Genomic DNA, 115,343 nt, shown 5'->3' with positions numbered 1-115,343 from the left:
GAGTTCTCCAGGATGTCGCTGGACTACACGATTATGAGCAAGCGCCTGCTGACGATACTGGTCGATGAGAATCGCGTCAGCGGCTGGGACGACCCGAGAATGCCCACTCTTTCAGGCCTGCGGCGTCGGGGCTATACACCCCGCGCTATTCGAAACTTCTGTACCCGCATCGGTGTGACCAAAAACGAACAGCAAATCGAAGCCAGCGTTCTGGAAAATTGCGTCCGCGAAGACCTTGACAAAAATGCGCCGCGTGTCTTCGCTGTTATGGACCCGCTCAAAATAGTGATCGAAAACTATCCGCAAGGCCAAGTCGAGCAGTTCGAAGCTCAAAATCACCCAAATAATCCAGATATGGGCAGTCGACAGATCCCTTTCAGCCGCGAACTCTACATTGATCGACAGGACTTCATGGAAGAGGCGCCGAAAAAATTCTTTCGTCTCGCACCGGGCAGAGAAGTACGCCTGCGTTACGCCTACTTCATAACCTGTACGGCGGTGATACATAACTCAGAGGGTCAAATCTCAGAACTGCGCTGTAGTTACGACCCCGAAAGCCGAGGTGGTCGCGCTCCCGATGGCAGAAAGGTCAAGGGCACGCTGCACTGGGTATCGGCCCAACATGCTTTAGAGGCCGAAGTGCGCCAGTATGATCGACTTTTCCAGGATGCTAATCCGCTGGCGGATCACAGCAAAGACTTTCTCAAACTACTCAACCCAGACTCAAAGGCAGTGATCACCAACAGCAAAGTCGAGCCCGGGCTCATTGACGCCACAGCTGGACAGTCATTCCAGTTCGAAAGGGTCGGATACTTTTGCGTAGATTCAGATTCAACACCCTCTCATCTAGTGTTCAACCGCACCGTCGAACTCCGAGATTCCTGGGGCAAAACTATCGTCAATGAAAAAACGTAAGGGGGAACCTTGGCTGGCGGCAGATGTGTATGGTCAGTCACTACAAGGACTGACCATCAATCTGATTTCAGCAAACCTCGAACGCGCCCTGATTTTTCAGCACGACGTTCTGGGTGCAGACATCGTCTATCACGATACTGATTTCGCAGTCGTACGTGGATATGGTGCCGAGTGGATGATCCATGCAGATCATACCTACGACAGCCACCCGTTGAATGCCACACTTGCGAAGCTGGCTCACCGGGGGGGGGCTGTTGAATTGAGGCTACATGGTTGTGACCCCGATAAGGCTCAGGCCCATGCGATTGCCCAAGATTTTACCGTGCTGCAAAGCGCCTCCGACAAACCGCATGGTTTGAGGGAAGCCTACCTGCTGGATTCCGATGGATACCTGTGGGTTCCGGATGTGCCGGTTAAGCTCCAGACTTAATCTAACCCTGTGGAAAACGACACCTGACAACTAGGCAGTGACGGTTTTATCCGCGCCAAGACGGCTCCGATGCTGACGCCACTTGTGAATATTCGCTTTAAGCATCAGAGCACATGGGGTCACAATGAGAGTAAGAACAGTCGCAAAACCCAGGCCAAACACAATTGAGGTGGAAAGCTGTCGCCACCACTGAGTCGATGGTGCACCGTAGGTCACTTCCCGTGCAAGAAAATCTATATTGATGCCCAACACCATGGGCAAAAGTCCGAGTATCGTCGTGACACTGGTCAATAGAACCGGGCGGAGTCGCTGTACCCCAGTACGCATAACTGCTTCAAAGGGGTCGGCAATAATGGCCTTTAATCTGTCATAAGTATCGATCAGAACGATATTGTTGTTCACGACTATGCCCGCGAGAGCGATCACACCAATTCCATTCATAACAATTCCAAAGGGTGACCCGGTGATCAGTAATCCTAAAAATACACCTATGGTTGACATAGCGACCGCAAAAAGAATCAGAAAAGCACTGTAGAAACTGTTGAACTGTGTAATCAGAATGGCCGCCATCACAAACAATGCAACCACAAAGGCTTTCCCCAGGAACGATCGCGCTTTGGCCTGTTCTTCATCTTCACCTTTGAAGGCGACGTCTATACGTTGATCAAAGTCTGCCGCCTTAAGCCACTCTTCGAGTTCACGCAGCTTGTCATCAACCAAAACACCATCGTCGACATCGGCCTGGACCGTAATTACGCGCTGTCCGTCGACCCGTTTTATGGTGCCGATTTTCTCTCTCGCTTGTCGAACTACAAAGTTGGATATGGGCACAGCACCCATTGGTGTATTCAGTCGTACATGATTGAGTTCTTTGATCGTCCTGTGCGCCTGGGGAAAACGGGTCCGAATATCGATCTCATCATTGCTGTCGTCCGGCCGATAAGTACCGATTTTGTAACCAACCGTCGTCATCTGAATCATATTGCCCACGGAACCAACGTCTGCTCCGTATTTCGCTGCTTGTGCCCGATCGACCACGATCTCCCAATCGATACCAGGCAATGGTCGTGAATCTTCTATACTGTTGAGTCCTATCATGCTGTTTAATTTGTTGCGAACGCGCGCGGCCGCAGGTATCAACAGTTCGGGGTTACGCGAGGCGAGCTGAATCTGGATAGGCTTGCCAACCGGAGGGCCACCTTCTTCTTTTCTAAGGTCAATCACAATACCGGCGAGATCGTCTACTTGATTTCGGATCTTGTCGAAGATCTGAGCGACTTTCTCCCGGGTTCTCCAGTCGGCAAACTCCATCGATATGCTGCCGATTATGTCCTCAGCTTGTTCAGAGTCGGCGTCACGACCAACGCGTGTATAAAACGTTTTTACGCCGCCGATGTCAAAGACCCGCGCCTCAACTTCGCGCATAAGCTCATTTTGTTCAATCAGTGAGAGATTGCCCCGGGCCCGGACCTGAATCTTGGCATTATCCGGCTCGACGTCCGGAAAAAACTCGACACCAGAACCGAAGGTTGCGTAACCCAGTTGTGCGCAAATCAACACAACGATCGATCCGACCAGCACCTTGGTTGGGTGGGATAATGCGCTTCGAAGCACCCGAGCGTAAACACCCGTAAATCCAGGTATGGTCTGCAGGTCACCGCGCTCACCAGCCTGCACAATGCGCTGACTGGTAATACTGGTATTTCCGGCCCGACCAAAAAGACTACCCAAAGTAGGCACAAACACCAGCGCCATCAGCAACGATGCCGACAGCGTAATCAGCACGGTCATTGGCAGGTATTTCATAAATTCACCCACCACACCCGGCCAGAAGGTTAAGGGCAAGAATGCTGCCAGTGTCGTTGCCGTCGACGCAATGATCGGCCAGGCCATTCTCTTAGAGGCAGCGGTGTAGGCCACCCTGGGCGTTGCACCGTCAATCATCTGTCGGTCTGCATACTCGGTTACAACAATAGCACCATCAACCAGCATACCCACCGCAAGGATCAGGCTGAACAACACCACCATGTTCAAGGAAATGCCCAGGATAAACAAAATCAGCAAAGCAGTGAGGAATGAGCCGGGTATGGCAATCCCCACCAATCCCGCTGTACGAATACCCAGCGCAGCTATCACCACAACCATCACCAGAATGACCGCACTGACAATACTATTCTGCAGGTCATTCAGCAATGTGCGTATATGATCGGACCGATCCTGTGAGTAGGTCACATGCACTGCTGTGCGGAGACCCTGTGGCCAGCGTGCCCGCTCCGCCTCAACCACTTCGCGTATCCGTTCGATGGTGTCAATAACATTTTCGCCAGAGCGTTTAGACACTTCGAGAGCTACTGATGGGCGGCCGTTTACCCGTGCATAACTCACTGGATCTTTGAAAGTTCGTCGAACCTCTGCAATATTGCCGACTCGAACGACCGAATCACCATCAACCTTTACCGGCAGTTCGATGATGTCTTTAACGCTCTCAAATAAGCCAGGCACTTTGATCGAAAAACGACCCTGCCCCGTGTCCTGAAGACCTGCTGCCACCAGCAGGTTTGAACCACGGACGGTGTTGGCGGCTGTTGCTGGATCCAGTCCGTAACTTTCCAGCGCAACTGGGTCGATAAGCACCTCGACCATCTCCTTTCTTTCGCCCGCAATTTTTGCCTCCAGAACTGCAGAGAGGCCCTCCAGATCATCCTTTAGTTTGCGTACCAGGCGATAAAGTGTCCGATCTGGTACGTCTCCCGACAGTATGACAACAAGGACTGGGAACAAGCTGAAATTAACCTCGTGGACCTCAGGATCTTCGGACGCAGCTGGAAGACTGCTCTTGGCAACGTCAACCTTTTCGCGCACATCCTGCAGAGCAGTATCGGCTTCAAATCCTGCTTCAAATTCAAGTAAAACGTTAGCACCGCCTTCATAACCGGTCGAGCGCATCTCCTTAATACCTTCTATTCCGCGCAACTCCTGTTCAAGTGGGCGGATAATGAGGCGTTCAGCATCTTCTGGGGAAATGCCATCGTGGCTGACAGTCACATAAATTATGGGTATGCTGATATCAGGCTGAGACTCTTTAGGAATATCGCGGTAGGCGAACGATCCCGCAATCAGGATAAAGACCAGAGTCGCCAGCACTGTACGGGAACGACCAACAGCATGATCAATCAAGGCAGTCATCTATTCAGTCTTGCGCCTTCTGCTCGGGAACAGCAATGACCTTCTGGCCCTTTTTTACGAACTCATGCCCAACGCTGATCAGTTCTAGCTTTTTTGGCAGACCGCCAAGCCAGGTGCCCTCGGGCGTATCAGCAACCAGAGTCACGGGAAGAAACTCGACGACATTGTCCGCGTTAACCACCTTGATCCCCATCACCCCCTCGTCACTCAGCGTCAGCACGGCAAGAGATAGCCGGTGCGCGACAGTCTCACCGACCAGCAGCGTGATCTTTGCAGTAATACCTTCAGCCACGCTGTAGTCAGGATTAGGCACCTCCAGTTCCACTCGGAATGTCCGGGTAGATGCACTGCTGGAGCGCGCGACATAGGTGATCTTTCCATCAAGTTCGCGCTTATCCACAAGCACCGCATGTCCTGAAAGACCCGGTTTAATCTTCGACACATTGTGCTCAGAAACATCTCCGGCGACGACTATGGTTGAAAGATCGAGGATCGTCGCAACAGGCTCTCCCACTTTCATGTAGTCACCGAGTTCAACAAACCTTTGATCGACGACACCATCAAACGGTGCCCGGATCCGGGTTCTATCGATATCCACTTTAATTCCTTCTAGACTGGCCATGGCGGCGGTCAACAATGCCCTGGCCTCAGACAACGCGATCTGTGATCGAAGGTTTTTCTTTGACAATGAAGCGGCGGCGTCGAACTCGGTCTGACGCAGTTCCAACAGAGCCTTTGCCTGACGTAACCGTGCCAGCCGGTCGTCCGCTGCCAATTTTATGAGCACATCTCCCTGGCGTACGACCTGGCCTTTGTCAGCAAGAACCTCTTTGACGACACCTGCGGTCTGTGCCCGAAGTCTGACCTTACGCTTCGCCTCAGTCGTTCCCAGCAGAATAATCTCCAGTGGTACACGTTTTGCCTCAACACTGCGCACACGTACCCGAGGTAATGCCGGTTCAGTCAGTTCTGCCGACGTAGAAACACCCGAGCCTGTACCTTGATTTACAGAATATTGATCGGAACTCCACCAAACACCGGACAGCAACCAGCCAACGACGACCACAACAATCAGCAACGCTAGAATTATTGATTTTTTCATTTCATCAACGTGCGGATTGGCGCGTACCAGTGGAACCTTAAACTGCTGTTAAGAAACTTGTTATGGCCTGTCTCACCACTGATCACGTTACCGATTACCCTTTGCCTGAGAACGCTTCAGCGAACCATCGAGAATTTCGGGTATCTGGGATGGCGCTTTGATCTGTACCCGCTTTTCACGACTTCGCACTCCGCTGCGTAAATTCACATCGCGTTGTGAACATCCGAACGAAGCGGCCAGAAACTTCAGCAGTTCAGTATTGGCTTTCCCTGACACCGGTGACGCACACACTCTGACAATGAGCCGACCATTGCGAATCTGACCAAATTCTGACCGTTTTGCCCGGGTTACTACCCTGATTGCCAACTCAAGGTCAGACCCATGCCACCGGTGAAACTTATTATCGCACATTGACTTGTTGAATCAGTCGGTGATGCGCAGCGCTCGACGGTCGTATAACTGTCTTACCCGGTGACTCATAAACGCCCGATCAACCGGTTGATCATATCCAGTACAAACGCCGACTGCTCGCGTTGAGGCGAGTGCCCGACATTCTCCAGGAAGTGACGTTCGATGTCCGAGAGCACCCGAGATTCGATCGCATCGAGTTGTGCCACTGAGCCGTATTCGTCATCCGTTCCCTGAATCACCAGTACGGGCACGTCGATATTGTCCAGGGAGTTCTCAATGTTCCAATCCTGAAAGTCGGGAAGTCGCCAGACATCGTTCCAACCCCAGAAAGCATCATCGACCTGGTTGCCGTGATAGCGCATCAATTTGTCCCGTAGGTCTGCATGCTGATACAACAAACGTGCCCGGTTAACTCCAGCCAGACTAACCTGTTCATGGAAAACGTGCGGCGCCATGAGTACCAGTCCTTGTAGAATCTCTTTTTCATTACTGCCGGCATAGATGATCGCGATTGATGCGCCGTCACTGTGGCCAATCAATAGGGGCGACTCAACATTGAGTTTCTCAAGCAGGGCGGGCAGAACAACCAGCGCTTCGTGATGCATATAGTTAGGCTGTCTCGGCAGCGAAGCGGGTCCGGAACCCCCGTAACCGGCCCGTGAATAGGCCAGCACAGCGAGGCCTGTCGACGCCGCCAGCACCTGCGGAAAATCACGCCAACTCCGGACGCAGCCCAGCCCCTCATGCAGGAGGACCAACGTCGTCTGATATGGTTCAACGGCTCCGCAGCTCCAGAGATATTCAAGCCGACAACCATCGATTTGAACGTGCTCCAGCTGACCTGTTGAATTCAACTAATTTGCCTCCAGGCCGCCATCAGAACCACCAAGATAGAGCAGCAACTGTTCAGGGTTGATCTGTATGCCGGTGTCGAAGCTTGTACCGCTGTATCTTGCCGGTAGCTGTCTTGGGTAATGCATCAATGAAATCGATTCTGCGGGGATATTTAAACGGTGCCAAACGGTCCTTCACAAAGCCCTGGAGTTCCTCCACCAACTCGCTTGTTTTTTCAACACCCGCTTTGAGCACAACATAGGCCTTGGGTTTGACCAGACCGTGGTCATCCTTGTAACCGATAACCGCAACCTCCAGAACCCGTTCATCCGCAATCAGCGCACTCTCAACTTCGAATGGAGAGACCCAGATCCCGCCGACCTTGAGCATGTCGTCGGTTCTGCCGCAATAAACATAGTAGTCCTGTTGATCCTTGTAATATTTATCCCCCGAACGCGTCCACTCACCCTGAAAGGTCTGGGCAGATTTTTCCGGCTGCCCCCAGTAACACACAGCACTGGAAGGGCCCGACACCAGCAGCTCACCCATCTCGCCTGCTGAAACATCCATATCGTCTTCATCAACGATCCTCAACTTATACCCGGAAACTGGCCGGCCGGTAGTGCCGTAACGAACGTCGTCGGGTCTATTGCTTAGAAAGATATGCAGTAGTTCGGTACTGCCAAGACCATCGAGAATTGGCACGCCAAATCTCCTCTCCCATTCTTTGCCGATCTCCTCAGGCAGAGCTTCACCGGCTGACACGCAAAGCCGAAGTTGTTCTGACACCTTGCTGCGATCGTTGGCATTGTCACTGAGTATCGCACCGTAAAGTGTCGGTACACCAAAAAATATAGAGACATCTTGATCCTTCATCACAGAAAGCACGCTTTCCGGAGTCGGACGATCAGCCAGTAAAACCGTACGGCACCCCACGTGCAATGGGAAGGACATGCCGTTACCTAATCCATACGCAAAAAACAGCTTTGCTGCTGAAAAAGCGACATCGGACTTATCCAGTTTCAAAATCCCGTCACCATATAACCGGGCCGTCTGGACTAGATCTGAATGACGGTGAACTACACCTTTAGGCTGCCCTGTTGATCCGGAGGTGTAAAGCCAGAACGCAGCATCCCCCCGCTTTGTCGGTGCGGTGGGCAGCTCTGCTTCAAACGACTCCATCAGCACTGACAGACTGGGCCGGCCATCGGTTCCGGAACCATCGATGACCACCTCTCCCAGAGAAGATTGAGCGTCTATATGGGGTACAAATTTTGGATACAAGCTTTCGGATACCACCAGCACTCGGGCGCACGAATCATTCAGCATGTAGGCGTAGTCAGCATCCGTCAGCATCGTATTGACGGGAACTGGCACCGCACCGATCTTAATGGCGCCCCAGAACACTGCGGGAAACCACACAGAGTCAGTCATGCACATCAGCATGCGCTGCTCCGCTTTCAGTCCCAGATTCGATAACACGTGGCCGGCTTGATTGACCATGGCGGCGAGTTTCTGGTATGTCCAGTCACCTGTATGGTCCGTGTATGCAACCCGGGCACCGGACGTCTTGCCGGCATGCCGGTCTATAAAGTGGTTGGTCGCGTTGTACATCTGGGGTATGTCAATTGTGGCCGCCACAACTTCGCCCTACTGCTGCTGTTCTGATAAACGCGGGAAATAGTATAGCGCCACCCGAATACAGGTTCGACTGGTCAGTCCGACTTCACCGGGTATTAAGCAACCCTCTGGTGAAGATCGACTGAGATCGTATACTACGGGCAGTTCGACCCTCAATGTGGCCCAGGCTACCCCGTGACAGATCTGGCTGAACAATCTCAAGGGCAGCGAAACATCGCCGTCATTGGCGCAGGCATCGTTGGTGTCTCCTGTGCTCTCCACCTCCAACAAGCCGGGTTCAAAGTAACGCTGTTCGACCGTGACGAGCCTGGTTCAGGCGCGACTTATGGCAACGCATGCACTTTTGCCTCATACGGCTCAATACCAGTAAACAGGCCAGACTTGATATGGCGTTTTCCATCACTGATGTTTGGCCACGAACGCCCTTTATCGATTGCCTGGCGCTATATGCCAAATATGACCCCCTGGTTGATACAGTTCCTTAAGCACTGTAGGCGAAAGCATGTAGATCGCACCATTAACGGACTCGGTAGCCTACTCCGCGATGCTGAACATGCTTCTATGATGCTGTTTCGTCTAAGCGGTGGTGCTGATCTGATTTCACACGATGGAACGATCACCATCTACCCAACCTCAGAATCTTTCGACGCCGACGCAATAAATCGACAACGACGACGTAACCAAGGCGCTCAAATCCAGGAACTCACTGTAACCGAACTTCAAGACCTCGAACCCAACTTAGCACCAATTTTTCCGCATGCCCTGTTGTATCCAAACGGCTTTACGATACTTGACCCCAAACAGATGACCAGCCGTATGGTAGACCACCTCTGCCAGACCGGTGGCCACTTTATCAAGGGTGAGGTCTCTGCTATGGAGGCTCAGTCCGCAGATGGTGTTGCATTCAAGGTTAACGGCAGCCGCCATCACTACGAGCAGGCAGTTCTTGCCGGTGGCGCCTGGTCAATGCAGATTGCAAAAGGCGGTTGTGAAGAGCTGCCACTCGATACTGAGCGCGGCTATCATGTACTATTTCCGGAATCAGGTGAACTCCTCAACCGACCGGTTGGATTTGCAGATGCTGGGTTTTACATGACCCCGATGTGTCAGGGGCTCAGGGCCGCTGGAACCGTCGAACTTGGGGGATTAAATGCTGCTCCCAATCCTGAGCGCCTGTCTTATATTGAGCGTCGTGTGCGGGGGGCACTGCCGGATGTTGGACCCGTGTCGGATACCTGGCTCGGCTTTCGGCCAACACTGCCTGACAGCCTGCCGGTAATCGGCCGATCCAGACAAAATCCAAATCTGATTTTTGCCTTTGGACACCATCACCTGGGGCTGACCCTGGGGGGTATTACCGGCAAGCTGGTGGGTGAAATAGCAGTAGGTGCAACACCCTCACTCGATGTCACGCCATTTAGACCGGACCGTTTCAGTTGACGATGGAGATCGATTTCCAGACCGAGCCCCAGCGGTATAAGCACTGGCACCTTCGCCTAGACGGTCGAGTTGCGCACCTGGTCCTGGATGTCGACGAAGACGGTGGCCTGTTCGACGGTTACCAGCTCAAACTCAATTCCTACGATCTTGGTGTCGATATTGAACTCAATGACGCTATTCAGCGCCTGCGATTCGAACACCCCAGCGTCCGTATTGTCCTACTTGAATCTGCTAAGCCCACGGTTTTCAGCGCGGGTGCCAATATCAAAATGCTCGCCGGTGCCAGTCACGCACACAAGGTCAATTTCTGTAAGTTCACTAACGAAACCCGCAATGCCATTGAGGATGCCTCTGCATGGTCAGAGAAGACCTTCATAAGCGTCATACAGGGTACCTGTGCTGGTGGTGGTTATGAACTGGCTCTCGCCACCGACCATATTCTGATGGCTGATGATGGCTCTTCGACTATCGCTCTGCCGGAAGTACCGCTTCTTGCGGTACTGCCGGGCACGGGTGGTCTGACACGAATCACAGACAAACGAAAAGTCCGTCGAGACATCGCCGACGTATTTTCAACACTGGAAGAAGGTGTCCGCGGTCCTAAAGCACTGGCTTGGGGGCTGATCGACCAGACCGTACCACCTTCGGAACTTGCAGGGGCAATTGAACACTTCGTCTGTCAACTGGAAGAACAACCTGATACAGCGGTCAACCGCAAGGGCATAGTCTTAAAACCCCTGGAACGCAATTTTTCTGACAATACGCTGAGCTACTCTACTGTTCGTGTGGACAAAAACCCTACTGCCCATACTGCAACACTCACCATCTCCGGTCCGCAATGCACAGCCCCCGAAAATAGTGATGCACTGTCGGCGAGCGGTGCGGCGGTCTGGGCACTGCGCTGTGCCCGCGAATTAGATGATGCGCTGCTTCATCTGCGCTTCAATGAACCCAACCTGGGTGTGTTGATTTTTCGAACTGAAGGTGATTCTGTAACTGCAATGCAGCATGATTCTTTCTTAAACCAACACGCTGAGCATTGGCTTGTTCGTGAGATCATGCTGTACTGGAAACGCGTATTGAAACGTATTGACTTGACTTCGAGGTCTCTCGTTGCCTTAATTGATCCGGGCAGCTGTTTTGTTGGATTACTTTCGGAGATCATGTTCGCGTGCGACCGCACGTACATGCTGATCGGCCAACTCGATGGGGACACCCGTCCACCACCGGTGGTTATATTGACGGCTTCTAACTTCGGACCCTACCCGATGGCCAACGACCTTACCCGCATGGAAACGCGATTCATCGGACAACCCAGCACCGTGACGAAACTCCGCAATTTTATCGGTGACTTGCTGTCTACTCAGACCTGCCTGGACCTGGGTCTGGTTACATTTGCATTTGACGAATTGGACTGGGCAGACGAAATTCGGATATTCCTGGAAGAGCGTACCGCATTTTCGCCTGACGCCCTGACTGGTCTGGAGGCGAATCTACGCTTTCCGGGACCAGAGACCATGGAAACCAAGATTTTCGGGCGCCTCAGTGCATGGCAGAACTGGATCTTTCAACGCCCTAACGCTGTGGGTGAACAAGGCGCGTTGCGTCGATATGGTTCCGGCCAAAAAGGGATTTTTAGTTTCGAACGTTCGTAAACACTAAATCTTTAGAGTCCACAGGGTCAATCGTGACAGCCGAAAACAGCCGAGTCAGCTACGACACCGTCATTCCAAACAATGTAGGCCTGGCGTCTGACCACAGGGTCCTTAAAGGACTTGAACAATGGCATCCGGGATTTCTTAACTGGTGGCGCGACATGGGACCGGATGGTTTTCAGAATGTACCGGTCTATCTGCGTACGGCTGTGAGTGTCGAACGTGATGGTTGGGCTCAGTTTGGCTACGTCAAGATGCCAGACTACCGATGGGGCATTCTACTCGCCCCAAAAATAGAGGATCGTACTATCGGATTCGGCCACTATCTGGGTGAACCAGTCTGGCAGGAAGTGCCTGGAGAGCAGCGCGCAACGCTGAGACGACTGATTGTCATTCAGGGGGATACAGAACCAGCATCCGTTGAACAGCAGCGTCACCTCGGAAAAACAGCGCCTTCACTTTACGACCTGCGAAATCTGTGCCAGGTGAATGTAGAAGAAGCGCGACACCTCTGGGCGATGGTTTATCTACTGCACAAATATTTTGGGCGTGACGGCCGGGACGAGGCACAGGAGCTGCTGCGGCGGCGTTCCGGCGACAGCAATTCACCGCGATTATTAGGAGCGTTTAATGAGACAACGCCCGAATGGCTGTCGTTCTTCATGTTCACTTTCTTCACAGATCGTGATGGCAAGATGCAACTAGAGAGCCTGGCCCAGTCCGGATTTGACCCGCTGGCGAGGACAGCACGGTTTATGCTCACCGAAGAGGCCCACCATATGTTTGTTGGTCAGAGCGGCATCGCGCGAATCGTCGAGAGAACATGTTCGGCCATGTTGGAAAATGGTCTTCATGACCCTTATGACGTCGAGCGGATCCGGGCACTGGGTGTTATCGATCTGCCTACTGTACAACGCAAGCTGAATTTTCATTTTTCGGTATCGCTCGATCTGTTCGGATCGGAAATATCGACCAATGCCGCTGGATTTTTTGATTCAGGTATAAAGGGTCGTTACCGCGAGGCCGGAATTAAGGATGACCATCAGCTCATTACTGCAACCTATCCGGTTCTTAAACTTGAGCAGGGGCACATAAAGTCGGTAGATGCAGCCGCGATGCCAGCACTGAATGCCCGCCTGCGTGATGACTATGCACGCGAGTGTGCGCGAGGAGTAGATCGGTGGAATACAATTATCGGCAAAACTGATATCCCTTTCACCCTGTCTCTGCCGCATGTCGCATTCTCCCGCGCCGTGGGCGAGTTTGGCGGTACTCATGCCGACCCTCAGGGGCATATCCTGACAGACGATGAATGGGATGAACGAAAACACCGTTTCCTGCCTACCGTGGATGATCAGGCCTACCTCAATTCACTTATGATCCCGGTTCTCGTACCTGGAGAGTTCGCGCCCTGGATCACCCCACCCGGCAGACCGATCGACGACAAACCTTCTGACTTCAGATACGCCAAGCTCAACAGTTGAACCAGCAGCTGTTTCCTCCACCTTGCAGTGATAAACTCTTTTCACCGCAAACAGTGATCATATATTCATGGAATTTCTCTCAAACTACGGCTTGTTCCTGGCTAAAACAGTAACCTTGCTGGCCGCATTGCTGGCTGTCGTCGGGTTTATTGCAACCCTGGCGATGCGCCGACGAAGTGCTACCCCGGAGTATATAGAAGTCAAACCGATTAACGACCATTACCGCGACATCAGCGACGTCCTGCAACATTCCATGCTGCGCAAGAATGAGGCAAAGAAAAAAAGAAAAGCCGACAAAAAAGTAAGAAAAGCTGAGGCCAAAAAGACAAAAACCGAGAACAGTGAGAACAGAAAACGCCTGTTTATTCTCGATTTTCAGGGCGACCTCCGCGGCTCTGAAGTCGCGACACTTCGGCAAGAAGTCACAGCCGTGTTGTTGGTTGCTCGAGAACAAGATGAGGTGTTGCTGCGACTCGAAAGCACAGGTGGGATGGTCCATGCATACGGCCTGGCTGCTTCTCAACTGTCCAGAATTCGCGAAAAGAATATCAAGCTCACCATCGCGGTCGACAAAGTCGCAGCCAGTGGCGGTTACCTCATGGCCTGTGTGGGTGATCACATACTTGCCGCGCCCTTCGCGGTCATCGGCTCTATTGGTGTGATCACACAGATACCAAACTTCAATCGACTCCTGAAAAAGCACGATATCGACTATGAACAAGTGACGGCCGGTGAATTCAAACGGACAGTCACCATGTTTGGCGAAACCACCGATAAGGCGCGGCAGAAACTCAAGGAGGAAGTCGAAGACACTCACATGCTGTTCAAGGATTTTGTTAAGGAGCAGCGCCCTGTGATAGATCTCGAAAAAGTAGCGACAGGTGAATACTGGCTGGGAACGCGTGCGCATGCATTAAATCTTGTCGATGAACTGCGTACCAGCGATGACTACCTGATGTTGCTGCGCGATGAAACCGATTTGTACGAAGTGCATTACAAAATCAGGCAGAAATTCAGCGATAAGGTATTTTCTCTGTTCAGCAGATTGCAGCGGAATACCCTCGTCAATTACAGCGAGCCCACTCAACCGCCCAACCTGACCTGAAGCGGAGCAAGTTGATGATCTATTCTCTCGGCGCCCTGTCGCCGACAATAGCAGAAGACGTCTATGTCGCGGACAGCGCAGACGTGATTGGCAATGTAGAAATCGGTGCTGGTTCGAGTGTCTGGTTTAACACCGTGTTACGAGCGGATAACGACTTAATCCGTATCGGCACAGGCAGCAATATTCAGGATGGGACAGTCATTCATGTGGATGAAGGCGTCCCCACACTCATTGGCAATAATGTCACGGTAGGCCACAGCACGATGATCCACGGCTGCACCCTGGAAGATGGCTGTCTGGTTGGTATTGGTACGACCATTTTGGATTATGCCGTCGTTGGTACACATTCCATTGTGGGCGCCAATTCCTTAATTACAGAACGAAAGACTTATCCCTCGCGATCTTTGATTCTCGGGTCTCCGGCCAAAGTCGTGCGAGAACTGACCGATGAGGAAGTGGGTCTGCTCGAGTGGACAGCGGCACACTACAGCAAGAACGCAGCGCATTTTCGAGACAATCTCAGGGCAGTTGTCTGAAGTTCCAGCCAAAGCATGTCACACGGTACAGCTGTTGGCTCAGGCTCAACTGGAGTAATCCCCCGAGAGTTTAAGTCGCTGAATCTTTCCGGAGGGTCCTTTAGGCAACTCCTCCAGAACATATATATTTCTAGGTGATTTAAACTGTCCCAGCGCCTTGATGCAGAAGTCACGCAGTGCATTTTCATCGAACTGCTGGCCAGGATGAGGGACCACACAAGCAGCAATGTCCTCGCCATACTCAGGATCGGGTACAGCAATCGCCGCGGCCTCAAGGATTCCAGGAAAACGATAGAGCACATCATCTATCTCTCGCGGTGAGATGTTCTCTCCACCTTTGATAATGATTTCCTTAATTCTGCCGGTGACATAGACGTAGCCCGATCCATCCCTATAACCCATGTCGCCTGTACGGTACCAACCGTCTGCTGAAAACGCCTCACGAGTCGCCTGCTCATCATTCAGGTAGGTGCGCATCAGATTCGGCCCCCGCACTTCGATTTCACCCTCGACCCCGTTTTTGCAATCCTCACCTTCCGCATCTCTGAGCCGGACCGAATTACCGCAAGGCAGGCCTGTTGATCCGATTTTCTGCTGCACGGGGTCCAGCGGATTGGACAGTATCTGGGCCGCCGTTTCCGTGATGCCCATGGTTTCAACCAATGGGATTCCAAATCGCTCGACAAATGCCTTGTGTACAGCGGGTGCCAGCGGCGCAGAGGCGGAACGGCCAAAACGGATATCAGCCAGTTGAGATTCTGTGATGTGCTCTGTTCCTTCATCCGTACCCAGCAGATAGGAAATCATCGTCGGCACGACACTGAACCAGGTACAGTTTTCTTTAACGGCCCAGCACCAGAATCTTTGCGTACTGAACTTCCTCGGCATGACCACAGATGAACCACTCACCAGCGGCGCCATGACTGTCACGACCTGACCGTTGATATGGCACAGAGGCAATACACACAATGCACGATCACTGCTGTTGAGATGATGAGCAGAACAGATGTTTGCGCCTCCGGCTAACAGGCTGGCGTGGGTATGGATCACGCCCTTAGGCCGTCCTGTGGTACCGGACGTGTAGATCAGTAACGCATCATCAGCAGATCGAGGTGCGCCTGTGTCTTGGTGGTTTTGAGTTTCTGGGAGTTGCAGACCGCTGTCAGCTGCGACCCGATGCACTTTCACCTGCTGGCGAGATGCAGTGACTGCAGCACTCGCCAGATCAGCATGGTCATCGTCGACAAACAGTTGCCGGATACCAGAATGCTTGATCACGTAACCCAGGGTATCAATGCCGGCTACGGGGTTGAGCATTAGCGACACACATCTGCTGTACATGCAGCCCAGAAAAAGCTCGAGTGCTGTTCGCCCATTGGCCATCAGCGTCCCAACAGCCTCACCGTCAGAAACGCCTGAATCTGTCAGGCGGGACCAAAGCCGGGCTGCAGTCTGCCGCTGCTCTCCCCAAGTGACCCGGGTGTGAGTCTCTGGAAAAACGGCAAACACCCGATCGGGATGCTGTTCTGCCCCGTAATCAAGCACAGACCTGACAGTCTGACCTTTTACGTCCGGTAACGGTGCGAAACCGGCCGCAGGTCTACTTACCATACCGGTTCCAGTAGTCGGTTAAAAGTGCTTCCTCGGACGGCTCATTGACAGGAATTGGGCGTACGATGCGGACTATATTCAGGTAGTGGCGATAATTGACGTTGTCACTCACACTGTTACCACCCCAGGTTCCACAACCCATGGAGAGTGAAAACGGAAGGCCATTGTCGAAGCTCCCACCGGTCGCAAAACAGTGTGCCTGATTGACGATCACACGACAGGCCGGCAAGGTGAGACCGATCTTTACCGCTCGCTCCGCATTGTTGCTGTGCAATCCGACTGAGTGACCTGCTCCCTGATAACCGTATATCGCCCGCACTTGTTCACAGGCTGCACCGAAATCCGACGTACGGTACAGCGCCAAGACCGGTGAGAGTTTTTCCCCGGAAAATGGATATGCAGGTCCTGTCCCACTTTCCAGCACAACCAAGATACTCGTACTCGAGCCAACCCCCTCTAAACCCGCAAGATCAGCAATTTCCACAGCCGAGCGGGCCAGAACCACTGGATTGAGGCTCCCGTTGACCCACATGGTGTCTTGCAGTAGTTGTTTTTCAGCCGAATTCAGAATAACAGCACCCTGATAGACAAGCGCCTCACAAAACCGGTCATAAACTCCATCAACGACAATCACACTATTTTCCGATGAACAACTCGTTGCGTGATCAAAACACTTTGAAGTGATAATTTTTTCTGCTGCCAGACTGCAGTCAGCGGTCTCATCGACAATGACTGCGACATTGCCCTGTCCAACACCCACTGCCGGTGTGCCACTGGAGTAGGCGGCCCGAATGTTGTTCTGCGATCCCGTCGCAACAACCAGATCGACTTGTGACATCAATTCCCGTGTTGCTTCCCGATTAGCAGGGCTTGGCAGTTTCTGTACAAGATCCTCAGGCGCACCAACCTGTTTGAGGGCAGCACGAAAGTACTCTACCAGTCTGTTACCCGTCGCCTCTCCCTTGGGAGATGGCGCGAGAATTATCGCGTTACCGCCCTTAACAGCATTGATGACTTTGTTTGTGGGTGTGGCAACCGGGTTTGTCGATGGCGTTATCGCACCGACTACACCGACAGCTCGGGCGATTTCGGTCAATCCAAGCGCCGGATTCTCGGAAATCACGCCGACCGTGCGTATATCCTTGAGATCGCGAAGAAGGCCAAGTGTCTTGCGATGATTCTTGAGTACTTTATCTTCGACAGAACCCAAGCCGGTATCAGCGACCGCCTGTTCAGCGAGCAGTCGGTTGCGACCTGGCTCCATAATTACCCAGGCCAGGGCACAAACTGCGTTGTCTATTGCGGTCTGATCAAAGGTTTCGAATTCAGCCTGGGCAACCCGGGCCCGGGCAACCACTTCCGATACTGTTTTAGCGACACTCATAACCTGATTCTTCTTGACGCTTCTTGCTGAACCGGTGGGTGTCGGGATTGGAACCAGTCGATACCCACGCGCTGGCCTGTGCTCATTCTAACGCCAACCATCGCCGATGAAGATCCAGCCGTTTCGCTCATACTCCCCTTTGTTCAGGAGTATGGCAGGGTCTGGTGTTCAGCTTGCCATTGTCGCCCTTCGAACCCATCATATGCTCCACCTGATGTCACCACACAAGAGTCCACCAGCACTGGAGAACAAGATGCGAATCGGATTTATTGGCCTTGGCAACGTCGGTGGAAAACTTGCCGGCAGTTTGCAGCGCAACGGTTTCGATCTGATGGTCAGAGACCTTGACCAACAGGTGGCGACGCCCTTTATTGATCGAGGAGCGCAGTGGGCTGAGTCTCCTGCAGAGATGACCAGACAAACTGACATGGTAATCACCTGTCTGCCGAACCCCAGTGCAAGCGCTGCAGTCATGGAAGACCAAGACGGTATTCTGTCCGAAATGGCGGACGGCAAGATCTGGGCTGAAATGAGCACCACCGACGAGCATGAAGTGAAACGCCTGGGTAAGCAGGTTCTGGCTGCCGGCGGTGAAGCGATCGATTGCCCGGTCTCTGGAGGATGTCATCGCGCCGCGACCGGAAATATCTCGATCTTCGTCGGCACCGATCGAGATACTTTTGACCGCGCCCTACCTGTCATCAGCGCGATGGGACGGCAGATCCTGCACACCGGCCCTCTGGGATCTGCATCCCTACTCAAAGTAATCACAAACTACCTGGCATCCGTAAACCTTGTTGCGCTGGGAGAAGCCTTGATGACCGCAAAGTGTTCGGGTCTCGACCTGAGTACGAGCTACGACGCAATCCGAATCTCATCGGGTAATTCCTTTGTACACGAAACCGAAAGCCAGGTGATACTCAATGGCAGTCGAAATATAAATTTCACACTCGACCTGGTTGTTAAGGACATGAGTCTGTTTCAAGCCGTTGCGGATCGAACCAACGTACCGCTAGAACTTGCTCCTCTACTGCTCGATATTTTCAAAGATGGTCAGAACCGCTATGGTCCGCGTGAATGGTCACCAAATATTGTCCGTCGACTCGAAGAGGCCTGTAGTGAAAAACTGCTTGCCCCGGGCTTTCCCGAAGAGATTATTGATGACGAACCCGAGTCCGCGGGATTCGAAGTCAGCCGGACGCACTGATCCGTGATCCGCTTTTTGCTTACCTGCTCTGAAGCGCAAACATGGTTCATCTTTCAATTCAGCCGATGACCATGATCCATATGCTTCGATCCGTTGTGACCAGGCAGCTGACACTGGGACTATGACTGTGACAATACTCTGGATTCCAGTCACGATCGCGGCCGCATTTTTCCAGAATGTCCGTTCGGCCGTCCAACGCCACCTTAAATCGAAACTCTCGGACATGGGCGCGGCTTATGTGCGTTTCCTTTACGCCTGCCCTTTTGCTCTGGTCTGGCTTGCGCTTTTAACGCTCGGATTTGGATTAGACCTGCCGACACCGAGTTCGACGTTCGTGACCTGGATTATCGCTGGATCCATTGCACAGATTACTTTCACGTTTTTGCTGATGTGGCTTTTCTCATTTTCCAACTTTACCGTGGGCACGGCACTGTCCAAAACAGAAGTCGTACAGGTCGTCGTTCTCGAAGCTATTGTTCTGCATGAAATGATATCTGGTTTGGCCACCTCCGCCGTTGTAGTCGCAACCGCCGGGGTACTGATCATGACTGCCGGCAAATCTAAACTCTCGGTCGCGAGCCTGGTTTCCGGACTGCGCCAGAAATCTACCATGATAGGGCTTGCCTGCGGATTCTTCCTCGGATTGTCAGCCGTACTGTTTCGGGGTGCGTTGTTGTCGCTGGAGGGTGATTCGATACTGGCAAAATCAGCCTATACCCTCGCAATTGCAACTGTGTTTCAGAGTATCGTGATGTCCGCCTGGTTGTACTACCGGGAACCCGGCCAGATTACACGCACGTTTATCAACTGGCGCCATTGCGCTACTGTTGGTTTTGCTGGATGGATTGCCTCAATCTGTTGGTTCATCGCCTTTACGCTAACCAACGCGGCTTTTGTGCGTGCACTCGGCCAGATAGAACTGCTGTTTACATTTCTTGCGTCTGTTCTTATTTTTCGAGAAAAAGTCAGTCGCAAGGAAATTGTAGGCGTCGTGTTGCTTATCGTCGGCATCGTTGTGCTGGTCCTTGAAAAGACCTATTGAGTCCGACAATTCGATTGATTTGTTGTTATCCACGGAGAGAACTGATGAAAACAGGGTATGGACCTCTTAATGGCATTCGTGTCGTTGATTTTACCCACGCGATGGCCGGCCCGACCTGCGCGTTGATGCTCGCTGACATGGGTGCTGAGGTGATCAAGATTGAACGGGCGCCGTTCGAAGCGGACGAGGCACGCAACGCCAGCGACCCCTATTCCATCAACGGCGTATCAGCCACCTATATGATCTTGAATCGCAACAAACGAACATTACCCCTCAATCTGAAGTCGCCACAAGGCATTGAAGTCGCAAAAAAAGTGCTGCTGGATGCCGATGTGATCCTGGAAAATTTTCGCCCCGGTGTGCTCGAACGACTGGGCCTGGGTTACAAAACAATTTGTCAGTTCAACCCTCAAATCATCTACGGCGCCATCAGTGGATTTGGACGAACTGGCCCATACAAGGAACGTGCCGGTTTCGATCTCATCGCCCAGGGAATGTCTGGCATCATGAGTGTCACGGGTGAGGGGCCAGGGAGAAGTCCCGTCAAGCCAGGCGTACCCCTGACCGATATCACCGCCGGCATTCTTCTCGCAATGGGTATCTGTGCCGCCCTTCGACACCGCGAAGTCACGGGTGAAGGACAAATGGTGGACACTTCGCTGTTCGAAGCAGGTATTGTCCAGACTTACTGGCATTCGGCGATTGCATTCGCAACAGGCCGAGCGCCTGAACCACTGGGGTCTGGACACCCGCTGAACGCTCCCTATCAGGCACTGCAGACTGAAGACGGATGGATAACGGTCGGGGCTGCCAACGGGCCCACCTGGAAACGGTTTGCGGAACTTATCGACCCCGACATGCTTGAGGACCCGCGTTTCTGTACAAACGAAGCACGCATGGAAAATCTTACGCTGCTGGAGCGGCATCTCAACGACAAGTTGTCCGCAAAAACCACCGAGGCCTGGCTGGATCTGTTGGAGCAAGCGGGTGTACCCGCAGGTCCGATCAACACAATTTTACAAATGCATGATGACCCACAAGCGCTGGCTCGTGAGATGGTGCTCACACAGTCCCATCCTGACGCCGGTCCGGTCAGAACGCTGGGTTTGCCGGTTAAATTCTCACAGACACCCGGCGGGCCCAAACAACCGGCCTCGCGTTACGCTGAACACACTCGGTCTATATTGCACGACGTCGGCTACACTGATGAGGAAATCAGCACATTGATCCAAAGCGGGGTCACCGTCGCCAATGAACAGCCGCCTGAAAAGCCCTGACGAAGCCTGAGCGAATCTAAATCTGCAGAGGTGGCGCTGGCATCCTGCCAAGCACCTGCTCACACCATCTGGCAGCACTCAGCAATCTGGGCTCTTCCAGTCTGGCCGCTATAAGCTGTATTCCCAGCGGTAGGCCGGATTGAGAAAGCCCCGAAGGAACGGTCACGGTAGGCAGTCCAGTAGAAGTCCATGGGCCCTGAAACATCGCACTGCCAGTCACGCTAAGGTCACCTGGTGCCGGCGTTGGTGTGGTCGGCGTCAACAGCACCTGTGCCTTCTTCGCCAATGCCTCGGCATCGGCAATTAACTGAAGGCGGCTTTCCAACGCCCGGGAATAGGTCACTGCATCGATACCCAGACCCGTTTCTACCAGTTCCCGGATGTTGGGCCCATAAAGATCAGCCTTTTCTTTGAGCAGCGGTTCATGAAAGTTGGCAGCTTCCACTGTCAGGATGGTCAGTTGATCCGCCATCGCGCGTTCAAAACTTTCTGGCAGTGCGAGATGTTCGATTCTGGCGCCATCGCGCGCCAGACGTTCGACGACTTCCTGGGTGTGAGCACGTACATCGTCATCCGCATTTTCGAGAAAGTAGTCTTCCAGTACCCCCACGTGGGGTGGATCCGGATTCTTCAACCCCACGCAGTAATCCGGTACTTCGTCCTGCACAGTGGTTGGATCGTTTTTGTCCGGACCGGCCATGACCTGAAGCATCAGGGCCACATCTTCAACTGACCTGGCCATCCAGCCGACGTGATCAAAAGACCAACTCAAGGGAACGACGCCGAATCGACTCACCCGCCCGAAAGTCGGTTTCAGGCCCACGATACCGTTATAGGAAGCGGGCCTAAGCACGGAACCGCGGGTCTGACTGCCAAATGCGGTCGGGCACATCATCGCCGCAACTGCGGCGGCCGAGCCACTGCTCGAACCGCCAGGCGTATGGTCGGTGTTCCAGGGATTGCGGGTTGGGGACGGATCCCGATAGGCAAACTCGGTGGTGACTGTCTTGCCGAGCATAATCCCGCCTGCTTGCTGAAGACGCGCCACTGTCGTCGCATCGTGCTTGGGAACAAAATCCGCATAAACCTTGGAACAAGCGGTGGTCGGTACACCGGCGGTGTAGAAAATATCCTTAACCCCGGTCGGGACACCGATCAGCGGCGCACTGGATCCTGCATCAAGTTCGGCCTGTTTCTGACGAGCCTGCTCTACCACGCCTTCAGGATCAACACAGACCCACGCCTGCAGATAATCGAGTGCACTGATGCGCTCCAACAGAGTCTGTACGAGTTCAACAACCGAAAAGCTGCGGATCCGCAGCCCACTGAGAATTTCAACTGTACCGAGTTTGTGAAGATCCATCAGGGGTCAAAACGACGAAAACGTGTTGTACCGTCACGCTCAATCTGTTCAACCAGAGCCACTTCCCAGGTCAGGTAGGCATGCATCGCTTCTTCGATGGCATCGGTCTGCTCATAAGGTCTATACCAGACGTCCTCCGACAGTTCACCCGCAGCCGGATCGTCTCCCGATTCCAGGGCATAACCCGCAGCTGTCCACGCATCAATACCGCCGTCCAAAACATACACTGTGAGGTCGTCTCTGTGAGACTCCTCAGCGGCAGCAAACTTGGCCAGGACACCGTCAGCTGATGTCAGTATAGCCGTCACGTCATCGCCAGCCAGTTTTCCTAACACATTTTCCAGCCCAGAGCGTGAAGCCCGCACAGCACCGGGTATATGTCCTGCTCTGAATTCGAGGCTGTCTGCCAAATCAATCACGACAGCGTTTTCTTGCGTGATTAATTCGTTGAGCACAGAAGCCTCAACAAGCTGAACATCCAGGTTCCCTAGACCCAAAACTTCTCTTTGTTCTGGTCCTACTTCAAGACCAGATTGCGTCAGCCCACCGTCCAGCACATAGACGTTGTCCCACCCCATCTGAATCAGCCAGGATGCGGTCATGGTCGCACGAACACCAGTATCGTCTACCAGTATCAGACGGGCATGTCGAACACCAACATACTCATCTGTAGCCTGAACCAGCTGCCCCCCGGGGGCTGATCGAGAACCCGGAAGATGGCCAGCTATATATTCTTCTGGCGAACGCACATCCAGAACAAACAGGGTAATCTCACTTGTTTGCGTACGAAATCTTTCCAGGTCAGCACTCGATACCTTTTCAACGCCAAACCGCTTGGCCACCGTATCGGCCATCTTCCGTGAACGCTCGAGCCCATTTTTTGTTACGTTTGGCGCGCGTCGAACCTGACCATGGTCTAACCCATAACCTGCCAGATGCCATCCCATGGTACCGTTTTCCAGTGCCACAACTGGATTCGGTATACCGGCATTAATCAGTGACTGTGCCCCAATAATACTGCGCGTTCTACCCGCACAATTGACCACAACAAGCGTCTGTGGATCATCGACTGCATCGCTGATCCGGTAAGCAAGCTCTGCACCAGGACAACAAATCCCACCCGGAATACTCATGCTGGTGAATTCTTTCATTGGCCGACTATCCAGAATGACAATATTTTCACCGGCATCGAGTTTGGCTTTTATCTCCTCGGCTGGTAGGCGAGGCGTGCCGTATTTATGTTCAACAAATTCTCCAAAAGCCTTACTGGGTACGTTTACACCTGAGAAGATCTCGTAACCGCCTTTCTCCCATGCCTCTATCCCACCATCCAGAATATTCACCTGTGTATAGCCGAATTCGGTAAGACGTACCACGGCAATATCTACCAGCCCACTGGCATCGTCACAAAGCACAATTGGTGTTTCTAATCGAGGAATCAGATGCCGGAACTCCAGTTCAAGGTTTGCCAAAGGAATCGAGATCGCGTAAAGCAGGTGGGCGCCGGCAAAAGCGCCCCCACTTCTGACATCCACTACGGCGAGCTCTTTACCTTCGATAATCTGCTCTTTCAGTTGACTCGGTGATACAAAACTCATCTCAACAACTCCTATAATGCAATAGTCGTGTCATTGATCCGGCCCAGACCAATCAGATCCAGTCGTGCGTTGAGTTGAACACACGAATATCGACGATCAAATCAGTCAAGCGACCGGCGTCTGGATATCGGTTCGGATAGACATGGTTTTTACCGTTTTCCCTGCTTGATCAAATACTAGTCTTTCATGAAGGTAATCCAAGGCGAGTCCATACATATGCAGATGCACTGTGGGTTCTGAATCATCAGTAGAGATTGCATGAATATCGTCCGGTAGAAAAACAACGCCATTGCCGTGGTGAACCACAGAACTCCCTGTTTCTTCCAGTTCCGCATAACCCTCTGTAGATGCATCATCAGTTCGCTGATAGAACCGGTTCAGTTCATCTCCATAGACGCCCACGATGACGGCCCAGGTCGTGTGGTTGTGGGGCGGCACTGATTTGCCCACGGCACCGACAGATGCATAGAGTGCATAACGATGATCTGAATCTTCAGAAATTCGGTAGACCGCAGATCCACCATCCTCAGTTATAGGAAAACTACTTCGGGGAAACATTTCTTTATTCCGAGTAAGATCGATAAGCTCATCCCGAATCTTGCCCAGCGCATCGTAATTAACCCCGTGCTGCTGTTCTATTAAACGCACCCGACCCACTGTCTCGGTTACAGCCTGGTCTCGTTGTTCGATGATGGTCATGCTTTCATCCCCCGTTCTCAATTAAGCAACCGTCAAACAGCTAACATTTATCCCTGAACCTGAGCTGCAATATAGTCTACTGCTGCCTGCACACCGCCCTTTTTGTGAGGCACGGCAGCTACATCCAAAGTGATCTCGATGCCAGCCAAAGTAGCCATCAGCATCAGATCATTAAAATCACCGAGATGGCCAATTCGAAATACGTTACCGGCAAGCTGTCCCAGCCCGTTGCCCAGCGACATATCAAATCGTTCCAGCACTACCCGCCGGAAATCATCCGCATTGATTGTTTCAGGCATCATTACTGCAGTCAAAGAATTGCTGTATTCCAGCGGGTTCAGACACAGCAGCTCCAGCCCCCAAGCCTGTACGGCACGCCGTGTGGCCTCACCGAATCTCATATGCCGAGAAAATACGTTCTCGAGCCCTTCTCCCAACAACATATCGACTGCTTCCTGTAGCCCCATGAGCAGGTTGGTCGCTGGGGTATACGGGAAAAAACCAGTCTGATTAGCCGCCAAGACCTCCATCCAACTCCAGTATGATCGTGGCAGAGTTGCCTTTTCTGTCACAGACAATGCCTTCTCGCTAACGGCATTAAAACCAAGCCCTGGCGGCAACATTAGACCTTTCTGGGAACCGGCAACGGTGACATCGACGCCCCACTCATCGTGTCGGTAATCGATCGAAGCCAGGGAGGAGATGGTATCCACCATCAGCAGCGCCGCGTGCCCGGCCGAATCTATCGCGTGCCGCACCGCCTGAATATCGGAGGTGACACCAGTCGATGTTTCATTGTGCACAACACAGACAGCTTTGATGTTGTGCCCGCTGTCCTCCTCAAGTATGCGTTGGATGGCGTCTGCGTCTATACCGGTACGCCAATTCCCTGCGATCAGTTGAGGATCGAGTCCCAATCGCTCAGCCAGCGTGTACCACAACGAAGCGAAATGTCCGGTCTCATACATCAGTACTTTATCCCCGGCCGACAGTGTATTCACCAGCGCGGCTTCCCAGGCACCGGTACCCGACGATGGAAAAATAATAATCGGACTGTCTGTTCTGAATATCAGCTGCAGGCGATCAAGAATATCACGCACCAGCTGCTGGAAACGTGGGCCACGGTGATCGATCGTGGGCTGCTGAATAACCCGCAGTACGCGTTCCGGGACATTGGTCGGTCCAGGAATCTGTAGAAAATGTCGTCCGCTTCGGTTTCCAGTCATAATCTCTCGTTCTACACTACACTGCCAGCAGATGCCGTGTCGATCGGACATCCGTACCGACACCATGTTAATCGACCATCCAACGAACGACTATTGTGCACAGTATGAGTCACTACGACAATTCTCCACTTAAGGCGCGAATCGGCGATAGCAGGCTCGCGCAGAAACTGTCGAGGTCTATCAAGGGTGAGGTATTGTTCGATCACTTCAGCCGCGGACGGTACAGCACAGATGCATCAATCTACCAGATCGAACCGATTGGCGTTGTCATCCCACAGGCACAGGACGATCTAACGACCATCATCGACATCGCTTCGGAGGAAGGTATACCGGTGCTTCCTCGTGGTGCCGGCACATCACAAAGCGGCCAAACCGTAGGGTTGGCATTAGTGATTGACGTATCAAAACACTTAAACCAAATTGTCGAACTGGACACAGCCGAACGGACTGTTACCGTCGAACCAGGCATAGTTCTAGATCAACTCAATGCGCAGTTGAAACCCCATGGCTTGTTTTTCCCGGTCGACGTATCAACAGCCAGTCAGGCCACACTGGGAGGCATGGCGGGAAACAACAGCTGTGGCGCCCGATCAATACGCTATGGGCTGATGCGGGATAACGTACTGACCATCGATGCAGTACTCGCCAGTGGCGAACAGGCACAGTTTGGCCCAATTGGACCCGCGAATACTGATCTACATGAACCCGAGATTTATCGTCGACTGACGCAATCACTGATCGAGCTTGCCGATCGTGAGTCCACTGAGATCACAACACGGTTTCCCAAAGTGCATCGCCGGGTCGGTGGTTACAACATTGATGCCATGCTGCCACCAGCGTTACAACAGCGTGAGCAAAATATGGCCCAATTGCTGGTTGGTTCAGAAGGCACACTTGCATTTACACGCCAACTGACACTGCGCTTACAACCCATACCTGCCTACAAAGTTCTAGGAATCTGTCATTTCCCTTCGTTTTACCAGGCGATGGAATCAACGCAACACATCGTGGGTCTGGGTCCAGACGCGGTCGAACTGATCGACAGGACCCTGATAGAACTGGCGCTGGATATCCCCATGTTCAGTAAAACGCTGACCCGCTTTGTAAATGGCGATCCTGACGCGCTGCTGCTGGTTGAGTTCGCAGGAGAGGAACCCACCAAACTGCAGCAACAGCTGGGCGACCTATCGACGCTTATGGCTGACCTGGGCCATCCAGGGTCTGTCGTGGACATCGTCAACCCGGCAGACCAGCAGTCGGTTTGGGAGGTTCGAAAATCGGGCCTCAACATCATGATGTCGATGAAAGGTGACCGCAAACCGGTGTCGTTTATTGAGGATTGTGCGGTGCCGCTTGAACACCTGGCAGAGTTCACCGATCGGCTGACCCGAATTTTTGAAGATCATGGAACACGTGGCACCTGGTATGCGCACGCTTCAGAAGGCTGTCTTCATGTGCGTCCCGTACTGAATATGAAAAGTCCTGAAGATGTTCGGAAGATGCGTTCTATTGCTGAGCAGGCCTTTTCCATCGTGAGGGAATATGAAGGTTCGCACTCCGGTGAACACGGCGATGGCATCGTTCGTTCAGAATTCCACCCAATCATGTTTGGCGATCGAATGCTGAATATTTTCGAACAAGTAAAACAAATAATTGACCCAGATGGTCTTTTTAATCCAGGCAAAATCGTTGATCCACCGCGCATGGATGATCGTTCTTTGTTTCGCTACGGACCGGAATATCTAGACGGCAAAAGATCAACACAATTGGACTGGTCAACCTGGGGAGGGTTTTCCGGTGCAGTTGAAATGTGCAACAACAATGGCGCCTGCCGTAAACAGGACGCCGCGGTGATGTGTCCTTCATTTCGCGCAACAGGCGACGAAACCCATTCGACGCGAGGCCGCGCGAATACGCTTCGCCTGGCGCTGACAGGGCAGCTGGGGCCTAATGCTTTTACCTCGAGTGAAATGGCTGAATCGATGTCGCTGTGCGTCGGCTGCAAGGCCTGCAAGCGAGAATGTCCTACAGGTGTCGACATGGCGCGCATGAAACTTGAATTACAGGCGAGCCAAACTGCCGCCCACGGACTCAACATGGGCCAACGTCTCGTCGCCTACCTACCACGATACGCGCCGATGATTGGGGGCATTGGACCTTTGTTCAACGCTGTTCAGAAGTTGCCCGGTGCTGCCCTATGTATCGAGTCGCTGACAGGCTTCACGCGCCATCGCCGCCTGCCCCGCTGGCGCAAGTCGAAACGCCTTAACAGCATTACTCAAGCTGGGCCCGCCGATGGTCAGGCAGTCGTTGTCCTGCTGGATACCTTCAGCCGCTGGTTCGAACCTGAAAATGGTGAAGCGTTGATCGATGTTCTGGCTGCCGCCGGCTGTCGCGTTCACGTCGCGGGGGCCGATGACAAAAGACCGTTGTGCTGTGGACGAACGTTTCTGGCAGCCGGCCTGATAGATGAAGCCAGACACGAAGCCCGACGGCTCCTGCTGGCGCTGAAACCCTTCATTGAACAAAAGATACCGCTGGTCGGGCTGGAACCGGCCTGCATTCTGACCCTGAGAGACGAATACGACGTACTTTTACCGGCATCGGAAACGAAGGGACTCGCAGACATGACCTTTCTGCTCGAAGAGTATCTGGTTAAACAATCGGACGTTCTTTCTATACGTCTTGAGCCCACACAATACAAACAGGCAGCATTACACTGCCATTGCCACCAGAAAGCATTTGCCACCGACCATGACGTTGAAACCGTCCTGAACTGGATACCTGAACTGACGGTCAACCCCATTGCCAGCAGTTGCTGTGGCATGGCAGGTGACTTTGGGCAATGGGCAAAAAACTATGACGTGTCCATGGCCATGGGAGAACTTTCGCTGCTGCCTGCAGTACGGGTACTGGACCCCAACACTGTAGTTGTCGGCGGTGGTACCAGCTGCCGGCAACAAATTCACGACGGTACTGGCCGTGATGCGGTTCACTTCGTTCAACTTCTGTACCAGTCAATGGCTCACAGTGCAGCGACCCGGACCGGCGAAACCGGCCACAGCTAGACCAGGGCACTGACCAACCTATGCTGGATACCATCATTTCAGATCACCGCACCTGGATCGGGGAAGACATACAAGCCGAGGATTGGTGCCTGACTGTGTCCGATGACGTGAATAAAGAACTCAACGATCTCGTTGAAGCACTACAGCGGAATCCTTTGCCCATACTGCTCCAAGCCCCGAAGGATCACCACCTACCGATCCTCCAAAACATCATTCAACAGGCAAGATTTATTCTCGATCAAGGTTGTGGATTTACTGTGCTCAAAGGACTTGCCGTCAAGGATTATGAAGTAACCGACATGATCGGTGTTTTTTGGATACTCGGCCAGTTCATTGGCCGGCCCGTTGCTCAGAAGTTCGACGGCACGATGATTTATGACGTGACAGACACCGGCGCGGAATTCGATTATGGCGTACGCGGATCACACACCCGGGCCGAACTGAATTTCCATATCGACAATGCTTTCGGTACAGCAGTGCCCCACTATGTCGGTCAGTTGTGCTGGCAAACAGCACTCCACGGTGGTGTCAGTCGGTTCTGTAGCCTGTATGCCCTCCACAACCGCCTGCTCAGCGACTACCCGGAAGTATTGGGCGTACTCTACCGCCCGATAATTTATGATCGGCAGGCTGAACATCATCCGCAGGCCGCAAAGACCACTCTGGCTCCATTCTTTCAGTGGGATGGCAAAAGGCTTCTGTGTCGTGCAAATATTTCACTGATCAGAAAAGGCTACGCCGTTGCAGGTGAACAAATCAGTTCGACATTAGAAAAAGCGCTGGCTGTTGTGGAAGATCTTCTTGCCGACCCAGCGGTATGGGTGGAGACGCAAATGAATCCCGGTGACCTCCATTATCTGAACAACATTGACATTGCACACTACCGCAGCGACTTTATGGATCACACTGATTCTGATCAAAAACGACACTTTTACAGAACCTGGCATCGAGACACAGGCAAACGAAGTTACGACGGCTAACCGCCACAACTGTCAATCACCTACAAAAAAATGTGACATCCCCAGTCGCCCTCGCTCTGTGTTCGGCCTTTCTGTTCGCCGTTGCGGTACAACTCCATAATCTGGGTCTCAGACACATTGACAGCCGACGAGGCACATTAATCTCTATTTGTTCATCGGCCGCCCTCTATTGGATGCTGTCGCCGTGGTTCCTTGAGACGTGGTACTGGTTCACAACCGGGGCTGCGCTGTTCGCCACGATCGGACTGTTTCGTCCTTTTCTCTCTGCAAATTTTGCGATGGCCGGGATTCGGTTTCTGGGCCCGACTCTGTCAACCACCCTCGCCTCTATAGCGCCACTGTTTAGTGCATTGTTTGCGATTGCCCTGCTCGAAGAATCAATGACGGCATCCCTGATGGGTGGAACCTTCGCCATCGTAACCGGCGTTGTAATCCTGACCTATCGTGGAAACACGACGTCGATGTGGCCACTGTGGGCTCTGTCGCTGCCACTGGGGGCGGCCATCCTGCGCGCGCTTGCACATGCAGTGACCAAACTGGGTTTAGATGTTGTACCGGAACCGCTGTTCGCCGGGCTTGTCGGCTACAGTGTCTCGCTTCTGGTGGGCCTGATCGTCGCATCAGTCCAACATGCACGCATCATCCCCTCTGTCCGGTGGTCACCCGGCATGGCCTGGTTCCTGATTGGAGGAATAATCAATGGTATTTCGCTGTGGTCTCTGAACACGGCACTCCAGATAGGTCAAGTCATCACTGTGGTACCGGTTGTGTCTGTATCACCTGTCATCAGCTTTCTACTTGGCTATTTTATTTTTCGCAAAGAGCGCTTCACCTCGAGAATTGTGATCGCCATCGTGCTGATCGTACCGGCCATTGTCATCATTGCCCGTTCCAACTGACCAGCAGGAGCCCCATAAACAACTATTCCACAAATCAAAAACCGGAAATTGAACCCGAGGTGCCGGTACGTTTCCCAGCCAGGTGGCTGATTCCCTGTTAGGGATGACCGAGGCGAGCGGCAGGTTTCTGCATCCGGTCTATCGAGGCAACACCCTCTACCCCATGCTAGAGATCGTTGAACTCAAAGAACAAAATACAACCGGCATCATCACGCTGCGCGCTACGATCCATAACCAGAGCGATGTTCTGATCTTTGAAGGGAGCCAACGTTACCTGATCAGAAAGCGTGTTGGCTAGTCTCCAAAATCAAACAACACCTGCAGTCCTGAACCGTTCTATCTCCTCTGCGCTGTAACCGAATTCCGCTAATACTGTGTCGGTATGTTCCCCGCGTTCAGGGGTTGGTCGGTAATCGACATCCGGTGTGCTGCTGAGATTGATCGCATTCTTCAAAACCCGGATCTCCCCCAGTTGTGGATGCTGGACTGGCTTGGCCACTCCAACATGTTCGACCTGCGGGTCTGCAAACATTTCATCGATGTCGTAGATTGGACCACTGGGTACGCCCGCATCGTTCAAGGCGTCAATCCATTCCTGGCTGGTTCGATACTGCAGATAGACGGCAAGATCCTCATTCAGTGCATCTCTGTGCTTATGCCTGGACTGCTCGGTTACGTAATTCGGATTATCAAACAGGTCATCAGCTTGCAATACACCACACAAACGCTCCCACATAGTTTCACCAGCACTGGCAATATTGATATAACCATCGGCTGTTGCAAAAACACCCGTGGGCGTACTGGTGGGGTGATTATTGCCCGCCTGAGGCGGCACCTCGCCGCCGATCAGCCAACGTGCAGCCTGAAAATCCAGCATCGCGATTTGCGCCTCCAACAGGGAAGTGTGGACCCACTGACCCTTGCCAGTTTCCTCGCGCTGAAGGAGCGCGATAAGTATACCAATAGCGGCGTACATTCCCGCTGTCAGATCAGCAATGGGCACACCCACGCGTACGGGCCCCTGACCGGGAAGCCCAGTGATTGACATCAGCCCACCCATGCCCTGGGCCACCTGATCAAAACCAGGTCTGTTTGAATAAGGGCCGGATTGTCCAAACCCAGATACACTGGCCAGAATAATGCGTGGATTGCGCTTGGCCAACGATTCATAATCGATTCCCAGTCGATGCTTAACATCGGGCCGGAAATTCTCGACCACGACATCGGCTTGATCAACCATGCGCATCAGCACATTCGTGCCCTCGGCATGCTTCAGATTTAATGTCAGACTACGCTTGTTTCGATGAATATTCTGAAAATCCGGTCCATGGCGCGCGCCACCCATACCCCCTTCAGCATTCATATGAGCCGGAGATTCGATCTTAATGACGTTTGCACCCCAGTCGGCAAGCTGCCGTACTGCGGTGGGTCCGGACCTGACCCGAGTCAAATCCAGCACAGTAAACCGAGAAAGTGGCAGCTGTTGGTGTCTGTTAGTCATATTACCCCCCCAGGCCGATCTGTTTTTCACAGAGTGCCCGGGCTACAGTTGATCAGCCGATCAAATATTGTGCCCTAAAAGCCGTGTCACTTTGAACTCATTTTGGTCGCAGCACAATCCTGTACAAGCTGGTAGATCAGAGGTTAAGGTATCTTGATCGATTTAGGAGAAACAAACTAGTGCTGGAATCTGTAGGACGGCTCACGGGTGTTCCCTGGACAAAACAGGGTCCGGCGTTCCTGGTTGGACTGGGACACGGTACTACCCATTGGATCGCTGCCTTTTTCTATCTTCTGCTGCCGTTTATTGCCAAGGATATTGGCCTGTCGTATACCGACGCCGGTCTCCTGGTTTCGATTTTTCATTTAAGTTCACTGGTCGCAAATTTTGGCAGTGGGCTGATGGTGGACATCACCGGCCGACGGATCGTGTTCCAGGTCGTATCCCTGATTTTGGGTGGTGTCGCACTGTTGGCCTTTGGCCTGGTCCGCGAGTTTCTGGTCCTGACAGTGCTGGTCATTTTGCTGGGTGCATCAAACAATTTATGGCATCCCCCGGCAATCGCATTTCTGTCGGACCATTATCCCGACAATCGCGGCTATGCATTGTCGGTCCATGCCTTGTGTGCAAACCTTGGAGACACACTCGCACCCCTTGCCGCCGGCGTACTGTTGCTCGTCCTGACCTGGCAGGGCACAGCGGTAATTGGTGCGGCACCGGTATTTCTGATCACCCTGGTGTTCGCCTTGTGTCTACTTAAAACCGACAAATCTGGCCGGACAACTCAGCATGATCGGGCTGGTTTGCGCCATTACCTGACACAGATCGGTGGGATCGCCCGCGACCGAACAGTTCTTGGACTCTGCCTCATGTCGGGTATGCGAAACATCGCCCAGAATGGCCTGTATGTCTTCCTGCCGCTTTATCTCGTCAACGAACTGGGATCAGGTCCGCTCTGGATGGGAATCACCATGAGCGCATTACAGTTGGGCGGTCTCGTAGCAGCACCAGTTGCCGGAACATGGTCGGATCGGATCGGTCGGCGGCCGGTCGTACTTGCCGGCCTCACCACGACTACGGTCGTCATCGCTGGGATTACGCTCGCCCAGAATGAAATCGTGCTTGTGGTGGCTGTTTCTCTGCTGGGATTTGCGCTGTTTGCGGTTCGGCCCGTAATACACAGCTGGATGATGGATCTCGTGCCACGTGAAATTGCAGGCAGCGCGACCAGTATCCTGTTTGGTACGCAGGCTCTGCTGACGATGATCATGATGCCTGTGGGTGGCCTAATTGCAGATCACTACGGCCTGCACATGGTTTTCTATTGTTTGGCTGGAACAATTCTACTGGCAAACCTGATCGTCTACTGGCTGCCATCGAACCAGCGTCGATGAGTGTTGAGCGGCTATTGATGCCGTCACCGCTATAATTACTATCCGATCTGCTGTAATGGTCCGTAGACTTGAGCTATCTAAGGATCCGGTCGAACTCTGATAAAGGAAACTCCACCATGCTGAAGATCCTGGGACGCAACAATTCATCCAATGTCCAGAAAACCCTATGGGCCCTGGGCGAACTCGGCTTGGAATACACGCGAGACGACATCGGCGGTCCATTTGGTGGTAACCGGGAAACGGCCTATCTGTCTATGAATCCAAACGGGCTGGTACCCACACTGATCGATGGGGATACGATACTGTGGGAATCCAATGTTATCGTCCGCTACCTGGTCCGTAAATTTACGCCAAACTCGCTGTTGCCGGACTCGTTGACCGATCTTGCACGGGCAGAACAATGGATGGACTGGCAGCAGACTGTAGTCTCTCCTGCCGTATTTCCGGTCTTCTGGGGTCTGATCAGAACCGCACCGAAAGACCGGGATCTGGATGCCATCAGAGATGGCCGAGATCGGCTGGAGCAAGTGATGACCATACTGGACCATCACCTGTCGGACTCTGCTTTCGTTGGAGGTGAGAGCTTGTCGATGGCCGACATTCCGCTGGGTATCATGGTCTATCGTTGGTTTACTCTTGATATCGAGCGCACTGAACTGCCTTCGCTTTATCGCTGGTATCAGCAGCTGGCCGATCGACCCGCCTTCAAGGACAACGTCATGATCGGGCTGACCTGACAATGATCGGCACGGTCTAGACTTACGATCAAAACCTCGGTTCACGACACTGCGGTATAACACTTGTTGAGCCCATCTTATGTTTGAACTTTTCGGTCAAAACTCGAAAGCCCGACAACTGATCAAGGACAGTCAGTCAATCATTCGAGCGGACGAGTTGACGTACGCCGACAAGCACCTGTATAAGATATCGGAAGTCGCCGGCGATTCGATCCGCCAGGCTCTGAATAGATCAGGTGCCCAGACCAAGCGGGAAAAAATACCCCGCTGGCTGAAAGAAGCCCACCGCGATGCAAGAAAGCGCAACGACCAGGCTGCGCTCAGTGGCACAACTTTGGCGATTATCTTTCTGCAAGCCCGGGAACTGGGAGATCTCGCCCAACCGGCTTCCGGTGCAATCGAAGAATTTATTGCCCGCTGGCCGGCCGACGAGAAAACAAGTGCTCAGGCCGCCAAAGAACAGACACTCGATGGATGATGGCTGCTTGGAATTCGTAACGCGATGTCTTCCTACGCCTGTAATTGCCGAGCGAGGCCTACAAAATCAGTCGCGATCACAACGAAGAGGCTGAAAACTGTAAAGCCTCAGACGGTACAACACCAATTGTCAATCTTATCCTCAGCCATCAAAACAGCCATTATCGAATGGAATATTCCGCTGAAACTGAACCCTGTATCAAGAATCAGGTAGAAGAATATTGATCAGCCTCGGGATAGGCGATTTGAAGATGCTGAAGAGGTTCGCCCATATCAAGCCAGAAACTCTGGTGGCACGATTGGGTTGAGGGTGTAAACAAAAGTTGCCGGATTTAACAGCAAAGTCATAGAATTTGGTCACGGAGGACAAAGATGACTGAATTGCTATCCGGTGTCATTAATCTGGTGCAATACCCACTGTCGGGTAATGAGTTTAGAACCCAGTGCAAGGAGAAACTGGATGAAGATGGTGTATTGGTGCTTGATGATTTTCTGACATCTTCGGCCGTTGACTCAATCAAGGGTGAAGGTATGAACAATCAGCACCTGGCTTACTTTACCGAGAAAAACCACAACATCTATCTGTCCCCCTCTGATCCAGAGTTTTCATTCGACCATCCTCGTAATCGTGAAGTGATTTCGTCGAAGGGGTGCATTACTACTGATCAGATTCCAGAAGGTTCGGCATTGCGAACGCTTTATGATGCTGTGGAATTTCGAGATTTCCTGTGCACCGTACTCGATATCGAAGAATTGCATGAATATGCTGATCCGCTGTCTTCCATCAACCTGCACTACGCCAGTAACGGGCAAGAACTGGGTTGGCATTTCGATAACTCGTCCTTTGCAATTACTTTAATGATTCAACCCCCTGAAGATGGAGGGGATTTTGAATATTTGAAGGATGTGCGCGATACCGACGCGGGTGATATGAACTATCCGCTGTCTCAAAAGATTCTTAACGGAGAGATGCCTCCTGAAAAGTTGTCTATGGATGCGGGATCACTGGTATTGTTTCGGGGGCGTAATTCAATGCACCGTGTTACGCCGGTAAAAGGAAGCCAAACCCGCATGCTGGTGGTGCTGGCATACAACACCGAACCGGGCATCTCGCTTTCAGAGTCAGCCAGATTGACATTTTACGGGCGACTTGGGTAAGCCAAAGACTAAACCAGTTTCAATCTACTCTGAAAAGTTCAAGTCAGAAAGCGTGTGAGTGCGTCTGCCACGGATGTACTTCCCCGTCTCCACACTTAGCAGATAAGTGTCCGGTCAAAATAACCCACGCCGTACACTCTTATACGGACATTGGGTTAGACTTACATGGGCACAACAATCAACTCTCAGGAAGAAAGAATATGCATGTCCAAGTCATTAACTTCAATCTAGAGGGCATTAATCGTACCGAGTATGAAGCCGTGTGTGACGAACTTGCTGGCGCTTTTGCCGAACTGCCGGGGCTTATTTCCAAACACTGGCTTGCCAATGAGGAAAACAACACGTATGGGGGCGTTTACATCTGGGAATCAAAGGATGCCTATCAAGCGTATTTGAATTCAGAACTATTTGCCGGAGTGGGAGCCAACCCAGCCTTGGCTAATATTGAATCCAAGGATTTTGAAGTGATTGAAGCACCTACGCGAGTTACTCGGGGACTCTAGTTGTTTCCGGATGAGGCTGTACGCCGAGGATATTTCACAAACCCACATTACAGTGGGCTGAAAATCTGCCTACAGTCGACAGGCTTTGTGTGAACAAATCGTGAGTGAACTTACGATTCGTCCTACTAAGAAGAAAGATTACCCAGATATCTGTGCACTACTGCGGGACGATCAACTGCCGGTGCTCGGAGTCGAGGCACAGCTTGAGCATTTTGTAATAATGGACAAAGAAGGATTAGCCACAGGTGTGGCCGGCTTAGAGATGTATTCACAATGTGCTCTGCTACGATCAGTGGCGACACACCGGGATTTCCGAAGCACTGGGATTGCGACTGGTCTGTGTCATCATCTGATGGCTCGGGCGAGGGAATCAGGGGTTAATGCGGTATACCTGCTGACCATGAGTGCGATGAACTTCTTCCAAAGGCTCGGCTTCACCGAGATCGATCGCCATGAGGCGCCAGCGCCAATTCAAATTACAGAAGAATTCACGAACCTGTGTCCTGATTTGGCGATCTGTATGAAGAAATCACTCTAAAGGCGATACGTACAATGTTCAAAGTTCGATGCCGACAATGAGAGATTCGACTCTTGAATCAAAGTCTGCGAGCGGTCACTGCCTTTGTGGCAAGGTTGAGTTCCGCGTCAATTTCCCGACCCGCTGGTGTGCCCACTGTCATTGCTCGATGTGCCAGATCGCACACGGCGCGGCCTTTGTAACTTGGGTAGGGGTGCCAAAAGATAAGTTCGAATTGATATCGGGAGAGAAGCGCCTCAGTTGGTATGCGTCCTCGGAACAAGCATCGCGGGGCTATTGCAATCGTTGCGGCACCACATTGTTCTTCCGCTCCAGTCGTTGGGGCGACGAAATACACGTCACCCTAGCTAATTTTGCACACCCGATCGACCGTTCGCCGTCAGCACATGTGTTTTTCGATAGTCACGTGGAATGGGTAAAACTTGGCGATGACCTAGTACGGTATGCCGAAGTACCCTAAGTTTCGAGATAGAGCTGGCAAAACAATAATGACTACGAGATTCGAATTGAGAGCAAGGTACATTGAAGGATAGTCCGAGCTTGATGCTGAGAAGCTGGTTTCGGCAACTTCGAACGACTGTATAGGCTCCTGACAGGAGACAAAAACAAGGGAACAAAGTAGGTCGGTGCTTCGTTTATGCCTGTAACTGCCGTGCGAGGTCCACAAAATCTGTCGCGATCACATCGAACTCGTGATCCGCTGACAAGTCAGTCGTCTGGTCTAGGCCATATTCGGCCGGTCGAGCTACAAAAGCGGTTCTGAATCCGCATTCGCTGGCTGCCAGTAAATCAGCATTGTGCGCCGCCACCAGCATGCACTGACCGGGCTCTAGATCAAGGATTTCGGCCGATCGGAGATAAACCTCGGCACATGGTTTGTACTGACCTGCGATTTCTGCGCCCAGGACCACATCCCAGGGCAACCCGGAATGCTTGGCCATGTTGACGATCAGCGAAACGTTGCCGTTCGACAGTGTGCCAATGATGTACCTTTCCTTAAGCCGTACAAGACCCTGTACAACATCAGGCCACGGATCAAGACGGTGCCAGGCCTGATTTAAGTGCACTTTCTCCGGTTCAGACAATTGATCAATCCCATACTGTTCCAGAACCCTATCCAAATTTCTACGGTGTAGCACATCGAGCCGTTCATAAGGAAGCTCGCCGGAGCGCACCTTCGACATCGACGGCTGGTAGAGACTTCGCCAAGCACTGGCAAACTCGGCACCATCGATCGAAATCTCTTTTTCATCTGCCAGCAGATTCAGTTCGCGGGCAATACTGCTTCGCCAGTCCACGACTGTCCCAAACACATCGAACGTCACCGCTTTCACTCGATCGGGGTATTCCATTCTCCCTCCATCGAAGTCGACAACCACCTGGGTCAGTTCAACAATCTGACCGGCTCACCATTCAGCCACGCACTGACATCCTCAACCACACCGCGATAACCGGTGACGTAATTCTCCCGCATGACGTACCCCGTATGCCCAGTCAACACAGCGTTGTCCAGATCTCTTAACGGATGGTTCTGAGGCAAGGGCTCGGTATCGTAAACATCGAGCCCGGCGCCGGCGATTGAACCACTCTGAAGTGCGGAAACTAAAGCGGATTCCTGGATAATTGGACCCCTGGAGGTATTCACGAGGTAGGCTGTGGGCTTCATCATCTGAAATTCAGTCGTGCCTATAAGCCCCCGAGTTCGGTCTGACAGCACCAGATGGACAGTGACAATGTCGGATGTGGCAAATAATTCTTCTCTACTGGCGCAAACGACACCACATTCCGTACAACGATCCGGGGTGAGATTAGCGCTCCACGCCTGGACGTTCATTCCAAACGCTAGCCCAACTCGTGCGACCTGAGCACCCAACTTGCCCAGACCCAGAATTCCGAGTGTGTTGTTCTGCAGTCCCGTGGATAGACTGGCTTGCCAACCGCCGCGATGCATCGACAGGTTTTCTGCCGGAATCTGCTTAACCAGTGCAAGAATCAATGCCCACGCATGTTCTGCCGCCGGATACCCCAGCATCGGCGCACCACATACATCGATACCCTGTTTGCGGGCAGCAGCCAGATCTATCGCCAGATTTCGCATCCCTGTGGTCACCAGCAGACGCAGCTTCGGTAACCGTTCCAAAACACATTGTGGAAATGGAGTTCTTTCTCGCATGGCGACGATGATGTCAAACCCGTCGAGTGCTCGTACGACCGCATCGGCATCACCCAGGTGAGTGTCAAATATCGAAATATCTGCTGACTGATCTACCTGTGACCAGTCAGCAGAATCCAGTGCAACTCCCTGGTAGTCATCCAGTATGGCCAGCTTCACTCAGTGATCTCCATCGGAATTGAATTCGATTGTCTAAAGTCGCGCCAGGAGTACTCTTTGACCTGGTTAACGACTCGTTGGTCCAGACAAGTAATTCCGGGGGAATTTGATCTAGCGCGAACGCAGCCTTGGGTCGAGCACGTCTCGCAGAGCATCACCAAACAGGTTGAACCCGAATACAGCCAGCGTGATGGCAAGCCCCGGGAAGATCGGCACCCACGGGGCACTCTCGGCAAACTCTTCGGCACCCCCCTGTAGCATCAGGCCCCAGGCCGGTGTGGGTTCCTGCACACCCATACCGAGATAGGAGAGGGATGCCTCGAGCAGAATCGCGTGGCCGACAAAGGTGGTCAGCATGATGAGATACGGTGCCATCACATTGGGCACCATGTGACGCATGATGATACGCAAGTGACCATACCCGAGCGCCCGTGCCGCATCGATGTACGGTATCTCGCGGATCGCCAGCGCACTGGAGCGGACCACCCGGGCGCACTGCGGGATAAACGGAATGGTGATCGCGATGATGACATTGACGGTTCCGGCGCCCAGGGTCGCGACCACCGCCAGTGCCAGAACGATGAGCGGAAAGGCCATCACGATGTCGACCAGGCGCTGGATGATGATGTCGAAACGGCCGCCGAAGTAGGCACTGGCAACGCCCAGGATGAGACCGCTGGTCGCGCCGACGAAAGCGGCGGTGAAGCCGACAAACAGCGCTGTCCGGGAACCATAAATGATCCGGGTCAGGATGTCGCGGCCAAAGGCATCAGTACCGAACCAGAATTTCGCATCCGGCGGCAAGAGTTGGTGCTTCCAGGAAGCTACCTCAGGATCATAAGGAGACACGAAGTTAGCAAATACCGCCGCAAGAATCATAATCACAACCACCAGGCCACCCGCAGTACCGAGCGGCTGGTGCCGGGCGGTCTCAAAGAATCGCTGGTACCACGGCTTGCGCAAGTCGCCGATTTCGATTGTCTGATCGATTGCTGCCATTGCTGTCGATTTCAGCCGTAGCGGATCCTCGGGTCGAGCCACGCGTAAAAGAGGTCAACAACAAAGTTGGTGAGCACGGCAATAAGGACAACCAGCATCACCAGCTGCTGGGTCATGGCAAAATCCTGGGCCTGCACCGATTCGACAAAAAGCTTACCGATGCCGTTCAGGTTGAATACCTGCTCGGTGACCACGAGCCCACCCATCAGGAAGGCGAACTCGATGCCGATGATCGTCAGCACAGGCAACATCGCGTTTTTCAGCGCATGCCGGTTGATGATGATTTTTTCAATCATGCCTTTTGCGCGGGCCGTGCGAATGTAATCCTCCCGCAGCACCTCCAGCAGGGCTGACCGCGTCATACGCGTGGCGACAGCTGAGTAGCGGTAGCCTGTGGCGACTGCCGGCCAGATCAGTTGTGACAGGTTTCTCAGTGGATCTTCGTATAGCGGTACATAAGTGATTGGTGGCATCCAGGGCGTACCAAAGAAATGCTGGGTCCCGATCAACAGACCCAGAATTATCAGAATACCAAGCCAAAACGACGGCATCGCAATACCGGCGATACTGAACGACCGAACCACGTAGTCGATCCAGGTGTCCTGCTTGATGGCTGAGATTGCGCCGAGGGGAATGGCGAACAGAACTGCGACCACCGTCGCCATGATCGCGACCTGCAACGAAAGGGGGAACCTGACTGCGATCTCCTCAGTGACGGGCTTGCCGGTCCACATCGAGTCACCAAGGTCCCACCTAAAATAACCCGTGACAAAGTCGACGAACTGGACAAACAAGGGCTTTGTCAGACCGAGCTTTTCACGGCACAGCTCAATCTCAGCTTCGTCTACGTAAAGTCCAGAGCCAGCAAGACGCACCTCGCAGACGTCACCTGGAATCGCCCGTAACAAAAAGAAAACCAGTATCGCCGCGCCGAGCAAGGTCGGAAGCATCAGCAACAACCGTTTGACGATGTATTTGTGCAAGGTTATTGATACAGTTAAAGGTAAACGCCCGTCGCCGGACGGCGACGGGCGTTAGTTACATTTCACGCACAACAACTTGCGTGGGATCAACCAACTCTTGGTTTTACTTATCCAGCCAAATCTGATCCAGCGACTGGTTCAGGTAGTGACTGGGCGCGATTTTCCAACCTTTCACGTACGAACGGTGTGGATTGATCTTGTACCACCACAGCGTCAGGTTAGTGCCTGCCGTATCAAACGCTTCCTTCTCGAACTCTCGCATGGTCGCACGCTGCTGTGCTGGCGTTTCAGCCTTGAGCAGTCGGTCGTAGATTGCGTCCAGTTTCGGATTGTCGCAGCCCGAGTAATGGTTGCCGGCACTGCACAGGAACTTAGTAACGTCAGCAATCGGATTCACTATTGACTGGCAGTTGAAGTCGACTGTCACATCGAAGTCCTTCTTTTTACGCAGCGTGGCATAGAACTGCGGTGAAGGCTGCACCCGCTGAATGGCCGTCAAGCCGATCTGGCGCCACTGGTCAACCAACCAGGTACCAACCACCTTGTAGGGTTGATCGACACCGCGATTGTTGAAGTCGAAACTGATGCCTTCGGCACCGGCTTCCTTCAGCAGCGCCCGCGCTTTCGCACGACTGGCCTCGATGTCCCTCGAGAAACCAATCAATCCTTCAAGCTCTTCTGCCGTCGCCGCCAGCGGATGTGATGGAAAAACAATACCGCCGACCGTCTTCACGATTGCAATATTAGAAAGATACTTGGATGCCTCGTAGCGATCCACCGCCAAGGTCAGAGCGTGACGCACGCGCTTATCATCAAACGGTTTTCGCTCAACATTGGCGGTAAACATCAGTGCACAGTTCCAGTCGCTTTCCTGTACCGTGATCTTGTCACCTAGTGCTTTGACCAGATCATCCCGAGCCTTGGGCGGAAAACCGCGGAACTCGATCGCGGCCCGGTCACCACGAATGGCCTGCAGGCGTATGGACATCTTCGGCGCGGAAATTGCCTTGAAACCGTCAAGGTAAGGCTTGCCCTCATGATGGTAATTTGGGTTGCGCTTGCCTGAGACGTGAGACCCCGCGATGTGCTCGACAAAAATGAAAGCGCCCGAGCCATTGATGTTTTTCTTGTGCCATTCGTAACCGTGGGTATCAAGGTCTTTCTTGCTGTAGATGAAATTAAACGGCATCCCCATGCTGGGAATGAACGCGCCCGACGGGAAATCCAGCGTGAACACGATGGTGTGGTCATCGGGCACCTCAATCGATTTGACCATTCTGAACATCGCCTTGCGATTGCTGGGGACACCTTCAGGCGGAAAGATGATCTTGTCGAAGGTCGCCTTGACATCGTGCGCATTCAGTGGTGTGCCATTGTGGAATTGGAGGCCCTTTCGAATTTTGAAAGTGTACTCGGTCCCTCCTTTTGCACCGGTCGGTATGCTGCCTTCGCAAACATCGCACAGAAAGTCGGTTGGATCGGCCGGGTTGTCCGGATTGACCCGGAACAGCAAACTGTAGAATGGCCGGATCGGGTGAATCATCCCGAAAGTAGACTCAATATGCCCGTCGTAGGACGGGATCTTGCTGCCCACCACGAAATTCAGAATACCCCCTTTCTTTGGAGTAGCCGCCGAGGCGGACAGCGTGCCCGCAAGCGCGAACACCACCCCGACTGCCGTCATTACGAGAGCCTTAAAAATGGATTGTTTCATGATTTAACATCCTCCTTTGTGTTTACGTCAGCTTGATAATACTTGATTCAGGCCTAAATTTGGTCAATCTTCTTATGAATCTACCAAGAAAATCCCAACTCTGGCTGGCTAGCACTGTATAACACCAGACCTTATACCTCAAACCTGGCTACAGGCGACCCGATGGCCAGGCACCACCTCACGAAATTCTGGCACCGAGACCTGGCAACTGTCCACTGCCAGTGGGCAGCGGGGATGAAAAACACATCCGCTTGGGGGATTCATCGGACTCGGGACCTCACCTTTGATAACCCTGTGCTCACGGTCCCCCTCAACCACTGGGTCTGGGATAGGTACCGCATCCAGTAGAGCGCGGGTATACGGATGTGTCGGGTTATTGAACAATTCATCACCATCAGCAAGTTCAACCAGGTTTCCCAGATACATCACCGCCACCCGATTTGAGATGTGTCGCACAACACTGAGATCATGGGCGATAAAGAGATAAGTCAGATCAAATTCTTTTCGAAGGTCCTCCAGCAGATTGATGACCTGCGCTTGGATGGAGACATCCAGAGCCGACACCGCCTCATCACAGATGATAAAGGTTGGATCCAGAGCCAGTGCTCGAGCAATACCGACACGTTGACGCTGGCCTCCACTCATCTCGTGCGGGTAACGATCGGCAAACTTAGGATCCAGTCCACAGACGGACAAAAGCTCTCTGACTCGCTCTTTTCGCTTGCTGGCGTCTGTAATAATACGGTGGACACGCATGGGTTCTTCCAACATAGTGCCGATCTTCATACGCGGGTTTAACGAGCTGTAAGGGTCCTGAAAGATGACTTGGATTTTTGCCCGCACGGGTACCAGTTCTTTCTGGCTAAGCTTCGTGAGATTTTGCCCCTCAAACATGATCTCACCTTCGGTGGCATGTTCCAGTTGCAGGATACATCGCCCGACCGTGGTCTTGCCGCAGCCAGACTCTCCCACCAGACCCAGTGTCTCCCCTCGTCTGATATCAAATGAGACACCGTCAACCGCTTTTACATGGGCGACTATCTTCTGAACGATGGCACCTTCGGTGACTGGAAAATACATCTTGAGGTCCCGCACCTGCAGGAAAGTTTCTTCAGACACACCATTGGCTGAAGGTAAGGACGAGGGCGACTGTTGAACTGTTGTCATGACGCTGCCTTGAGTTCAGAAATCTCGGAGACCCGCCAGCACGCAGCAACGTGTTCGCTGTCGACAGACTGAAGTATTGGAATTTCAGACGCACAGCGCTCCACCGCAAAACGGCATCGAGGCCTGAAGGCACACCCTGAATCTAGACGGGTCAGATCGGGGGGTTGGCCTTCGATCGGAACCAGTCGACTGCCGCGAGGCTGATCCATCCTTGGTACAGACGCCAATAGGCCGAGTGTGTAAGGATGATGCGGATCATGATATATCTGACGGGCATTACCCATTTCAACCAATTTACCGGCATACATGACGTTCACACGATCAGCATAACGAGCAACGACACCGAGGTTGTGCGTAATCACCATCAACGCGACACCCAACTCCTTAGTCAGGTCTTTCATAAGCTCCAGTATCTGAGCCTGAATCGTGACGTCAAGCGCGGTGGTTGGCTCATCAGCAATAATCAGCTTCGGCTCACAGCTCAGTGCCATAGCGATCATGACCCGCTGGCGCATGCCGCCACTCAAGTGATGCGGATACTGACTGAGACGCCGCTCAGGATCAGAGAGTCCAACCTTCGCCAACAGCTCTGTGGCTCTCTGGTGGGCCTTGTCGTTCGAGATGCCCAAGTGATGCTCCATCGTCTCGGTCAGCTGCAATCCAATAGAAAGTACCGGATTGAGCGAGGTCATCGGTTCCTGAAACACCATACTGATCTCGCGACCGCGAATCTTGCGAATCTCATCGTCACTGAGCGCAAGCAGGTCATGCCCGGAAAAATGAATGCTGCCACCGATAATCTTACCGGGTGGCCAGGGAATCAAACGCAGGATCGACAGCGCACTGACCGATTTACCGCAACCCGACTCTCCCACCACAGCCACAGTCTCTCCCTCGTCAATATCAAAGGAAACATCGTCTACCGCCTGAACGGTACCCGCACTGGTAAAGAATTGCGTCGTCAGGTTTTTAACTTCAAGTAGCTTCGCCATGGTAGGTCAAGCTCCCGCGCTCAGCACCAGCGCTTCCGCGGGACCTTACTCTCCTCCTGTGTATCTTACATATCTTAAGGGAATGTCTAGATGGGAAATCCAATTGGAAATTTGCCGTACCTGGCTCAATCATAACACTGCTGAATCCGCACAGTGAAATTCGGATACGCCGCGTAATCTTAACGTTGTATTTCGATAATCAGTCTAAGTCGATTTCAGTCTTGACTGAGCCAGGCCTTCTCAAATGCCCAGACCTTGTCAAATCCCATAAGTTGATTAAAGGCCTGAAATTCATAAAGCGGCGTATCCAGGCTTTCTGTGGAACCGGTGGTTTTGATGTGCGCATAGACCGATTCCACTGCTGCACCCATGGCCAGAAACGCACTGCCGGGAAAAATCGCCAGTTGATAACCCAGGTCGGCAAGCTCTTTTTCTGAAAGTAGCGGTGTACTGCCACCGACAACAATATTTGCCAACAACGGTTTGTCGATTCTGCGCCCGATCTCGGCCATCTCGTCGACCGACTCCGGTGACTCAATGAAAATAATATCGGCGCCAGCATCGGCAAAGGCCTGGCCCCTGCGTATTGCTTCCTCGATTCCCAGCCCGGTGCGGGAGTCAGTCCGCGCGATGACGAGAAAATCTTCTGATCCTCTGGCGTTGAGCGCCACTTTGATCTTACTCACCATGTCTTCCACAGGGATGACTTTACGATTCGGCGTGTGCCCACACTTTTTAGGTGAGACCTGATCCTCGAGTTGTATAGCGCAGGCGCCCGCACGTTCATAACCGCGCACGGTATGGTCGACATTCAGCAGACCTCCATACCCGGTGTCACCGTCTGCAATCACTGGGGTAGAAGTTGCCGAAGCAATCCGATCTACACGCTCGACCATATCGCTATAACCGGCGAGTCCTGCATCGGGCAAACCCAGAGAAGATGCAACAACACCATAACCTGTCATATACAACGCCGGGAATTCAAAACGGTCTGCGATTCGGGCGGAAATAAGATCAAATACACCGGGTGCGCAGATGAACTCACCCTGCTCTAAACGTCTTCGGAGATCTCTTTTCTTAATATCCATCATTGGTCAACCCTTTATAAATGTCTGGCACCCTAGCCAAGTTTCGTATCCAGGTGGGCTCAATCCCACGTGACTTGAGACGAGCCCCCAAAATCCGATACGTTATACCCTTAGCAACAACTTTCCCAGCGTCCCGCGCGACTCGAGCCGCGCATGAGCCTCTGCAAACGCGGAAAGCTCAAATACTTGGTCGATTGTGACGGACAGTGTCCCATTGCCAACGGCTCCAAACAGATCCGTACATCGACCTTGGATCTCGACTTGATCGGCCATATAGTGTGCCAGATGGGGGCGGGTAAAAAACACACTGCCCGCGTCGGCCAATGCCAGTGGACTGACTGTTTCAACCAGACCGGAACTCCCACCGTAGTTGACACACGTGCCACGCCGCTTGAGACAACGGATACTCGACGCTATCGTCTGCTTGCCGACCGCATCGTAGACCACATCCACACCTTGACCTTTTGTCACAGACTGCACGGCTTCGAAAAAGTCTACTTCCCGGTACAACACAGCGTGATCTGCCCCGAGGCGCTTCACAATTTCAGCTTTCTCTGGCGTGCCCACCGTTGTAATGACCTGTGCACCGCGTTTTCCGGCCAGTTGAACCAACAGCTGACCCACGCCACCTGCCCCAGCATGGACCAGGCACCAGTCACCTGTCGACAACGAAAATAAAGAATGCGTCAGGTAATGTGCCGTACAACCCTGCAGCATCAGTGCCACGCCGGTGTTTGAATCAATATCAGGCGGTACAACCACCAGCTGCCAGGCAGGGACCACGGCGTACTCGGCATAGCTACCACGGCTCAGACAGTAAGCAACACGGTCACCCGCCTGCAGCCTGGTATCTCCATTTGCGTCGGCCACCGTGCCCACCGCCTCCATACCCAGCGTAAATGGCAGAGCTGAACCATAGGTGGAAGACTGCTGATAGTGTCCTTCCCGCATGTAAATATCGATGAAATTGACGCCTGCTGATTCGATTCTGACCAATACCTCGCCATCACCCAGGGTCGGAATATCTACATCGACCAGCGACAGCGCGTCGGATCCACCATAGTGCTGAAGCTGTACTGCCTTCACGCTGTTGACCACAAGAAAAGACAGTCTACAAACCCTGCCAGATATGTTCTGGTTACGATCAATGTACCAACTGCGAATCAGATGACACGACTGACGACCGGGAAGTAGCTGTCATGAAAGCCAGCGTCTATCGCCTGTCTGAAGCGATCTCGCACAACCTGTGCACCTGGTGCCTCAAAGCCGACATCGCGGGCCAGTTCGAGCGCATAGTCCAGGTCTTTCATCGCGTAGGCTGTACTGAACGCATCGTGTGGGAACTTATCCAGTAACATTGCTTTCATACCATGATTGCGCAACGCAAAGCTATCCGCTGAACCCTTTGACAACGCAGAAAACATTACCGCAGGATCGATTCCTGCACCGCGCCCGATAGCCAGGGCCTCAGCTAGGGCAGAAACAGTCTGGAACAGCACCATGTTGTTCATAATCTTGACCAGCTGTCCCGAGCCAACAGTGCCACAGTGAGTAATCTCTTCACCCATCATTCTCAGCAGCGGTTCAAGCGCATTGAATACCCTTGATTCGGCACCCACCATAATACTCAATGTTCCAGCCTCGGCGGCCGCGCGGGTTCTTGCAACGGGTGCATCGGAAAATAGGACGTCATGCCCTTTGAAGCGACTATCGAGTTCACGCGTCAATGTCACCGGCGATGTGCCCAGATCAACCACTATGGCACCCGAATTCAGCACCGTAATCAGGCCCGTATTTCCCAAACAGACCTCCTGAACCGCCTCACCGTCTGGCAGGGACAGAAATACGACGTCCGAATCAGCCATCTCTGCAAGTGAGGCTGCACGACTGACCCCGACCATACTCAGCCGTGTTAAAGGTTCTTCACGCCTGTCGAACGCTACGATTTTAACCCCTGACTTGGTTGAAAGGTTCCGACACATGGGCTCACCCATTACACCCAGACCGATAAAACCAATATTCTGCTGCTTATTCATTAATAGATCCCATTAAATACGTGCGCATAACGCTCAAACACGGACCGTACTGCAGTCAGCTGGCTGTTTTATTGCAGCCGCGAATTCGATCAAGCAACGGCAAAAGATAACGGCGGAACTGTGCTGGATTCTCACTCATCGGGAAGTGTCCAAGCTTCTCCATGATCGTCATGTCTGCCCCATTGATTCGAGCGGCGGTCGACCGAGTGCGCTCGGGCGAGCAGGAGTAATCATATTCGCCCGTGAGCAGGTAAACCGGACACTTGTCAGTATCGATTTTGCTGATCTTGTCACGAATATCACCGTCGATCATGTAGAAATGGAGATCGCCTTTAAATACACCAGGTCCACTCTGCATGTAATGCCATAGGGTTTCCCAGCGCTCTGACGCCGGACTTTGTGGGGCCACCAGTCCATATACGTAGCCCGCACACACTTCACCACCGTGAACATCCGCGTGATGCAGCCATTTTATGTCGTAGTAAGGGTCAACGTGACCTGAAGACTGCAGACCAATTACGGCGCGCAGTTCATCGGCATGCTCAAGCGCCAGGTTCAATACGACTCGACCGCCGATCGAGCAGCCCATGATCACGGGTTGATCCAGTTCGAGTGCGCCGCATAGCGTCATGATCATATCGGTGTAGGCTGGCGTCGTGAGCTTGTATTCTTCATTCTGCCACCCTTCAGGAGGCGATGATTTTCCGTGCCAGGGCATATCAAATACAACCACCCGGTAATGGCGCGTCACCTCGTCGTCGTTAAGCAGACCACGATACTGACGGCCATCTGACCCAGCGGTATGCAGGCAGACGAGGGGAATCCCTTCCCCTGATTCTTCGTAATACAGTCGATGATGTCGGCTACCGATTTCGAGGTGAAGGTAACGACCTGAAACAGCTTCTATCCACGGTTTCATGTTTTGTCGTCCAGTAAACGTGGCATCGCCAGCACCTCTTTGACGTAGATGAGGTTAGCCATGAAGGGCTTCAGGTTACCTTCGATCGTCATCTCACCGGTTTTTCTCAATGCGAACAAATCGTTATCTCCGGGAGCTGGTACCGATTTCCAGAACCTGCGCCACATGGCCTCCGAGCCGCGAATTGCAAAGGTCCACGAGGGCATCACAAATGGACCGGTCTCTACGCACTCAATCCGACCAGCCGCCACGTGGACCAGGTACTGAATTTCTCCCACCTCAACCAGAAACACATCATTCAGCCAGCGACCCCTTCGGATCAGTGCCTCATTGTTATTAACAAGTTCGGGTAGTTTCTCAATCATCGCTTTGTTCCTGCAAACAGCACTCAGTTCTAGATTATCGCCCTTTTCTCAGAACTACACCGGCACACCCTATGCATAAATTTCAATATCCACCGCAACTCACCACCCTCAACACCATGCTCATCGACGGCGTCCCAGTCGCGGCACGGTCCGGCGCCCAAATCGATGTTCGGGATCCGGCAACCAGTCAGGTCAACGGTTCACTGCCCCGCGCGCCAGTGCATCTGACGAAAATCATGCAGTGCAGTGCGCCGGACATACGATGAACGGAGCGTGGAGAAAGCTCGACCCCACCGCCCGAGCCCACATTTTGCACGAGATCGCCAGGCGTATTCGAAAGCGAGCTGCGCTCTCTACCCAGATAGAAACCATTGATGTCGGTAAACCTTTGTCGCAGGCAGAACGGGATGTTGGCCGTGCTGCACGGCTACTTTGATTACTACGCGGGAATGGCCCAGACTCGTCGAGTACCGGTAACCGCCCATTTGAGTAGGCAAGCATGACCCAACAAAAATACGATGTCTGCGTTGCGGGCGCCGGAAATGCGGCCCTGTGTGCGGCCATTGCCGCAGCCGAAAACGGTGCACGGGTACTGGTGCTTGAACGGGCGCCTGAGCCCGAAAATGGTGGCAACAGTCGCTTCACAGCGGGCGGTATTCGCTTTGCTTACAACGGTAGCGAAGATCTATTAGATATCTGCGACCTTAGCGAAGAAGAAATCAACAATTCTGAATTCGGCAGTTATAGTGAATCGCAGTTTTTCGACGACATGTTTCGTGTTACCGAGTTCCGCTGCGACCCCGATCTGGTGGAAGTTCTGGTAAAGAACAGCCTGGACACCGTACGCTGGCTACGCCACAAAGGCGTCAGGTTCATACCGATGTATGGCCGTCAGGCTTTCAAGGTCGACGGCAAATTCAGATTCTGGGGCGGCCTGACCGTCGAAGCCCGTGGGGGTGGGCCGGGACTGGTGGATATGGAAACTGCTATTGCTAAAGCCGCAGGCGTGGAGATCCGGTATGGCGCACGTGTTCTATCTCTTCGCCAGGACAATGGCACCGTCAATGGTCTGGTCGTCAGGCAGAACGGCATCAACGGCACGGTCAACTGTCGTGCCGTCGTCCTCGCAACCGGCGGCTTCCAAGCCAACCCCGAGATGCGCACACGCTATCTTGGGCCCCGATGGGACCTGGCCAAAGTGCGCGGTAGTCGCTTCAACACTGGGGCGGGCATACGCATGGCCTTAGACATCGGCGCTGCGCCCCGGGGCAACTGGTCCGGTTGTCACGCGGTCGCCTGGGACCTCAATGCTCCTGAATTCGGCGACCTGGCGGTAGGCGACATGTTCCAGAAACACTCTTATCCCTTCTCGCTGGTTGTAAACAATGAAGGCGAACGTTTTCTGGATGAGGGTGCGGATTTCAGGAACTATACCTATGCCAAATATGGTGGCCGTATCCTGGAACAGCCCGGGCAAACAGCGTGGCAGGTTTTCGATGCCAAAGTCACCCACTTGATGCGCGATGAGTATCGTATCCGACGGATTACACGTGTGGCGGCTGACAGTCTTGAGGAACTGGCGGACAGACTCAGCGAAGAGCAGGGTATGAATCGAGAAACATTCCTTCGGACCATCGCCGAATTCAATACAGCCGTTAAAGTCGACATCCCTTTTGATCCGACGGTTAAAGACGGGCGACGAACCGACGGACTGTTGATAAACAAGATGAACTGGGCGACCACGCTGGATACACCGCCTTATGAGGCCTTTGGCGTGACCTGTGGCATAACTTTCACATTCGGTGGACTGAGGATCACGCCGCAGGCGCAGGTTGTCGACGAAGACCTGATCCCTATCCCCGGTTTATTCGCCGCCGGTGAACTGGTAGGCGGGATTTTCTACCACAACTACCCCGGGGGTACGGGCCTACTCAACGGCGCCGTGTTCGGCAGGATTGCCGGTAATAACGCAGCTTCCGTCTGACACCTGCTTCTAATGGCAGCGGTAATCAGTGCTCACCGCCGGCCTTGAAGTTGTAGACGGCGCCTTCGCGTATACCAGAGGGCCACCGCGACGTCACCGTTTTCATCCGGGTGTAGAAGCGAACGCCCTCGGGCCCGTGAATATAGTGATCTCCAAACAGAGACCTTTTCCAGCCACCGAAACTGTGGAAGGCCAAGGGTACCGGTATGGGCACATTCACGCCCACCATGCCGATTCGCGCGCGATGCGTGAAATCACGGGCAGCGTCTCCGTCACGGGTAAATATCGCGGTGCCATTTCCGTATTCATGCTTGTTGACCAGGTCCAGGGCCTCTTCATAACTCCCCGCCCTGACAACAGACAGTACCGGACCAAATATTTCATCCGTATATATTTTCATCGCCGGCGTGACCTTGTCGAAAACCGTGGCACCGACAAAACAGCCGTTCTCGTATCCTCCAACTGAAATATCCCGGCCGTCGACGACCAGATCGGCACCTTCGTCGACACCCTGGTCGATGTAACCTTTTATGCGGTCGCGGGCATCGGGTGTGATCACCGGGCCCATCTCTACGTCGGACTGATCATAGGCACCGACTTTCAGGGCCTCAATTCGTGGCTTGAGCTGCTTCATCAGCCGATCTGCCGTGTCATCACCTACAGTTACTACCACAGATACCGCCATACAACGCTCGCCAGCGGAACCGTAGGCGGCACCCATCACAGCATCGACCGCCTGGCCCATGTCGGCGTCGGGCATCACCACCATGTGGTTTTTTGCACCACACAATGCCTGAACCCGTTTACCATTTTCGCATCCGGTCTGGTAAATGTACTCCCCCACTGCTGTCGAACCGACGAAACTCACCGCTTGCACGGTCGGACTGGTCAACAACGCATCTACCGCGATTTTGTCGCCGTTAACCACGTTCAGAACACCATCTGGCAGACCGGCTTCACTCAGCAATTCGGCCATGCGCAAAGAACAGGACGGGTCACGCTCAGAGGGCTTGAGCACAAATGTGTTGCCACAGGCAATCGCAACGGGAAACATCCACATAGGCACCATCGCAGGAAAATTGAACGGCGTAATGCCTGCACACACCCCTACCGGCTGACGCATGCTCCAGCTGTCGACACCAGCGGCAACACCCTCGGAATACTCTCCTTTGAGTAGTTGCGGTATACCACAGGCAAACTCAACCACCTCCAGCCCGCGGGTAATCGAACCCTTCGCATCATCCAGCGTCTTGCCATGTTCCTCGGACACAATTAGGGCTAATTCGTCCATGTGTCGGTGGAGCAATTCCCGGTAAGCGTAGAGCACTTGCGCCCGACGACCCGGTGGGGTTTCAGCCCAGTCTGGTAATGCGTTTGCAGCATTTTCAACGGCTGACTGGACTTCCTCCACTGAGGCCAGGGGCACCTGTTTGGCGACTTCGCCCAGGGCAGGGTTATACACATCTCCAAAACGCCCGCTGGTGCCCGCTATCTGCTTACCCCCAACGAAATGATTCAGTGTAATCTTGACTTTAGCGTCCATGTTTTTCTCTTTCCTCCGATAACCACCACTGAGGATAATGCTCAGTTGCACTCCATCTGGTCCTGGTTCCTACACCCTGAATTGTGGTCTTTCGGCCGTTCGAGGACAAGCATTCCTTGTTCGACTGCCCACTACAGTGCACAATTCTGATCATGCTAACATCGCGGCCCGCATTAAGAATAGATCAGGTCGCCGCTTAAGGAGTCGCACCCATGGTTTCCAATCCCAACAGTAACCGAAAATCTGACATCGCGTACACCCTGCATCCCTATACCAACCTTGCAGCACATGAGGAACAGGGCCCACTGGTCATTACCCGAGGTGACGGTATCTACGTCTGGGATGACAACGACAACCAGTATCTGGAGGGATTGGCCGGTCTGTGGTGTGTGTCACTGGGATTCTCCGAGAGCCGGCTGGCTGATGCAGCAGCCCGACAGTTCGCCGTTCTGCCCTATTCCCATACCTTTGCCCACCGCTCCACCGAACCGGTGATTGAACTCTCCGAACGGCTGATATCGATCGCACCCAGCGACATGGTCCGCGCGTTTTTCCTCAATTCAGGCTCAGAAGCGATCGATTCAGCGATTAAATTTGCCTGGTACTACAACAATGGCCGCGGCCTTAGGGACAAAAAGAAAATTATCTCGAGGCTTCGCGGATACCATGGGGTGACAGTCGCTAGCGGCAGCCTGACTGCAATCCCCTTGATGCAGAATGATTTTGATCTTCCGCTTGATCGAATGAAGCAGACCGACACGCCCAATTTCTATCGCTTTGGAGAAACAGGCGAAAGCGAGGAGGCCTTCTCCACTCGGCTCGCCAACAGTCTGGAACAGCTCATACTGCAGGAAGGACCTGAAACCGTAGCGGCTTTTGTTGCTGAACCAATCATGGGTGCAGGCGGCGTAATCCTGCCACCGGCCACCTATTTCCCAAAAATCCAGGTGGTGCTTAACAAGTACGACATACTGATGGTTGCCGACGAGGTTATCTGCGGGTTCGGTCGAACCGGCAAAATGTGGGGATGTGATACCTACGATATCCGACCTGACATGGTCACCTGCGCCAAACAACTGTCATCCGGATATCTTCCAATTTCAGCCCTGATGATCTCTGAGAAGATCTACGATGTAATAAAGGAACAAAGCCGTAAGCATGGCGCATTCGGCATGGGCTATACCTATGGGGGGCACCCGGTTTCCTGTGCCGTTGCAATCGAGACACTCAAGATCTACGAAGAGCGAGACATGATCGGTCATGTTCAGTCCGTGGCCCCCCATTTTCTAGAGCGACTCAGTGAGCTCTCGGACAGTTCCATCGTTGGTGAAGCTCGAGGTGTTGGACTGATTGCAGCTTTGGAACTGGTGTCCGACAAGTCGAGCCGAGCACAGTTCTCGCCTGAAGCAAAGGCCGCACCTGCCCTGGCAGCCAGTGCCCTGGCCAGGGGCCTGGTCGTCCGCGCCCTGCCGGGAGATGTGATCGGCATTTGCCCACCACTCATTATTGAAAACACGCAAGTCGATGAACTGTTCGACAAACTTGCAGCGGCTGTCACTGAAACCGAGGGGTTTTTACGAAAAGCCGCCTGACGGGTACCCACAAATGCCCGGTTGCCATTTCATGCCCGGCCGTTGGATTGTACTTGTGCTATGTTGTCTGGTTTCTCCGGCCATGGCGGTAACATCACTGGATGCCTTTGTTACCCGCTCAATTGAGAACGGAGTTCCCGTCCCGTCTCTGAGCGGCGAATTCAACTGCGCTGACAAAATTTTTTCCGTGATTGACATCGAAGGATTGCGCAATGGTGAACATACCCTCAACGTTGACTGGATCGACCCTTCCGGAACACGGCGGGAGCAGACCACCCATACCTTTCATAGAGCAGGCAGTATTCGCATCACAGTGTGGCTGAAACTGCATCCGCCTGCGGGTGCGGCTCTCTTGAGCGCCTTTAATCCGGCTTTGGGCATGGGCGAATTTATCGGTCGATGGGAAATCAGGATGCGCGTCGATCAGTCTCCGGTAACCCGGAAGTGGTTCTCAGTCTTGTGCTGAACTGCACTAACCGGGCCGTGCCGATATTCGCTGCCTGTTTGACCCTGATCATGGGAATCGTCCTGTCATCGACAGGCAACCGTGCGCATGCTGACCAGAGCGACGTATCTTTCAACACAATTGCTGCCGGGCACGATAAGTGGTCCAGAATAACTCTCGATACAGCAGATCGGATTGACCGATTCTTCTCTAACGAAATAATTGACGACGAAGGCCAGGAAACACGCCTTCGTGTATACGTCAAAATGCGAGCTGATGGAAATGACGATGAACAGTTCTCAGTGGGTATTCGCGGTAAACTTTCGCTGCCCAGGACCGAACATCGATTACAGATCATTTTCGGCCAGGACGATGATTCGACGGCTTCAGTCAATACCGAGGATCAGAACATCAGCCTTCGGATCAGGCCGCCCGGTACGGATCCGATGCGGCAGCTGCGCTTTGATGTTGGTTTCCGCAAAAGAGCCGGTAGTTACCAGTTGTTCGGGCGCGCACGACATCGCCTGACTTTCGACAGGGACAGCCGCTGGGTTCCCAGCGTCACGAACTCAATACACTATTTCACTAAAGCCAAAACTGAATACCGGGGTCAAATTACATTTGACTGGCCTTTGTCGACCAGGTTTTTTTTCCGGCCCACAACCCAGATTCGCTGGTACCAGAACAACACCGACAAATGCAATGACGGTATATGCATCGATCAGTACTTCACGCTCTATGAGAGACTCAGACAGCGAACCAGACACGCCATAGCGTATGGTGCGGAGTTCTTCTACCGAAACAAACCGGGAGAACTGAATGATGTTGTTCTAAAGGCAAAATACCGCAGGACAACCGGTCGGGACTGGTTGTTCTGGGAGATCGAACCGGCTGTGCGCTTTCCCGCTGTCGATGATCACGATATGACCTATCGCATTACATTCAAACTTGAAGGTGTTTTTGGTTACAACGATACTGCCGACATCAACCAGGGGTTCATCCCCACTTCAACCCTGCGAAGGCGTCCAGCTAAGCCCTAGATCGCCGCATCAGCCAATGGTGCGCACCGCTTCACACATATTCGACAACTTTGAGCGAGCCAACTCCCGACTCAAGAGCCCCAGCCCGCAATCCGGTGCAGCCAGCAGGCGATCCGCATCGATGTGTTCCAACGCAGACACCAGTCGATCTCTGATTTCGCCCACTGATTCCACTTTACTTTTGGCAACTGCAATCACACCCAGGATGACATGGGTCTGGTTGAACCGATCCAGCAGCGATAAGTCATTGTGGCGATGTGCATCCTCAAAGGACACCGCCATGATAGACGAGTATTCGATAGCATCTGCCAGCTTGTTGTAGCTGTCCAGATCTGCCTTAGGATAATCCGGATTGTCTAACCGATCCGGGTAGCCGCAGCACATATGCACCGTACGGATGACATTCTTGGGACATCGGTGGAAGGTACGTTCCAGGTTTTCGAAACCATAATCCAGTGCAGCGGCGGGTTTTCGCGCAAATAGCGGTTCGTCAACCTGAATGTTCGAGCACCCGGCTTCTGCGAGAGCGATCACTTCGCGATTCAACGCATCCGCCAGCTTGGCACCAAGTCGCTCGGCGTTATCGTAGTACGCATCGGCGGTGGTATCGGTGATGGTCATTGGTCCGGGAATTGTGATTTTGATCGGCCTGTCGGTACAACCCTGAGCGCGTTTCCAGTCCCGCACCAGAAAAATATTTCGCGCACTGACCGGTCCATTGACGGTTGGTAATCGAGCACTGTAAGCGCCGTTCCTCAGAGAGACCTCAGTCAGAACTCCAAAATCAATACCCTTGATATGCCGGCAGTGGTAATGGATATAGTTCTCGCGTGGGACCTCACCGTCGGTCGGAATATCAATCCCCGCTTCAATCTGGTCTGCAATGACTTCCTGGACACCTCTACTGATGATGCTCTCCGCATCATCACCAAGCGCATTCATAGCGTCTGACCAACGTTCTGTCGGGTCCGTGGCATCTGGGCCGTCAGGGTGGTTGAACCAGTCCGGAAGGTCTACGTAATCCGGTTTTGGGTAGGCACCGATACAGGTGGTCTTGACCACAGCAATACCTCTCCTCTACTGGGCGAGCCAGGCGTTGACAAATTTATTACGGTATTCGGTTCGCACGTCAGCGTACCATTGAGGCTCCCTTGGCCACGGCCACAGATTAAATAGAGAATTCCCTGGATAGACTGATGAAAATATCTTACTGTGGTTAAGACTGCTAAAGCGATCAGCACCAAGCACGGCGGAGTTGTAGCCATGACTCCCCCAATCACTGTCACCACCACCATCGATTGACTTGCCTGCCGGCTCCGGTGTGAAACAGTAGTCGATAAATGCATAAACCGAATCAAGATCGTCGGCTGCGGCTGAGAGGGACATTCCATCGATCCATGCCAGTGATCCTTCTATTGGAGCTCGGTACTGAACCGGGGCGCCGTTCTGCATCAAGGTAATCGGTGGACCTTCCCAAGTCTGACCAACAACCAAACCTCCGCCCATTAAACCGTTCCTCTGGGTATCAGCATTGTTCCAAAATAGTTTGACCTGAGTTTTGTTCTTAATACAGAAATCAGTCACAACCGCCCAGGTCTTGCGCATTATCGCTTCATCGGCATATGCCTTGCGCATGGCACCAGCGTCCAGGACACCGGTTGTCTCCAAGTATAAGCCTGCACCGAGCATACCCGAATGTGGACTCATCATGGTTTTTCCTTCCATATCCGGTTGCCAGATATCCCCATAACTGGGAATCTCGCCATCTCGCGGTGGCATCCATTTGTCCGTGCGCCAGGCCACACCTTCTGTGCCCCAGATAAGCGGCAACCAGTAGGAACCGTTTCCACCAAAATTCCATTCCTGGTCACCCACCACCAGCATCGCCGGGTTTACATTGTTGAGGTTTTTAATCCGACTACGATCAAATGGTTGTAACAAACCTAGAGGCTCCCACTGCAGAGATCGCATATTGGTGGGGCTACAGATATCAAAACCCCGACCGTTAGTGGATTTCATTTTGTATAGAATTTCTTCATTCGAACCGATTGGCGTGTGGTTAACGTTTATACCAGTCTTGTCCTTGAAGGATTCCAGAAATCCCAGTGTAAGGTAATCTGACCACATCAGCACATTGAGTGTTCCTGATGCCGCTAAAACTTCTGGGCGAATAATCCAAGGAAACGTAACTGCTGCACAGCTTGTAACTGAGACGGTCCTTATGAACTGGCGGCGATTGGTAGCCTTCTCTCTTGCACTTGTGTTTTGCTTATCCATCCTTTGCCCCTTCTAGCTTTAATCATCTTAACAATTGAAGCCGCAAGCGGAGTAAGAACTATCTCATATCTCTGCTAATTAACCCTACTGCCAGCAACTCCAGATCATCAATATTCCAAGAGTGTCTGACGCAGAATTTCACACATACGGTCTATATGTTTAGGCTCGGCGATAAGCGGTGGAGCCAGCAGGCCTGCATCCCCGGTCATTTTGATGTGCAGCCCGTTACGATAAAGCCGTTTCTGGAAGTCCAGTCCTCGGACGCCTGCGCCACCTTCAGGCGATATATCGATGCCGGCGAAGAGCCCGTAACCGCGGATGTCGGTGATGATCTGCAGGTCGCTTAAGGCATACACCTGATCCAGAAAATACGGCGAAAGCGCCTTGGCGCGTGCAACCAGATCCTCTTTTTCGAACAGGTCCATGGTGGCAAGCCCAGCCGCGCAGGCTGCCGGGTGTGCTGAATAGGTATACCCGTGGAAGAATTCCACAGCACCTTCCGGTGCCGCCTCCAGAATTGTCGAATGAACTTTGTCACTTACAGCCACGGCCCCCATAGGCTGGGCAGCATTGGTCATCGCCTTCGCCATGGTCATCACGTCAGGGGTGACACCAAATGCCTGGGCGGCAAACGGTGCACCCAGTCGACCGAATCCACAAATGACCTCGTCGAAAATCAACAGAATCCCGTGCGTATCGCAAATTTCACGCAAACGTTCCAGGTACCCCTTTGGTGGCACCAAGCAACCGGTCGATCCCGCAATCGGCTCAACAATACAGGCCGCGATCGTGTCCGGCCCGTAGTTCATTGCCGCTCGTTCGAGATCATCCGCCAACTCAATCCCAGTCTCCGGCTGTCCCCGGACAAACCGGTTCTCGGGCAACCAGGTGTGGCGCATATGCACCACCCCGGGGATGCCGGGGCCGAAGGCTTGCCGATTCTTGATCATGCCACTCAACGACACACCCGCCATGTTGACGCCGTGGTAGGCTCGTTCCCGGGACACGAATCGCTGGCGCTGTCCTTGTCCGCGGGCATAGTGGTAGGCATAGGCAATTTTCATGGCCGTATCGACCGATTCCGAACCGGAATTGACGAAGAAAATATGATCCAGGCCAACCGGTGTCATCTGTGACACCCGTCGGGCAAGTTCAAACGCTAAGGGTTGACTCAGCTGAAAGGGAGGTACGTAGGCGGCCTCTTTCAACTGGCTATAAACCGCCTCGGCAATCTCCGGCCGACTGTGGCCGGCGGCGCAGCAGAATAGGCCTGATGAGCCATCAAGTATGCGTTCTCCTTCGTGGCTGTACATATACACTCCTTCTGCACGCACCACGAGTCGGGGATCAGCCTTAAAATCCCGGTTTGATGTAAACGGCATCCAGTAGTTTTCAAGAAACTCGAGATCGTATTTCATAGTTGGCCTCGCCTGTTGACCGTACTGCTATAGTCCACAAATAGTTTGATGCGACTCAAAACATTCTGACATAGAGAGAAAGTCTATGCTGATCGGAATTCCAAAAGAAATCAAGAATCATGAATACCGAGTAGGCCTCGCACCTGCCAGTGTGCGAGAGGTGATAGCGCATGGTCATGACGTCCAGGTCCAGGAAAATGCCGGAGAAGGTATCGGCGCAACAGATGATGATTATCGTTCTGTTGGGGCAGCCGTCATTGATGACCCATCTCGGATCTTCGGCGAAGCCGACATGATTGTAAAAGTGAAGGAACCGCTGGAACCGGAACGCAAACTACTTCGTGAAGAACAGGTGCTGTTCACATACCTTCATCTCGCACCAGACCCTGAGCAGACCTCTGATCTGGTTGATTCTGGCGCTGTATGTATAGCTTACGAAACGGTGACCTCTCCGTCGGGAGGTCTGCCGCTGCTCGCACCCATGTCGAAAGTTGCCGGGCGTATGGCTATTCAGGCAGGTGCCCACTGCCTGGAAAACCCACATGGTGGACGAGGCATGCTCCTGGGCGGTGTGCCCGGCGTTGATCCGGCCAAAGTCGTGATTCTGGGGGCAGGCGTGGTTGGGACCCACGCTACTCACATCGCGGTGGGTATGGGTGCGGACGTCTGGGTTATCGACCGCAATCCAGATGTGCTCGAGTCGCACTGGCAACAGTTTGGCCGCTCGACTAATTCGGTCTTCTCGACTCGGGACGCCGTTGAACACCACGTACAGGAGGCTGATCTTGTCATCGGCGGCGTACTGATCCCGGGTGCGGCTGCCCCAAAGCTGGTTACGGCGGCCATGGTCCGCGGCATGAAAACAGGCTCAGTGATTGTGGACGTTGCAATTGATCAGGGCGGATGTTGTGAAACATCCAGGCCGACAACCCATGCTGAACCGACTTACGTGGTCGACGGCGTGGTTCATTACTGTGTCGCCAATATGCCAGGTGGTGTACCGCGAACCTCAACCTACGCACTCAACAATGTCACCCTCCCCCATGTTCTGAAACTGGCCGATGCCGGTTATCGTCAGGCGCTCAGGGATGATTCGCATCTTCGAAACGGACTTAACGTCCATGGCGGGAAAATCACCTGTCAGGAAGTAGCTCGTGCTCTCGGCTATGATTTCACCGATCCAGTGGATGCCCTTAAACACTGAAGATTAGACCTGCCAACAAAAGAACGGCCAACTTTACTTAATTGTTAGACATTTGGAGATAAACATGAAGATGACCACCGAAGAAGCATTTGTAAAAGTCCTGCAAATGCATGGCATTGAACATGCCTTCGGCATCATCGGTTCGGCGATGATGCCGATATCGGATCTGTTTCCGGCTGCCGGAATTAAGTTCTGGGACTGTGCGCATGAATGTAACGCCGGCATGAGTGCTGACGGATATACGCGGGCCACTGGAAAAATGAGTATGGCGATTGCACAAAATGGCCCCGGGATCACAAATTTTGTGACGCCCATTATTACCGCATACTGGAACCATTCGCCGTTGCTGCTTGTAACGCCTCAGGCCGCCAACAAGACCATAGAGCAAGGCGGTTTTCAGGAAGTAAAACAGATGGCCGTGTTCGAGAACATGGTCTGCTACCAGGAGGAAGTACGCGAACCTTCCCGTATTGCCGAAGTCCTGAATCGGGTGATTGAGAAAGCACGTCGCGAATCTGCACCTGCTCAGATCAATGTCCCACGAGACTACTGGACTCATGAGATCGATATTGAACTGCCACAGATTATTCGTATGGAACGCTCACCGGGTGGAAAGAACGCCATCGCAGAAGCAGCGAAACTTCTATCCGATGCCCAATTTCCGGTAGTTCTAAATGGTGCGGGAGTAGTTCTCAGCGGCGCAATCGAGTCCTCCAGGGCACTGGCGGAAAAACTTGACTCGCCAGTATGCTGTAACTACCAGCACAACGATGCCTTCTATGGTTCTCACCCGCTTTTTGTCGGTCCGCTGGGTTATAACGGCTCAAAAGCCGCTATGGAACTCATATCCAGGGCCGATGTCGTACTGGCACTGGGCACTCGCCTCAACCCTTTCTCAACACTGCCGTGCTACGGAATCGATTACTGGCCAGCAAACGCCCGCATCATTCAGGTGGACATCAATGCAGACCGCATCGGGCTGACCAAAAAAGTAGACGTTGCGATCCAGGGTGATGCCCGTCGGGTTGCCGATCAGATCTACGAACAACTCTCAGACAACGCAGGGGACACAGATCGTGATGCACGCCGCGAACTGATCGCCCAGTCCAAATCAGGCTGGCAGGAAGAACTGGCATCCATGGTTCATGAAGATGATGATCCAGGCACCAATTGGAACCAGCATTCACGTGATCGTGAACCGAACTGCATGTCCCCCCGCGAAGCCTGGCGCGCCATTATGGCGGCACTTCCCAAAGAAGCAATTATCTCTTCTGATATTGGGAACAACTGTGCGATTGGAAATGCCTACCCAACTTTCGAACAAGGTCGTAAATACCTGGCACCCGGTTTGTTTGGTCCATGTGGGTATGGCTTTCCGTCGATACTCGGGGCAAAAATTGGCTGTCCGGATGTGCCTGTTGTTGGCTTTGCCGGGGATGGTGCCTTTGGCATTTCGATGAACGAAATGACCGCCTGCGGGCGTAATGAATGGCCACCAATCACTATGGTCGTTTTCCGCAATTACCAGTGGGGTGCTGAAAAACGAAATACCATCCTCTGGTATAACGATAACTTCGTTGGTACCGAGTTGAACGTCGGCGTGGAGTACGCCAAGGTCGCCGAGGCGTGCGGCTTGAAAGGAGTGAAGGTCCGAGACATGAAAGAGTTGACCGACGCCCTGAGAACTGCCATCCAAGAACAGATGAATAACAACACAACTACGTTTATCGAGGTTGTTCTAAATCAGGAACTGGGCGAACCCTTCCGACGAGACGCCATGAAAGCGCCGGTTGCAGTCGCCGGAATCGATGCGGCTGACATGAAACCGCAACAGATCAGCTAGGCACAACTGTCCGCGGCTGACCGGGTAGGCGCCCGTTCAGCCGCTCCTCGTGCGCAGGTTTGCGTGACTCCCGCCCGACTCAGGCCACGCGGCGATACAGGATCAGTGCACCACCAAGAAACAGCAGCGTCGGCAACGTTGCACCGATAAACGGGTGTACGCCGTAAACAAGTACGATATACCCCAACGCTTTGTTCAAGACGTAAAACCCCAACCCAACCATGATTCCCAGGAAGAGGTTCCGCCCAAGACTACCGGCACGAATACTGCTGAATACAAAAGGTACAGCGAGTATCAGCATCACAGCCGTCGACAGCGGCAAAACCACTTTACCCCAATAGGCCAACTCGTATGCCCTGGTGTCCTGAGCGTTTAATTTCAGGTGCTCGATATACCTCTTGAGTTGCCACAGGGGCAGCTGTCCAGACTGCACCAAGAAAACTGACATCATCCCTGGCGTCACTTCTGTTACCCAGGCTGACTGAATAACATGGTGGACGTCAGCACGGCCTTTCTCATCAATGATCGTCTGCCTTACATCGTTCAGCTGCCAACGATCTTGGTTGTAGTGGCCGCTACGCGCATAGGTCAGCGATACCAGTCGATCACGGTCCTTGCGATCAAACTCAAAAATCTTGATCCGCAACAGACTGAGATCAGGCAACACTTCAGCAACATTGACAAATGTGCTCTTGTCACGCATCCACAGACCAGAGCTGTGTTTCTGCTCGATATTGCGTTCCAGCGCTTCGATCCGACCGCGCTGCGCCAGCGTCTCAGTGAACGGGCTCACGAGTTCACCTATCACCACAGCCAGGAGCACAAAGATTGCGCCCACTTTAAGGACTGAACCTGTAATCTGGCCGAGTGAAATACCACTGGCTCTCATGACGGTCAGTTCGGAATGTCGCGCCAATACTGAAAGTCCAAGGATCGTCCCTACCAGGCCAGCCATCGGAAAGATGTCATAGATAATCCGTGGCGTGGTGAGCAAGACAAACCGCAGTGCATCAAGCAAACCATACGACCCTGACCCCAAGTCAGACAGCTGGTCGATAAAATTCAGAAAAACAAATATCCCGGCCAGAACCGCTATAACCAGTAACGACTGTTGAACAATAGTGCGGCCGATATAAATGTCGATCAGTTTCACCAGCTCATGACCCGGCAGGAGATCGTTTCAGGCTCAGCAGAGGCCGGTTGGCTGTCCTGCACCAGAAAAGGTAAATCGCCACCACTGCGAACACCAGGTGCAGTGTCCAAAGGCCAATGGTGGGAGACAGCGTCGTGCTTTTACGGATTGTGGCTACGGCAAGGCCGGCTACATTGGTGTAACAGAAATAGATCGCTAGCGCCGCTATGATTGCCGGCAATCGACCCCGACCGGGGCTGATATGACCAAGCCCCAACGCAAACAGAATCATAACGGGCAAAACAACAACCTTTGAGAGTCGCCAATGCAGTTCCGACCGAGCCAATGCACCGTAGCCTACTAGACCGTATTGCTGCCACAGTTCCTGGTTGCGCCGACCCCGCAATGGGACTGGCGGCTCTGGCACCAGGTCAGACAACAGCCGAATCGCATAAGACTCAAATTCAATCACCCGATACGCTGGGTCACCCGGCACGCCTTCATAGCGAACGCCATTCTCCAGAACCAGAAAACGACCAGCGGAGTTGCTGTCCTGCTCCTGCCGTGCAGTCGCAGCCACGACGACCCCGTCCTGAGTCGCATCAGACCCATAAATAAATACATGTTCATACACCGACAGGTCGTTGTCTGCTGTCTCCACAAAATAAACCCCCCGGCCGTTTCGTGTTTCTGTAAACACACCTGCCATAATGCCGCTGACCTCTTTGCCTGTACGGAATTCGTGCTCAATTGCTCCCCCGACACGAACCGCCAGTGGCGACAGATAAAACGAAAATCCGCCTACGACCAGAGCCGACACCATCAGCAAAAAAGCAGCTGGTTTGAGCAGATGGCCAGGGCTGTACCCGGACGCTGCCATAATGACGGTTTCATTGTCGCGGCTCCAGCGATCCAGAACCATCAGGATAGCCACAAAGACCATCAGTGGGAGAATAACATCCATGTAAGTCATTACTTTAAGCAACAACAGCAAAAAGATGCTGTCTACGGGAATCATGCCTTCTGCTGCCTGGCGGAGGAAACCGAGCGCCCGAACAACAATAAAGATCATCAGCATAACCAGCGTAACAGCAACACTGGTCAGCAATACTTCCCGGACAAACGCCCGTCTAAGAATCATTTGTAGAATTGCAACCTTCTTTTGACAGAATCGTGATTAAACCACCACAATACTGCTTCATTCTATGAAAATGGCAAGTGCCATTGCTACTGCCGCTGATCTATCACAGGAGCCCCATGAAAATTAATCTCACCAGCGCTGACCCTACAAGCCTCAAAACCGACTGTCTGGTTGTCGGGATTCTAGACGATGGGAAACTGACAGCAAGTGCCAAAAAAGCCGATAAGTCGATGGGCGGCATCATCCAGCGTCTGGTCGACGACGGCGATATCAAAGGCACCAGCGGCTCAATTCTGATGATTCCGTGCCATCCCAATGGACCGGCTCGGCGCGTGCTTACCGTAGGTTTGGGCAAAGCCCACGAATCCGGTGTTGCCGAATACAAACAAGCCGTGGACAGTGCAGCCACTGCACTCGCACGGTTACCCATACGCAACGCCACGGTGACCTTGGCCGAAACTGAAGTTGCTGACCGGGATGTCAGTGAGCGCCTGCGGCTCCTCGCCTCCGCAGTGTGCGATTCCACTTACCAGTTCGATCAAACTAAAAGCACGAAAGAGAGCAAACGCCCTCTCGCTCGTGTCACATTTTCTGTCGGTTCAAGAGCAGTTTCGGCGCGGGCCCGGCGAGCCATCCGCGAAAGTCAGGCGATTTCAAATGGTGTAAAACTGGCCCGAGATCTCAGCAACCTGCCCGGCAATATCTGCACACCGAGTTACCTGGCCGCCCAGGCACGAAAACTGCAGCGAAGCCATGGATTGAAGGTTACTGTTCTAGACGAGAAACGCATGGAAAAGCTCAAAATGGGATCCCTGCTGTCGGTCTCCCAGGGCAGTCGACAACCCGCGAAGTTCATCATCATAGAACACCGGGGTGCCGCACAAAGTGAACGCCCGGTGGTTCTGGTTGGAAAGGGACTTACATTTGACGCCGGCGGTATTTCGCTTAAACCTGCAGCCGGCATGCAAGAAATGAAATACGATATGTGTGGCGGTGCCAGTGTATTCGGCGCCTTAAGTGCAGTTGCCGAACTTGACCTGCCACTTAATGTGATAGGGATCGTGCCCAGTAGCGAGAATCTACCCGATGGCGCCGCCAACAAACCCGGTGATATCGTCACCAGTATGTCCGGTAAGACCATTGAGATACTCAATACGGATGCGGAAGGCAGGCTCATATTGTGTGATGCGCTTACCTATGCGGAGCGCTATAAACCCGATGCAATTGTTGATATTGCCACCCTAACCGGTGCTTGTGTGATCGCCCTGGGTCACCCGGCAAGCGGCGTATTCAGCAATGACGACACTCTCGCCGATCAACTGCTCGATGCGGGTGAGCAAACGCGTGACCGCGCCTGGCGATTGCCGTTGTGGGATGAATATCATGAACAACTTAAGAGTGGATTTGCCGACATGGCGAATGTCGGTGGTCGAGGAGCCGGTGCCGTCACTGCCGCCTGTTTTCTATCGCGTTTTGCTGAAAAGATGAAGTGGGCCCACATGGACATCGCCGGCAGCGCCTGGAAGACGAACACCAAGACTGGGGCAACGGGTCGACCAGTACCCCTGCTGACGCAGTTCCTGATTAATCGATCGACAAATTAAACCATGATCTGATGACTGCAGTGCGTATAGATTTTTATGTTCTCGAAGCAGATGCAACTGATGGGCGCTTAAGGCTCGCATGCAAAATCATCGATCGTGCCTATCGCAGCGGACATACGGCCTATCTGTGGGCTCGTGATGACCATGAAACCGACCTACTCGATGACCTGTTATGGACGTTCTCACAAAACAGCTTTGTCCCGCATAGTCGAAACAGTCACAATTCTGATCTCACCACCCCGGTGCATATTGGCCATCACCCGCCCCAATCGGGATCTGCGGAGGTCGTGGTGTCTGTAGCTGACCGACCGGTTGAAGATTATTCCAATTTTCTGAGAATCGCCGAAGTTGTTGGTTTTGGTGAAGCCGAAAAACAGTCCGGTCGGTCCCGATTCAAGTTCTATCGGGATCAGGGGCTGGAACTTGAAACCCATCGGATCACTCTTTGATCGAAGATTCGAGACAAAGACAACATGACATCAAAAAGCCAGGAAAACGAACTGATTCGCGAGCTAAAAGAACTCGGTCGACTGCTTGGTCCCGAAACAGAGACAGCCCAGGACGAGGCTACAACATCTGATCAGATCCAGCCGGACACCGACGAAATCCAGGCAATAACCGAATTGGTAGCACCGGTGTCCGATGCAGATGAGGATATGGATTCTCCTGAGACGGTTGATATGTTCAGCAATGAGTCACTTGTTGATGACCTTGCTATGGCAAGTAAGCCCGAGATCGCAGAATCGTCGCACGATGCTTTAACCTGCACCGAGCCCTCCCCTCCCAGGGATCGTGCTTCGCAACAATCTTCTTCACCCATAGCCCAGGTTCCCGCATCTGCCGCGTCCCTTGAAGCCGGCATGAGTCGTGAATCCATCGCCGAACTTTCGCGTGAACTTATCGATACGGTTGAGAAAACTATTTCCCGCAGGTCCGGCGAACCTCTGGATGAAGCCTTGCGCGAAAAACTGTTGTCAGACGTTTCTCAGCAGCTATCTGCATGGCTTGAGAACGACTGACCGGCCAACTTTGGGACTAGCGCCCGTTGGACTACAGGTCTTTGCCCTATAATTCGCCGGTTTTCACACGCGATTCCGTAAAGACGAAGATCTTGGTATGACAAACAATGTCTGACGTCGAATTAAGCAAGAACTTTGATCCCCACAGCATGGAAACCATGCTTTACCAGGAGTGGGAAGCCGAGGGCTGTTTCGCACCGACCGGTATCGGTGATGCCTATTGCATCGCGATACCGCCGCCAAACGTTACCGGCAGCCTGCACATGGGTCATGCGTTTCAAGACACTATCATGGATGCTCTGATCCGCTATCACCGGATGAGAGGCAGAAACACCCTATGGCAGGCCGGTACCGACCATGCCGGTATCGCGACCCAGATGGTGGTCGAACGACAGCTGGAGATCGAGGGTGTATCGCGACACGATCTGGGTCGCGAACAGTTTATTGACAGAGTCTGGCAGTGGAAACGTGAGTCTGGCGGTACGATCAGCCGACAACTCCGACGAATGGCCGCGTCTTTAGACTGGAGTCGGGAACGATTCACGATGGACGATGCTCTGTCACACGCCGTGCGTCAGGTGTTCGTACAGCTTTACGAAGAAGATCTGATTTACCGTGGCAAACGGCTGGTTAACTGGGATCCAGTGTTACACACCGCACTTTCTGATCTGGAAGTAATCTCGGAAGAAGAGCAGGGGTACTTATGGCACATTCGTTACCCTCTGTCCGACAGCTCTGGACACCTGGTGGTTGCGACCACTCGGCCCGAAACGATGTTGGGTGACACGGCCGTGGCAGTACATCCCGAAGACGAACGTTACCGCGATCTTATTGGTAGTCAGGTGCGATTACCGCTGGTAGACCGGATGATTCCGATCATTGCGGATGATTATGTGGACCCCGCTTTTGGAACCGGCTGTCTCAAGATCACACCCGGTCACGACTTCAACGACTACGACGTCGGTCAGCGTCACGGTCTGCCGGTGATCAACGTACTCACGCCTGATGCAGCCATCGATCTGGAAGAATCCGATTACCACGGTCTGGATCGTTACGACGCTCGCAAGCAGGTTGTCTCAGATCTCGAAAAGCGGGGCCTGATCGAAAAAATCGAAGACCACACACTGATGGTGCCACGCGGTGATCGATCTGGAGCCGTCGTAGAGCCCTATCTAACTGATCAGTGGTACGTCCGCACCAAGCCTCTGGCTGAACCGGCTATTGAAGCCGTTAAGGACGGCCGAATCCGGTTTGTACCGGACAATTGGAGCCGGACCTACTACGAGTGGATGAATAACATTGAAGACTGGTGCATCTCGCGGCAGATCTGGTGGGGCCACCGAATTCCGGCATGGTATGACGACGACGGCAACATCTTTGTCGCCCAGGACGAATCATCCGCGCTCGAAAAGGCAGAATCGTTTCACGGCAGAAAAGCCTCACTGCATCAGGATGAAGATGTTCTGGATACCTGGTTTTCCTCGGCACTTTGGCCATTTTCTACCCTGGGCTGGCCCGACGATACCGCAGCGATGAAAGCGTTTTATCCCACCAGTGTTCTGGTCACAGGTTTTGACATCATCTTCTTCTGGGTGGCCAGAATGATCATGTTTGGTCTGAAATTTACGGGGTCTGTTCCTTTCCATGATGTGTACGTTCATGGTCTGGTACGCGATGCCGACGGTCAGAAAATGTCGAAGTCTAAAGGCAACGTGCTTGACCCCCTGGATCTGATCGATGGTATTACGCTTCCGGCACTGATAGAGAAACGAATTTCAGGACTGATGCAGCCACAGATGGCCAAGCGCATCACTGACGATACACGCAGACAGTTCCCCGAAGGCATCCCATCGTATGGAACCGATGCTCTGCGCTTTACTTTCGCCAGCCTCGCAACCCAGGGCCGGGATATCCGCTTTGATCTAGGTCGGATAGAGGGACATCGCAACTTCTGCAATAAACTCTGGAATGCCACACGGTTCGTATTGATAAACACCGAACCTCTGGAGACCACCCCAGGTGCAACAGGTCAGCTTGGACCAGCAGAACGTTGGGTCATCTCCCGATTGCAGCAGGTGGCAGGTGATGTCAGTCACTCTGTATCACAGTACCGTTTTGACCAGGTGGCACAAACGCTCCACAGCTTTGTCTGGGACGAATTCTGCAGCTGGTACCTTGAGATAGCCAAGATTGAACTCGGCGACGACAGCCTGTCAGCAGATCGCAAACTCGGGGTCATGGAAACCCTTGTCCAGGTCCTGGACGCCTCCCTCCGATTGCTGCACCCTATCATGCCGTTTATTACCGATACCCTGTGGCGCCGTATCGCCCGTCGCGTCGGGGCTGACGGGCCGACGATCATGACCCAACCATACCCGGTTGAACAAACAGAGCTGATAGACCAGGGATCGATCGACAGTCTGCAATGGGTACAGTCGGTAGTCTCGGCGGTACGAAATATTCGGGGCGAGATCAATATAGATCCGCGGCGCCCACTGCCCACTCTGCTCCGAGGTGGAGACAGTACCGACGCAGAACGTTCTTCGACATTTAACAGGCTGATCGTGGAACTGGCGCGTTTGGCATCTCTAGATTATGTCACTGAAGATTCACAGATTCCGGAATGCGCTACGGCCGTGGTCGGGACACTGACCGTTCTGGTGCCCATGGGCGCTGTTATCGATCGCGAAGCAGAGCTGGAACGACTCAGTCGTGAAATCCGAAAATTGAACGAGGACCTGGCACGCACGCAGGGCAAGTTGTCCAACCCGAATTTCGTGGACAAGGCACCAGTTGACATCGTGTCCAAGGAACGAGAACGTCTGGAATCCACTCGTAGTGCAATTGCACAACTTCAAGCTCAGCAGAACCGTGTAGAACAGTTGTCCTCCTAGATGCCCAGCCTGGTTACAGCAGCGCTGACCATCGCCACAGCTGCGGTCTCGGTTCGCAAGACGGATTTAGCCAGTGTCACGGGTACAATATCGGCGTCGCTTAGCAGTTCCCATTCGCCGGGACTGAATCCCCCTTCGGGTCCAACCAGCAGAATCAACTCATCGAACCCCACCTTTTGAACTGCAGTGACATTTCCACCCCGGGGATCTGCAAGCCAGGTTACACGCCCAGCCTTGCCACCCGTATTAAACATCTCTGGCAGTTGTTTTGGCTGATGGAGACGGGGAACCCAGGGACGCCGACTCTGCTTGCAGGCCTCAAGGCATGTTTTCTGCCAACGAGCCGCTGAACGGACACTGAATTTCGCGACACTGTGTTCACACAATAGTGGTGTGAAATCAGTCATGCCAATCTGGGTGGCCATATCCAGCATCACTACCTGACGATCACCCTTCGGCAGAGCCGCCGCCAGATGTACACGCACTCGGCCCTCGATATGGTAAGCATAAGCGGTCAACTCAAGCGCGACCCGGGCTCGTCGCTCACTGATATCCACGATCTTCGCTGTTGCTGTTGTCCCAAGTCCGTTGAAAACGACGATTTCACTGCCAATCCTCAACCGACGCGACCGGGCCAGGTGCCTCGATTCATCTGCGGCGAGTACCGCAGATCCCGGTCTGGCATCCAGCTTGGGCAGATAAAACCAAGGCAACTTCTTCATCTTTTGCCGGTAAGGTATATATCGTATCGAACCACCCTACCGCTTACCGTCAGGTCAGGAACACACCCTAAGGCAGGCGCATAACGAGACCGCTTAACCACTACTCGTTGGCGTGCATAGATGCATGCAAGGTTCCACAATTCATCAGCATCACGGTCATCACCCACCAATCCACGGAGCAGTGTCGCCTCTTTACGTGCAGCCGCAGAGTTAATTGTTTTCTGCGGGAACATAGGATCAAGGTAGATTACATCGGAGCGTGGTAATTGTTCGATAGCGACGCGGCTGTCTGCACAAATGAAGCGGATACTTTTTCGAAGTGCTTCAGCAGTAGGTTGATTCAGCTCTGCGATCAAAAGTTCGGCCAGTACTGGCGATCGCTCTATACCCGTCACTCGCCTATCCAGGCTGGCTAAATGAAAAGCGTCTCGACCGAAACCGGCAGTAGCATCGATTATTGTCTTATTGGTTCGGCCTATGGCGCGCGCCAGAAGATCACGACCACGACTGGGGCGTCGCAAGTGTGAACACATCACCTGGACTGGAAGTGTACGAACCTGTCTAAGATCACGGATAGCCAGGCGCTCTACAGAAACTTCAAGGACGAACCGCTGATCAGCATCAACCTGCGTAACCAGAGGCAGATCTAGTCGTTCGGCGATCTCGGTTGCCCGAATAATCGCCTGATCCTGCACTGGCTGTACGACGGTATTGCTCATTGGCTTCCGATCGGTCTGGACTTTGACAGCAGTGGGCTCTTAAGCTACAAACTCTATCAACTCAATTTCGATAAACAGGGAATATGGACTATGGGATTCCTGAATGGCAAACGGACACTGATTACCGGTCTCGCCAGCAACCGGTCTATAGCCTGGGGTATTGCCCAGGCTATGCGCCGGGAAGGCGCAGAACTGGCTTTGACCTATCAGAATGAAAAACTCAAACCCAGAGTTGACAAGTTTGCCCAGTCTTTAGGCAGTACAGTGGTGCTGCCCTGTGATGTCGGGACCGACAGTCAGATCGACTCTCTTTTTGATCAATTGGCGGAGCACTGGGACGCTCTCGATATTCTGGTGCACTCGATCGCATTTGCGCCTAGAGAGGAACTCGAGGGACTGTATCTTGATGCTGTCACACGGGAAGGCTTCAACACGGCTCACGAAATCAGTTCTTACAGTTTCGCTGCCCTGGCGCGTGCGGCCCAGCTTATGATGTCCGGACGCAACGGGGCCCTGCTTACGTTGACCTACATCGGCTCCCAACGTTCGATGCCGGGCTACAACGTGATGGGATTAGCAAAAGCGAGTCTTGAAGCCAATGTACGCTACCTGGCTCAGTCTCTGGGCAGTCAGGGAATCCGGGTCAACGGTATCTCGGCCGGCCCCATCCGGACGCTGGCCGCATCAGGTATCAAAGGGTTCCGTAAAATGATGAGGTTCTATGACGATACAGCGCCGTTGGGTCGCGGTGTCACAATCGACGAAGTCGGTAACGCTGCTGCCTTCCTGTGTTCAGATCTGGCCTCCGGTATCACCGGCGAAATCACCTATGTAGACGGTGGATTTAATACAGTAGGCATCAGCCCACGTCACGCTGATCTTTAGAGTGACTCTTCGTTGATCTGAACTTCTGCTGCTTTACGCAGCCCCTGACGCCAGCCGATCACCATTTCCTCACCCCGTCGCGACAACAAGACTTTCTCAACTCCCAGTCGATCTTCTGCTGAGGCTTTTGCGGGGTCGCCGAATTCGACATGCTCGAGTCGATAGATCGCGTATCGTGCTGTGCTAATTCGCTCGCCACCATAAACAATCTGTCCGAATAACGGCACAATTGCCGCATAGACCGCACGTGCCACGACTTGTTCAAGTGGTTCAACAATGGCCTCAGTTGTGTCGGGAAGGCGGACACGGGCCAGCTTGTGCGCCATGAGCAGTTCGTCCCAGTCCGCGCCGGATTTCAGGCGCGCCACCAGATCTTCACCGACTTTATCCATTCTGTCAGATGCTGCCGTTGCGCTAAGCATTTTTTTTAGCGCTGGCCTGGCCTCATTCAGATCAAGCTGTCGGCGAACTCGATAGTCAACTTTGCGGATGGCAACGAGGTTATCCTGATCGATTTCTATCAATTCACTGTTCAGACCATCAGTCAAAACCTCGTTACCGAACGCAGCGTCCCGAACCTCCTGAAATGCAGCAATGCCGGTACCAGCATCCTGGGTAAACCACTCACTGCGTATTACCTTTAGGCTCAGCTGATCAGCAGCAGGCTCCAGGGAATCGGGCTGTTCAAATACTATGCTGCCAAGGATTTCGGCTAATTCATTAAACCGCTCCTCCGCACGGAGATGGCGGACTTCGGCCTCGATTTCATCTCGGACCTGGTCAATGGACTGAACTCTGGTTTTGGTAATCCTGTCCAGGCGAATCACATGAAACCCGTATTGCGTTCTCACCGGCTCACTGATCTCACCTTCTCCCATCGCGAAAACAGCGTCTTCGAACGGTTTGACCATGGTGCCTGGTCTGATCACGCCAAGTTCACCACCGCGTTTTGCAGAACCTGTATCGTCCGAATTGACTTCGGCCAGACTGGCAAATGACTCACCGCTACGGGCGCGTACAATAATTTCTGCTGCCCTCTGGCGGACCTGATCAATCTGCGCATCCGCAGCATCGGCACTGACTGACAGCAATATGTGGCTGGCGCTGCGACTGCCAGGTTGCAAATAACGATCGGAATTGTCCTCAAACATCCGCAAGATGTCTGACTCATCAACATTCAATCTTCTGCCCAGATCTTCCACTGACAACTTCAGGTAGTCCACCTGAATAGCGGCAGGCTCAAAGTACGCATCTGAGTTTGCCCGATACTCTTTTTCAATAGCCCATTCAGACACTTTTATATCATCTAGAAAATTATTGAGCTCTAGCGTGGTATAGGACGCTGTACGGCGCTGACCCAGAAGTTTCCATGCTTTATCGATCGAGTTCGCGCTGACAATGGCTGACTGCCCAAGTCCCCGAACCAGTTGGTCGACCAAACCCTGCTGCCGCTGATAATTCTCGTAACTCGGAATGGTCATTCCAGCGTTCTGAACAAGAAGTTCGTATCGGTCACGGTCAAACTGACCGTCTGTATGAAAAACTGCAGTATTCTGTATGAGTGCTGCCAGTTGTGCATCACTGATTCGGAATCCGCTGGCATGAAGGGTCTCGTTCTGTAAGGTGGTATCGATGAGTTCCTCTACGACCTGGCGTTTGAAGGCGGTACTGCTGAATAGTTCAGCGTCAATGTTTCGCCCCATCATCTGGACCAATCGGCGACGGCGATCACTCATTGCCTGTTGATACATTTGCTGATTGATTTCGATCTTGTCAGCAGTCGCAACAATAATCTCGGATACTCCTTCGAAATAGGACCCGACTCCCCACACCGCGAAGACAAGGATAATGACACCGGCGACGGTCCAACCTATGACGCCGGATGCTCTTTCTCGAATTTTAATCAGCATTGTTGTTGTTTCTCACCCTTGTTTAGGCACCAAAACCGAAAGTCTTCCTGTTCCCAGGCAGCAGTTCCGCTGCCCTATTGTATTAGGTAGGCGCGATCAAGTTAAATCCTCAGTGGTCCGCAGTGTGTAGAAACCACCAGGCGCCCACAGAAATTCTGTGCGCGCCTGGTATTGAAGAAAATGGCGGAGCGGACGGGACTTGAACCCGCGACCCCCGGCGTGACAGGCCGGTATTCTAACCAACTGAACTACCGCTCCGGCGTTCTAGCAAATTGTCCGTAAGACAGCGTATCGCAGGCCTTGGTGGGTGCTGCGGGGTTCGAACCTGCGACCTTCGCCTTGTAAGGGCGACGCTCTTCCAGCTGAGCTAAGCACCCGGAAAGGCGAGCGAGTTTACGGCATCCTTCAGTTGTTTTCCAGCTTTGAACTTCGGCGCACGAGACGCCGCAATGGTGATGGTTTCACCCGTGCGAGGATTCCGGCCCATCCTAGCCGAGCGGTGACTGACGGAAAATGCACCAAATCCGACCAGAGAAACCGTACCACCCCGTTGCAGTGTCGAGGTGATATTGCTGAAGACAGATTCTACGGCGGCGCCCGCATCAGATTTTCCCAGACCCGTACTGGTTGCTACTGCGTCGATCAATTCGGCTTTATTCACTGGTGTATCCCTCATTCAAGTTGGTTGTAACCACTGCCCGAACATCACTTTGACCTCAATCGGCCTCAGTCCGGCAATTCCCTGTAAACACCGGCTGAACCGGTGAGGCAAATTGTTTATACCAAGGGCTAAATTTCGGTGTCAAATCGGCACGGCCCGGTAATACCCACCCCGGTGCCAAGCGACAGATTAATAACTTACAGGAAGAACCCGCTTAAGAAGGCTGATTTGTAAGGTGAATCTACAGACATTATGCACATCAGTGAGGTCTTAAACTGCCCCGCAACAACGGCCAGGCGGTCAGTGGGCCACCGGACGATCGCGCGTGGCTGGGCTGTCTTCATTGGCCGAATCAACGTTTGCCTCATCAGCATTGTCATCGATTGGTTCTGGGAGTCTTTCAAGCGCAAACCCAAAAACTTCGTCTAGCCAGCGAACCGGTTTGATCTCCAGACCCGCCTTCACATTATTGGGGATCTCCACCAGCTCTTTTTCATTTTCATGGGGGATCAGTACAACTTTGATGCCGCCCCGATGTGCAGCCAGTAGTTTTTCCTTAAGACCCCCTACAGGCAGCACTTCACCGCGCAATGTGATCTCACCCGTCATGGCGAGGTCAGAACGTACTGGAATACCGGAGATTGCAGACAATAACGCCGTACACATTCCAATTCCCGCACTTGGCCCATCTTTAGGTGTGGCACCCTCGGGTACATGTATGTGCACATCCTGTTTCTGGTAGAAATCCCGGTCTATGCCGTACTGTCTGGATCGGGTGCGAAGCACAGTCATCGCGGCCTGAATCGACTCCTGCATGACATCTCCTAGCTTACCGGTATAGCTCTGCTTACCTTTACCGGGCATCACCGCTGCTTCTATTGTTAGAAGTTCTCCACCGACTTCGGTCCATGCCAGACCAGTCACCTGTCCGACCCGGTTTTCGAGTTCAGCTTTGCCATAACGAAACTGGCGGACACCCAGATATTTCTGTAAGGACCGACTGGTGACTTTCACAGTCTGTTTTATCTCGTTGAGAATCAGTTCCTTAGCAACTTTGCGGCAGATTTTGGCGATTTCCCGCTCGAGTGACCTGACACCAGCCTCCCGGGTGTAGTAACGAACGATATCTACCAGAGCAGATTTGTGAAAAATGATCTCTTCATCATTAAGACCGTTGTTCCGTTTCTGCTTTTGGACAAGATAACGCGTTGCTATTTTGATTTTCTCATCTTCGGTGTACCCCGAGATACGGATGATCTCCATCCGATCCTGTAATGGACTGGGTATGTTCAAGGTATTGGCTGTTGCCACAAACATGACCTCAGAAAGATCATAGTCGACCTCAAGATAGTGGTCACCGAACTTGTTGTTTTGCTCCGGGTCGAGCACTTCCAACAGGGCAGACGACGGATCCCCTCGAAAGTCCATCGACATTTTGTCGACTTCATCAAGCATGAACAAAGGATTCTTCGTTCCTGCTTTTGACATGTTTTGAAGAATTTTTCCCGGTAGTGACCCGATGTAGGTTCTGCGGTGACCGCGTATTTCAGCCTCGTCGCGCATTCCACCCAGTGATATGCGTACGAACTTGCGATTTGTTGCTCGCGCTATTGATTCACCCAGTGATGTCTTGCCGACGCCTGGCGGTCCAACCAAACACAGAATGGGGCCTCTGACTTTGTTGATTCGCTGTTGTACAGCCAGATATTCCAGTATCCGCTCCTTGACTTTCTCCAGCCCGTAGTGATCTCGCTCAAGAATAGTCTCGGCCTTGGCGAGATCCTTCAAGACTCGCGTCCTCTTTTTCCACGGCACCTGCACCAACCAGTCGATGTAATTTCGGACAACTGTCGCTTCCGCTGACATCGGCGACATCATGCGAAGTTTTTTCAGTTCTGATTCGGCCTTTTCCAGTGCCTCTTTGGACATGCCAGCTTCTTCGATTTTTTTCTGCAGCTCATCCATTTCATTGGGGGCGTCTTCCATTTCGCCGAGCTCGTTCTGAATCGCTTTCATCTGCTCATTCAGGTAATACTCACGCTGACTTTTTTCCATCTGCTTCTTGACTCGCCCACGAATCCGTTTCTCGACCTGAAGGAGGTCGATTTCGGATTCCATGATGCCCAGAATATGTTCCAGCCGCTCACGTGAACTGGCGTACTCAAGGATCTTTTGTTTTTCTTCGTTTCTTAACGTCAGATGAGCGGCGATCGTATCGGCAAGCCGACCGGGTTCCTCAATGCCACTCAAGGATGTCAGTACCTCCGGTGGAATTTTTGGGTTGAGTTTGACGTACTGTTCAAATTCGGTAACCACCGTTCGAATCAGAACTTCAGACTCGCGCTCATCGATCAGTTCATCGTTGATGCCAACAGCGTCGACTTCAAAGGTTTCTTCAGATTGAACATATCTGACGATTGCGGCTCTGGCAGTTCCCTCCACCAGAACCTTTACGGTGCCATCGGGTAGTTTTAGGAGCTGCAGAATATTGGCCACCGTACCGACCTCATAAATTTGCTCAGGTGACGGGTCGTCATCTGCAGCGTCATGCTGGGCCGCAAGAAAAATCTGCTTGCCAGATTCCATGGCGTAGTCGAGTGCCTTAATCGATTTTTCCCGACCGACAAAGAGCGGGATCACCATGTGTGGAAACACCACGACATCACGCAACGGCAACATGGGATAGCGAACCTGTGGCTCCAATACTTCAGTTTGGGTATCGTCAGTCATGTTTGATCCGTGTGTTCTGTATTCCGTTTAAAGCGCGTCAAGCCAGTCGTGCGCTGGTGTCACATCTAATCTGGGGGCATCGCCCTGTTAATTCAAGGTGAAATCGCGTCTCAACTCAATTTAAGACCGCTGTGAAATTTTTCGTGGTTCTTCTTCGAAAACATATAGCGGCTGAGAGCTGTCTTCGATCACGCTGGAATCTACCGTCACCTTGCTCACGTCGTTCATTGATGGCAATACAAACATGGTCTCCAGCAGTGCTTTCTCCAATATAGAACGCAGTCCGCGGGCACCAGTCTTTCGATCCATAGCCTTTTTTGCAACAGCTATTAGAGCATCCTGTCGAATTTCAAGTTCCACATTTTCAAGTTCAAATAGTTTGCCAAATTGCTTGATCAGTGCATTTTTGGGCTCGGTCAGGATCGTTATCAAGGCTTCCTCATCCAGTTCCTCGAGTGTTGCGATCACCGGCATGCGGCCGACAAACTCGGGTATCAGTCCATACTTGATCAGATCCTCGGGTTCGAGGTCAGGTAGAAATTTACTTATACGATTAGCATTTGAGATGCTTTTGATGTCCGCACCAAAACCGATACCTGACTTTTCAGAGCGCTGCTGAATGACCTTCTCGAGTCCTGAGAATGCGCCGCCACAAATAAACAGCACGTTTCGGGTATCGACCTGTAGAAACTCCTGCTGCGGGTGTTTGCGGCCACCTTGTGGTGGTACCGAAGCGACAGTGCCCTCGATCAGTTTAAGTAGCGCCTGTTGAACGCCTTCCCCAGAAACATCACGGGTAATAGATGGGTTATCTGATTTACGCGATATCTTGTCGATTTCATCGATATAAACAATCCCAGCCTGGGCTTTTTCCACATCATAATCACACTTCTGGAGCAGCTTCTGAATGATGTTTTCAACATCTTCTCCGACATAACCGGCCTCTGTGAGAGTGGTTGCATCGGCAATCGTAAACGGTACATTGAGTTCCCGGGCCAGCGTTTCGGCCAGTAAGGTTTTACCTGATCCGGTCGGCCCGATCATCAGAATGTTGCTTTTTGAGATTTCGACTTCGCCTACAGCTTCTGCGTTCTCAATCCGCTTATAGTGATTGTATACGGCCACTGAAAGGACTTTCTTTGCCTCTGTCTGGCCGATGACGTAATCATCCAGCCGCTCACAGATTTCCTGCGGGGTCGGATAAGCTGCCTCGCGAGCAGCCTCGGCTTCTACATCTTCGGCCTCTTCACGAATAATCTCGTTACAGAGTTCCACGCACTCATCACAGACAAAAACCGATGGGCCCGCTATCAGCTTTCTAACTTCGTGCTGGCTCTTTCCACAAAAAGAACAATAGAGAAGCTTGTCATCTTTGTTGTCGCCATCGTTTCCGGCCATGCTACCTCCCCAATATCAACTGTTAACTCTGTAATGATCCGCCCAGGCCAGATCTTCAGGCGCGTGGGTCGTCTTCAAAAAAATTTACCACCTATGTAAGATGCAGTCTTTATAGCGTGAATGCAAGGGCTACACAATCGGGGTTCTTGGCGTGATAATCACTAGCCTTCACGCTGACTAATTACCCGGTCAATAATGCCGTATTCTGCAGCCTCATCTCCGCTCATAAAGTTGTCCCGCTCAGTGTCACTCTGAACAACATCTAGGTCACGTCCGGTATGTTTGGAAAGTATCTGGTTTAAACGTTCACGGATTTTCAGAATCTCTTTGGCGTGAATATCAATATCTGTGGCCTGGCCCTGGAACCCGCCCCAAGGTTGATGGATCATGATTCGTGAATGCGGTAGTGCAAACCGCTTTTCCGAAGCGCCGCCGGCAAGAATCACTGCACCCATGCTCGCAGCCTGACCCGTGCAAACGGTGCTGACATCAGGTTTTATGAATTGCATGGTATCGTAGACGGCAAGACCTGCGTTCACCTCACCGCCGGGACTGTTGACATAAAGATGAATATCCTTGTCCGGGTTCTCTGATTCCAGATACAGTAGTTGTGCGACAACCAGGTTGGCCACATGGTCGGTAATCGAGCCGACAATAAATACGACCCGCTCCTTGAGCAGACGAGAGTAGATATCGTAGGCACGTTCGCCTCGGCCAGTGGTTTCGATAACCATCGGCACCAAACCGAGATTCTGGGGTGCAGTCAGGGCGGGTTGCTTGGAATAATCTGTCACAGTTTCACCTCTATCAATATGATCGACCCGGATCACTATTGGGTAGTGTCAGCTACAGTCGGGTTCATTAAGTCCTCAAAGCTTACCTCGGTATCGGTAACGTCAGCGTCGGTCAGCAACGCTTCCACAACATAATCCTCGACGACTGCGGCCTCAACCTGCGACAAGCGACCCCTGTCTTCACTGTACCACTTAATGAACTGTTGAGGATCATCATAGCTAGACGCCATGTCCTCCAGTCGCTGGCGAACAGCATTATCGTCTGGCTTTATTTCTCGCTGTTTTACGATTTCATGCATGACCAATCCAAGTCGTACACGTCTTTCGGCTGAATTCTTGAACTGTTCTGGATCGACTGGCGTATCCGCAGGCAAGCCCTGCTGACGCATCTGGGCCCGGGCAGCCATAACCGACCGCTCAGTCTCTTCCCGGACCAGGGCCTCTGGCACTTCGAAATCATTCTCCAGGAGAAGTGCCCCCATCACCGCTTCATGGGTGTCACTGCGAATTTTTTGCGAACATTCCTTCTCCAAATTCTCCAGGATTTGGCTGCGGAATGCCTTATCGGTACCTTCTTCCACACCAAAACTCTTTATGAAATCCTCGTCGATCTCAGGTAGTTTCGGTTTTGCAACCTCACGAACATCGATACTAAACTTTGCCGGTTGACCCGCAATCTCTTCGTTTGGGTAATCATCAGGAAAAGTCAGTTCGACTGTACTTTGGTCACCTGTCTTCAGGTCATTTAACTGCTCCTCAAACTCCGGCAGCAACGTACTTCCCCCCAGTATAACGGGATAGTTTTCCGCTTCCCCGCCTTCGAAAGGTTCTCCGTTCACGGAACCTTTGAAGTCAATCAACAGGCGGTCACCCTCCTCAGCTGCTGATTCATCTGCCTCCCAGATTGTTTGGCGTTTGCGCAAAGTTTCGATTGTTCGACCCACATCCCCCTCTCCTGGCTGACAGGAATTACGAACAATCGATTTGCCGGCAATATCAGTTCGGGGAATCTGGGGAAACACCTCGAATGTGGCCACATATTCAAGATCCTGGCCGCGTGTCATCGTCCTGGGTTCAATTGATGGTGGGCCCGCTGCATCAACAGATTCCTGCACGACCGCATCACGATAGCTTGAACTGATCAGTTCTTCGGCTGCTTCATGCAGGACTTGCTCAGAATACCTCGCTTCAACTACCTTGAGTGGAACCTTGCCGGGCCGAAAGCCTGGAAGTTTTACAGTCTTCGCCAGCGTTAACAGCCTTGACTGAATATTCTGATCAAGATCTGCCGCAGGAATTTTGACTATCATTTTCCTGCCGATTGCACCGGTATTTTCAACAGAGACATCCATACGATGGTATTCCTGATTGTAGGAGGTGGACCCTGATTAATAACTTGAAACGCTGGTGCGAAAGGGGAGAGTCGAACTCCCACGGGTTACCCCACTGGCACCTAAAGCCAGCGCGTCTACCAGTTCCGCCACTTTCGCATCTGATCCTGTACAGACTTGAGAATGAGGCCAGAAGCTGAAATTGATCATATATGTTTTAGCAATTTGCATTTTTCACCAGTTCTGGTGGGCCGTGCAGGGATCGAACCTGCGACCCGCTGATTAAGAGTCAGCTGCTCTACCAACTGAGCTAACGGCCCTCACTGTGCTCCAGTGGCAATCCCATAAATTGCCGATCGTATCTTGGTTGTTGCAAGTCTGGGGTGACCGATGGGACTCGAACCCACGACGACCGGAACCACAATCCGGGGCTCTACCAACTGAGCTACGATCACCATATTCGGATAACCAGATCGGCAATTATCCAACAATTCAGGATGTTAAAGCCAGCGAATCCAGCTGTTCAAGAGGTCACGTCACCAAATTGGCACGCCCGACAGGACTCGAACCTGTAACCTACGGCTTAGAAGGCCGTTGCTCTGTCCGGTTGAGCTACGGGCGCCCGGCTCTCCTGAGGTTCCCAGTTAATGGTCGGGGCAGAGGGATTTGAACCCCCGACTCCCTGCTCCCAAAGCAGGTGCGCTACCAGACTGCGCCATGCCCCGATTCGTCAAAAAACATCCGAGGCGGATTCTACCGGAAATTGGCCACGGGGCCGATCATGGATGACTTGATTTACCATCCCACAGCCCCCATTTTTTGTAGATAGTCACAAAGATCGTTCGATCAAGCCCCACATCAGTAAGGACCCATGACCGATGACAACTGAACAAACCGTTGAAACCCGAAGTTTTCAGACCGAGGTGAATCAGCTATTACAGTTGATGATTAACTCACTGTATACGAACAAGGAGATCTTTCTTCGAGAGCTGATCTCCAACGCCTCGGACGCGTGTGACCGGCTGCGATTTTCAGCATTGACAGATGAACAACTGCTGGAGAACAGTAATGAACTGTCTCTGCACATCAGCTTCAATGAGAAGGATAGAACGGTCTCTGTGCGCGACAATGGAATCGGTATGGAGAAGGCTGAAGTAATCGACAACATCGGTACAATCGCCCGATCAGGCACCCGCCAGTTTCTGGATTCACTCAGTGGCGACCAATCCGCAGACACACGTCTGATTGGTCAATTTGGAGTCGGTTTCTATTCGGTTTTCCTGGTCGCAGAAAAGGTCGAACTCTTGACACGCAAAGCCGGTCAAGAACCTGAGACAGGAGTCCGCTGGACATCAGACGGCAGCGGTGAATACACGATCGAAAATACCACCCGTGTTGAACGAGGTACAGAAATTACACTACATCTTCGCAAAGAAGATAAAGAATTTGCCGAAGGGTATCGCCTCCGCAATATCATCGGAAAATACTCCGACCATATCTCTCTGCCGATCAAGATGCTGAGTTCGGATGAAAAACGAAAAGAGGAGTGGGAAACAGTCAACAAAGGTGCAGCGTTGTGGTCTAGACCGAAAACTGAAATTACGGAGGAAGAATACAAACAGTTCTACACCAACATCAGTTATGACAGCGAGGCCCCGCTCGTCACGCTGCATAATAGAGTTGAAGGTAATCTCGAGTACATATCGCTGCTCTTTATTCCATCAAAGGCGCCGTTTGATTTATGGGACCGCGAGCAGCGGCACGGTATCAATCTTTACGTGCGTCGAATCTTTATTCTCGATGATGCCAAGTACCTGATGCCAAGTTATCTTCGGTTTGTTCGGGGCGTGGTTGATGCAGCTGATCTGCCGCTTAATGTCTCCCGCGAGTTTCTACAGAACAACAAAAACATAGACCGGATTCGCACAGCCTCGGTAAAAAAAGTTCTCAACGAGCTGAAACGGATAGCCGAAAACGATCCAGACACCTACGCACAGTTTTGGAAGGAATTTGGCAAAGTTCTAAAAGAAGGCATGGTCGAAGACCAGGAGAACCAGAAACCCCTGGCCAAATTATTGCGTTTCTGCACAACCCATGACGATGAAGAAACACAGACAGTATCGCTGGCGGATTACGTTAAACGGATGCCGATGAAACAGAAGGGAATCTACTTTGTCACGGCAGAGTCATACGCAGCAGCCAGCTCATCGCCACATCTGGAGATATTCCGAAAGAACAATATCGAAGTTCTTCTACTAACGGACCCAGTTGACGAGTGGCTCGTTACTTCCCTCAGTAACTATGAGGAAAAATCTTTGAAATCGATAGCAAAGGGTGCGTTGGACCTGGATGAATTTACAAGCGATGACCAGAAAAAAGCCGCCGAGGAAAAAGGCAAAGACCTTGCCGGACTGGTGGAAAAGATAAAAGCAGTACTTGGTGACAGGGTAAAGGAAGTCCGTGTGAGCCATCGTTTAACAGATTCACCGGCTTGCCTGGTTGCCGACGAACATGATCTCGGCGGCAACCTCGAGCGCATCCTGCAGGCCATGGGACAGGATGCGCCGGACGCTAAACCGATTATGGAAATTAATGCTGACCACCCGCTCATCAAACAACTGGCGCCTGAGCACGAGCGACTGGAAGAATGGTCTATGGTTCTTTTTGACCAAGCTGCATTGAGCGAAGGCGCGCGGCTTTCCGAACCGGCAGCCTATGTCAAACGAGTGAACGACTTACTGGCCCGGGCCAGTCTGCTAACAACCTGAGGTTCATGGAAGGTCAAATAGTACCAGTTCGCGCAGCAAAGAAGTCGCATAACAACCACGACCCAGCGTAAATACGAGCCTGGGATTTCTGTCGTGGGTCCACTTCAGAACCAGGTCATCGAAGGTAGCGCGTAGTGCGCGCCGTGCCGGTTTTACACCGGTTCGGGCAACACTATCCCGTAATTCTGCTTCGCCTTCAAGCCAACTGCACTCACGCTGCCAAGCTGGCTGACCCTGGACAGCTTTTACGTCTCCCCATAAAGGGCCACTGACATGAACATCCAGACCGGCCAACCGCTCCGGAAGCAACGGGTCGTCCTGCTCAGCAGTAAAGTGGGATCGGCTGCCATCAAGCATCATGATGTCACCAGGCAGAGGCCGAGCCCACGTACTTTCACGCAGTCTTTGACCAAGAACGATATTGAATAACCAGCTCCGCGCTGCTGAAAGCAACATCTGATGGCTGGGCCGGCGAAGTCGAACAGCATCGGTACCCAAGATCCTGCGCGCTTCACCGATATTTCTACCCCGGTGGCCAAATCGCTGGCTTCCAAAATAGTTTGGGAAACCCCGGCGCTGAAGGTTCAGAACACGTTGTTCTAGATCTGATGCACAGCCTTTAAACTCACTCAGACGAATGTCAAAAGCATTGCCACGATGACTGCCGCGCCGCAGCTTTCTACCATGCCTGCACTGCTTTTCCACGTTCCAGCCTTGACCCGCGATGGGACTGGAGGCAGCACCGACGCTCTGGGCCGGTACACTGAACCACTGCCTGGCTACAGCCTGTTTATCTTTTCGCCCGGAATAGCCAACATCCACTAACCGCACACCAAATATTTGTGACAACTCGCGCGCAACATCGGCAGTATTTCGATTGATCTTAAGAATCCTAAACAGGTAATGCTGCCCTGTTCCATCGGGTTCAAATCCCAAAATCTCATCGACTTTGAAGTGCTCCGGACTGACTTTTATGCGTGCTGAAGCTTGCGGCCGGTCGACCATAAAGGGCAGATCCACAGGCATAGTTCAACTCAACTTGAAGTGTGCCGCCGCACCGGTATAGTGTCAGGCTGCTTCCTTGGGACTACCACTGAATTCCCGCGCATCGCCGACCCAGTCCAGATTCCCACTGAGGTCAGATATCGGGTTACCGTTTTGATCAACACAGTTCTGGCCAAACACAAGAGATTCCGTCACCCGGGCACGTGAACCAAGACGACTGTATTCAAACAGTATACTTCGAGATATACGGGCACCACTTTCGATGAGGCATCCCTGACCGATCCAGGTCGGACCGATAATTTCACATCCTGGTTCGATCCGGGTTCCTGATCCGACATAGATTGGACCTTCTGCCCGGATCTCATCCCAGTCCACATTAACGTTCAACCCGGTCCATATCCTGGGTAGGCGTTCTTTACCCGGCATCAGTGCACCTTTGAGCATACCGCGCATGAGCTGCTGATTAGCTTCCCAGTAGTCACTCAGCTGGCCGATATCAATCCAGTTAAAAGGTGCACTGATTGCGTGAAAAGACAATCCTTCGGCAAGGAGCTGGGGGAACAGCTGACTGCCAATATCATATTCCTCATCGACCGGAATGTGTTCAACAACCTCGGGTTCGAAAACATAGATTCCAGTGTTGACCAGATTGGAACGGGCTTCTTCCAGCTCAGGTTTTTCCTGGAATGACACGATACGCCCAGCGTCATCACAGACGACGACACCGTAGTTGGAGACCCGCTGTCTGGGCACCTCTTTGACAACAACACTTGCGATCGCTCCGGACTTCCAGTGACTGCGTAGAACCTCAGTAAGATCAAGATCGATCAAAGCGTCGCCACAAACCACCAGAAAGGTGTCATCGAAAAACCCGGCAAAATCCTGGATCCGGCGGATACCCCCGGCAGAACCGATTGGCTGAGCCACCGTATGGCCATCCTGAAGATAGCCCTCAAACGAGTAGCCAATCTCGACCCCCCATCGGCGACCGTCGCCAAAATAGTTCTCAATGGTATGTGCGAGATGACTGACATTCACCATGATCTGATCGAAACTGTGTCGGGCCAATTGCTCCACCAGATACTCCATGACGGGCTTACCCAGAACAGGGATCATTGGTTTGGGCATCTTGTACGTCAGTGGCTGGACCCGTGTGCCCTTACCGGCAGCGAGAATCATTGCCTTCATAAACTAAACCGCTAAGCTAGGATTCAGCAGATTCTACTGCCACCGGGCAGCGTAACCAAATCACGAATGACAAAGCGGCGACCGGATTAATGGTGAATTCAGGCGACCTGCACGCTGGGCTGGGTGTAGCGCTTCAGAGTAAAACCTGTACCGTCAAAATCACTGACAATCGTATCACCACTGGTGAACTGACCGGACAAGATCGACTGCGCGAGCGGGTTCTCTAGTTCTGACCGTATCGTGCGTTTGAGTGGTCGTGCACCATAAACCGGATCGAAACCCAGGTCGGCTAAGCGCTCGATCGCTTTTTTACTGACCTGCAGATGTAGATCCCGGTCTGCCAACCGTCGTGCCAGCTGGGCAATCTGTATTCTTGCGATCTCGCCGAGCTGCAGACGGCTTAGCGGATGAAACACCATCATCTCATCAATCCGGTTGACAAATTCGGGTCGGAAATGCTGCCTGACCACGTCCATTACAGCAGCTGTCATAGCCTGGTAGTTGTCTTCGCCGGCCAGTTGCTGAACCTGATTTGACCCCAGGTTCGATGTCATGATGATGATCGTATTTCGGAAATCGACCGTTCGGCCCTGACCATCAGTGAGACGACCATCGTCAAGCACCTGAAGGAGAATGTTGAAAACCTCAGAATGCGCCTTCTCGACCTCGTCGAGAAGGATGACTGAATAGGGCCGTCGTCGGACGGCTTCGGTCAGATAACCGCCTTCCTCATAACCGACATACCCCGGTGGGGCACCGATAAGCCGGGCGACCGCATGCCTCTCCATGAATTCGGACATATCAATCCGAACCATCGCGTCTTCGCTGTCAAACAGAAATTCAGCCAGTGCCTTGCACAACTCTGTCTTACCGACACCGGTTGGTCCGAGGAAAAGAAAGGAACCGTAGGGTCGACCTGGATCAGACAGACCAGCGCGTGACCGTCGAACCGAGTCTGCGACCACACGAATTGCCTCGTCCTGCCCTATGACCCGTTCGTGGATCTGATTTTCCATCCGTAACAGTTTTTCACGCTCGCCTTCAAGAATTCTTGAAACAGGTATGCCGGTCCACCGGGCAACGACTTCGGCAACTTCTTCGGCGCCGACCCGATTGCGTAGAAGCTGTGTGTCACTTTCTACAGAACTGGCGGCTTCGAGCGCTTTATCCAGTTCCGGGATGCGGCCATACTGTAATTCAGACATCCGGCCCAGATCACCAGCACGTCGGGCTGTTTCCAGCGCCTGTCTTGAACGGTCAAGTTCTTCCTTAACGTGTTGAACGCCGTAGACTGCGGCCTTTTCAGCACGCCAGATCTCTTCGAGGTCAGCATACTGCCGCTCCAGATCGGAAATCTCGCTGTCCAAACCCTGCAAGTGCTTCTGGCTTGCCTCATCCGTGTCCCGGTTGAGCGCCTCACGTTCAATTTTCAGCTGTATAAGCCGACGATCCAGCTTGTCCATCGCTTCTGGTTTGGAATCTATCTCCATACGAATTCGACTGGCTGCCTCATCGATAAGATCAACCGCCTTGTCAGGTAACTTTCTGTCAGCGATGTAACGATGTGAGAGAGTCGCGGCGGTAACAATCGCAGGATCGGTAATGTCAACACCGTGATGTACTTCGTATTTTTCCTTGAGACCTCTCAAGATGGCCACTGTATCCTCTACACTCGGTTCGACAACCAAAATTCTCTGGAAACGTCGTTCCAGGGCGGCGTCCTTCTCCAGGTGAGTACGATATTCATCCAGGGTTGTGGCACCGATACAGTGCAGCTCGCCACGCGCAAGCGCTGGCTTGAGCATGTTGCCCGCATCCATGGCGCCTTCAGCTCGCCCGGCACCCACCATCGTATGTAACTCATCGATAAACAGTATGATCTGGCCTCCCTGCCTTTCCAGATCACTCAATACCGCCTTTAGACGCTCCTCAAATTCGCCTCGAAACTTGGCACCGGCAATCAGTGACCCCATGTCAAGCGACAGCAGCCGCTTGCCACGAAGGCTCTCGGGAACCTCTCCATTGATAATGCGCTGTGCCAAACCTTCGACGATTGCTGTTTTTCCAACGCCTGGCTCTCCGATCAGCACCGGATTATTCTTGGTTCTTCGCTGAAGTACCTGCACGGTACGGCGGATCTCGTCATCCCGGCCTATTACCGGATCGAGCCTGCCTTGTTCGGCCCGTTCGGTAAGATCTATAGTGTATTTATCCAGCGCCTGACGCTGGTCTTCCATATTCGGATCATCAACCTGCTGACCACCTCGCATTGTGTCGATTGCATCATTAACAGCCTTAGGGTCCGCTCCATTTATCTGTAACAGCCGGCTGAGTTCAGTGTTTGCTTTGACTGCCGCGAATATGAACATCTCGCTAGAGATGTACTGATCGCCCCGCTGCTGGGTGAACTTGTCGCTCACATTTAAAAGACGCGCAAGTTCGTTAGACAGCTGAACATCACCTTCACTGCCTTCAACTTTGGGCAGTCGTTCGATAGCCTCACTGAGTTGCGAACGCAGCTTATGGACTTGGACACCTGCCTGCGTCAACAGATGGCGTGTACCGCCGCCATCCTGCTCCAGCAGAGCCACCATCAGGTGCAGCGGCTCGATAAATTGATGGTCACGGCCGACCGCCAGACTCTGGGCATCCGACAGAGCCGACTGGAATCTAGAAGTTAACTTGTCCATTCGCATAGTAAGCTCCGTGACAAAAGCTATAGGGTTCTGAACTCTGCATACATCTAAAATGGGGCCAGACAGGCCTCAAATCAAGCACTGACCCGATATTCCCTGGGCAGTCGCGCGCAAAAAAGGGTGCAGTTCAACAAGACCGCACCAAACACCTGGTTGTGACCTGCGTCAGACGGTCTCTGCGCTATGAGCCGTGCGGCCTCGGTGTTGGACGATCAAATCCTCAAGTTCTGCCACGGTTACTGCGCCGACCACCACATCAAGGTATTCAGCCTCGGGGGAGACAAGAAACGTTGAGGGCAAGCCTTTGAGTGGTTCAAACGGTATCAGCGGTTCCTTACCAATGCGAAGCACCAGGTAGTTGATACCTGACGACGCAACGAATTCTTTGACATCCGCCAGCGGCGTGTTTTCAAAATTCACTCCGACCACGACTACCTCCGATCGATAGCGCGACTGGAAGGTAATGAGTTCCGGGATCTCTTTCAGACACGGGCCACACCAGGTCGCCCAGAAGTTGATCACCACCCATTTGCCTCGAAAATCGGACAATCGGTGACGATCTCCGCCAAGGTCCAGCAGTTCAAATTCAACCGCGTTGGTTGTCGGAGTCCACAGTAGCAGGCACACCACAATCGCAAGCCACTCAGCGAATTTTCTTGCAGCGCGGGGGAATGTTTTGAGAAACATCGAAAGAACGTGAAATCCGCTTGTTTGATCAGGTCAGCCAGATCAGAGATGCCATGCGTCCACAGGGTGCTGATCGACGATGCGAAAACCATTTGCCGGGCGCACTGAAGGTGCACAGTCCACTTGAACCGACCGTCTCTACACCAGCGCGTCTGAGGCGCTGTTCGACCATTCCTGGCAGATTTGCCAGCCAGCCCGTCTCAGTTCTGGTGAAATTACTGTCATGATCCCGACAGACCTTGAGCAGTCGCCCCCGCACATCATCACCCACCTCGTAGACAGTGGGCCCAATCGCCGGTCCGATCCAGGCGAGAACTTGGGCCATCGGTTGGGGAATAAGGTCCAATCCGGACTCGACAATTCCCGCTTCCAGTCCACGCCAACCGACGTGGAGTAATGCGACGAATTGACCGGGCCTGTCGGTTATAAACAACGGCACACAATCGGCGCTTAGAACGGCACAGACAGCCCCACGGCTAAGGGAGATGCTGCCGTCGGCAAGACCAGAAAAATCGCCATCGTCGAGTTGAACAACCTGACTGCCATGCACTTGTTCCAGCCAGTGCGGGTCAGCTGGACAGCCAGCGCTCGACCGTATCAGGCTGCGGTTCTTCGCCACGTGAGCGGCATCGTCACCGACATGGTCAGCGAGATTGAGTCCTTGATAATCGCCTTTACTGTATCCCCCTAAACGCAGCGTCGTCAGTGCCCGCACATGAAAAGGTGCTGACCACTGTGGGCTTACATAGTCGATCTCAGTCTCTGTCATGGATCGGATCACTGCTCTGAGCGCAAAGTGCTTAAGAGTTGCGCCAGATCAGGCGGCTCTGGGCTCTTCCAATCCAGGGATTCACCTGTTCGCGGATGCGCCAGGGTCAGTGAGCGGGCGTGCAATGCCTGTCGTTTAAATCCCCGGAGCGTTTCGGCGAACTTATTACTTGCACCCGCTGGTATGCGGAGACGTCGCCCGTAGAGTGCATCACCAACCAACGGGTAACCGGCCCAGGAAAGGTGTACTCGAATCTGATGGGTGCGGCCGGTCTCCAGTTCAACCGATATAAGCGCGTGAGCACGAAATTTCTCCTCGACCCGATAACGTGTTACCGCAGGTTTGCCAACTGGACTCACTGCCATCCGTAAACGGTTTCGCGGGTGACGACCAATGGGTTGATCCACGGTCCCACCGGAAATTGGTATTCCGTCAACCACCGCCAGGTAGCACCGAGACACCGCGTGGCACTCGAGTGCGCGAATCAACTCGCTGCGGGCATGTTCATTTCGAGCTACAACCAGCAAGCCGGTTGTGTCTTTATCGATGCGGTGGACCAGGCCGGCACGGGGTAATGCAGCCAGCTCCGGAAAGTGATAAAGAATGGCATTAGCCAATGTGCCAACAGGATTACCTGCACCCGGATGAACAACCAGGCCGGCTGGTTTATCGATGACGAGAATATCGGCATCTTCATAGACCAGCTCAAGTGGCAGGTCCTGAGGCTGCCAGGCCACAGGCTCTGGTCGGGGCACTTCGAGGCGAACGGCTTCCCCTCCCGATACCAGTTGCCGCCCTTGGGGAATCCGTCCCTGTATAGTTACCCGCCCTTGCCGGATCCACAGTTGTAGCTGTGAACGGGAGTAAGGCGGAAATACCGCTGTCAGGACCTTGTCCAGTCGCTCCCCGCGCGCGCGATCGGGGATTACCGCATTCATCACTGTCGTGCCATCTTCCATGGGAGCAACAATCGATTACCTCGTGCCTTCAGGCCAGCAGTATAATTTATTGAAACGACGACCGAGTTCCTCTAATAATGCCAAAAACGTATAGGTTCGCCCTGATAATCCTCCTGCTGACCAGTCTGGTTGGAGGTTGTTCTCTGTTGGAGGACGAAGACGAAACTCTGAACTGGACCGCGGAAATGTTTCTGCAGGCCGCCCGTGAACAGGCAGAGGGAGAATATTGGGAAGAGGCAATCACCTACTATCGAAAATTACAAGGCAGATTTCCTTACGGCGTATTTTCCGAGCAAGCTCAACTTGAAATCGCCTACGTATATTACAAAAGCAACCGGCCCGCATTGGCCATTGCTGAGGCCGACCGATTCATTCAAATGCACCCGGTCCATGCCAATGTCGACTATGCCTACTATCTCAAAGGTCTAGCTGGCTTTAAGCCTGAACGCGGCTTTCTGAGTGCGATAACAGGCAGTGATCCCAGCGCCCACGATACTGGACCCGTACGCGACGCCTTTGACGCCTATCGCGAACTTGTCACACGATTTCCCAACAGCACCTATGCGCCGGATGCCAAGAAAAGACTGGTAGAGATCGTTAATGTCCTCGCCATGCACGACGTTCAAATTGCACGGTATTACCATGCACGCGGTGCACACGTCGCTGCACTCAATCGCGCTAAACAGGTATTGGAAACCTATCAGACATCGTCGGCTGCTGAACATGCACTCGAAGTGATGATCGAAGCCTACAAAGAAATGGGTTTGGCCGAGTTAGGCCACGATGCGGAGCGAGTGCTTCGTTTGAACTATCCTCACAGCAGCTACCTACCCGAAAATCACTGACACCGGGTCTAACGGAAGCGGGAAGTGATCGGGTAGCGTCGATCCCGACCAAATGCACGCTGTGTAATTTTCACTCCTGGAGGCGCCTGCCGGCGTTTGTACTCGTTGCGATTAACCAGGCCGATGACCCGATCCACCAGCACCGCGTCATAGCCAGCCGAGACGATCTGTGTGGGTGACTGATCTTTTTCAATATAAGCTTCCAGGATAGGGTCCAGCACATCGTAAGGTGGCAGGCTGTCTTCATCTTTCTGATCCGGCGCCAGTTCAGCAGAAGGGGCCCGCGTGATCACCCGGTCCGGAATCACTGCAGATATTTCATTACGATAGCGGGCCAGACGGTAGACAAACGTCTTTGGCACATCTTTGATGACCGCGAAACCGCCAGCCATGTCCCCGTACAGTGTCGCATAGCCTACGGCCATTTCACTCTTATTACCCGTTGTCAGCACCAGGCGGCCTGTCTTGTTGGATATCGCCATCAACAGGTTCCCCCGAATTCTTGCCTGCAGATTTTCTTCCGTGGTATCGGGTCCATACCCTTCAAACAGGGTCGCGAGTTCGCGGTCATAAGCATTAACCAGAGACTCAATTTCAATGGTGTGGTGCTCAACCCTCAAAGACAGTGCCTCCTGTCGGGCATCGTCAACACTGATCTCCCGTGTATAACGTGAGGGCATCAGGATGGCCTGCACACGCTCCGGCCCGAGCGCATCAACGGCAATCGCCATGGTCAGTGCAGAATCGATGCCTCCGGACAGTCCAAGTACAACACCTTGAAATCCATTTTTCAGGACGTAATCCCTCGTTCCCGTAACCAGCGCCTGGTAGACGCTTTCTTCAACTTCAGGCAGTCCAGCTGTGCTCTCAGATGCCACAGCAGTGAGATCGCCATTGCAGTAGGCCACAGACGCCAGATGCTCGACGAAAATCGGACTCCGCTGTACCACTTCACCACTGCGGTTAACGCTGAATGAGCCACCATCGAATACAAGTTCATCCTGACCGCCGACGAGATTGACATAAACAATCGGCACTCGGCCGGATCTTGCACGTTCGGCCACAACCTCGTTTTCCCGTACGGCCCTTTTGTGGACATGAAACGGAGAAGCATTAAGATTGAGTATGATCTGCGCGCCTGCGGCGATGCTTTCCTCAGTCGGTCCAGGATGCCAAATGTCTTCACAAACGGTGATCGCGACTGCTACCCCATCAATCGATACCACGCAGGACTCGTCACCGGACTTGAAGTATCGTTTTTCGTCGAATACGCTGTAGTTTGGGAGTTCCCGCTTGTGATACCTGGCAATGATTTCACCACCGTCTATCACCGATGCCGAATTTCGGACAAACCCACCGTCCAGGCTGGGGTGTCCTACCACCACACACACGTCATGAACTGCGGCAGCAATAGCAGTGACACCCGATTCAGCCTCCTCCAGAAAATCCTGGCGGAAAAGCAGGTCTTCAGGTGGGTAGCCGGTAACCGCAAGCTCGGGGAAAACCACAATTCTGCACCCCAGCGTGTCCTTAGCCTGTTCGCAGGCGCTGACAATTCGGCGAACATTGCCGGTAATATCACCAACGTGAAAATTGAACTGAGCAAGCCCGATGAGGAGTGTTTTCATTGATCACTGGTCAAGATAATGGCACCTCAGAACTCCCTGAACAGCGCCGTGAGTTCGATAATAGTTCTTCCGGGCTGACTCTCACAATACACAAGGGTCTCCAGGAGATTGACTCACACAGTTGGAACCGTGTTGTACCGCACGATGCGCCCACCTTGCGTTATGAGTTTCTGCATGCACTGGAGACAAGTGGTGCAGTCTGTGATGATACCGGCTGGTCGCCCTGCCACCTCACACTGGCCCGGGGTAACGATCTGATTGGTGCCATGCCCTGCTATCTTAAGTATCACTCCTACGGTGAATTCATCTTTGACTGGGCATGGGCAAGAGCGTACCAGCAATCAGGGCTTGATTACTACCCAAAACTAGTAACCACAGTACCATTTACGCCGATAACAGGACCAAGACTGCTGACTCACCCGCGACAAAACCGCGATCTGCTGGCATCCACCTTGGTGCAGGGACTGCGCAACCTTGGCAAAAAACTCGAGGTTTCTTCTATTCATTGCTTGTTTTTGACCGAATCAGACAACCGGTATTTTCGAACCCAGGACTTCATTGATCGAACGAGTAACCAGTTTCACTGGCGTAACCAGCAATACCTGAGCTTCGAACACTTTCTACAGTCCTTGTCGTCGAAAAAACGAAAAAATATCAGGCGCGAAAGACGCCGGGTACGTGATGCGGGAGTCAACCTGTGCTGGCTCCGTGGTGATGAAATCAGCGAACAGCAGCTGTCGTTCTTTTACACCTGTTATCACCAAACGATTGCGGAACACGGCTCGTTCCTTTACCTGAACCAGGAATTTTTTGAAACACTGTGCCGAACGATGCCTGCACAGGTTCGACTGCTACTGGCACGGCGCGGCGAACGAGATGTTGCGGCTGCATTTTTTATTTGTGCTGACAGCGCCCTGTATGGCCGTTACTGGGGCTCGGTAGAACAGATTCCGGATCTTCACTTTGAGGTCTGCTATTACACCCCAATTGAATACTGCATTGAACAGGGATTCCCAATTTTTGAGGCAGGTGCTCAGGGAGAACACAAACTGAGCAGAGGCCTGATGCCGACCATCACCCGGTCGGCGCACTGGCTCAGCCACACCGGCTTCCACGATGCCATACAGCGCTATACCCGTGAGGAACAGCAGGAAATCGAGCGCTACACCGATATATTGGAACAGCATTCCCCCTTTAAACGTACCTAGTGCATATAAAACCTGCAAATCTACAGCCTAACCAGCAACAGCTATAGGCTGATTGAGACGTTAAACACCAACTGAATTTTTTCGCTAGAATCTGAGTCACAATGTCAGGACCAGTTGAACACTATACTTTTCCGCCTCTTGAAGCAGCCACACCTGAGGGCCTGCTTGCAATGGGTGGTGACCTCAGCAGCGGGCGACTGCTCAGCGCCTACCGCCGGGGAATATTTCCCTGGTACAGCACCGACCAACCCATACTGTGGTGGTCACCCGATCCCAGGACTGTACTCTATCCCGATGCACTCAAGATAAGTCGCTCTTTGAAGAAAACACTGCGCCACCGAGGATACCGCGTTACAAGTGATCAAAATTTCAGCAGTGTAATTCAGGCCTGTGCCAAACCGAGAGACAGCAGCGATGACAGTGGTACATGGATCATGCCAGAGATGATCAAAGCCTACACGACGCTTAATGAGTCAGGATATGCACATTCGCTCGAAGTCTGGGATCAGATGAAACTCGTTGGTGGGCTGTATGGTGTCGCAATTGGGGGAGTGTTTTTTGGTGAAAGCATGTTCAGTTGCTCAACAGATGCGTCCAAGACCGCCTTGACTGCACTGGTCAGAATTATTTCTGAGAAGAACTTTCAACTGATTGACTGCCAGGTGCCCTCAAAGCACCTTTTCTCTTTGGGTGCCCAGAATATCCCCCGCGCCAGGTTTTCGGGACAACTGCAGGCTGCGCTTGCGGTCGAATCGCAGCCTGACATTTGGAACTACTGTTTTGACAGTCTGGATCTACTATGACGCGTCAACAGTCTGCCCCGGACCTATACAAGTCAACACAGCACCGCTGTCCCTACCTGTTGGATCGGACAGCGGCAAATCTCCTGGTTGACCCACGCTTCGATGTCACCCCTGCTCTGTATGACAGCCTGATTGACAATGGTTTCCGCCGTAACGGTACGCTTTACTACCGACCTCATTGCCCGCAGTGTGACCAGTGCCGTTCAGTCCGGATCCCGGTACAAGAATTCAAATTCAACCGCTCACAACAGCGCGCCATGAAGCGTAACGCTGCTGTGACGACGGAGTTGCGAACGGCTAGATTTACCGAGGAACACTTCTCGCTTTACCGACGTTATCAGTCAGATCGTCATACTGGCGACAGTATGGATGACCCGGACCCAGGAAAATACAAGCAGTTTCTGATCAATTCAAACATCGATACCTTTATTCTTGAACTGCGGATCGGACGTCGACTGCTGTCCGTGTCAGTGATGGATCATGTGGCCAACGGTCTATCCGCTGTCTACACTTTTTATGATCCGGACGAAATTCATCGAAGCCCGGGTATTTTTTCTATCCTGAAACAGATCGAACTTGCGCGAAGTATCGAGTACGATTGGCTTTATCTCGGATACTGGATTAAGGACTGCCAAAAAATGTCGTATAAATCCTGCTTCCGACCGCTTGAAGCTTTTCATCCCGAGGCCAATACCTGGATCACTGTCGACTGACAAGCGAGATCACAGCCCACGTGGTCGAAATTCCTTTTCTCAAAGACCATGACTTCGCCTATGGTGTCGTTGAACCGGTTGCTACAGGCCTTCGCCGTATCACCGCCAGGAACCCGAGCCCGTTCACCTTCCACGGAACCGGTACTTACATACTGGGCGAAGGTGAAGTCGCTGTAATCGACCCGGGACCAAATGATCAAACCCATGTTCAGGCATTGCTTGACAGTATTTCTAGCGAGCAGGTTACCCACATCATTGTCACCCATTGCCACCGTGATCACTCACCGGCGGCTGAACCGCTGAAAGCAGCAACGGGAGCCCCCACTTACGCCTATGGTCCTCATGGAGGTTCTGCAAGCAGCGCTGCAGAAGCACTGGAGGAAGGGGTTGACCGTGCATTTGTTCCAGATGTACAGGTCGGCGATGGAGAGCGTATCGCCGGCAACGGCTGGACACTGGAGTGCCAGCACACTCCGGGACATACCAGCAACCACATGTGCTATACCTGGAACGAGGGTAATGCAGTTTTCACCGGTGACCATATCATGGGCTGGTCTACGACCGTCATCATACCGCCAGACGGCAATATGACAGATTATCTGTCCAGCCTTGAAAAACTCCTGGCACGAACTGAAGATTGCTTCTGGCCCACACACGGTGCGCCAATCAAAGACCCTCTCCCCTACCTCACTGCCCTGATTGAACACCGCTTACAGCGCATTGAGACAATTTGCACGCTGTTAAAATCAGAGGATCTCCGCATCACCGACATGGTTCCCAAGATGTATCCTGATATTCAGCCCGAGCTGCACAGCGCAGCCGGCCTGTCGACCCTGGCATCCCTCCAGCACCTGGAGCGACTGGGTGAAGTCCAGCCTATCGCAGGCAGCGGTTCCGATACATTTTTCAGGTGCCTAAGGTAGGCCTCAACGCCAGGCGACTCGGCGGCTGCCGCGCCAACGGAAAATGGGCGCGGGTCTTTCTTCGATCTCACCGCGGACAAGCGCGACAGCACGATCCAACATAAACCGGGTTACTCCTCGCATCGGCAGGTCGTTAAGATCTGCGACATTCCACCAGCCCACTTCAACCAGCTCGCCGTCTCCCCGCAGCTCACCGCTAAGATGACTGGCATCGACGGTAAAGAACCTGGCATGAAAACGGATCTTGCTGAATGACGGCGTAATGGCGCGACCCACATAGCGCAGATGCCGCAAGTCAGGGACCTGGTTGAGTGATCGAATGGCCTGCCAAGAGGCCGTTCGGCTGCCGTTGAACCTGCCAGGCACAGCAACGAGCAACCCGGTTTCTTCCCACGTCTCTCGAACCGCTGCCATCGCCAGCGCCCGGGCCCTGCTGTGGGATCTGCCAATCCCCATTAGGGGGGCATAGGTGGGATCAAGTTCGGCAGCGGGCAACACCCGGCCATCACCGGAAGAAACTGCGCCGCCTGGAAAAACAAAAACGCCGGGCATGAACCGTGCTGTTGGACTACGCCGACCCATTAGCACAAATATCTTTTGTCGTTCCCGCCGAGTTATGATCAGAGAACTGGCATCTCTGGGCCTGACCACAGGCTCACTGGCGGCCCGCAGCGGAGGATTACCGCCAGATTCCAGGTTTTGGTACACAGCGTGCTCCTAAATCGGTTCCGAGACGTCGATTAAACATCGGCCGCACGCTGACAGCTCCCAGTTTGATGACTGCAGCCAAACCATCCTGGGCCATATGATCCGGCGTGCCCTTACCATCGAAGGCGCATTGTATGCGCCCCAGACCGTGTGCGGCCAGATTCCGTCGAACTGACCAATAATCTCCAACCCAAAGCTTGCAACGGAATTCTATTTCGATAATACTAGAAATATGGACGAAACTCATGCGGTCGATGCTTTATCTGCACTTGCGCAAACCAGTCGCCTACAGGTGTTCAGGCTCCTGGTGCGTAACGGTCCCGATGGTCTCGCGGCCGGAGTTATCGCCCACAAACTGGCGATACCCCACAACACGCTTTCCACACATCTGGCCATCCTGACACGCGCTGGCCTATTGGGCTCCACCCGCTTTGGACGCTCAATTGTCTACCGCATAGACCCTGACGGCATCCAACAACTACTCAATCACCTCATTCAGGATTGTTGCAACGGCAAACCTGAGCTGTGTGGGCCACTGCTCTCGTCACCACCGGCTCGCCGGGGCACTGCAACCGCTTAGTTGTGTAACGTCCGTAGAAGAGGTTGGTATGATTCCAACGAACTACAATGTGCTATTTCTCTGTACCGGCAACTCTGCGCGCAGCATCCTCGCTGAAGCAATACTCGAGCGAATGGGTAGTGGACAATTTAGAGCCTACAGTGCGGGCAGCTTTCCCCGTGGCGAGATTCACCCCGCAGCGCTGAACCTGCTGAGGGATCTGGACCACCCCACCGACCACCTGCGCTCGAAGAGTTGGGACGAATTTACGGGTACAACTACACCCCAGATCGATTTTATTTTCACAGTCTGTGACAACGCCGCAGCTGAAACCTGCCCAATCTGGTCCGGTCAGCCGATGACTGTGCACTGGGGACTGCCAGATCCTGCTGCAGTTGAAGGATCGGATGATGATATTGCACAGGCCTTTAGTCTCACCTACCACCTACTGAGCAAACAGATAAGCGCCTTTACTCAGTTAGTTATCGATTCATCCGACAAAGCTGAACTACTGTCGCAGCTTGTGGCGATCGGTTCAAGTATCGCACCATCAACACAGGAAGCTGTTTAAGTCATGCCACAGTTTGACCTGCCACGACGGCTAGTCGCAGAAACATTAGGCACAGCCTTGCTCCTCGCAACCGTAGTGGGGTCCGGAATCATGGCGGAGAACCTTGCAGGCGGCAACGTTGCAATCGCCCTACTGGGCAATACCATTCCAACTGGTGCCATCTTGGTCGTACTCATCACTGTGTTTGGACCCGTATCGGGTGGCCATTTCAACCCTGCAGTCACCCTGTCCTTTCTCATCCGTCGGGAAATCACCATCGGCACGGCCTTCACCTACGTTGTTATGCAGGTAATCGGAGGGATCATCGGCACCTGGTCGGCGCACCTAATGTTTGAGCAGGAACTATTTCAATTGTCCACCCACATACGCACGGGTGGTGGCCAGTGGTTTTCCGAAGGAATGGCAACCTTTGGGCTGGTCGCGACAATCCTGGGCACCTTACGCTGGCGACCCGAAGCGGTGGCCTACATGGTCGGCCTGTATATCACAGCCGCATACTGGTTCACGGCTTCAACATCGTTCGCCAATCCTGCCGTCACTATCGCCCGCAGCCTCACCGATACTTTCAGTGGTATCTATCCAGCACATGCGCCGGGTTTCATACTCGCCCAGCTTGTTGGTGCGGTGGTGGCAACGATCATTATTGGCTGGCTTGTCTTCCGACCGTCAGAACTTAAATAGACTCAATCACCTCAACCTGATCCGATTCGTCAAGAAAGCACCTGGTCAGTTCGCGATAAGCAGCCGCAGACGATTACCGACCCGCTCAGCCAAATCGGCCAGGTTCGCAATCCAGAGAATGATCTGGTGCCAGAAGACGGTTGCAACCCCCAGTTCCGTCTCCATCGAGAAAAGCGCTCGCGCAGCCCGGTCCAAATCGGCATCCGTTTGACTCTCGAGTCGACCCAGTTCCCTGATCATCTCGTCTACCCGGGCGACTTCCCCTTCACCGAATCCAGTTTCAACCAATTCATCCAGTTCATCAATAATTCGCTGGCCCTGTTCACAGGCCACCAACACGCTGTGGGCCATCGACAAGACAGGCTCTCTAAGCAATTCCGGTAAATGCATGCCGCGCTGATCGGCCAACTCAGCGATGTCTTGAGCTACATCCGCTATCGAGTCCTGGTAGTCCAGAATCTCAAGCATCGTTCGACGGTCCATTGCCATCATAAAACGTCTGGGCATATGACTGCGAATCTCGTGCTTGAGTTGATCCGCTTCGTGCTCCAATCGATCGATTTCTGCACGACGGTCACGAATACCCTGGTCATCAGCTGCTGCCATTGCTTCCAGCAGCGGTATTACCTCTCGCGCACAGAGTATGGCCACCTGCATGTGTTTCTGCATGGGGCCGATTGGCGATTTTCCGACAAGCTTGTCAATCCACGCCATAATTATCTCCTAGCCCATCAACAGGCCTTTAAAAAAGAAATAGAAGAACATTGATAATGCCGCTGCGATCGGCAATGTAGCAACCCACGATGCAATGATTTTGCCGACTACACGCATGTCCAGTGCACTGATACCCCGAGCGAGCCCTACACCCAGCACTGCACCGACCAAGATGTGCGTCGTCGATACCGGTATACCCATTCGAGACGCAACTACAATTGTGGTTGCGGCCGCAAGTTGGGCCGCAAAACCTCGACTGGGTGTGAGTTCTGTAATGCGCTTACCCACAGTCTCCATCACACGATAGCCCCAGGTGGCAAGGCCGAACACAATTCCAACCCCACCAATCGCCAACATCCAGGGTGAAACTGACGCTTTCCCGCCTAAGTCTGCGCCACTGACTGAACTGCTGATAGCCGCTAAGGGGCCGATCGCGTTCGCAACATCATTGGAGCCGTGTGCAAATGCGATCGCACAAGCCGTGAGAATCTGGAGCACTACAAATATCTTTTCAACACGACTGAAACGATGTTTCGGATCTTCCTGACCCAGTTCTACTCGCCGTATAAAAAATATGCCAACGCCTGCACCTACGCAGCCCAATAGAACCGAACCCATCAATGCTTCGGTCAGATCTAGGTTGAGCTTCAAGGGCTTTAGACCTTTAAATAACGTCACTAACCCTATGATAAAAAAGACAAAGAAAAAGAACACGGGACCCAGTTTTCGAATTTGCACCACAGGGTCTTTTGTATCTAACACCTTTGCACGGGTAATCTGAAAAATGCCAAAAGCAATCACCGCTGCAATCAGCGGCGACGTCACCCAGGATAAGACAATTTGACCAATCTTCGCCCAATTGACCACTTCAGGCCCGATGCTGACCACACCAAATCCAACGATCGCACCCACGATCGAGTGGGTTGTAGAAACCGGCAGACCCAACCAGGTTGCGCCTATCAGCAGCGTTCCAGCTGCAGCAAGCGACCCCAGCATACCGTAGATCAGCTGGTCATGGCCTAGCAGAGATAAATCGAGCATACCTTTGCGCACAGTGTCTGTAACATGTCCACCTGCGAAAAATGCACCAGCAAACTCAAATATCGCAGCGACGAGAATCGCACCCCACACGGTAAGTGCTCCTGATCCCACACTGGTGCCCATTGCATTAGCAACGTCATTGGCACCGATCGCCCAGGCCATGTACAGCGCCAGGATTCCGGCAATCCATAACACAATCGGTATTTCAGAGATGAGTTCTATCAGCACTGTCCTTGCGACCCGCCAACAATGAGTTCAAGCGCGTTAATGGTTATTCCAATCATGCGAATCGACTTATTGTTATCATTTTGTGACACGTTACCCGCCCAACTAGTTTGTTCTTTTTGAGGCAGACATCAACAACTTAATCAAGAATCTTCTGCTCCAGGACCACCAGTCGCTTGACCAACTCGTCGAGTTGTCTAAACCGAACTGCACTGCGCCGCCATTCACGGTTTGGCATTAGGCCAGTACCGGATGAATACACGCCGGCTTCTGATATGGAACCGGTCACCATGGCCATGCCGGTGAGGTGCACGCCGTCGACAATGGTCACGTGGTCCGCGACCCCAACGATACCCGCTAAGGTACAGCGACTGCCGATAACCGTACTGCCGGCAATCGCCACACAAGCAGCAATCGCCGTGTGTTCGCCGATAATCACGTTATGTGCGATGTGAACCAGGTTATCGATGACAACCCCGTTCCCGATCTTTGTATCGCCCAAGGCACCTCGGTCTATGGCAGTACCCGCGCCAATCTGAACATCGTTTCCAATGCTTAACCCGCCCAGCTGGGGAATCTGGACCCACTGACCGTCTTCATGGCTATTGCCGAAGCCGTCACTGCCCAATACCGTCCCACTCTGTACGACGCACCGTTGTCCGATGTGCACACCGTGACAGACTGTGACATTGGCAGTCAATCGACTGTCCTGACCGAGTTCCGCACCTCGACCGACGACACATCCTGGCCCAAGTACAACACCCCGGCCAATTCCCACATCCGCCTCGATAACACAGTTGGCCCCGATGGATACCGACTCCCCCACTGTCGCTTGATCGGAAACAACTGCGGACGGATGGATACCAGGTTCCTGCCTGGGTGTGCTGTCCAGAACCCGTGCAATCCGCACATAGGCTGCGTGGGGATCGTCACAGACGATCGCGGCTCCATCCCAAGCCGAACAATCCTCCTGACGCAGGATCACGGCAGCCGCATTACAAGCTTGTAGTTGAGACTTGAGTTTTGAACTTGAAAGAAACGTAATCTCACTCGACCCGGCACCCTGCAGCGTCCCCATAGCGGTGATTTCAATCTCGCCATCACCCTGGCACTGTCCGCCGACAACCACTGCTAGTTCTTCAAGCTTCACACTGATGTAACCGTTACTCTGTTTGTTTATCGATCAGTCCCCGCCGACTAGAGCATTATTTAACCCGCCCCTGATCGTTAACAACAGATTATAGGGTTGCATTTGCGCCTGCGTCACGGACGAGCCGATAAGCTGAACTGCGCTTATAGCGATTAAGCCGCTGGAAATACTCAAGGGCCAGGCGGGTCTGGAATCCCCAAAGTCCAACATTCAGTTTCGGCGGCTCTTTTGATGAACAGCGTCGACCATAACCCTGACGTGATCCGGATCAACACCTGGCGTAATTCCGTGACCTAGATTGAACACGTGACCGTGCCCCACACCAAAATCATCCAGCACGCGCTCGACGGCACGCTCGATGACCTCCGGTCTTGCATAGAGCACGGCTGGATCCAAGTTGCCCTGCAGTGCCACCTGTTCGCCGACCGCTTTCCGGGCAACAGTAAGTGACGTGGTCCAGTCGCAACCGAGCGCATCGCAACCTGAGTCCGCCATCTCTTTCAGCCACTGACCCCCACCCTTGGTAAATAGAATCACAGGAATATGTCGGGTCAACTCATCGCTTTTAAGCGTTTCAACAATACGGCGCATCGCTGACAGCGAAAATTCACGGTACTCGGCATGTGGCAGAACGCCACCCCAGGTATCAAATACCATCAATACGTCTGCACCGGCCCCAACCTGGGCAGCGAGGTAACCGCCGACCGATTCAGTCAAAATATCCAATAGCGCATGCAGCGCGTGTGGCTGCTCGTACATCAGCGCTTTGATCCGCGCAAAATCCTGGGTGCTTTGTCCTTCTACCATGTAGGTCGCCAGTGTCCACGGGCTGCCGGCAAAGCCAATCAGTGGCACTGATCCGCCAAGCTCATGGCGAATCATACGGACCGCCTCGATGACATAACCCAGATCATCCTCCAGCTCCGGTACCCCCAGAACTTCAATGGCTTTTTTTGAATCAATCGGTCGTTCGAAACGGGGACCTTCTCCTTCATTGATACTCAGGCCCAACCCCATCGCATCCGGAATAGTCAGGATATCCGAAAACACAATTGCGGCGTCCAAGTCAAAGCGCCTGAGAGGCTGTAACGTCACCTCGCAGGCAAGCTCAGGGGTTTTGCAGAGTCGTAGAAAATCACCGGCCTGTTTCCGGGTTTCCCGGTATTCGGGCAAGTAACGCCCGGCCTGACGCATGATCCAAACCGGTGTGCTATCAACGGGTTCACGCCGCAAGGCACGCAACAACCTGTCATTACGTAGTTTGGTCATTCCGTCTAACTGGCCGTCCTGTAGATTTCTTCCTGAATCTGCTCTGCAGCTGCTCTGGGATCGGTCGCATCTCTGATCGGTCGACCCACAACCAGGTAATCTGCACCATCCCTCAACGCCTGTTCCGTTGATACCGTGCGTTTCTGGTCATCCTCATTGTCGACAGGTCTTATTCCAGGGACCACGATCAGCAACGTGTTCCCTAATTCACGCCGCAATAGTGCTGTCTCCTGACCCGACGCAACAACACCCGCGCATCCGTGTGCCATAGCGCGCCGGGCTCGGGAAACCACCAACTCTGACACATCGCAGTCAAAACCGAGATCTCTGAGATCTCCTCGGTCAAGGCTGGTCAGCACGGTCACCGCCAGAATCCCCACATCTTCTGCCGCAGCGGCTGCTGCCTGCATGATCGCATCGTTTCCATGAATCGTGGCAAACGTGATCCCCAAACCGTTGAGCTGACTGACGGCGCGGCCGACCGTAGCCGGCACGTCGAAGAACTTCAGATCGACGAACACCTTCTTATCGCGCTCCGCCAACCAGTTAACGAGTCCAAACGCATCGCCACTCATAAACAGTTCCAGACCGACCTTGTAGAAAGCAACGGTGTCATCGAGTACATTCACCAACTCCCTCGCAGCAGATGCCGTGGGCACATCGAGCGCCACGATCAGTCGATCTTCGGCTGGGATAGCGGCTTGAGGAGCCATAGATCTATTCTGGCGACGGCAGGGAACTGTGGCCCATAAGAAAGATATCCATTGCCCGCGCCGCGCTGCGCCCCTCGTTGATTGCCCAGACTACTAGAGACTGACCCCGACGACAGTCACCTGCTGCAAACACACCGGGCATACCCGTTGCATAGCTGCCTTGTTCAGCCCTATAGGTAGAGCGTTCGGTGTAGGTCAGCCACTTCGCATCATCAATATCGGATGACTGCGCCAGCGGATCGGAAATGCCATGTTCGGGACCAAGAAAACCCAGAGACAGCAAGACCAGATCACAGTCCCAGACTGCTTCTGAACCAGGAACCGAACTGAATGGCGCATTGTCAGACGGCTGAGACCAGTCTACCTGTACGGTCTTGATGCCCGCAACATGACCCTTCCCGTTGTCGATAAATGCCGTTGAAAGTAACGCAAAACGCCTGGGATCCTCGCCAAACCGATTCGCTGATTCTTCGTGGGCGTATTCTGTACGATAGATCAGAGGCCACTGGGGCCACGGATTCCCTGCAGCACGTTCAGCGGGTGGTTTGGACAGCAGTTCGAAATTGATCATGCTCCGACAGCCGTGTCGAAGCGCGGTACCAATACAGTCTGCCCCGGTATCACCCCCCCCAACCACAATCACACGCTTGTCGTGGGCCGATATTGCAGTGGTCCTGTGATGCCCATGGTTGAGCAGACTGCGGGTATTTCGTGTCAGATAGTCCATTGCGAAATGGATCCCCAAGAGCTCACGTCCTGGTATCTGAAGATCGCGCGCTACGGTCGCCCCGGTGGCCAGCAAAACGGCATCGTGCCGACTGACCAGTTCCATGCTGTCCAGCTGAGACACATCGACGCCACCCTCGGTCATTATCGATACCATGTGACCTGCTGGATAATCTTCAGGCTGACCTACATTAACCCCAGTCAGAAACTCAATACCTTCCGCCTGCAGTAGGTCTACACGTCGATCGACCACTGATTTGGACAGTTTCATATGAGGAATGCCGTACATCAGCAAGCCACCAATACGGTCAGCACGTTCGTAAACCGTTACATTGTGTCCAGCTTTGTTCAGTTGATCAGCTGCGGCAAGACCTGCCGGACCTGAGCCCACGATGCCGACAGTTTTACCGGTTCTTAGCGACGGCGGCCGCGGCACAATCCAGCCCTCTTCAAAACCGCGATCAACAATCGCATTTTCGATGTTCTTGATTGTGACTGCTGGAGTGATAATTCCGAGCACGCACGCGCCTTCACATGGTGCAGGACACACCCTGCCGGTGAATTCAGGGAAGTTGTTGGTTTGGTGGAGGCGGTCTAGCGCAGTGCGCCAGTTCCCCTGATAAACCTGGTCGTTCCACTCCGGTATCAAATTGTCGATCGGGCAGCCGTCGACAGATTGACAGAACGGTACACCACAATCCATACATCTTGATCCCTGCGACTGCAGATGTCCATCGTCGCCAGGGGTAAAGATTTCTTCAAAATCATGCAGACGTTCTGCAGGCGGTCGGTACGGTACCACTACCCGTACAATGTCCTTGAATGCTGTCGGTTTTCCCATTTCAAGACACCAGGAATTTCGCGCCTGACTAATGACCTGAACCGGAGATAGGCCTAAGCCAGCCTCTGCCTGGGGGCTGACTGAGCGCTGCGAGCAGAAACACCCGTTGATGCACCCTGTACTTGTTCAAGAATTCTCTTGTAGTCGGTCGGCATCACTTTGACGAACTGCTGCTTCATCGTCTCCCGACCCTGGGCGAGCAGCCTGGCCGCAACGTCCGACCCGGTGTAATGGTGATGCAATTGAATCATTTCCTCCAGTTCATCGACATCGTTGCCTGAAAGACTCTCCAAACCGACCATGTCGAGATTACAGTAAACCTTTAATTTATCGCGATCGAGTGCCCATACATAAGCTATACCGCCGGACATTCCTGCTGCAAAATTCCTGCCAACCGAACCCAGAACAACGACGCGCCCACCGGTCATGTACTCGCATCCGTGATCGCCAACACCTTCCACAACAGCCGTCGCGCCACTGTTGCGGATACAGAAGCGTTCAGCGGCCTTACCTCTGAAAAATGCCTTTCCACTCGTCGCTCCATACAGACAGACATTTCCGACAATAATGTTGTCCTCGGCAGAAAAACCAGCACCATCCGGCGGAGACACGACGATCCGACCACCCGAAAGACCTTTGCCGACATAGTCGTTAGCATCACCTTTAAGATCAATTGTGACACCGCGTGCTAACCAAGCACCGAGACTCTGCCCAGCCGAGCCGGCTAGTCGAATCACAATGGTGTCATCGGACAGACCCTGCTCACCCCACTTCTTCACCACCTCATGACTGAGAATCGTACCGACGGTACGATTTGTATTGGCCACTGGAAGTTCAATCTGTACAACGTCTCCAGTCTGCAGGGCCTTTTTACACAGAGGAAGTAACCGCGTTCTGTCGAGGCTGGTATCCAGACCATGATCCTGTTCAATCTGGCAGAATACACCCGTGTCAGCACTTGGTTTGGGTGCCGGCATCAACACCGGTGAAAGATTAATACCGTCGGCCTTCCAATGGTCGACCGCCACCTTGGTGTCCAGCAAGTCGACCCGTCCGACCAGTTCGTTAAAAGTTCGAATCCCCAGTTGCGCCATGTAACCCCGTGCTTCTTCTGCCACCATAAAGAGGTAATTCACGACATGTTCGGGCAGGCCTTCAAAATTTCGACGCAATACCGGATCCTGCGTTGCGATCCCTACCGGACAGGTATTCAGATGGCACTTTCGCATCATGATACAACCGAGCGTGACCAGTGGTGCTGTTGAAAATCCGATTTCCTCGGCACCGAGCAATGCACCAATCACCACGTCACGACCTGTTTTCATACCCCCATCTGTCTGCAACACGACACGGCTGCGAAGATCGTTCATCACCAGGGTCTGGTGGGTCTCCGCAATTCCCAGTTCCCAGGGTAATCCGGCGTGCTTAATACTGGTCAGTGGTGAGGCACCTGTACCCCCGGCGTCTCCTGCGATCAGAATGTGATCAGCGTGTGCCTTGACAACGCCCGCTGCAACCGTTCCCACGCCGACTTCAGATACCAGCTTGACACTGACCCTTGCCGACGGATTGGCGTTTTTCAGGTCGTAGATCAGCTGTGCCAAATCCTCGATAGAATAAATATCGTGATGCGGTGGCGGGCTGATCAGACCGACTCCGGGTGTTGAATACCTTATCCGGGCGATATGTTCATCGACTTTGTTGCCTGGTAGTTCTCCACCTTCTCCTGGCTTGGCCCCCTGCGAAATCTTGATCTGCAGTTCATCTGCATTGGTGAGATACCACGCCGTTACCCCGAACCGGCCCGATGCCACCTGTTTTATCGCTGAACGTTTTGAATCACCGTTGGGCTGAGTTTTGAACCGCTCGGAAGACTCTCCCCCTTCACCGGTATTGCTCTTGCCACCTACCCGGTTCATCGCGATAGCCAGAGTCTCGTGCGTTTCGCTGGAGATGGAACCAAGACTCATCGCACCGGTACAGAATCGACGCACAATACCAGCAGCTGGCTCAACTTCCGAAATCTCAACCGGGCTGGTCGAGGGCTTGAATTCCATCAAGCCCCGAAGCGTGTAACGGCTCTGGGCTTCATTGTTGACTTGCTCGGCAAATCGATCGTAAGCCATCCTGTCATTATCGCGCGCAGCCTGCTGGATGTCGGCAATTATCCGCGGCGTCCAGCCGTGTTTGCTGCCACCGGCCCGCCAGTGAAATTCGCCCGGATTAGGCAGTTCCGAGGGCTGGAAATCGACCTTTGCCGCATAACCGAGCTCGTGACGGCGAAACAGTTCCCGTGCCAGAACTTCAAATCCAACCCCCTCCACACGACTCGCGGTATCTGTAAACGCATAATCTACAACGTCTGTGGCAAGTCCTACTGCCTCGAATATCTGCGCACCTTTGTACGACTGAAGTGTAGAAATGCCCATCTTGCCCATCACCTTGAACAATCCCTTTGCGACACCTTTTCGGTAAGCCTCGACCACAGCATCATCATCGGCAAACTGAGCAGCATCAATACCGCCATCACGGCTGACCTGCCACAGTGCTTCATAAGCCAGGTATGGATTAATTGCATCTGCGCCGTAACCGATAAGGAGGCAGTGATGGTGTACCTCCCGAGGTTCCCCGGATTCAACGATCAAGCCGACCCGGGTACGCTTTGCCCTGCGTACCAGATGCTGATGCACCGTACTGCTTGCCAGAAGCATGCTTGGCGCAACACAATCGGTTCCAACATTGCGATCCGACAGTATCAGCAGTTGAAAGCCTTGATCGACAGCATCCTCAGCCTCGGTACAGATCCTCTTGAGCGCTGCAAACAGGCCTTCTTCCCCCGTCGATACTGGAAATGTGATATCGATTTCCTGGCACTTCCAATCACGATGAGAAATCCTCTTCAGCCCCGAAAGCTCGGCGTTGGTCAGTATCGGGTGTTCAATCAGAAGACGATTGCAGTGCAGATCTGAGATCTCAAGCAGGTTATATTCGGGCCCAACGTAGCATGTCAGGGACATTACAATCTCTTCGCGTATAGAGTCGATCGCGGGGTTCGTAACCTGTGCAAAAAGCTGTTTGAAATAATCGTACAACATACGTGGCTGATCACTCAGACAGGCCAGTGCAGAATCATTTCCCATCGATCCGACAGGATCCCGGGCCTCTGTGATCAAGGGAATCAGCATGAAATGCAGGGTTTCGGCGGTATATCCAAATGCTTTCATCCGCGGTAACAGCGTGTCCGAGCCCAGCCCGGGCACATCCGGCGCGGGCGCAAGATCAGACAGCTGAATTCTTCCAGCTTCTATCCATTGTTGATACGGCCGCTTCTGAGAAAATTCTGATTTCAGCTCCTCGTCAGGCACCAGTCGTCCCTGCTCGAAATCGATCAGAAACATTCGTCCGGGTTGAAGCCGTCCTTTTTCCTTGATGTTCTCCACAGCCACGGGCAACACACCGACCTCACTGGCCATAATGACCCTGTCATCATGGGTTACGTAGTAACGACTCGGTCGAAGCCCATTACGATCAAGCAAGGCACCGATATATCGGCCGTCAGTAAAAGCAATGGATGCTGGCCCATCCCAGGGTTCCATCAAGGCCGAATAGTACTCATAGAACGAACGCTTGCCCTGTGACATCGTCTCATGCTTTTGCCACGCCTCCGGCACCATCATCATAATGGCACCCTGTAAAGTCCGACCCGTCATCAGCAAGAATTCCAGCACATTGTCAAAATTGCCCGAATCGGAACAGTCTGGTTCTACCACCGGGAACACTGACTGGAGATCATCTCCATACAGCGTGCTGTGCATCACTCCTTCACGTGCCCGCATCCAGTTGATGTTGCCACGAAGCGTGTTGATCTCACCGTTGTGGGCCATGAATCGCCCCGGCTGGGCCCGATCCCAGCTTGGAAACGTATTGGTCGAAAACCGCGAGTGGACCATCGCCAAGTGAGTGGTATAGTCCGGGGCACTCAGATCTGGGAAATAGTCCATCAACTGCAACGTACGCAGCATGCCTTTATAGATCATCACCCGGGTCGACAACGAACAGATGTAGAACATGTTCGCCTGTACCATAGCCGGGTCACCGCGTAAAAGACGACTGGCCTGCTTTCGAATAAGATAAAGCTTTCGTTCAAACGCATCGCGATCAACAACAGACTTCGCGCCAATAAACAATTGTTCTATGTGCGGTTCACCCAGTCGCGCCGTGCGACCAATTCCGGCTTCATCAGCACACGTCGGCACAGGGCGCCAGCCGATGACTGTTTGGCCCTGATCCACAACAATCGATTCCACGGTCTGTTTGCATTTCTCCCTTTCTTCTGCCACTTGCGGTAGAAATACGATACCAGCACCGTAACTTCCGGATTCTGGCAAGCGTGCCCCAAATTCCTGCTCAGTAACCCGTTGAAGAAACTGGTGTGGTAGCGCTGTCAATATCCCTGCGCCGTCTCCGCTGTTCTCGTCAGCTCCGCACGCACCGCGGTGATCCATGCTTTTCAAAACGGTATAGGCATCATCTATGATCGAATGACTGTACTCACCCTTTATATGGGCCACAAAACCGACACCACAACTGTCGTGTTCAAATTCGGGGCGATAAAGTCCGACAGGCCGTCTGGGTTGTCTGAAGCGGTTATCCATTTGCAGTATTCTTTGGCGTCATCTGCTCCCCCGGATTCTGAGGGTCAAAGGCCTCCGAATCCGGTGTCTTTGATCAATCGGTGTCGCCAGAGTTCGGCGGACAGGCAGGGGAACAGCCTCTACGTGGTGACCACACGGCCACACAATTTAAGTATAGCTATAGGTTCTAACGGGTACAAATACGAGGGAAGCACACTAAATAAGCACGCGGACGGTGCGGTCTGTCAGACACGCTACCCGGCACTTTTCACACACAGCTTCTATCTGGTTTTTGGTTTTTTTGCCGCGACTAGCTGTAGATTTTTCGCTTAACAACCACTTCGTTCATCAGGCCGCAGCACTTTCCAGCACAGCCTCGAGGACATCATCAGGATAATCTGATACGAGCTTGGCCTCGCCGATGGCTTTAAGCAGAACCAGCCGAATTCGACCGGCAGCGACCTTTTTGTCTAGGGCCATGTTGCGCATGAAATCTGCTACTGTCATATCTGCCGGTGCACACACGGGCAGTTTGGCGCGTCGCAACAACACCCGAATGCGTTCAGCATCCTCCTCTTTCAGCCACCCGAGCCGGCAAGACATATCAGCGGCCAGGGATATCCCCACGGAGACCGCCTCACCGTGCAGCCATGCGCCGTAGCCGGTTGCAGTTTCAATGGCATGTGCAAAGGTATGACCCAGGTTTAACAAAGCCCGGTCACCTTGCTCGACTTCATCAGTGGCAACCAGTTCGGCCTTATTGCGGCAACACTCAATTATGGTGTGAGAAACAGTATCGACATCACACTGACACAATTTATCAATGTTCTGCTCGAGCCAGACAAAAAATCCTGCATCCCGAATACATCCGTATTTCACCACCTCGGCAACGCCAGCAGACAACTGCCTTGAGTCAAGTGTGGAAAGCGTATCGGTATCAGCGATTACACACGTCGGTTGATAGAACGCGCCGATCAGATTCTTGCCACGTGCATGGTTAACAGCGGTTTTCCCGCCCACAGCTGAGTCGACCTGCGCGAGCAATGTAGTCGGAACCTGAATATAGTTGATACCTCTTTGGTAACAGGATGCTGCAAATCCTGCTATATCCCCAACCACCCCACCGCCCAACGCAATCAGCGTGGTTTCGCGACTGCATGGTGCGACCACCATCGTATCCAAAAGCTCTGCCAGAGTCGCAAGCGATTTGTGTTCTTCACCATCGGGCAACACATGGCAGGTCACGTTAAATCCAGACAACGTACTAAGAAGATTATCGAGGTACAAAGGCGCAACCGTCTCGTCAGTTACGACCATGACTTCATTGGCGTTCACATACTGCTGAAAAAGCTCCCTACGAGACAACAACCCTGAATCGACAACGATTGGATAGCTTCGTTCGCCGAGTTCTACGTTCAGAATTGCCAAAGTTTCCGGACCTCCCCAGCAATTTCTCTGGCTGCGGTCTGGGGCGAACGACCATCGGTTTCATAGACGACATCTGCCTCCTGCCGGTACATCGGTTCCCGTTCCTGCATCAGTTGCTCGAGAACCTCACGCCGATCTACACCAGTATTGAGCAGTGGCCTATTCTTGCTGTTTCGGGTTCGATCCATCTGCATGTCGATAGAGGCATGGAGATAAACCACAAGCCCATTGTGACGAAGTGCTTTTCGCACGTCTTCACTCATCACAGCACCTCCACCTGTCGCCAGAACAATCCCCTTGCGCTCGGCGAGTTCTGTGACCATGCGGATTTCACGATTCCGAAATCCATCCTCGCCTTCTATATCAAATATCGTCGAAATGGTGACCCCGGTTCTCTGTTCAATCTCGTAATCAGAGTCAACAAATTCCAGGGTCAGGTTTTTTGCCAATGCCTTGCCGATTGTGGTTTTGCCCACACCCATGGGCCCAACCAGATATATGTTTTTTGCATTTGTCATAGCTTAATACAGGGCATTTCTGTTTTGCCCACCGCAATAGAGGGTTGCCACCAAGTACACTGGTTATCAGCCTGCTGTCAGCGCAGGATTAATGATTCTCGGTGTCAGAAAGATCAAAAGCTCCCTACGATTATGGAGGATTCCTTTCTTCTTGAAAAGTACGCCTATTACAGGCAAGTCCCCCAGCAGCGGAACCTTGCTGACAGTTTCAGACGACTGATGTTCATAAATACCCCCTATGACAACAGTTTCTCCATTATCAAGCAGAACCCGTGTTCTAACCTTCAGGGTGTTAATGCTCTCTTCCGTTGGCGAGACAAAAGAGTCCTTAGTGATAAAAACGTCGAGGATTACACGATCATCTGGGGTAATCTGAGGAGTCACCGTTAAGCTCAGTACAGCCTTTTTAGTCACAACACTGCCTTCGCCTTCTGTAGTCGTGGTAAAAATCCGTTCCTGACCCTGTTCGATATGTGCTTCCTGCTGATCGGCAGTCATTAATCGAGGGTTGGCCACAATTTTCCCGTTGCCTTCTGCTTCTAAAGCCGAAATCTCAAGGTCAATCAATGCTGCCCAACCTGCACCCGCCTTGGCAAGCGTCAGTGCATATGAAGCAGGCGACACGCCATTGATCCCGGCGGCCGGCAAGTTGACGCTGAGAGAACCATCGCCTGAAGCGCTGATGCCGTCCGTTCTCACGGTAGCGGTGTTTGACAGAGAACCCGATCCTATAATTGAACCACCACTGTCGTTGATGCCCGTAAACCCGAGTTTAGCACCAATATTTCTACTGAAATCCTCGTTAGCTATGACGATACGAGTTTCGATCAACACCTGTTTCACCGGTCGATCCAGCTCGGACATCAGTTTTCTCACCTCTAGAATCTTGCCAGCCATGTCCTGAATCAACAGGGTGTTTGTCCGGGCATCAACCGTGACACTTCCGCGATCTGACAGCAGGCTATTGGTCTCGACATCTGGACCGACCGCCCGTATAGATTTAAGCAGATCGGCAATGTCCTCGGCGCGAGCATAATTAATCTGAATCAGCTCGGAGATCAACGGTTCCAGCTCTGTCATCTGGAGTGACG

Annotated in this window: 99 protein-coding genes and 7 tRNA genes (1 of these 106 running past the window's edge); 43 read left to right on the top strand and 63 right to left on the bottom strand. The window is 52.9% G+C overall.

Annotated features, from left to right (window positions below; translation table 11 throughout):
• A protein-coding gene (locus MK323_02150; protein MCH2480961.1) for a glutamine--tRNA ligase/YqeY domain fusion protein crosses the window boundary here: on the top strand, positions 1-915 show its 3' portion. 780 nt of this gene lie to the left of the window's left edge; 915 of the gene's 1,695 nt are visible here — the last part of the coding sequence; its start codon lies beyond the left edge, outside the window; the stop codon is at positions 913-915.
• The gene (locus tag MK323_02145) at positions 902-1,345 is read left to right on the top strand and encodes a hypothetical protein (GenBank protein MCH2480960.1); all 444 of its coding nucleotides are present in this window, start codon (positions 902-904) and stop codon (positions 1,343-1,345) included. Before MK323_02150 ends, MK323_02145 begins: the two co-directional genes overlap by 14 nt.
• A 30-nt stretch (positions 1,346-1,375) precedes the next feature.
• Here MK323_02145 and MK323_02140 read toward each other — a convergent pair whose 3' ends face one another.
• From MK323_02140 to MK323_02120, 5 genes are all read right to left on the bottom strand, one after another.
• Positions 1,376-4,531 carry an efflux RND transporter permease subunit gene (locus MK323_02140; protein MCH2480959.1) on the bottom strand — a complete coding sequence of 1,052 codons (3,156 nt, stop codon included), beginning with the start codon at positions 4,529-4,531 and terminating at the stop codon, positions 1,376-1,378.
• 4 nt (positions 4,532-4,535) lie between these two features.
• Positions 4,536-5,633, bottom strand: coding sequence for an efflux RND transporter periplasmic adaptor subunit (locus MK323_02135; protein MCH2480958.1), 1,098 nt, complete (start codon positions 5,631-5,633; stop codon positions 4,536-4,538).
• A gap of 87 nt (positions 5,634-5,720) precedes the next feature.
• A complete protein-coding gene (locus tag MK323_02130) occupies positions 5,721-6,044 on the bottom strand; it encodes a DUF167 domain-containing protein (protein ID MCH2480957.1) in 324 nt (107 codons plus the stop codon).
• Positions 6,045-6,109: 65 nt separating this feature from the next.
• Positions 6,110-6,898, bottom strand: coding sequence for an alpha/beta hydrolase (locus tag MK323_02125; protein ID MCH2480956.1), 789 nt, complete (start codon positions 6,896-6,898; stop codon positions 6,110-6,112).
• A 52-nt stretch (positions 6,899-6,950) separates the two neighbouring features.
• The gene (locus MK323_02120; GenBank protein MCH2480955.1) at positions 6,951-8,492 is read right to left on the bottom strand and encodes a benzoate-CoA ligase family protein; all 1,542 of its coding nucleotides are present in this window, start codon (positions 8,490-8,492) and stop codon (positions 6,951-6,953) included.
• A gap of 201 nt (positions 8,493-8,693) precedes the next feature.
• Between MK323_02120 and MK323_02115 the strand changes: the two genes are divergently transcribed.
• From MK323_02115 to MK323_02095, 5 genes are all read left to right on the top strand, one after another.
• Positions 8,694-9,959, top strand: a complete 1,266-nt coding sequence (locus MK323_02115; protein MCH2480954.1) for an FAD-binding oxidoreductase — start codon at positions 8,694-8,696, stop codon at positions 9,957-9,959.
• A gap of 2 nt (positions 9,960-9,961) precedes the next feature.
• Positions 9,962-11,614 carry a 2,3-epoxybenzoyl-CoA dihydrolase gene (gene boxC / locus MK323_02110; protein ID MCH2480953.1) on the top strand — a complete coding sequence of 551 codons (1,653 nt, stop codon included), beginning with the start codon at positions 9,962-9,964 and terminating at the stop codon, positions 11,612-11,614.
• Positions 11,615-11,646: 32 nt separating this feature from the next.
• Positions 11,647-13,098, top strand: coding sequence for a benzoyl-CoA 2,3-epoxidase subunit BoxB (gene boxB / locus MK323_02105; protein MCH2480952.1), 1,452 nt, complete (start codon positions 11,647-11,649; stop codon positions 13,096-13,098).
• Between the two features lie 67 nt (positions 13,099-13,165).
• On the top strand, positions 13,166-14,203 hold the full coding sequence (gene sohB, locus MK323_02100; GenBank protein MCH2480951.1) for a protease SohB: 1,038 nt from the start codon (positions 13,166-13,168) through the stop codon (positions 14,201-14,203).
• A 14-nt stretch (positions 14,204-14,217) separates the two neighbouring features.
• Entirely contained in the window at positions 14,218-14,739 is a 522-nt protein-coding gene (locus tag MK323_02095; protein MCH2480950.1) for a gamma carbonic anhydrase family protein, read from the top strand.
• 45 nt (positions 14,740-14,784) lie between these two features.
• Here MK323_02095 and MK323_02090 read toward each other — a convergent pair whose 3' ends face one another.
• Positions 14,785-16,350, bottom strand: a complete 1,566-nt coding sequence (locus MK323_02090) for an AMP-binding protein (GenBank protein MCH2480949.1) — start codon at positions 16,348-16,350, stop codon at positions 14,785-14,787.
• Positions 16,340-17,734, bottom strand: a complete 1,395-nt coding sequence (locus MK323_02085; protein ID MCH2480948.1) for an aldehyde dehydrogenase family protein — start codon at positions 17,732-17,734, stop codon at positions 16,340-16,342. Before MK323_02085 ends, MK323_02090 begins: the two co-directional genes overlap by 11 nt.
• 253 nt (positions 17,735-17,987) lie before the next feature.
• Here MK323_02085 and MK323_02080 point away from each other — a divergent pair, with 253 nt between their 5' ends.
• The 3 genes from MK323_02080 to MK323_02070 all read left to right on the top strand — a co-directional run bounded on the left by MK323_02080 (position 17,988) and on the right by MK323_02070 (position 21,260).
• Positions 17,988-18,941 (top strand): NAD(P)-dependent oxidoreductase, encoded by a 954-nt coding sequence (locus tag MK323_02080; protein MCH2480947.1) that lies wholly within the window; start codon positions 17,988-17,990, stop codon positions 18,939-18,941.
• A 127-nt stretch (positions 18,942-19,068) separates the two neighbouring features.
• Positions 19,069-19,983, top strand: a complete 915-nt coding sequence (locus tag MK323_02075) for an EamA family transporter (protein ID MCH2480946.1) — start codon at positions 19,069-19,071, stop codon at positions 19,981-19,983.
• Positions 19,984-20,027: 44 nt separating this feature from the next.
• Positions 20,028-21,260, top strand: a complete 1,233-nt coding sequence (locus MK323_02070) for a CoA transferase (protein MCH2480945.1) — start codon at positions 20,028-20,030, stop codon at positions 21,258-21,260.
• A 16-nt stretch (positions 21,261-21,276) separates the two neighbouring features.
• Here MK323_02070 and MK323_02065 read toward each other — a convergent pair whose 3' ends face one another.
• The 4 genes from MK323_02065 to MK323_02050 all read right to left on the bottom strand — a co-directional run bounded on the left by MK323_02065 (position 21,277) and on the right by MK323_02050 (position 26,146).
• Positions 21,277-22,623, bottom strand: coding sequence for an amidase (locus MK323_02065; protein ID MCH2480944.1), 1,347 nt, complete (start codon positions 22,621-22,623; stop codon positions 21,277-21,279).
• The gene (locus MK323_02060; protein MCH2480943.1) at positions 22,623-24,221 is read right to left on the bottom strand and encodes a thiosulfate sulfurtransferase; all 1,599 of its coding nucleotides are present in this window, start codon (positions 24,219-24,221) and stop codon (positions 22,623-22,625) included. Before MK323_02060 ends, MK323_02065 begins: the two co-directional genes overlap by 1 nt.
• A 105-nt stretch (positions 24,222-24,326) precedes the next feature.
• On the bottom strand, positions 24,327-24,920 hold the full coding sequence (locus tag MK323_02055; GenBank protein MCH2480942.1) for a hypothetical protein: 594 nt from the start codon (positions 24,918-24,920) through the stop codon (positions 24,327-24,329).
• A gap of 47 nt (positions 24,921-24,967) precedes the next feature.
• Positions 24,968-26,146, bottom strand: a complete 1,179-nt coding sequence (locus tag MK323_02050) for an aminotransferase class V-fold PLP-dependent enzyme (GenBank protein ID MCH2480941.1) — start codon at positions 26,144-26,146, stop codon at positions 24,968-24,970.
• A 104-nt stretch (positions 26,147-26,250) separates the two neighbouring features.
• Here MK323_02050 and MK323_02045 point away from each other — a divergent pair, with 104 nt between their 5' ends.
• The 4 genes from MK323_02045 to MK323_02030 all read left to right on the top strand — a co-directional run bounded on the left by MK323_02045 (position 26,251) and on the right by MK323_02030 (position 31,391).
• Complete coding sequence (locus MK323_02045; protein ID MCH2480940.1) at positions 26,251-29,214, top strand: FAD-binding oxidoreductase; 2,964 nt, start codon at positions 26,251-26,253, stop codon at positions 29,212-29,214.
• A 20-nt stretch (positions 29,215-29,234) separates the two neighbouring features.
• Positions 29,235-30,194, top strand: coding sequence for a TauD/TfdA family dioxygenase (locus MK323_02040; GenBank protein ID MCH2480939.1), 960 nt, complete (start codon positions 29,235-29,237; stop codon positions 30,192-30,194).
• Between the two features lie 32 nt (positions 30,195-30,226).
• Complete coding sequence (locus MK323_02035) at positions 30,227-31,093, top strand: DMT family transporter (GenBank protein ID MCH2480938.1); 867 nt, start codon at positions 30,227-30,229, stop codon at positions 31,091-31,093.
• Between the two features lie 82 nt (positions 31,094-31,175).
• A complete protein-coding gene (locus MK323_02030; protein ID MCH2480937.1) occupies positions 31,176-31,391 on the top strand; it encodes a hypothetical protein in 216 nt (71 codons plus the stop codon).
• 9 nt (positions 31,392-31,400) lie between these two features.
• Here the strand turns inward: MK323_02030 and MK323_02025 are convergent, their stop codons facing one another.
• A complete protein-coding gene (locus tag MK323_02025) occupies positions 31,401-32,594 on the bottom strand; it encodes a CoA transferase (GenBank protein ID MCH2480936.1) in 1,194 nt (397 codons plus the stop codon).
• 179 nt (positions 32,595-32,773) lie between these two features.
• Between MK323_02025 and MK323_02020 the strand changes: the two genes are divergently transcribed.
• The 7 genes from MK323_02020 (at position 32,774) to MK323_01990 (ending at position 37,861) form a co-directional block, all read left to right on the top strand.
• Positions 32,774-33,988: an MFS transporter gene (locus MK323_02020; protein ID MCH2480935.1), complete on the top strand. Its 1,215-nt coding sequence runs from the start codon at positions 32,774-32,776 to the stop codon at positions 33,986-33,988.
• A gap of 116 nt (positions 33,989-34,104) precedes the next feature.
• Complete coding sequence (locus MK323_02015) at positions 34,105-34,725, top strand: glutathione S-transferase family protein (GenBank protein ID MCH2480934.1); 621 nt, start codon at positions 34,105-34,107, stop codon at positions 34,723-34,725.
• Positions 34,726-34,804: 79 nt separating this feature from the next.
• The gene (locus MK323_02010) at positions 34,805-35,203 is read left to right on the top strand and encodes a hypothetical protein (protein MCH2480933.1); all 399 of its coding nucleotides are present in this window, start codon (positions 34,805-34,807) and stop codon (positions 35,201-35,203) included.
• Positions 35,204-35,574: 371 nt separating this feature from the next.
• Positions 35,575-36,360, top strand: coding sequence for a 2OG-Fe(II) oxygenase (locus tag MK323_02005; protein MCH2480932.1), 786 nt, complete (start codon positions 35,575-35,577; stop codon positions 36,358-36,360).
• Between the two features lie 200 nt (positions 36,361-36,560).
• A complete protein-coding gene (locus MK323_02000; GenBank protein ID MCH2480931.1) occupies positions 36,561-36,863 on the top strand; it encodes a YdhR family protein in 303 nt (100 codons plus the stop codon).
• Between the two features lie 100 nt (positions 36,864-36,963).
• On the top strand, positions 36,964-37,401 hold the full coding sequence (gene arsN2 / locus MK323_01995; protein ID MCH2480930.1) for an arsenic resistance N-acetyltransferase ArsN2: 438 nt from the start codon (positions 36,964-36,966) through the stop codon (positions 37,399-37,401).
• 28 nt (positions 37,402-37,429) lie between these two features.
• Positions 37,430-37,861: a GFA family protein gene (locus tag MK323_01990; GenBank protein MCH2480929.1), complete on the top strand. Its 432-nt coding sequence runs from the start codon at positions 37,430-37,432 to the stop codon at positions 37,859-37,861.
• 175 nt (positions 37,862-38,036) lie between these two features.
• Here the strand turns inward: MK323_01990 and MK323_01985 are convergent, their stop codons facing one another.
• From MK323_01985 to MK323_01930, 12 genes are all read right to left on the bottom strand, one after another.
• Positions 38,037-38,753 (bottom strand): haloacid dehalogenase type II, encoded by a 717-nt coding sequence (locus MK323_01985; GenBank protein ID MCH2480928.1) that lies wholly within the window; start codon positions 38,751-38,753, stop codon positions 38,037-38,039.
• A gap of 32 nt (positions 38,754-38,785) precedes the next feature.
• The gene (locus MK323_01980) at positions 38,786-39,733 is read right to left on the bottom strand and encodes a D-2-hydroxyacid dehydrogenase family protein (protein MCH2480927.1); all 948 of its coding nucleotides are present in this window, start codon (positions 39,731-39,733) and stop codon (positions 38,786-38,788) included.
• Positions 39,734-39,844: 111 nt separating this feature from the next.
• On the bottom strand, positions 39,845-40,774 hold the full coding sequence (locus MK323_01975) for an ABC transporter permease (GenBank protein MCH2480926.1): 930 nt from the start codon (positions 40,772-40,774) through the stop codon (positions 39,845-39,847).
• Entirely contained in the window at positions 40,744-41,682 is a 939-nt protein-coding gene (locus MK323_01970) for an ABC transporter permease (protein MCH2480925.1), read from the bottom strand. Before MK323_01970 ends, MK323_01975 begins: the two co-directional genes overlap by 31 nt.
• A 136-nt stretch (positions 41,683-41,818) precedes the next feature.
• Complete coding sequence (locus MK323_01965; GenBank protein MCH2480924.1) at positions 41,819-43,429, bottom strand: ABC transporter substrate-binding protein; 1,611 nt, start codon at positions 43,427-43,429, stop codon at positions 41,819-41,821.
• A 138-nt stretch (positions 43,430-43,567) separates the two neighbouring features.
• On the bottom strand, positions 43,568-44,596 hold the full coding sequence (locus tag MK323_01960; protein ID MCH2480923.1) for an ATP-binding cassette domain-containing protein: 1,029 nt from the start codon (positions 44,594-44,596) through the stop codon (positions 43,568-43,570).
• A complete protein-coding gene (locus MK323_01955) occupies positions 44,593-45,588 on the bottom strand; it encodes an ABC transporter ATP-binding protein (GenBank protein ID MCH2480922.1) in 996 nt (331 codons plus the stop codon). Before MK323_01955 ends, MK323_01960 begins: the two co-directional genes overlap by 4 nt.
• A gap of 215 nt (positions 45,589-45,803) precedes the next feature.
• Positions 45,804-46,676, bottom strand: a complete 873-nt coding sequence (locus tag MK323_01950) for an isocitrate lyase/PEP mutase family protein (GenBank protein MCH2480921.1) — start codon at positions 46,674-46,676, stop codon at positions 45,804-45,806.
• Between the two features lie 102 nt (positions 46,677-46,778).
• Entirely contained in the window at positions 46,779-47,774 is a 996-nt protein-coding gene (locus MK323_01945; protein MCH2480920.1) for a quinone oxidoreductase, read from the bottom strand.
• Between the two features lie 65 nt (positions 47,775-47,839).
• Positions 47,840-48,712, bottom strand: a complete 873-nt coding sequence (locus tag MK323_01940; GenBank protein MCH2480919.1) for an NAD(P)-dependent oxidoreductase — start codon at positions 48,710-48,712, stop codon at positions 47,840-47,842.
• Positions 48,713-48,767: 55 nt separating this feature from the next.
• Positions 48,768-49,631 (bottom strand): alpha/beta hydrolase, encoded by an 864-nt coding sequence (locus tag MK323_01935; protein ID MCH2480918.1) that lies wholly within the window; start codon positions 49,629-49,631, stop codon positions 48,768-48,770.
• A complete protein-coding gene (locus tag MK323_01930; GenBank protein MCH2480917.1) occupies positions 49,628-49,996 on the bottom strand; it encodes a hypothetical protein in 369 nt (122 codons plus the stop codon). Before MK323_01930 ends, MK323_01935 begins: the two co-directional genes overlap by 4 nt.
• 71 nt (positions 49,997-50,067) lie before the next feature.
• On the opposite strand from MK323_01930, the gene MK323_01925 reads away from it, so the two are divergent.
• The 3 genes from MK323_01925 to tcuA all read left to right on the top strand — a co-directional run bounded on the left by MK323_01925 (position 50,068) and on the right by tcuA (position 51,980).
• A complete protein-coding gene (locus MK323_01925) occupies positions 50,068-50,262 on the top strand; it encodes a hypothetical protein (protein ID MCH2480916.1) in 195 nt (64 codons plus the stop codon).
• Complete coding sequence (locus MK323_01920; protein MCH2480915.1) at positions 50,259-50,432, top strand: aldehyde dehydrogenase family protein; 174 nt, start codon at positions 50,259-50,261, stop codon at positions 50,430-50,432. Before MK323_01925 ends, MK323_01920 begins: the two co-directional genes overlap by 4 nt.
• A 63-nt stretch (positions 50,433-50,495) precedes the next feature.
• Positions 50,496-51,980 carry an FAD-dependent tricarballylate dehydrogenase TcuA gene (tcuA, locus tag MK323_01915; protein ID MCH2480914.1) on the top strand — a complete coding sequence of 495 codons (1,485 nt, stop codon included), beginning with the start codon at positions 50,496-50,498 and terminating at the stop codon, positions 51,978-51,980.
• A gap of 25 nt (positions 51,981-52,005) precedes the next feature.
• On the opposite strand, the gene MK323_01910 is transcribed toward tcuA, so the two are convergent.
• Positions 52,006-53,523, bottom strand: coding sequence for a CoA-acylating methylmalonate-semialdehyde dehydrogenase (locus MK323_01910; GenBank protein ID MCH2480913.1), 1,518 nt, complete (start codon positions 53,521-53,523; stop codon positions 52,006-52,008).
• A 212-nt stretch (positions 53,524-53,735) separates the two neighbouring features.
• On the opposite strand from MK323_01910, the gene MK323_01905 reads away from it, so the two are divergent.
• The 3 genes from MK323_01905 (at position 53,736) to MK323_01895 (ending at position 56,600) form a co-directional block, all read left to right on the top strand.
• Positions 53,736-55,115, top strand: coding sequence for an aspartate aminotransferase family protein (locus MK323_01905; GenBank protein ID MCH2480912.1), 1,380 nt, complete (start codon positions 53,736-53,738; stop codon positions 55,113-55,115).
• An 82-nt stretch (positions 55,116-55,197) separates the two neighbouring features.
• Positions 55,198-55,581, top strand: a complete 384-nt coding sequence (locus MK323_01900) for a hypothetical protein (protein ID MCH2480911.1) — start codon at positions 55,198-55,200, stop codon at positions 55,579-55,581.
• Positions 55,515-56,600, top strand: a complete 1,086-nt coding sequence (locus tag MK323_01895; protein MCH2480910.1) for a hypothetical protein — start codon at positions 55,515-55,517, stop codon at positions 56,598-56,600. Before MK323_01900 ends, MK323_01895 begins: the two co-directional genes overlap by 67 nt.
• 9 nt (positions 56,601-56,609) lie before the next feature.
• Here MK323_01895 and MK323_01890 read toward each other — a convergent pair whose 3' ends face one another.
• The 3 genes from MK323_01890 to MK323_01880 all read right to left on the bottom strand — a co-directional run bounded on the left by MK323_01890 (position 56,610) and on the right by MK323_01880 (position 60,295).
• Positions 56,610-57,662 (bottom strand): cobalamin-independent methionine synthase II family protein, encoded by a 1,053-nt coding sequence (locus MK323_01890; protein MCH2480909.1) that lies wholly within the window; start codon positions 57,660-57,662, stop codon positions 56,610-56,612.
• Between the two features lie 15 nt (positions 57,663-57,677).
• Complete coding sequence (locus tag MK323_01885; GenBank protein ID MCH2480908.1) at positions 57,678-58,727, bottom strand: extracellular solute-binding protein; 1,050 nt, start codon at positions 58,725-58,727, stop codon at positions 57,678-57,680.
• Positions 58,728-58,984: 257 nt separating this feature from the next.
• On the bottom strand, positions 58,985-60,295 hold the full coding sequence (locus MK323_01880; GenBank protein ID MCH2480907.1) for an aminotransferase class III-fold pyridoxal phosphate-dependent enzyme: 1,311 nt from the start codon (positions 60,293-60,295) through the stop codon (positions 58,985-58,987).
• An 85-nt stretch (positions 60,296-60,380) separates the two neighbouring features.
• Between MK323_01880 and ald the strand changes: the two genes are divergently transcribed.
• Both ald and xsc read left to right on the top strand, forming a co-directional pair.
• Positions 60,381-61,499: an alanine dehydrogenase gene (ald, locus tag MK323_01875; GenBank protein MCH2480906.1), complete on the top strand. Its 1,119-nt coding sequence runs from the start codon at positions 60,381-60,383 to the stop codon at positions 61,497-61,499.
• A gap of 64 nt (positions 61,500-61,563) precedes the next feature.
• Positions 61,564-63,342, top strand: coding sequence for a sulfoacetaldehyde acetyltransferase (xsc, locus tag MK323_01870; protein ID MCH2480905.1), 1,779 nt, complete (start codon positions 61,564-61,566; stop codon positions 63,340-63,342).
• Positions 63,343-63,421: 79 nt separating this feature from the next.
• On the opposite strand, the gene lptG is transcribed toward xsc, so the two are convergent.
• Together lptG and lptF are read right to left on the bottom strand one after the other, a co-directional pair.
• Complete coding sequence (lptG, locus tag MK323_01865) at positions 63,422-64,495, bottom strand: LPS export ABC transporter permease LptG (GenBank protein MCH2480904.1); 1,074 nt, start codon at positions 64,493-64,495, stop codon at positions 63,422-63,424.
• 4 nt (positions 64,496-64,499) lie between these two features.
• Positions 64,500-65,615, bottom strand: a complete 1,116-nt coding sequence (gene lptF, locus MK323_01860; GenBank protein ID MCH2480903.1) for an LPS export ABC transporter permease LptF — start codon at positions 65,613-65,615, stop codon at positions 64,500-64,502.
• Positions 65,616-65,731: 116 nt separating this feature from the next.
• Between lptF and MK323_01855 the strand changes: the two genes are divergently transcribed.
• The 4 genes from MK323_01855 (at position 65,732) to MK323_01840 (ending at position 71,132) form a co-directional block, all read left to right on the top strand.
• On the top strand, positions 65,732-67,219 hold the full coding sequence (locus MK323_01855; protein MCH2480902.1) for a leucyl aminopeptidase: 1,488 nt from the start codon (positions 65,732-65,734) through the stop codon (positions 67,217-67,219).
• An 11-nt stretch (positions 67,220-67,230) separates the two neighbouring features.
• Positions 67,231-67,668 (top strand): DNA polymerase III subunit chi, encoded by a 438-nt coding sequence (locus MK323_01850; protein ID MCH2480901.1) that lies wholly within the window; start codon positions 67,231-67,233, stop codon positions 67,666-67,668.
• A 24-nt stretch (positions 67,669-67,692) separates the two neighbouring features.
• Positions 67,693-68,238: a hypothetical protein gene (locus MK323_01845; protein ID MCH2480900.1), complete on the top strand. Its 546-nt coding sequence runs from the start codon at positions 67,693-67,695 to the stop codon at positions 68,236-68,238.
• A 107-nt stretch (positions 68,239-68,345) separates the two neighbouring features.
• On the top strand, positions 68,346-71,132 hold the full coding sequence (locus MK323_01840) for a valine--tRNA ligase (GenBank protein MCH2480899.1): 2,787 nt from the start codon (positions 68,346-68,348) through the stop codon (positions 71,130-71,132).
• On the opposite strand, the gene MK323_01835 is transcribed toward MK323_01840, so the two are convergent.
• Positions 71,129-71,854: a 16S rRNA (uracil(1498)-N(3))-methyltransferase gene (locus tag MK323_01835; GenBank protein MCH2480898.1), complete on the bottom strand. Its 726-nt coding sequence runs from the start codon at positions 71,852-71,854 to the stop codon at positions 71,129-71,131. The two genes, MK323_01840 and MK323_01835, sit on opposite strands and share 4 nt — an antisense overlap.
• On the bottom strand, positions 71,851-72,573 hold the full coding sequence (locus tag MK323_01830) for a class I SAM-dependent methyltransferase (protein ID MCH2480897.1): 723 nt from the start codon (positions 72,571-72,573) through the stop codon (positions 71,851-71,853). The genes MK323_01835 and MK323_01830 overlap by 4 nt, the downstream gene beginning before the upstream one ends.
• 90 nt (positions 72,574-72,663) lie before the next feature.
• Between MK323_01830 and MK323_01825 the strand changes: the two genes are divergently transcribed.
• Positions 72,664-73,458, top strand: a complete 795-nt coding sequence (locus MK323_01825) for an enoyl-ACP reductase (GenBank protein MCH2480896.1) — start codon at positions 72,664-72,666, stop codon at positions 73,456-73,458.
• On the opposite strand, the gene MK323_01820 is transcribed toward MK323_01825, so the two are convergent.
• From MK323_01820 to MK323_01760, 13 genes are all read right to left on the bottom strand, one after another.
• Positions 73,455-75,368, bottom strand: a complete 1,914-nt coding sequence (locus MK323_01820; GenBank protein ID MCH2480895.1) for a SurA N-terminal domain-containing protein — start codon at positions 75,366-75,368, stop codon at positions 73,455-73,457. The two genes, MK323_01825 and MK323_01820, sit on opposite strands and share 4 nt — an antisense overlap.
• A 181-nt stretch (positions 75,369-75,549) precedes the next feature.
• Positions 75,550-75,626, bottom strand: a tRNA-Asp gene (locus tag MK323_01815).
• 43 nt (positions 75,627-75,669) lie between these two features.
• Positions 75,670-75,745 (bottom strand) — tRNA-Val (locus tag MK323_01810).
• On the bottom strand, positions 75,736-76,029 hold the full coding sequence (locus tag MK323_01805; GenBank protein MCH2480894.1) for an HU family DNA-binding protein: 294 nt from the start codon (positions 76,027-76,029) through the stop codon (positions 75,736-75,738). The genes MK323_01810 and MK323_01805 overlap by 10 nt, the downstream gene beginning before the upstream one ends.
• A 300-nt stretch (positions 76,030-76,329) precedes the next feature.
• Positions 76,330-78,759 (bottom strand): endopeptidase La, encoded by a 2,430-nt coding sequence (lon, locus tag MK323_01800; GenBank protein ID MCH2480893.1) that lies wholly within the window; start codon positions 78,757-78,759, stop codon positions 76,330-76,332.
• A 120-nt stretch (positions 78,760-78,879) separates the two neighbouring features.
• Positions 78,880-80,157 carry an ATP-dependent Clp protease ATP-binding subunit ClpX gene (gene clpX, locus MK323_01795; GenBank protein MCH2480892.1) on the bottom strand — a complete coding sequence of 426 codons (1,278 nt, stop codon included), beginning with the start codon at positions 80,155-80,157 and terminating at the stop codon, positions 78,880-78,882.
• A 161-nt stretch (positions 80,158-80,318) separates the two neighbouring features.
• A complete protein-coding gene (gene clpP, locus MK323_01790; GenBank protein ID MCH2480891.1) occupies positions 80,319-80,900 on the bottom strand; it encodes an ATP-dependent Clp endopeptidase proteolytic subunit ClpP in 582 nt (193 codons plus the stop codon).
• 86 nt (positions 80,901-80,986) lie between these two features.
• On the bottom strand, positions 80,987-82,303 hold the full coding sequence (gene tig, locus MK323_01785; GenBank protein MCH2480890.1) for a trigger factor: 1,317 nt from the start codon (positions 82,301-82,303) through the stop codon (positions 80,987-80,989).
• A 53-nt stretch (positions 82,304-82,356) separates the two neighbouring features.
• Positions 82,357-82,441 (bottom strand) — tRNA-Leu (locus tag MK323_01780).
• 85 nt (positions 82,442-82,526) lie between these two features.
• Positions 82,527-82,602 (bottom strand) — tRNA-Lys (locus MK323_01775).
• 59 nt (positions 82,603-82,661) lie between these two features.
• Positions 82,662-82,737 (bottom strand) — tRNA-His (locus MK323_01770).
• A 90-nt stretch (positions 82,738-82,827) separates the two neighbouring features.
• Positions 82,828-82,904 (bottom strand) — tRNA-Arg (locus MK323_01765).
• A gap of 26 nt (positions 82,905-82,930) precedes the next feature.
• Positions 82,931-83,007 (bottom strand) — tRNA-Pro (locus MK323_01760).
• Between the two features lie 153 nt (positions 83,008-83,160).
• Here MK323_01760 and htpG point away from each other — a divergent pair.
• On the top strand, positions 83,161-85,050 hold the full coding sequence (gene htpG, locus MK323_01755) for a molecular chaperone HtpG (protein ID MCH2480889.1): 1,890 nt from the start codon (positions 83,161-83,163) through the stop codon (positions 85,048-85,050).
• 3 nt (positions 85,051-85,053) lie between these two features.
• Here htpG and MK323_01750 read toward each other — a convergent pair whose 3' ends face one another.
• The 6 genes from MK323_01750 to rluD all read right to left on the bottom strand — a co-directional run bounded on the left by MK323_01750 (position 85,054) and on the right by rluD (position 92,354).
• On the bottom strand, positions 85,054-86,076 hold the full coding sequence (locus tag MK323_01750) for a tRNA pseudouridine(13) synthase TruD (GenBank protein ID MCH2480888.1): 1,023 nt from the start codon (positions 86,074-86,076) through the stop codon (positions 85,054-85,056).
• A gap of 42 nt (positions 86,077-86,118) precedes the next feature.
• Complete coding sequence (locus MK323_01745; protein MCH2480887.1) at positions 86,119-87,243, bottom strand: NDP-sugar synthase; 1,125 nt, start codon at positions 87,241-87,243, stop codon at positions 86,119-86,121.
• A 98-nt stretch (positions 87,244-87,341) separates the two neighbouring features.
• On the bottom strand, positions 87,342-89,939 hold the full coding sequence (gene clpB / locus MK323_01740) for an ATP-dependent chaperone ClpB (protein ID MCH2480886.1): 2,598 nt from the start codon (positions 89,937-89,939) through the stop codon (positions 87,342-87,344).
• Positions 89,940-90,104: 165 nt separating this feature from the next.
• On the bottom strand, positions 90,105-90,626 hold the full coding sequence (locus tag MK323_01735) for a TlpA family protein disulfide reductase (GenBank protein MCH2480885.1): 522 nt from the start codon (positions 90,624-90,626) through the stop codon (positions 90,105-90,107).
• 28 nt (positions 90,627-90,654) lie between these two features.
• Positions 90,655-91,395, bottom strand: coding sequence for a peptidoglycan editing factor PgeF (pgeF, locus tag MK323_01730; GenBank protein MCH2480884.1), 741 nt, complete (start codon positions 91,393-91,395; stop codon positions 90,655-90,657).
• 8 nt (positions 91,396-91,403) lie between these two features.
• Positions 91,404-92,354, bottom strand: a complete 951-nt coding sequence (rluD, locus tag MK323_01725) for a 23S rRNA pseudouridine(1911/1915/1917) synthase RluD (protein MCH2480883.1) — start codon at positions 92,352-92,354, stop codon at positions 91,404-91,406.
• A 77-nt stretch (positions 92,355-92,431) separates the two neighbouring features.
• Here rluD and MK323_01720 point away from each other — a divergent pair, with 77 nt between their 5' ends.
• Positions 92,432-93,199, top strand: a complete 768-nt coding sequence (locus MK323_01720; protein MCH2480882.1) for an outer membrane protein assembly factor BamD — start codon at positions 92,432-92,434, stop codon at positions 93,197-93,199.
• 8 nt (positions 93,200-93,207) lie between these two features.
• On the opposite strand, the gene MK323_01715 is transcribed toward MK323_01720, so the two are convergent.
• Positions 93,208-94,827, bottom strand: a complete 1,620-nt coding sequence (locus MK323_01715) for an NAD+ synthase (protein ID MCH2480881.1) — start codon at positions 94,825-94,827, stop codon at positions 93,208-93,210.
• On the opposite strand from MK323_01715, the gene MK323_01710 reads away from it, so the two are divergent.
• The 4 genes from MK323_01710 to MK323_01695 all read left to right on the top strand — a co-directional run bounded on the left by MK323_01710 (position 94,827) and on the right by MK323_01695 (position 98,474).
• On the top strand, positions 94,827-96,035 hold the full coding sequence (locus MK323_01710; protein ID MCH2480880.1) for a GNAT family N-acetyltransferase: 1,209 nt from the start codon (positions 94,827-94,829) through the stop codon (positions 96,033-96,035). The two genes, MK323_01715 and MK323_01710, sit on opposite strands and share 1 nt — an antisense overlap.
• Before the next feature lie 101 nt (positions 96,036-96,136).
• Positions 96,137-96,838, top strand: coding sequence for a leucyl/phenylalanyl-tRNA--protein transferase (gene aat / locus MK323_01705; protein ID MCH2480879.1), 702 nt, complete (start codon positions 96,137-96,139; stop codon positions 96,836-96,838).
• Positions 96,835-97,551, top strand: a complete 717-nt coding sequence (locus MK323_01700; protein ID MCH2480878.1) for an arginyltransferase — start codon at positions 96,835-96,837, stop codon at positions 97,549-97,551. Before aat ends, MK323_01700 begins: the two co-directional genes overlap by 4 nt.
• 20 nt (positions 97,552-97,571) lie before the next feature.
• Positions 97,572-98,474, top strand: coding sequence for an MBL fold metallo-hydrolase (locus MK323_01695; GenBank protein ID MCH2480877.1), 903 nt, complete (start codon positions 97,572-97,574; stop codon positions 98,472-98,474).
• 3 nt (positions 98,475-98,477) lie between these two features.
• On the opposite strand, the gene MK323_01690 is transcribed toward MK323_01695, so the two are convergent.
• Positions 98,478-99,182 (bottom strand): hypothetical protein, encoded by a 705-nt coding sequence (locus MK323_01690; protein ID MCH2480876.1) that lies wholly within the window; start codon positions 99,180-99,182, stop codon positions 98,478-98,480.
• Between the two features lie 232 nt (positions 99,183-99,414).
• Here MK323_01690 and MK323_01685 point away from each other — a divergent pair, with 232 nt between their 5' ends.
• From MK323_01685 to MK323_01675, 3 genes are read left to right on the top strand one after another with little or no spacing between them, the layout of a single operon-like run.
• Entirely contained in the window at positions 99,415-99,762 is a 348-nt protein-coding gene (locus tag MK323_01685) for a metalloregulator ArsR/SmtB family transcription factor (GenBank protein ID MCH2480875.1), read from the top strand.
• Positions 99,763-99,790: 28 nt separating this feature from the next.
• On the top strand, positions 99,791-100,312 hold the full coding sequence (locus tag MK323_01680; GenBank protein ID MCH2480874.1) for an arsenate reductase ArsC: 522 nt from the start codon (positions 99,791-99,793) through the stop codon (positions 100,310-100,312).
• A gap of 3 nt (positions 100,313-100,315) precedes the next feature.
• Positions 100,316-100,993 carry an aquaporin family protein gene (locus tag MK323_01675; protein MCH2480873.1) on the top strand — a complete coding sequence of 226 codons (678 nt, stop codon included), beginning with the start codon at positions 100,316-100,318 and terminating at the stop codon, positions 100,991-100,993.
• Positions 100,994-101,038: 45 nt separating this feature from the next.
• Here the strand turns inward: MK323_01675 and MK323_01670 are convergent, their stop codons facing one another.
• The 10 genes from MK323_01670 to pilQ form a co-directional block, all read right to left on the bottom strand.
• The gene (locus MK323_01670) at positions 101,039-101,707 is read right to left on the bottom strand and encodes a TIGR00153 family protein (protein ID MCH2480872.1); all 669 of its coding nucleotides are present in this window, start codon (positions 101,705-101,707) and stop codon (positions 101,039-101,041) included.
• Positions 101,708-101,716: 9 nt separating this feature from the next.
• Complete coding sequence (locus MK323_01665) at positions 101,717-102,970, bottom strand: inorganic phosphate transporter (protein MCH2480871.1); 1,254 nt, start codon at positions 102,968-102,970, stop codon at positions 101,717-101,719.
• A 142-nt stretch (positions 102,971-103,112) separates the two neighbouring features.
• Positions 103,113-104,129: a UDP-3-O-(3-hydroxymyristoyl)glucosamine N-acyltransferase gene (gene lpxD / locus MK323_01660; protein MCH2480870.1), complete on the bottom strand. Its 1,017-nt coding sequence runs from the start codon at positions 104,127-104,129 to the stop codon at positions 103,113-103,115.
• 204 nt (positions 104,130-104,333) lie between these two features.
• On the bottom strand, positions 104,334-105,392 hold the full coding sequence (gene hemE, locus MK323_01655; protein MCH2480869.1) for a uroporphyrinogen decarboxylase: 1,059 nt from the start codon (positions 105,390-105,392) through the stop codon (positions 104,334-104,336).
• Between the two features lie 5 nt (positions 105,393-105,397).
• A complete protein-coding gene (pyrF, locus tag MK323_01650; GenBank protein MCH2480868.1) occupies positions 105,398-106,105 on the bottom strand; it encodes an orotidine-5'-phosphate decarboxylase in 708 nt (235 codons plus the stop codon).
• A 4-nt stretch (positions 106,106-106,109) separates the two neighbouring features.
• Positions 106,110-107,672, bottom strand: a complete 1,563-nt coding sequence (locus tag MK323_01645) for a glutamate synthase subunit beta (protein MCH2480867.1) — start codon at positions 107,670-107,672, stop codon at positions 106,110-106,112.
• Between the two features lie 53 nt (positions 107,673-107,725).
• Entirely contained in the window at positions 107,726-112,327 is a 4,602-nt protein-coding gene (gltB, locus tag MK323_01640; GenBank protein MCH2480866.1) for a glutamate synthase large subunit, read from the bottom strand.
• 327 nt (positions 112,328-112,654) lie between these two features.
• A complete protein-coding gene (gene aroB / locus MK323_01635) occupies positions 112,655-113,734 on the bottom strand; it encodes a 3-dehydroquinate synthase (protein ID MCH2480865.1) in 1,080 nt (359 codons plus the stop codon).
• The gene (aroK, locus tag MK323_01630) at positions 113,722-114,252 is read right to left on the bottom strand and encodes a shikimate kinase AroK (GenBank protein ID MCH2480864.1); all 531 of its coding nucleotides are present in this window, start codon (positions 114,250-114,252) and stop codon (positions 113,722-113,724) included. Before aroK ends, aroB begins: the two co-directional genes overlap by 13 nt.
• 66 nt (positions 114,253-114,318) lie before the next feature.
• A partial coding sequence (gene pilQ, locus MK323_01625) for a type IV pilus secretin PilQ (protein MCH2480863.1) occupies positions 114,319-115,343 on the bottom strand: 1,025 nt, incomplete at its 5' end.

The organism is Gammaproteobacteria bacterium (assembly GCA_022450155.1).
GTDB lineage: Bacteria > Pseudomonadota > Gammaproteobacteria > Arenicellales > UBA868 > REDSEA-S09-B13.
This window is presented reverse-complemented; position numbering and strand designations above follow the sequence as displayed.

What these genes read in the sequence shown, in the direction of transcription:
- MK323_02145 (MCH2480960.1), top strand. Translation starts at nt 902, where the DNA reads ATGAAAAAACGTAAGGGGGAACCTTGGCTGGCGGCAGATGTGTATGGT.
- MK323_02140 (MCH2480959.1), bottom strand. Translation starts at nt 4,531, where the DNA reads ATGACTGCCTTGATTGATCATGCTGTTGGTCGTTCCCGTACAGTGCTG.
- MK323_02135 (MCH2480958.1), bottom strand. Translation starts at nt 5,633, where the DNA reads ATGAAAAAATCAATAATTCTAGCGTTGCTGATTGTTGTGGTCGTCGTT.
- MK323_02130 (MCH2480957.1), bottom strand. Translation starts at nt 6,044, where the DNA reads ATGTGCGATAATAAGTTTCACCGGTGGCATGGGTCTGACCTTGAGTTG.
- MK323_02120 (MCH2480955.1), bottom strand. Translation starts at nt 8,492, where the DNA reads ATGTACAACGCGACCAACCACTTTATAGACCGGCATGCCGGCAAGACG.
- boxC (MCH2480953.1), top strand. Translation starts at nt 9,962, where the DNA reads ATGGAGATCGATTTCCAGACCGAGCCCCAGCGGTATAAGCACTGGCAC.
- sohB (MCH2480951.1), top strand. Translation starts at nt 13,166, where the DNA reads ATGGAATTTCTCTCAAACTACGGCTTGTTCCTGGCTAAAACAGTAACC.
- MK323_02095 (MCH2480950.1), top strand. Translation starts at nt 14,218, where the DNA reads ATGATCTATTCTCTCGGCGCCCTGTCGCCGACAATAGCAGAAGACGTC.
- MK323_02090 (MCH2480949.1), bottom strand. Translation starts at nt 16,350, where the DNA reads ATGGTAAGTAGACCTGCGGCCGGTTTCGCACCGTTACCGGACGTAAAA.
- MK323_02085 (MCH2480948.1), bottom strand. Translation starts at nt 17,734, where the DNA reads ATGAGTGTCGCTAAAACAGTATCGGAAGTGGTTGCCCGGGCCCGGGTT.
- MK323_02080 (MCH2480947.1), top strand. Translation starts at nt 17,988, where the DNA reads ATGCGAATCGGATTTATTGGCCTTGGCAACGTCGGTGGAAAACTTGCC.
- MK323_02070 (MCH2480945.1), top strand. Translation starts at nt 20,028, where the DNA reads ATGAAAACAGGGTATGGACCTCTTAATGGCATTCGTGTCGTTGATTTT.
- MK323_02065 (MCH2480944.1), bottom strand. Translation starts at nt 22,623, where the DNA reads ATGGATCTTCACAAACTCGGTACAGTTGAAATTCTCAGTGGGCTGCGG.
- MK323_02060 (MCH2480943.1), bottom strand. Translation starts at nt 24,221, where the DNA reads ATGAGTTTTGTATCACCGAGTCAACTGAAAGAGCAGATTATCGAAGGT.
- MK323_02055 (MCH2480942.1), bottom strand. Translation starts at nt 24,920, where the DNA reads ATGACCATCATCGAACAACGAGACCAGGCTGTAACCGAGACAGTGGGT.
- MK323_02050 (MCH2480941.1), bottom strand. Translation starts at nt 26,146, where the DNA reads ATGACTGGAAACCGAAGCGGACGACATTTTCTACAGATTCCTGGACCG.
- MK323_02045 (MCH2480940.1), top strand. Translation starts at nt 26,251, where the DNA reads ATGAGTCACTACGACAATTCTCCACTTAAGGCGCGAATCGGCGATAGC.
- MK323_02040 (MCH2480939.1), top strand. Translation starts at nt 29,235, where the DNA reads ATGCTGGATACCATCATTTCAGATCACCGCACCTGGATCGGGGAAGAC.
- MK323_02025 (MCH2480936.1), bottom strand. Translation starts at nt 32,594, where the DNA reads ATGACTAACAGACACCAACAGCTGCCACTTTCTCGGTTTACTGTGCTG.
- MK323_02015 (MCH2480934.1), top strand. Translation starts at nt 34,105, where the DNA reads ATGCTGAAGATCCTGGGACGCAACAATTCATCCAATGTCCAGAAAACC.
- MK323_02010 (MCH2480933.1), top strand. Translation starts at nt 34,805, where the DNA reads ATGTTTGAACTTTTCGGTCAAAACTCGAAAGCCCGACAACTGATCAAG.
- MK323_02005 (MCH2480932.1), top strand. Translation starts at nt 35,575, where the DNA reads ATGACTGAATTGCTATCCGGTGTCATTAATCTGGTGCAATACCCACTG.
- MK323_02000 (MCH2480931.1), top strand. Translation starts at nt 36,561, where the DNA reads ATGCATGTCCAAGTCATTAACTTCAATCTAGAGGGCATTAATCGTACC.
- MK323_01990 (MCH2480929.1), top strand. Translation starts at nt 37,430, where the DNA reads ATGCCGACAATGAGAGATTCGACTCTTGAATCAAAGTCTGCGAGCGGT.
- MK323_01985 (MCH2480928.1), bottom strand. Translation starts at nt 38,753, where the DNA reads ATGGAATACCCCGATCGAGTGAAAGCGGTGACGTTCGATGTGTTTGGG.
- MK323_01970 (MCH2480925.1), bottom strand. Translation starts at nt 41,682, where the DNA reads ATGCTTCCGACCTTGCTCGGCGCGGCGATACTGGTTTTCTTTTTGTTA.
- MK323_01965 (MCH2480924.1), bottom strand. Translation starts at nt 43,429, where the DNA reads ATGAAACAATCCATTTTTAAGGCTCTCGTAATGACGGCAGTCGGGGTG.
- MK323_01960 (MCH2480923.1), bottom strand. Translation starts at nt 44,596, where the DNA reads ATGACAACAGTTCAACAGTCGCCCTCGTCCTTACCTTCAGCCAATGGT.
- MK323_01955 (MCH2480922.1), bottom strand. Translation starts at nt 45,588, where the DNA reads ATGGCGAAGCTACTTGAAGTTAAAAACCTGACGACGCAATTCTTTACC.
- MK323_01950 (MCH2480921.1), bottom strand. Translation starts at nt 46,676, where the DNA reads ATGGATATTAAGAAAAGAGATCTCCGAAGACGTTTAGAGCAGGGTGAG.
- MK323_01940 (MCH2480919.1), bottom strand. Translation starts at nt 48,712, where the DNA reads ATGAATAAGCAGCAGAATATTGGTTTTATCGGTCTGGGTGTAATGGGT.
- MK323_01935 (MCH2480918.1), bottom strand. Translation starts at nt 49,631, where the DNA reads ATGAAACCGTGGATAGAAGCTGTTTCAGGTCGTTACCTTCACCTCGAA.
- MK323_01930 (MCH2480917.1), bottom strand. Translation starts at nt 49,996, where the DNA reads ATGATTGAGAAACTACCCGAACTTGTTAATAACAATGAGGCACTGATC.
- MK323_01925 (MCH2480916.1), top strand. Translation starts at nt 50,068, where the DNA reads ATGCATAAATTTCAATATCCACCGCAACTCACCACCCTCAACACCATG.
- MK323_01920 (MCH2480915.1), top strand. Translation starts at nt 50,259, where the DNA reads ATGAACGGAGCGTGGAGAAAGCTCGACCCCACCGCCCGAGCCCACATT.
- tcuA (MCH2480914.1), top strand. Translation starts at nt 50,496, where the DNA reads ATGACCCAACAAAAATACGATGTCTGCGTTGCGGGCGCCGGAAATGCG.
- MK323_01910 (MCH2480913.1), bottom strand. Translation starts at nt 53,523, where the DNA reads ATGGACGCTAAAGTCAAGATTACACTGAATCATTTCGTTGGGGGTAAG.
- MK323_01905 (MCH2480912.1), top strand. Translation starts at nt 53,736, where the DNA reads ATGGTTTCCAATCCCAACAGTAACCGAAAATCTGACATCGCGTACACC.
- MK323_01900 (MCH2480911.1), top strand. Translation starts at nt 55,198, where the DNA reads ATGGCGGTAACATCACTGGATGCCTTTGTTACCCGCTCAATTGAGAAC.
- MK323_01895 (MCH2480910.1), top strand. Translation starts at nt 55,515, where the DNA reads ATGGGAAATCAGGATGCGCGTCGATCAGTCTCCGGTAACCCGGAAGTG.
- MK323_01885 (MCH2480908.1), bottom strand. Translation starts at nt 58,727, where the DNA reads ATGTGGTCAGATTACCTTACACTGGGATTTCTGGAATCCTTCAAGGAC.
- MK323_01880 (MCH2480907.1), bottom strand. Translation starts at nt 60,295, where the DNA reads ATGAAATACGATCTCGAGTTTCTTGAAAACTACTGGATGCCGTTTACA.
- ald (MCH2480906.1), top strand. Translation starts at nt 60,381, where the DNA reads ATGCTGATCGGAATTCCAAAAGAAATCAAGAATCATGAATACCGAGTA.
- xsc (MCH2480905.1), top strand. Translation starts at nt 61,564, where the DNA reads ATGAAGATGACCACCGAAGAAGCATTTGTAAAAGTCCTGCAAATGCAT.
- lptF (MCH2480903.1), bottom strand. Translation starts at nt 65,615, where the DNA reads ATGATTCTTAGACGGGCGTTTGTCCGGGAAGTATTGCTGACCAGTGTT.
- MK323_01855 (MCH2480902.1), top strand. Translation starts at nt 65,732, where the DNA reads ATGAAAATTAATCTCACCAGCGCTGACCCTACAAGCCTCAAAACCGAC.
- MK323_01850 (MCH2480901.1), top strand. Translation starts at nt 67,231, where the DNA reads ATGACTGCAGTGCGTATAGATTTTTATGTTCTCGAAGCAGATGCAACT.
- MK323_01845 (MCH2480900.1), top strand. Translation starts at nt 67,693, where the DNA reads ATGACATCAAAAAGCCAGGAAAACGAACTGATTCGCGAGCTAAAAGAA.
- MK323_01840 (MCH2480899.1), top strand. Translation starts at nt 68,346, where the DNA reads ATGTCTGACGTCGAATTAAGCAAGAACTTTGATCCCCACAGCATGGAA.
- MK323_01835 (MCH2480898.1), bottom strand. Translation starts at nt 71,854, where the DNA reads ATGAAGAAGTTGCCTTGGTTTTATCTGCCCAAGCTGGATGCCAGACCG.
- MK323_01830 (MCH2480897.1), bottom strand. Translation starts at nt 72,573, where the DNA reads ATGAGCAATACCGTCGTACAGCCAGTGCAGGATCAGGCGATTATTCGG.
- MK323_01825 (MCH2480896.1), top strand. Translation starts at nt 72,664, where the DNA reads ATGGGATTCCTGAATGGCAAACGGACACTGATTACCGGTCTCGCCAGC.
- MK323_01820 (MCH2480895.1), bottom strand. Translation starts at nt 75,368, where the DNA reads ATGCTGATTAAAATTCGAGAAAGAGCATCCGGCGTCATAGGTTGGACC.
- lon (MCH2480893.1), bottom strand. Translation starts at nt 78,759, where the DNA reads ATGACTGACGATACCCAAACTGAAGTATTGGAGCCACAGGTTCGCTAT.
- clpX (MCH2480892.1), bottom strand. Translation starts at nt 80,157, where the DNA reads ATGGCCGGAAACGATGGCGACAACAAAGATGACAAGCTTCTCTATTGT.
- tig (MCH2480890.1), bottom strand. Translation starts at nt 82,303, where the DNA reads ATGGATGTCTCTGTTGAAAATACCGGTGCAATCGGCAGGAAAATGATA.
- htpG (MCH2480889.1), top strand. Translation starts at nt 83,161, where the DNA reads ATGACAACTGAACAAACCGTTGAAACCCGAAGTTTTCAGACCGAGGTG.
- MK323_01750 (MCH2480888.1), bottom strand. Translation starts at nt 86,076, where the DNA reads ATGCCTGTGGATCTGCCCTTTATGGTCGACCGGCCGCAAGCTTCAGCA.
- MK323_01745 (MCH2480887.1), bottom strand. Translation starts at nt 87,243, where the DNA reads ATGAAGGCAATGATTCTCGCTGCCGGTAAGGGCACACGGGTCCAGCCA.
- clpB (MCH2480886.1), bottom strand. Translation starts at nt 89,939, where the DNA reads ATGCGAATGGACAAGTTAACTTCTAGATTCCAGTCGGCTCTGTCGGAT.
- MK323_01735 (MCH2480885.1), bottom strand. Translation starts at nt 90,626, where the DNA reads ATGTTTCTCAAAACATTCCCCCGCGCTGCAAGAAAATTCGCTGAGTGG.
- pgeF (MCH2480884.1), bottom strand. Translation starts at nt 91,395, where the DNA reads ATGACAGAGACTGAGATCGACTATGTAAGCCCACAGTGGTCAGCACCT.
- rluD (MCH2480883.1), bottom strand. Translation starts at nt 92,354, where the DNA reads ATGGAAGATGGCACGACAGTGATGAATGCGGTAATCCCCGATCGCGCG.
- MK323_01720 (MCH2480882.1), top strand. Translation starts at nt 92,432, where the DNA reads ATGCCAAAAACGTATAGGTTCGCCCTGATAATCCTCCTGCTGACCAGT.
- MK323_01715 (MCH2480881.1), bottom strand. Translation starts at nt 94,827, where the DNA reads ATGAAAACACTCCTCATCGGGCTTGCTCAGTTCAATTTTCACGTTGGT.
- aat (MCH2480879.1), top strand. Translation starts at nt 96,137, where the DNA reads ATGTCAGGACCAGTTGAACACTATACTTTTCCGCCTCTTGAAGCAGCC.
- MK323_01700 (MCH2480878.1), top strand. Translation starts at nt 96,835, where the DNA reads ATGACGCGTCAACAGTCTGCCCCGGACCTATACAAGTCAACACAGCAC.
- MK323_01685 (MCH2480875.1), top strand. Translation starts at nt 99,415, where the DNA reads ATGGACGAAACTCATGCGGTCGATGCTTTATCTGCACTTGCGCAAACC.
- MK323_01680 (MCH2480874.1), top strand. Translation starts at nt 99,791, where the DNA reads ATGATTCCAACGAACTACAATGTGCTATTTCTCTGTACCGGCAACTCT.
- MK323_01675 (MCH2480873.1), top strand. Translation starts at nt 100,316, where the DNA reads ATGCCACAGTTTGACCTGCCACGACGGCTAGTCGCAGAAACATTAGGC.
- MK323_01670 (MCH2480872.1), bottom strand. Translation starts at nt 101,707, where the DNA reads ATGGCGTGGATTGACAAGCTTGTCGGAAAATCGCCAATCGGCCCCATG.
- hemE (MCH2480869.1), bottom strand. Translation starts at nt 105,392, where the DNA reads ATGACCAAACTACGTAATGACAGGTTGTTGCGTGCCTTGCGGCGTGAA.
- pyrF (MCH2480868.1), bottom strand. Translation starts at nt 106,105, where the DNA reads ATGGCTCCTCAAGCCGCTATCCCAGCCGAAGATCGACTGATCGTGGCG.
- MK323_01645 (MCH2480867.1), bottom strand. Translation starts at nt 107,672, where the DNA reads ATGGGAAAACCGACAGCATTCAAGGACATTGTACGGGTAGTGGTACCG.
- gltB (MCH2480866.1), bottom strand. Translation starts at nt 112,327, where the DNA reads ATGGATAACCGCTTCAGACAACCCAGACGGCCTGTCGGACTTTATCGC.
- aroK (MCH2480864.1), bottom strand. Translation starts at nt 114,252, where the DNA reads ATGACAAATGCAAAAAACATATATCTGGTTGGGCCCATGGGTGTGGGC.